The sequence below is a fragment of the Acinetobacter courvalinii genome (assembly GCF_014635545.1).
In the GTDB taxonomy this organism is placed as follows: Bacteria; Pseudomonadota; Gammaproteobacteria; order Pseudomonadales; family Moraxellaceae; genus Acinetobacter; species Acinetobacter courvalinii.
On the sequence record NZ_BMDA01000002.1, the window covers coordinates 1 to 115,343 of the forward strand.

110 protein-coding genes and 1 pseudogene (1 of these 111 running past the window's edge) are annotated in these 115,343 nt (G+C 44.5%); 57 read left to right on the forward strand and 54 right to left on the reverse strand.

Going from position 1 to position 115,343, the window contains the following annotated elements; all coding sequences use genetic code 11:
• Window positions 1–208 precede the first annotated feature (208 nt).
• The 3 genes from IEV39_RS09590 to IEV39_RS09600 all read left to right on the forward strand — a co-directional run bounded on the left by IEV39_RS09590 (window position 209) and on the right by IEV39_RS09600 (window position 1,300).
• The gene (locus tag IEV39_RS09590; protein ID WP_005282145.1) at window positions 209–544 is read left to right on the forward strand and encodes a hypothetical protein; all 336 of its coding nucleotides are present in this window, start codon (window positions 209–211) and stop codon (window positions 542–544) included.
• A 66-nt stretch (window positions 545–610) separates the two neighbouring features.
• Window positions 611–985, forward strand: a complete 375-nt coding sequence (locus tag IEV39_RS09595) for a hypothetical protein (protein WP_005282148.1) — start codon at window positions 611–613, stop codon at window positions 983–985.
• A gap of 3 nt (window positions 986–988) precedes the next feature.
• Entirely contained in the window at window positions 989–1,300 is a 312-nt protein-coding gene (locus IEV39_RS09600; RefSeq protein ID WP_005282150.1) for an ankyrin repeat domain-containing protein, read from the forward strand.
• Window positions 1,301–1,590: 290 nt separating this feature from the next.
• On the opposite strand, the gene IEV39_RS09605 is transcribed toward IEV39_RS09600, so the two are convergent.
• Entirely contained in the window at window positions 1,591–2,352 is a 762-nt protein-coding gene (locus IEV39_RS09605) for a TIGR04219 family outer membrane beta-barrel protein (protein ID WP_005282152.1), read from the reverse strand.
• A gap of 132 nt (window positions 2,353–2,484) precedes the next feature.
• Here IEV39_RS09605 and IEV39_RS09610 point away from each other — a divergent pair, with 132 nt between their 5' ends.
• The 3 genes from IEV39_RS09610 to IEV39_RS09620 all read left to right on the forward strand — a co-directional run bounded on the left by IEV39_RS09610 (window position 2,485) and on the right by IEV39_RS09620 (window position 5,930).
• Window positions 2,485–3,927 (forward strand): aldehyde dehydrogenase family protein, encoded by a 1,443-nt coding sequence (locus IEV39_RS09610; RefSeq protein ID WP_005282156.1) that lies wholly within the window; start codon window positions 2,485–2,487, stop codon window positions 3,925–3,927.
• 371 nt (window positions 3,928–4,298) lie between these two features.
• Window positions 4,299–5,777 carry a sodium-dependent transporter gene (locus IEV39_RS09615; protein WP_005282160.1) on the forward strand — a complete coding sequence of 493 codons (1,479 nt, stop codon included), beginning with the start codon at window positions 4,299–4,301 and terminating at the stop codon, window positions 5,775–5,777.
• A 9-nt stretch (window positions 5,778–5,786) separates the two neighbouring features.
• Window positions 5,787–5,930 carry a methionine/alanine import family NSS transporter small subunit gene (locus tag IEV39_RS09620; protein WP_005282163.1) on the forward strand — a complete coding sequence of 48 codons (144 nt, stop codon included), beginning with the start codon at window positions 5,787–5,789 and terminating at the stop codon, window positions 5,928–5,930.
• A 46-nt stretch (window positions 5,931–5,976) separates the two neighbouring features.
• Here the strand turns inward: IEV39_RS09620 and rsmB are convergent, their stop codons facing one another.
• Window positions 5,977–7,275 (reverse strand): 16S rRNA (cytosine(967)-C(5))-methyltransferase RsmB, encoded by a 1,299-nt coding sequence (gene rsmB, locus IEV39_RS09625; protein ID WP_005282165.1) that lies wholly within the window; start codon window positions 7,273–7,275, stop codon window positions 5,977–5,979.
• Window positions 7,272–8,234 (reverse strand): methionyl-tRNA formyltransferase, encoded by a 963-nt coding sequence (gene fmt / locus IEV39_RS09630; RefSeq protein ID WP_005282169.1) that lies wholly within the window; start codon window positions 8,232–8,234, stop codon window positions 7,272–7,274. The genes rsmB and fmt overlap by 4 nt, the downstream gene beginning before the upstream one ends.
• Before the next feature lie 211 nt (window positions 8,235–8,445).
• Here fmt and ilvD point away from each other — a divergent pair, with 211 nt between their 5' ends.
• From ilvD to IEV39_RS09645, 3 genes are all read left to right on the forward strand, one after another.
• Window positions 8,446–10,275: a dihydroxy-acid dehydratase gene (gene ilvD / locus IEV39_RS09635; RefSeq protein ID WP_032883126.1), complete on the forward strand. Its 1,830-nt coding sequence runs from the start codon at window positions 8,446–8,448 to the stop codon at window positions 10,273–10,275.
• A gap of 143 nt (window positions 10,276–10,418) precedes the next feature.
• The gene (locus IEV39_RS09640) at window positions 10,419–11,708 is read left to right on the forward strand and encodes a hypothetical protein (protein ID WP_005282175.1); all 1,290 of its coding nucleotides are present in this window, start codon (window positions 10,419–10,421) and stop codon (window positions 11,706–11,708) included.
• Window positions 11,709–11,787: 79 nt separating this feature from the next.
• Window positions 11,788–12,519 carry a sulfite exporter TauE/SafE family protein gene (locus IEV39_RS09645; RefSeq protein ID WP_005282178.1) on the forward strand — a complete coding sequence of 244 codons (732 nt, stop codon included), beginning with the start codon at window positions 11,788–11,790 and terminating at the stop codon, window positions 12,517–12,519.
• Window positions 12,520–12,525: 6 nt separating this feature from the next.
• Here the strand turns inward: IEV39_RS09645 and IEV39_RS09650 are convergent, their stop codons facing one another.
• From IEV39_RS09650 to IEV39_RS09665, 4 genes are all read right to left on the reverse strand, one after another.
• Complete coding sequence (locus IEV39_RS09650; protein WP_005282181.1) at window positions 12,526–13,422, reverse strand: LysR family transcriptional regulator; 897 nt, start codon at window positions 13,420–13,422, stop codon at window positions 12,526–12,528.
• A gap of 110 nt (window positions 13,423–13,532) precedes the next feature.
• A complete protein-coding gene (locus tag IEV39_RS09655) occupies window positions 13,533–14,828 on the reverse strand; it encodes a solute carrier family 23 protein (protein ID WP_005282185.1) in 1,296 nt (431 codons plus the stop codon).
• A gap of 309 nt (window positions 14,829–15,137) precedes the next feature.
• The gene (gene ppc, locus IEV39_RS09660) at window positions 15,138–17,819 is read right to left on the reverse strand and encodes a phosphoenolpyruvate carboxylase (RefSeq protein WP_005282187.1); all 2,682 of its coding nucleotides are present in this window, start codon (window positions 17,817–17,819) and stop codon (window positions 15,138–15,140) included.
• Between the two features lie 84 nt (window positions 17,820–17,903).
• On the reverse strand, window positions 17,904–18,527 hold the full coding sequence (locus tag IEV39_RS09665) for a TetR/AcrR family transcriptional regulator (RefSeq protein ID WP_005228121.1): 624 nt from the start codon (window positions 18,525–18,527) through the stop codon (window positions 17,904–17,906).
• A gap of 151 nt (window positions 18,528–18,678) precedes the next feature.
• Here IEV39_RS09665 and IEV39_RS09670 point away from each other — a divergent pair, with 151 nt between their 5' ends.
• From IEV39_RS09670 to IEV39_RS09695, 6 genes are all read left to right on the forward strand, one after another.
• Window positions 18,679–19,779 carry an efflux RND transporter periplasmic adaptor subunit gene (locus tag IEV39_RS09670; RefSeq protein ID WP_005282190.1) on the forward strand — a complete coding sequence of 367 codons (1,101 nt, stop codon included), beginning with the start codon at window positions 18,679–18,681 and terminating at the stop codon, window positions 19,777–19,779.
• A gap of 2 nt (window positions 19,780–19,781) precedes the next feature.
• The gene (locus IEV39_RS09675) at window positions 19,782–22,901 is read left to right on the forward strand and encodes an efflux RND transporter permease subunit (protein ID WP_005282193.1); all 3,120 of its coding nucleotides are present in this window, start codon (window positions 19,782–19,784) and stop codon (window positions 22,899–22,901) included.
• Between the two features lie 141 nt (window positions 22,902–23,042).
• Window positions 23,043–23,420, forward strand: coding sequence for a hypothetical protein (locus tag IEV39_RS09680; protein ID WP_005282195.1), 378 nt, complete (start codon window positions 23,043–23,045; stop codon window positions 23,418–23,420).
• 144 nt (window positions 23,421–23,564) lie between these two features.
• Window positions 23,565–24,680, forward strand: a complete 1,116-nt coding sequence (gene dnaJ / locus IEV39_RS09685) for a molecular chaperone DnaJ (protein WP_005228114.1) — start codon at window positions 23,565–23,567, stop codon at window positions 24,678–24,680.
• Window positions 24,681–24,795: 115 nt separating this feature from the next.
• Window positions 24,796–25,617, forward strand: coding sequence for a 4-hydroxy-tetrahydrodipicolinate reductase (gene dapB / locus IEV39_RS09690; protein ID WP_005282198.1), 822 nt, complete (start codon window positions 24,796–24,798; stop codon window positions 25,615–25,617).
• A gap of 96 nt (window positions 25,618–25,713) precedes the next feature.
• Window positions 25,714–26,364 (forward strand): START domain-containing protein, encoded by a 651-nt coding sequence (locus IEV39_RS09695; RefSeq protein WP_005282202.1) that lies wholly within the window; start codon window positions 25,714–25,716, stop codon window positions 26,362–26,364.
• Between the two features lie 37 nt (window positions 26,365–26,401).
• On the opposite strand, the gene IEV39_RS09700 is transcribed toward IEV39_RS09695, so the two are convergent.
• The gene (locus tag IEV39_RS09700; protein WP_005282205.1) at window positions 26,402–27,589 is read right to left on the reverse strand and encodes an MFS transporter; all 1,188 of its coding nucleotides are present in this window, start codon (window positions 27,587–27,589) and stop codon (window positions 26,402–26,404) included.
• Between the two features lies 1 nt (window position 27,590).
• A complete protein-coding gene (dkgB, locus tag IEV39_RS09705) occupies window positions 27,591–28,397 on the reverse strand; it encodes a 2,5-didehydrogluconate reductase DkgB (protein ID WP_005282208.1) in 807 nt (268 codons plus the stop codon).
• 135 nt (window positions 28,398–28,532) lie between these two features.
• Here dkgB and IEV39_RS09710 point away from each other — a divergent pair, with 135 nt between their 5' ends.
• Window positions 28,533–29,435, forward strand: coding sequence for a LysR family transcriptional regulator (locus tag IEV39_RS09710; RefSeq protein WP_005282211.1), 903 nt, complete (start codon window positions 28,533–28,535; stop codon window positions 29,433–29,435).
• On the opposite strand, the gene IEV39_RS09715 is transcribed toward IEV39_RS09710, so the two are convergent.
• Entirely contained in the window at window positions 29,383–29,793 is a 411-nt protein-coding gene (locus IEV39_RS09715) for a hypothetical protein (RefSeq protein WP_005282215.1), read from the reverse strand. The genes IEV39_RS09710 and IEV39_RS09715 overlap by 53 nt on opposite strands.
• Window positions 29,794–29,883: 90 nt before the next feature.
• Between IEV39_RS09715 and IEV39_RS09720 the strand changes: the two genes are divergently transcribed.
• Window positions 29,884–31,299, forward strand: a complete 1,416-nt coding sequence (locus IEV39_RS09720; protein WP_005282221.1) for an aminotransferase-like domain-containing protein — start codon at window positions 29,884–29,886, stop codon at window positions 31,297–31,299.
• On the opposite strand, the gene ahr is transcribed toward IEV39_RS09720, so the two are convergent.
• From ahr to IEV39_RS09755, 7 genes are all read right to left on the reverse strand, one after another.
• Window positions 31,296–32,321, reverse strand: a complete 1,026-nt coding sequence (ahr, locus tag IEV39_RS09725; RefSeq protein WP_005282223.1) for an NADPH-dependent aldehyde reductase Ahr — start codon at window positions 32,319–32,321, stop codon at window positions 31,296–31,298. The two genes, IEV39_RS09720 and ahr, sit on opposite strands and share 4 nt — an antisense overlap.
• Before the next feature lie 40 nt (window positions 32,322–32,361).
• Entirely contained in the window at window positions 32,362–32,916 is a 555-nt protein-coding gene (locus tag IEV39_RS09730; RefSeq protein WP_005282226.1) for a DNA-3-methyladenine glycosylase I, read from the reverse strand.
• A 34-nt stretch (window positions 32,917–32,950) separates the two neighbouring features.
• Window positions 32,951–33,196 (reverse strand): hypothetical protein, encoded by a 246-nt coding sequence (locus IEV39_RS09735; RefSeq protein ID WP_005228096.1) that lies wholly within the window; start codon window positions 33,194–33,196, stop codon window positions 32,951–32,953.
• Between the two features lie 9 nt (window positions 33,197–33,205).
• Window positions 33,206–33,742, reverse strand: a complete 537-nt coding sequence (locus IEV39_RS09740) for a M23 family metallopeptidase (protein ID WP_005228094.1) — start codon at window positions 33,740–33,742, stop codon at window positions 33,206–33,208.
• Between the two features lie 39 nt (window positions 33,743–33,781).
• A complete protein-coding gene (gene mutY / locus IEV39_RS09745) occupies window positions 33,782–34,819 on the reverse strand; it encodes an A/G-specific adenine glycosylase (protein ID WP_005282231.1) in 1,038 nt (345 codons plus the stop codon).
• A gap of 402 nt (window positions 34,820–35,221) precedes the next feature.
• A complete protein-coding gene (locus IEV39_RS09750) occupies window positions 35,222–35,959 on the reverse strand; it encodes a dienelactone hydrolase family protein (protein ID WP_005282233.1) in 738 nt (245 codons plus the stop codon).
• A 160-nt stretch (window positions 35,960–36,119) separates the two neighbouring features.
• A complete protein-coding gene (locus tag IEV39_RS09755) occupies window positions 36,120–36,278 on the reverse strand; it encodes a DUF1328 domain-containing protein (protein ID WP_004776391.1) in 159 nt (52 codons plus the stop codon).
• A gap of 185 nt (window positions 36,279–36,463) precedes the next feature.
• Between IEV39_RS09755 and IEV39_RS09760 the strand changes: the two genes are divergently transcribed.
• The 7 genes from IEV39_RS09760 (at window position 36,464) to IEV39_RS09790 (ending at window position 46,310) form a co-directional block, all read left to right on the forward strand.
• Window positions 36,464–36,916: a YcgN family cysteine cluster protein gene (locus IEV39_RS09760; RefSeq protein WP_005282236.1), complete on the forward strand. Its 453-nt coding sequence runs from the start codon at window positions 36,464–36,466 to the stop codon at window positions 36,914–36,916.
• A gap of 110 nt (window positions 36,917–37,026) precedes the next feature.
• The gene (locus IEV39_RS09765) at window positions 37,027–38,190 is read left to right on the forward strand and encodes a PQQ-dependent sugar dehydrogenase (protein WP_005282239.1); all 1,164 of its coding nucleotides are present in this window, start codon (window positions 37,027–37,029) and stop codon (window positions 38,188–38,190) included.
• 25 nt (window positions 38,191–38,215) lie between these two features.
• Window positions 38,216–39,403, forward strand: a complete 1,188-nt coding sequence (gene ampC / locus IEV39_RS09770; RefSeq protein ID WP_005282242.1) for a class C beta-lactamase — start codon at window positions 38,216–38,218, stop codon at window positions 39,401–39,403.
• 83 nt (window positions 39,404–39,486) lie between these two features.
• Window positions 39,487–40,761 carry a replication-associated recombination protein A gene (locus tag IEV39_RS09775; protein ID WP_126687574.1) on the forward strand — a complete coding sequence of 425 codons (1,275 nt, stop codon included), beginning with the start codon at window positions 39,487–39,489 and terminating at the stop codon, window positions 40,759–40,761.
• Between the two features lie 147 nt (window positions 40,762–40,908).
• Window positions 40,909–43,167, forward strand: coding sequence for an ATP-binding cassette domain-containing protein (locus IEV39_RS09780; RefSeq protein ID WP_005282248.1), 2,259 nt, complete (start codon window positions 40,909–40,911; stop codon window positions 43,165–43,167).
• Between the two features lie 143 nt (window positions 43,168–43,310).
• On the forward strand, window positions 43,311–44,429 hold the full coding sequence (locus IEV39_RS09785) for an acyltransferase family protein (protein ID WP_005282250.1): 1,119 nt from the start codon (window positions 43,311–43,313) through the stop codon (window positions 44,427–44,429).
• A 141-nt stretch (window positions 44,430–44,570) separates the two neighbouring features.
• Window positions 44,571–46,310 carry an amidohydrolase gene (locus tag IEV39_RS09790; protein WP_005282253.1) on the forward strand — a complete coding sequence of 580 codons (1,740 nt, stop codon included), beginning with the start codon at window positions 44,571–44,573 and terminating at the stop codon, window positions 46,308–46,310.
• A gap of 40 nt (window positions 46,311–46,350) precedes the next feature.
• Here IEV39_RS09790 and IEV39_RS09795 read toward each other — a convergent pair whose 3' ends face one another.
• The 4 genes from IEV39_RS09795 to dapA all read right to left on the reverse strand — a co-directional run bounded on the left by IEV39_RS09795 (window position 46,351) and on the right by dapA (window position 51,270).
• Window positions 46,351–48,759 (reverse strand): TonB-dependent receptor plug domain-containing protein, encoded by a 2,409-nt coding sequence (locus IEV39_RS09795; RefSeq protein ID WP_005282255.1) that lies wholly within the window; start codon window positions 48,757–48,759, stop codon window positions 46,351–46,353.
• 241 nt (window positions 48,760–49,000) lie between these two features.
• Entirely contained in the window at window positions 49,001–49,720 is a 720-nt protein-coding gene (gene purC, locus IEV39_RS09800; protein ID WP_005228073.1) for a phosphoribosylaminoimidazolesuccinocarboxamide synthase, read from the reverse strand.
• Between the two features lie 35 nt (window positions 49,721–49,755).
• Entirely contained in the window at window positions 49,756–50,361 is a 606-nt protein-coding gene (locus tag IEV39_RS09805) for a hypothetical protein (protein WP_005228071.1), read from the reverse strand.
• A gap of 15 nt (window positions 50,362–50,376) precedes the next feature.
• The gene (gene dapA, locus IEV39_RS09810; protein ID WP_005282259.1) at window positions 50,377–51,270 is read right to left on the reverse strand and encodes a 4-hydroxy-tetrahydrodipicolinate synthase; all 894 of its coding nucleotides are present in this window, start codon (window positions 51,268–51,270) and stop codon (window positions 50,377–50,379) included.
• Between the two features lie 292 nt (window positions 51,271–51,562).
• Between dapA and pncA the strand changes: the two genes are divergently transcribed.
• The 3 genes from pncA (at window position 51,563) to IEV39_RS09825 (ending at window position 53,594) form a co-directional block, all read left to right on the forward strand.
• Window positions 51,563–52,201: a bifunctional nicotinamidase/pyrazinamidase gene (gene pncA, locus IEV39_RS09815; protein WP_032883127.1), complete on the forward strand. Its 639-nt coding sequence runs from the start codon at window positions 51,563–51,565 to the stop codon at window positions 52,199–52,201.
• An 86-nt stretch (window positions 52,202–52,287) separates the two neighbouring features.
• Window positions 52,288–52,752: an Lrp/AsnC family transcriptional regulator gene (locus IEV39_RS09820; RefSeq protein WP_005282264.1), complete on the forward strand. Its 465-nt coding sequence runs from the start codon at window positions 52,288–52,290 to the stop codon at window positions 52,750–52,752.
• Window positions 52,753–52,955: 203 nt separating this feature from the next.
• The gene (locus IEV39_RS09825) at window positions 52,956–53,594 is read left to right on the forward strand and encodes a YitT family protein (RefSeq protein ID WP_005282267.1); all 639 of its coding nucleotides are present in this window, start codon (window positions 52,956–52,958) and stop codon (window positions 53,592–53,594) included.
• Window positions 53,595–53,677: 83 nt separating this feature from the next.
• On the opposite strand, the gene glmS is transcribed toward IEV39_RS09825, so the two are convergent.
• The 8 genes from glmS to IEV39_RS09865 all read right to left on the reverse strand — a co-directional run bounded on the left by glmS (window position 53,678) and on the right by IEV39_RS09865 (window position 61,950).
• A complete protein-coding gene (glmS, locus tag IEV39_RS09830; protein ID WP_005282269.1) occupies window positions 53,678–55,516 on the reverse strand; it encodes a glutamine--fructose-6-phosphate transaminase (isomerizing) in 1,839 nt (612 codons plus the stop codon).
• Between the two features lie 12 nt (window positions 55,517–55,528).
• Window positions 55,529–56,893, reverse strand: coding sequence for a bifunctional UDP-N-acetylglucosamine diphosphorylase/glucosamine-1-phosphate N-acetyltransferase GlmU (glmU, locus tag IEV39_RS09835; protein WP_032880102.1), 1,365 nt, complete (start codon window positions 56,891–56,893; stop codon window positions 55,529–55,531).
• 21 nt (window positions 56,894–56,914) lie between these two features.
• Window positions 56,915–57,436: a phosphatidylglycerophosphatase A family protein gene (locus IEV39_RS09840; protein ID WP_005282273.1), complete on the reverse strand. Its 522-nt coding sequence runs from the start codon at window positions 57,434–57,436 to the stop codon at window positions 56,915–56,917.
• Complete coding sequence (thiL, locus tag IEV39_RS09845; protein WP_005282277.1) at window positions 57,414–58,331, reverse strand: thiamine-phosphate kinase; 918 nt, start codon at window positions 58,329–58,331, stop codon at window positions 57,414–57,416. Before thiL ends, IEV39_RS09840 begins: the two co-directional genes overlap by 23 nt.
• A 15-nt stretch (window positions 58,332–58,346) precedes the next feature.
• Entirely contained in the window at window positions 58,347–58,796 is a 450-nt protein-coding gene (gene nusB, locus IEV39_RS09850; protein ID WP_005060316.1) for a transcription antitermination factor NusB, read from the reverse strand.
• 3 nt (window positions 58,797–58,799) lie between these two features.
• A complete protein-coding gene (gene ribH / locus IEV39_RS09855; protein ID WP_004659764.1) occupies window positions 58,800–59,270 on the reverse strand; it encodes a 6,7-dimethyl-8-ribityllumazine synthase in 471 nt (156 codons plus the stop codon).
• 11 nt (window positions 59,271–59,281) lie between these two features.
• Entirely contained in the window at window positions 59,282–60,403 is a 1,122-nt protein-coding gene (gene ribBA, locus IEV39_RS09860; RefSeq protein ID WP_005228053.1) for a bifunctional 3,4-dihydroxy-2-butanone-4-phosphate synthase/GTP cyclohydrolase II, read from the reverse strand.
• Window positions 60,404–60,657: 254 nt separating this feature from the next.
• Window positions 60,658–61,950 carry a DUF4175 domain-containing protein gene (locus tag IEV39_RS09865; RefSeq protein ID WP_167510582.1) on the reverse strand — a complete coding sequence of 431 codons (1,293 nt, stop codon included), beginning with the start codon at window positions 61,948–61,950 and terminating at the stop codon, window positions 60,658–60,660.
• A 68-nt stretch (window positions 61,951–62,018) separates the two neighbouring features.
• Here IEV39_RS09865 and serB point away from each other — a divergent pair, with 68 nt between their 5' ends.
• The 3 genes from serB (at window position 62,019) to IEV39_RS09880 (ending at window position 64,610) form a co-directional block, all read left to right on the forward strand.
• Window positions 62,019–63,239 carry a phosphoserine phosphatase SerB gene (gene serB, locus IEV39_RS09870; protein ID WP_005282284.1) on the forward strand — a complete coding sequence of 407 codons (1,221 nt, stop codon included), beginning with the start codon at window positions 62,019–62,021 and terminating at the stop codon, window positions 63,237–63,239.
• Between the two features lie 407 nt (window positions 63,240–63,646).
• Window positions 63,647–63,982, forward strand: a complete 336-nt coding sequence (gene aciT, locus IEV39_RS09875; protein WP_005228048.1) for a ciprofloxacin tolerance protein AciT — start codon at window positions 63,647–63,649, stop codon at window positions 63,980–63,982.
• Between the two features lie 148 nt (window positions 63,983–64,130).
• A complete protein-coding gene (locus IEV39_RS09880) occupies window positions 64,131–64,610 on the forward strand; it encodes a hypothetical protein (RefSeq protein ID WP_005228046.1) in 480 nt (159 codons plus the stop codon).
• A gap of 50 nt (window positions 64,611–64,660) precedes the next feature.
• Here the strand turns inward: IEV39_RS09880 and dtd are convergent, their stop codons facing one another.
• Window positions 64,661–65,101 (reverse strand): D-aminoacyl-tRNA deacylase, encoded by a 441-nt coding sequence (dtd, locus tag IEV39_RS09885; RefSeq protein ID WP_005282287.1) that lies wholly within the window; start codon window positions 65,099–65,101, stop codon window positions 64,661–64,663.
• A 196-nt stretch (window positions 65,102–65,297) separates the two neighbouring features.
• Between dtd and IEV39_RS09890 the strand changes: the two genes are divergently transcribed.
• The 6 genes from IEV39_RS09890 (at window position 65,298) to IEV39_RS09915 (ending at window position 72,091) form a co-directional block, all read left to right on the forward strand.
• Complete coding sequence (locus IEV39_RS09890; RefSeq protein ID WP_005282288.1) at window positions 65,298–66,821, forward strand: catalase; 1,524 nt, start codon at window positions 65,298–65,300, stop codon at window positions 66,819–66,821.
• A 128-nt stretch (window positions 66,822–66,949) separates the two neighbouring features.
• Window positions 66,950–67,429, forward strand: a complete 480-nt coding sequence (locus IEV39_RS09895) for an ankyrin repeat domain-containing protein (RefSeq protein ID WP_005282290.1) — start codon at window positions 66,950–66,952, stop codon at window positions 67,427–67,429.
• A gap of 146 nt (window positions 67,430–67,575) precedes the next feature.
• Window positions 67,576–68,784: a nicotinate phosphoribosyltransferase gene (gene pncB / locus IEV39_RS09900; protein ID WP_005282293.1), complete on the forward strand. Its 1,209-nt coding sequence runs from the start codon at window positions 67,576–67,578 to the stop codon at window positions 68,782–68,784.
• A gap of 348 nt (window positions 68,785–69,132) precedes the next feature.
• Window positions 69,133–69,981, forward strand: a complete 849-nt coding sequence (locus IEV39_RS09905; RefSeq protein ID WP_005282294.1) for a sulfurtransferase — start codon at window positions 69,133–69,135, stop codon at window positions 69,979–69,981.
• A complete protein-coding gene (asd, locus tag IEV39_RS09910) occupies window positions 69,978–70,829 on the forward strand; it encodes an archaetidylserine decarboxylase (RefSeq protein ID WP_005282296.1) in 852 nt (283 codons plus the stop codon). Before IEV39_RS09905 ends, asd begins: the two co-directional genes overlap by 4 nt.
• A gap of 356 nt (window positions 70,830–71,185) precedes the next feature.
• Window positions 71,186–72,091, forward strand: a complete 906-nt coding sequence (locus IEV39_RS09915; protein WP_005282298.1) for a LysR family transcriptional regulator — start codon at window positions 71,186–71,188, stop codon at window positions 72,089–72,091.
• Here the strand turns inward: IEV39_RS09915 and IEV39_RS09920 are convergent.
• Window positions 72,063–72,668, reverse strand: coding sequence for a LysE family translocator (locus tag IEV39_RS09920; protein WP_005282300.1), 606 nt, complete (start codon window positions 72,666–72,668; stop codon window positions 72,063–72,065). The genes IEV39_RS09915 and IEV39_RS09920 overlap by 29 nt on opposite strands.
• 353 nt (window positions 72,669–73,021) lie before the next feature.
• On the opposite strand from IEV39_RS09920, the gene IEV39_RS09925 reads away from it, so the two are divergent.
• The gene (locus IEV39_RS09925; RefSeq protein WP_005282302.1) at window positions 73,022–73,441 is read left to right on the forward strand and encodes a hypothetical protein; all 420 of its coding nucleotides are present in this window, start codon (window positions 73,022–73,024) and stop codon (window positions 73,439–73,441) included.
• A gap of 261 nt (window positions 73,442–73,702) precedes the next feature.
• Here the strand turns inward: IEV39_RS09925 and IEV39_RS09930 are convergent, their stop codons facing one another.
• The gene (locus IEV39_RS09930) at window positions 73,703–74,608 is read right to left on the reverse strand and encodes a LysR family transcriptional regulator (protein WP_005282305.1); all 906 of its coding nucleotides are present in this window, start codon (window positions 74,606–74,608) and stop codon (window positions 73,703–73,705) included.
• Window positions 74,609–74,704: 96 nt separating this feature from the next.
• On the opposite strand from IEV39_RS09930, the gene IEV39_RS18615 reads away from it, so the two are divergent.
• The gene (locus IEV39_RS18615; protein ID WP_005228023.1) at window positions 74,705–74,830 is read left to right on the forward strand and encodes a hypothetical protein; all 126 of its coding nucleotides are present in this window, start codon (window positions 74,705–74,707) and stop codon (window positions 74,828–74,830) included.
• 264 nt (window positions 74,831–75,094) lie between these two features.
• On the opposite strand, the gene IEV39_RS09935 is transcribed toward IEV39_RS18615, so the two are convergent.
• Window positions 75,095–75,946: an ADP-ribosylglycohydrolase family protein gene (locus IEV39_RS09935; RefSeq protein WP_005228022.1), complete on the reverse strand. Its 852-nt coding sequence runs from the start codon at window positions 75,944–75,946 to the stop codon at window positions 75,095–75,097.
• A 402-nt stretch (window positions 75,947–76,348) separates the two neighbouring features.
• On the reverse strand, window positions 76,349–77,242 hold the full coding sequence (locus IEV39_RS09940; protein WP_005282307.1) for a LysR family transcriptional regulator: 894 nt from the start codon (window positions 77,240–77,242) through the stop codon (window positions 76,349–76,351).
• Window positions 77,243–77,336: 94 nt separating this feature from the next.
• On the opposite strand from IEV39_RS09940, the gene IEV39_RS09945 reads away from it, so the two are divergent.
• Window positions 77,337–77,789, forward strand: a complete 453-nt coding sequence (locus tag IEV39_RS09945; protein WP_005282308.1) for a PACE efflux transporter — start codon at window positions 77,337–77,339, stop codon at window positions 77,787–77,789.
• Window positions 77,790–77,856: 67 nt separating this feature from the next.
• On the opposite strand, the gene phoR is transcribed toward IEV39_RS09945, so the two are convergent.
• From phoR to IEV39_RS09960, 3 genes are all read right to left on the reverse strand, one after another.
• Window positions 77,857–79,215, reverse strand: coding sequence for a phosphate regulon sensor histidine kinase PhoR (phoR, locus tag IEV39_RS09950; protein ID WP_005282310.1), 1,359 nt, complete (start codon window positions 79,213–79,215; stop codon window positions 77,857–77,859).
• Window positions 79,216–79,224: 9 nt separating this feature from the next.
• Complete coding sequence (gene phoB / locus IEV39_RS09955) at window positions 79,225–79,935, reverse strand: phosphate regulon transcriptional regulator PhoB (protein ID WP_004776327.1); 711 nt, start codon at window positions 79,933–79,935, stop codon at window positions 79,225–79,227.
• Between the two features lie 251 nt (window positions 79,936–80,186).
• A complete protein-coding gene (locus tag IEV39_RS09960) occupies window positions 80,187–80,864 on the reverse strand; it encodes a TetR/AcrR family transcriptional regulator (protein WP_005282312.1) in 678 nt (225 codons plus the stop codon).
• A gap of 313 nt (window positions 80,865–81,177) precedes the next feature.
• Here IEV39_RS09960 and IEV39_RS09965 point away from each other — a divergent pair, with 313 nt between their 5' ends.
• Entirely contained in the window at window positions 81,178–82,005 is an 828-nt protein-coding gene (locus IEV39_RS09965; RefSeq protein WP_005282314.1) for an SDR family NAD(P)-dependent oxidoreductase, read from the forward strand.
• 51 nt (window positions 82,006–82,056) lie between these two features.
• On the opposite strand, the gene IEV39_RS09970 is transcribed toward IEV39_RS09965, so the two are convergent.
• The 5 genes from IEV39_RS09970 to IEV39_RS09990 all read right to left on the reverse strand — a co-directional run bounded on the left by IEV39_RS09970 (window position 82,057) and on the right by IEV39_RS09990 (window position 87,406).
• On the reverse strand, window positions 82,057–83,424 hold the full coding sequence (locus tag IEV39_RS09970) for an MATE family efflux transporter (RefSeq protein WP_005282316.1): 1,368 nt from the start codon (window positions 83,422–83,424) through the stop codon (window positions 82,057–82,059).
• Between the two features lie 100 nt (window positions 83,425–83,524).
• Window positions 83,525–84,679 carry a methionine aminotransferase gene (locus IEV39_RS09975; protein ID WP_005282319.1) on the reverse strand — a complete coding sequence of 385 codons (1,155 nt, stop codon included), beginning with the start codon at window positions 84,677–84,679 and terminating at the stop codon, window positions 83,525–83,527.
• Window positions 84,680–84,947: 268 nt separating this feature from the next.
• Complete coding sequence (locus tag IEV39_RS09980; protein WP_005282321.1) at window positions 84,948–86,255, reverse strand: DUF445 domain-containing protein; 1,308 nt, start codon at window positions 86,253–86,255, stop codon at window positions 84,948–84,950.
• 16 nt (window positions 86,256–86,271) lie between these two features.
• Window positions 86,272–86,829 carry a CC0125/CC1285 family lipoprotein gene (locus IEV39_RS09985; RefSeq protein ID WP_005282323.1) on the reverse strand — a complete coding sequence of 186 codons (558 nt, stop codon included), beginning with the start codon at window positions 86,827–86,829 and terminating at the stop codon, window positions 86,272–86,274.
• Between the two features lie 37 nt (window positions 86,830–86,866).
• Window positions 86,867–87,406, reverse strand: coding sequence for a DUF924 family protein (locus IEV39_RS09990; RefSeq protein ID WP_005282325.1), 540 nt, complete (start codon window positions 87,404–87,406; stop codon window positions 86,867–86,869).
• A 269-nt stretch (window positions 87,407–87,675) separates the two neighbouring features.
• Between IEV39_RS09990 and gshA the strand changes: the two genes are divergently transcribed.
• Both gshA and IEV39_RS10000 read left to right on the forward strand, forming a co-directional pair.
• Window positions 87,676–89,253, forward strand: a complete 1,578-nt coding sequence (gshA, locus tag IEV39_RS09995; RefSeq protein WP_005282327.1) for a glutamate--cysteine ligase — start codon at window positions 87,676–87,678, stop codon at window positions 89,251–89,253.
• Window positions 89,254–89,306: 53 nt separating this feature from the next.
• Entirely contained in the window at window positions 89,307–89,813 is a 507-nt protein-coding gene (locus tag IEV39_RS10000) for a disulfide bond formation protein B (RefSeq protein ID WP_005282329.1), read from the forward strand.
• Between the two features lie 146 nt (window positions 89,814–89,959).
• Here the strand turns inward: IEV39_RS10000 and IEV39_RS10005 are convergent, their stop codons facing one another.
• Complete coding sequence (locus IEV39_RS10005; protein WP_004776311.1) at window positions 89,960–91,306, reverse strand: PGAP1-like alpha/beta domain-containing protein; 1,347 nt, start codon at window positions 91,304–91,306, stop codon at window positions 89,960–89,962.
• Window positions 91,307–91,567: 261 nt separating this feature from the next.
• Between IEV39_RS10005 and IEV39_RS10010 the strand changes: the two genes are divergently transcribed.
• The 7 genes from IEV39_RS10010 (at window position 91,568) to urtE (ending at window position 99,907) form a co-directional block, all read left to right on the forward strand.
• Window positions 91,568–92,176, forward strand: coding sequence for a YqiA/YcfP family alpha/beta fold hydrolase (locus IEV39_RS10010; RefSeq protein WP_005282331.1), 609 nt, complete (start codon window positions 91,568–91,570; stop codon window positions 92,174–92,176).
• Window positions 92,173–94,056, forward strand: a complete 1,884-nt coding sequence (parE, locus tag IEV39_RS10015) for a DNA topoisomerase IV subunit B (protein WP_005282332.1) — start codon at window positions 92,173–92,175, stop codon at window positions 94,054–94,056. The genes IEV39_RS10010 and parE overlap by 4 nt, the downstream gene beginning before the upstream one ends.
• Window positions 94,057–94,312: 256 nt before the next feature.
• Window positions 94,313–95,593: an urea ABC transporter substrate-binding protein gene (gene urtA, locus IEV39_RS10020; RefSeq protein WP_005282334.1), complete on the forward strand. Its 1,281-nt coding sequence runs from the start codon at window positions 94,313–94,315 to the stop codon at window positions 95,591–95,593.
• Window positions 95,594–95,673: 80 nt separating this feature from the next.
• Entirely contained in the window at window positions 95,674–97,296 is a 1,623-nt protein-coding gene (gene urtB, locus IEV39_RS10025; protein WP_005282336.1) for an urea ABC transporter permease subunit UrtB, read from the forward strand.
• A gap of 4 nt (window positions 97,297–97,300) precedes the next feature.
• Window positions 97,301–98,371 (forward strand): urea ABC transporter permease subunit UrtC, encoded by a 1,071-nt coding sequence (gene urtC, locus IEV39_RS10030; RefSeq protein WP_005282339.1) that lies wholly within the window; start codon window positions 97,301–97,303, stop codon window positions 98,369–98,371.
• Window positions 98,372–99,199, forward strand: a complete 828-nt coding sequence (urtD, locus tag IEV39_RS10035; protein ID WP_005282340.1) for an urea ABC transporter ATP-binding protein UrtD — start codon at window positions 98,372–98,374, stop codon at window positions 99,197–99,199.
• 9 nt (window positions 99,200–99,208) lie between these two features.
• A complete protein-coding gene (gene urtE, locus IEV39_RS10040) occupies window positions 99,209–99,907 on the forward strand; it encodes an urea ABC transporter ATP-binding subunit UrtE (protein ID WP_005282342.1) in 699 nt (232 codons plus the stop codon).
• A gap of 245 nt (window positions 99,908–100,152) precedes the next feature.
• Here the strand turns inward: urtE and IEV39_RS10045 are convergent, their stop codons facing one another.
• The 3 genes from IEV39_RS10045 to IEV39_RS10055 all read right to left on the reverse strand — a co-directional run bounded on the left by IEV39_RS10045 (window position 100,153) and on the right by IEV39_RS10055 (window position 102,386).
• Window positions 100,153–100,893 carry a hypothetical protein gene (locus IEV39_RS10045; RefSeq protein ID WP_005282345.1) on the reverse strand — a complete coding sequence of 247 codons (741 nt, stop codon included), beginning with the start codon at window positions 100,891–100,893 and terminating at the stop codon, window positions 100,153–100,155.
• Window positions 100,894–100,976: 83 nt separating this feature from the next.
• Window positions 100,977–101,525: a GNAT family N-acetyltransferase gene (locus IEV39_RS10050; RefSeq protein WP_005282347.1), complete on the reverse strand. Its 549-nt coding sequence runs from the start codon at window positions 101,523–101,525 to the stop codon at window positions 100,977–100,979.
• Between the two features lie 135 nt (window positions 101,526–101,660).
• Window positions 101,661–102,386, reverse strand: a complete 726-nt coding sequence (locus tag IEV39_RS10055; protein WP_005282348.1) for an outer membrane protein OmpK — start codon at window positions 102,384–102,386, stop codon at window positions 101,661–101,663.
• A 369-nt stretch (window positions 102,387–102,755) separates the two neighbouring features.
• Here IEV39_RS10055 and IEV39_RS10060 point away from each other — a divergent pair, with 369 nt between their 5' ends.
• Complete coding sequence (locus tag IEV39_RS10060) at window positions 102,756–103,130, forward strand: HPF/RaiA family ribosome-associated protein (protein WP_005227968.1); 375 nt, start codon at window positions 102,756–102,758, stop codon at window positions 103,128–103,130.
• Window positions 103,131–103,314: 184 nt separating this feature from the next.
• On the opposite strand, the gene IEV39_RS10065 is transcribed toward IEV39_RS10060, so the two are convergent.
• Complete coding sequence (locus IEV39_RS10065) at window positions 103,315–103,578, reverse strand: hypothetical protein (protein ID WP_005282351.1); 264 nt, start codon at window positions 103,576–103,578, stop codon at window positions 103,315–103,317.
• 166 nt (window positions 103,579–103,744) lie between these two features.
• Between IEV39_RS10065 and IEV39_RS10070 the strand changes: the two genes are divergently transcribed.
• From IEV39_RS10070 to IEV39_RS10085, 4 genes are all read left to right on the forward strand, one after another.
• Window positions 103,745–104,290 (forward strand): ankyrin repeat domain-containing protein, encoded by a 546-nt coding sequence (locus tag IEV39_RS10070; protein WP_005282353.1) that lies wholly within the window; start codon window positions 103,745–103,747, stop codon window positions 104,288–104,290.
• Between the two features lie 31 nt (window positions 104,291–104,321).
• The gene (locus IEV39_RS10075; protein ID WP_005227965.1) at window positions 104,322–105,089 is read left to right on the forward strand and encodes a transporter; all 768 of its coding nucleotides are present in this window, start codon (window positions 104,322–104,324) and stop codon (window positions 105,087–105,089) included.
• A gap of 79 nt (window positions 105,090–105,168) precedes the next feature.
• Window positions 105,169–107,022 carry a protein-disulfide reductase DsbD gene (gene dsbD / locus IEV39_RS10080; protein WP_032883128.1) on the forward strand — a complete coding sequence of 618 codons (1,854 nt, stop codon included), beginning with the start codon at window positions 105,169–105,171 and terminating at the stop codon, window positions 107,020–107,022.
• A gap of 2 nt (window positions 107,023–107,024) precedes the next feature.
• Complete coding sequence (locus IEV39_RS10085) at window positions 107,025–107,720, forward strand: glutathione S-transferase family protein (protein WP_005282358.1); 696 nt, start codon at window positions 107,025–107,027, stop codon at window positions 107,718–107,720.
• Between the two features lie 39 nt (window positions 107,721–107,759).
• Here IEV39_RS10085 and IEV39_RS10090 read toward each other — a convergent pair whose 3' ends face one another.
• A complete protein-coding gene (locus IEV39_RS10090; protein WP_005282360.1) occupies window positions 107,760–108,947 on the reverse strand; it encodes a GGDEF domain-containing protein in 1,188 nt (395 codons plus the stop codon).
• A 274-nt stretch (window positions 108,948–109,221) separates the two neighbouring features.
• The gene (locus IEV39_RS10095) at window positions 109,222–110,133 is read right to left on the reverse strand and encodes an alpha/beta hydrolase (RefSeq protein ID WP_005282362.1); all 912 of its coding nucleotides are present in this window, start codon (window positions 110,131–110,133) and stop codon (window positions 109,222–109,224) included.
• A gap of 204 nt (window positions 110,134–110,337) precedes the next feature.
• On the opposite strand from IEV39_RS10095, the gene IEV39_RS10100 reads away from it, so the two are divergent.
• Window positions 110,338–110,775, forward strand: a complete 438-nt coding sequence (locus IEV39_RS10100; RefSeq protein ID WP_005227959.1) for a DUF2147 domain-containing protein — start codon at window positions 110,338–110,340, stop codon at window positions 110,773–110,775.
• Between the two features lie 66 nt (window positions 110,776–110,841).
• On the opposite strand, the gene IEV39_RS10105 is transcribed toward IEV39_RS10100, so the two are convergent.
• Together IEV39_RS10105 and IEV39_RS10110 are read right to left on the reverse strand one after the other, a co-directional pair.
• Window positions 110,842–111,192 (reverse strand): arsenate reductase, encoded by a 351-nt coding sequence (locus IEV39_RS10105; RefSeq protein ID WP_005282364.1) that lies wholly within the window; start codon window positions 111,190–111,192, stop codon window positions 110,842–110,844.
• A 436-nt stretch (window positions 111,193–111,628) separates the two neighbouring features.
• Window positions 111,629–112,453: an exodeoxyribonuclease III gene (locus IEV39_RS10110; protein ID WP_005227948.1), complete on the reverse strand. Its 825-nt coding sequence runs from the start codon at window positions 112,451–112,453 to the stop codon at window positions 111,629–111,631.
• 41 nt (window positions 112,454–112,494) lie between these two features.
• Between IEV39_RS10110 and pyrE the strand changes: the two genes are divergently transcribed.
• Together pyrE and IEV39_RS10120 are read left to right on the forward strand one after the other, a co-directional pair.
• Window positions 112,495–113,145, forward strand: coding sequence for an orotate phosphoribosyltransferase (gene pyrE, locus IEV39_RS10115; protein WP_005282368.1), 651 nt, complete (start codon window positions 112,495–112,497; stop codon window positions 113,143–113,145).
• A 154-nt stretch (window positions 113,146–113,299) separates the two neighbouring features.
• Window positions 113,300–113,602, forward strand: coding sequence for a hypothetical protein (locus IEV39_RS10120; RefSeq protein ID WP_005282370.1), 303 nt, complete (start codon window positions 113,300–113,302; stop codon window positions 113,600–113,602).
• Window positions 113,603–113,759: 157 nt separating this feature from the next.
• Here the strand turns inward: IEV39_RS10120 and IEV39_RS10125 are convergent.
• From IEV39_RS10125 to IEV39_RS10135, 3 genes and pseudogenes are all read right to left on the reverse strand, one after another.
• Window positions 113,760–114,139, reverse strand: a pseudogene (locus tag IEV39_RS10125) (SDR family NAD(P)-dependent oxidoreductase); the annotation flags it as partial.
• A gap of 153 nt (window positions 114,140–114,292) precedes the next feature.
• On the reverse strand, window positions 114,293–114,937 hold the full coding sequence (locus IEV39_RS10130; RefSeq protein ID WP_005282373.1) for a hypothetical protein: 645 nt from the start codon (window positions 114,935–114,937) through the stop codon (window positions 114,293–114,295).
• Between the two features lie 23 nt (window positions 114,938–114,960).
• On the reverse strand, window positions 114,961–115,343 hold the 3' portion of the coding sequence (locus IEV39_RS10135) for a hypothetical protein (protein ID WP_005282375.1). It continues 112 nt past the right edge of the window; only the last 383 of its 495 coding nucleotides appear in the window; its start codon lies off the right edge, out of view; the stop codon is at window positions 114,961–114,963.

The window sequence follows — 115,343 nt, forward strand, 5'->3', positions numbered from 1 at the left end:
GAAGTGAAACCTCTTAGCGCTGATGGTAGTGTGGCACTTGCCATGTGAGAGTAAGTCATCGCCAGCTCTTAAATACGAAACACCCCTAACCTGACGGTTAGGGGTGTTTTTTATTGCGTGGGAAAAGAAAAATAGAAGCCAATATTTAACGAGTCGTGCTATTTTTATCCTAATTAGATGCTAAATAAGAAATGCTATTAGGACTGATATGATTCTCTATGAACTTTTATCTGCTATTGGAATTATCTATTTAGGTTTTTTAGTATGGAAGTGGATAGAAAAACCTAAGAAAAAATATCAAGCACCTCGAGTTATTCGTGAATGGATATTAGATAATCCTGAAGGAGAGCTTTATGTGGCATTTATAACAGCAGACCAAAAGGTCTGGTCTGCTTGTGGACGATATGCGCATTCTTCTGGTTCAACGAGTACAACATGGTCTGGCTTTTTAGCAGGGGATTTAAATGATCTTGTGCGAAGAACCATGGGGCAGAAAGTACTTGATGAAATGATAGAATGTCTCAAACAACAAAAAAATAAATAGGATATATAATCAGGCCTATATCTATCTAAATTGTTCTATAAATGAAATGAGCTTTGGTGGAAGGAAGTGAATAGTGATCAGAAATTTGGAGAAGCTTTAGCGAGTAACGTTGTACAGTATCTAATAAAGCGGACTCAAATTAGTAATTATCATAAAGAATATTGTGGAACTGGATTTTACTTTGATGGGCAGAATATTTTTTATACTCACTTTTTTGATGGGTATCCCGACTTAGAGCATTATCAAAATAGCGAGAACAGATATAGTGGCATCATTCACATATTTCATGAAATAACAGAGTTTCAAGATTGGTTAGCTAATCAATCCGATAGCAAACTTTCTGGTGCAGAATCTCAAGATGACTTTTATCGTTATAACCAACGTATTACAAGGTTGAAGCTTGAGAAATTAATTTTAGAATCTCAAAAATTGGATAATTAAATTATGAAACTCAACTCTTTCTCTCCACTGCCTGAAGATGATGATGAACTGCATCTTCCTGAGCTGGTGTACTGGGCATCTCTTGGTGATGTAGAACAGGTCGAGCAGTTATTAGCAGAGGGTACTGACCCAAACCAGACGGATGATGAAGGCTATAGCGCGTTACAGGCTGCTGCTGAGAATGATCATCTAGCGGTCGTGAAGCTGCTAGTGAGTAAAGGTGCGAATGTGGCTTATAAAAGCGAATATACTGCGCTACAGCTTGCTGAAATGGCAGAGCATCACGATGTAGTCGCATATCTCAAAAGTCTTTAAATCGCAGATAAAAATGATAGATAAAAAGAAGCCCCATCATCCTGACGGGGCTTCTTCATATTCAGCTTATGTCGTTGATATCCTATTAACGACCACGTCCTGTGTGTTTTATTATTCTCAATGAGACTTCCTGTCTCTCTATGGTTTATATAATAGGCGAAAAGTTGAGTTCGGGATATTCGCCAATGGCTGCGATTGTTGTAGGTTTTGGCGTACATCAATCGGGAATGATGAAATGATGAGCGATAAAAAACGGAATCCATAGATTCCGTTTCTGTGTTATTCGAATCTTAGAAATGAACATCTAGACCAATATAAGGACCTTTAAAGTTAAATTTAAGATCATTCTTTTCATAGTCATCTAACTTGATATCCAGAATACGGTAGCCTGCTTTCAAGCCTACATCGACCAGTAGATTGTCGATAAAGTTGTATTGTAATTCTGCTTGCGCATCGGTAATTTTAGTATGATTAAAGTTGCTATATAAGAGTTCTGCTTTGGCACTTAGGCCAGTAAACGGCAGTTTTACCCCCGCCGATCCATAGATCACTGGTACCGTTTTATCGATATCTGTTTTGCTGATATTCAGGGTTTTGACATCGCCATTTAAGTTGGTTGCACCTAACCCGACATCTGCATTTACAATAGTATCTAAAATTTCATAATATAAAATAAAATCGGTATGATCGATGTTGAGGTCGTAAACTGGTTGACCTGCGACTTCCTTTTCTGTTTGTGATTTTAAATTCACATAGCGAATTTTTGCATTAGGAATCAATGGAATAGGATGTTCAAATGCAAGTGAGATCTGAGCTGAACCTTTACGATCTAAATTTTCTTCAGGCGCTGAAAGACCTGCGTAAGGATTTAATAATAGGCCATTTTCACCTATTTGATTTGATAATGATGAAGTATTTGATTTAGGTTGAACTTTTGCTTTGCCATCATAAAACCAATAACTTGCATCTGCTTTTAAACCAATAACGTCTGCTTGTGCCAAGCCACAAATGCTGGTTCCTAAAGCCAACATTGATATTTTTAATAATTTCATTGCATTATCCTAATACATATCGAAAACAGTAATGAATTGTTGTGAATTCACGTATGAATGGGCGAATCATATAGTGATCTGGTTAAATATGCAGTAGTCTAATTTTAAATTTTTATAAAGGAATAAATAATAATGACGGATAAACAAAGTGTGATGGATTATCCGCTTTATGTGGCTGGGAAAGCCGTCACAACAGGACAATGGTTAGAAGTCCATGATAAGTATAACAATACCGTTTATGCACGAGTGGCATTGGCGGATGCTAAAGTACTTGAAAAAGCCATAGCGGCTTCGGTGAAGGCAGAAGCTGAGATGGCAGCCTTAAAACCGTTTCAAAAACAAAAAATATTACTGCATTGTGTAAAGCGTTTTAATGAACTGCGGGATGAGCTGACTGAGATCCTGATCGCAGAAGGGGGTAAGCCACAGGGTGCAGCAAGTGCTGAAGTAGAACGTTTAATTAATACTTTTCAACTGGCCGCAGATGCGGTGACACAGCTTGATGATGGGCAATTAATTCCTTTGGCGGTGACACCCGCTGCTACACATTTTCGAGGCATGGTCAAACATGTGCCGATTGGTGCAGTTTCATTAATTAGTCCGTTCAATTTCCCTCTCAATCTGGTGGCGCATAAGATTGCACCTGCGATTGCTGCGGGTTGTCCCTTTGTATTGAAACCGGCCAGTTTTACTCCAATCAGCGCCTTAAAGATTGCAGCCGTATTGGCTGAAACCGATTTGCCGAAAGGTTCGTGGTCGATATTGCCTTGTAATCGTGAGGCAGCGGATATTTTAGTGACCGATGACCGCTTTAAACTCCTCAGCTTTACCGGTTCTGATCAGGTCGGTTGGGAGATGAAGGCGCGGGCAGGCCGCAAGAAAGTGACGCTGGAACTCGGTGGCAATGCCGCAGTCCTGATAGATGCAGGTACAACCCTTGATGATGCCTTGATTGATCGCCTGATCAGTGCTGCTTATGGGCAGGCAGGGCAAGTCTGTATCAGTGTACAACGAATTTTAGTGCATGCCGATCTTTATGCCGAGCTAAAAAAGAAACTGATGGCTAAACTGAAAAAGATTAAGGCCGCTGATCCTGCTTTAAGTACCACATTGGTTGGCCCAATGATTAAGGAAGCAGAAGCATTAAGGCTAAAAAAATGGATTGATAAGGCGGAGAAAAAAGGCGCAAAAGTGCTGCTCTGTGGCAGTTTACAAGGTGTCTTGTTTGAACCGGTGTTATTGGAAAATGTCGATGCCAAGCTAGAAATTTATAAGGATGAAGCGTTTGGCCCCGTGGCCATTTTAGAAAAATTTAAGCAATTTGAGCAGGGCATTGCCACCATTAATCAAAGCCGCTTCGGTTTGCAGGCAGGTGTCTATACGCAAAATCTGAATAATATGCTGTATGCATGGGATCACTTACAGGTAGGTGGTGTCATCATTAATGATGTCCCGACATTCCGCGTTGACAATATGCCCTATGGTGGAGTCAAAGATTCAGGTTTGGGCCGCGAAGGCATCCATTCTGCTATCCGCGATATGCAGGAACAAAGACTTTTGGCAATTAAACAATAGAGGAGGAAAAGTGTGGTGAGGATTTGGCTTGCCTGTTTTATGTACTTGATTTTTATAGATTGACTGCAAGGTCAAATTTACAGGCAGTTGAAAAATAATCAGTTGTTCTGAAAAGTTGATATTTTCTTGCAGAATTTACAGTAAAAAGAAATAAAAACAGGTATTGTTCGGCTATTAAAAGCAGAAAAACAATGCCCAATCTTTAAGGAAGATGGTTTGGTTTTTTGTTTGTTTGGTCTTGAAAATAAGAAGCTCACAAGGTTGAAAGTTCATCCAAACAAAACAAGATTTTTTATGGCATTTTCATGTCTGTTGGATAATAAAAAACTGAAAGCAGCATGGAAGGTCAGCAGGACAATTTTAGGTGTTATATGGCAGATTCTCGTGAAAACTGGACATCACGATCTGGTTTTATTATTGCAGCTGTTGGTTCAGCTGTAGGTTTAGGTAATATCTGGCGGTTCCCGTATGTTGCTTATGAAAATGGCGGCGGAGCGTTCCTTATCCCTTATTTACTGGCGTTAATTACCGCTGGTTTACCTCTTTTATTTTTAGACTATGCCACAGGTCACCGTGCGCGTAACTCTCCACCCAAGGCCTATCGTGCCTTATTCAAAGGGGGAGAGACGCTGGGCTGGTGGCAAGTCTGTGTCTGTATTATCATCGGTTTATATTATGCCAGCGTACTGACTTGGGCGGGGAGTTATGTGTACTTCTCGATTGGACAGGCATGGGGCAGTGACCCGGAAAGCTTCTTCTTCAATACCTATTTGCAGACCTCAAAAGCATCAGGATTTGATCTCAATTTTGTGAGCCATCTGTTCTGGCCAATCGTGGGTATCTGGGCACTGACTTTAATCATTCTGTATGGTGGCGTTAAAAAAGGCGTTGAATTATCCAATAAGATTTTCATGCCGCTATTATTCGTATTATTTACAGTGCTTGTGATTCAGGCATTACGTTTACCAGGTGCGGCTGAAGGCTTAAATGCATTCTTTACTCCGAACTGGGCTGCGATGATGGATTATAAAGTCTGGTTAGCAGCTTATGGTCATACCTTCTTCTCGCTGTCTGTTGGTTTCGGGATCATGGTGACCTATGCATCTTATCTTAAACCAAAAACCAACTTAACCGGTTCTGGCCTGATCGTTGGCTTTGCCAATGCATCAACTGAAATTCTGGCAGGTATTGGTATCTTTGCTGCACTAGGCTTTATGGCCCATGTGGCAGGTAAAGAAGTACAAGATGTCGTAAGCGGTGGTATCGGTCTGGCATTTATTGCTTTCCCGAAAATCATTTCAAGCTTGGGCGCAGGTGCTGACTTATTCGGCTTACTGTTCTTCTCATCACTCTTCGTTGCGGGTATTTCTTCAATGGTGAGTATTCTGGAAGTGCCGATTGCAGCAATGCAGGACAAATTGAAATGGAGCCGTAGCAAAGCTGTGACCATTATTGGTGGCGGTAGTGCGCTGGTTTCAGTGATTCTGTTCTCAAGCGTGAATGCGATCAAACTGGTGGATATCGTCGATCACTTTATCAATAACATTGGTATTGTCGGCGGTGCACTGGTTTCGATACTTTGTATTACCTGGTTTAAACGTTCTGCCTTGCTGGAACTGCGTGATCATATCAACCGCATTTCAACCATTCAACTGGGGAAAGGCTGGGCATTTACTTTAACCGTAATTACCTCTCTCATCTTGTTAACCACCTTAAGCATGACTGTGTTTAATCTGGTGAAAAATGGTTACGATAGTTATAGCATGAGCTTACAAGGCTTATTTGGCTGGGGCAGTGTGATTTTCTGTGCTGTTGTCGCTTTTATACTCAGCAAAGTGAAAGATCGCTAGGAGATACAGATGAATACTTCGGCAATTATTATGATGGTTATTGCGATGCTGTTTGTTTGGGGAGGATTAGCATTATCCATCCTCCACCTGATGAAACATCCAGAAGAACTTGATGATGTTCTGGAAGAAGTCAAAGATCAGCACACGCTTTAAAACAGATTTAAAAAAAGCAGGCCTCAAGCCTGCTTTTTTATTTTGATTAAGCTAGTTTTTTAATTCGGCAATAATAGAAACCATCGCCGGATTGCGCCGAAGGGAGCAACTGACGACCATGGGTCTGTTCAATGCCCCAATCCGCATCAATTTTGATTTCTTCAGCATCGGCATGTTCAGCAAAGAAAGCCGCCATTTGTTGCTCATTTTCAGCTTTGAGAATCGAACAGGTGATATACAGCAAGGTACCGCCCACTTTGAGTTGTTGCCACATCTGCTGCAAAATCTGTTGCTGTAAGGCCACCGTTTGCGCGATATCGGTTGACTGTCTGAGTAGACGGATATCGGGATGACGACGAATCACACCTGTGGCAGAACAAGGAGCATCCAGCACGATACAATCGACGGGTTCTGCTGCCTGCCAAGTCGTCGCATCAGCGGTCACAATCTCAACATTGTTCTGGCCGAGGTCAAGACGTTCCAGATTTTCAGACACACGTAATAAACGTTTGGCATCATGATCCAGCGCAATCAGTTTTTGAGGATTAAAACGCTCAAGAATGTGTGCAGTTTTACCGCCGGGTGCAGCACAGGCATCAATCACCACCTGACCATCTAAGTTTGGTAACAGGGTTGCGCACAATTGGGCATGTTCATCCTGAACAGAAAAACCGCCTGCTTCAAAACCCGGTAAATGGGTAATATTGCCCGTTTGCTCCAAAACAATCCCGACATCTGAAAGCGTGCAAGGACGAGCATCAATCTGCTCTTCGTCTAAAATATCTAGATATTCGTTACGACTGACTTGGCGTTCATTAACGCGTAGGGTCAGTGGTGCGACTTGTTTTAAGGCTTGGCATAGCGTCTCTGCTTGCTCAGGCCAATCTTTTTTAAGTCGCTTAAATAACCAGCTTGGTAAGCCATGTGTATGATTCAACGCGGTTTCAAATTCAGCTGTTTCACGTGAAACACGGCGCAGAATCGCATTGACCAAACCACTCATTGGCTCAAAACCGAGTTGCTTAGCCGCATTTACCGTTTCTGAAATCGCCGCATGCACTGGAATACGCGTACATAAAATTTGATATAAACCAAGATATAAACAACTTTCTAGCGCTTCATTGTCTAATGGTTTTGTCAGCAAGGGTAAGGTAATGGCTTTTAAAGAAAACCATTGGCGTAAACAGCCTAAAGTCAGTTCGTGATATAAACCACGGTCACGTTCAGAAACGATATTGATATGTTGATTCAGAACAGAAGACAAAGATTGCCCATTTTGGACGGCCAAAAGTGTTTTGACCACTTGTGCACGTAGATTCAAATTTTTTGTAGATGATTGGCTCATGGGAGAATTTGTCCAATATGTAATTTTTGGGTTTGGGCAATTTGTACAGGATTTAGGGCTTTAGCACCTGGCCATTGCAGACTGATGAGGCACACCGCGGTATTGTCGCCACACGCCACATGTACGCCTTGTTTATTGATCACCAGGATTTCGCCGCTTTGTGCATCAGCTTTTTGATGCTGAGAAAGCATCGAGCCCCACACTCGTAAGGCATTGCTTTCATCCAGTTGAATAAATGCCACTGGCCACGGATTGAAGGCACGGATATTACGGTCGATTTGTACCGCATTCTGGCTCCAGTCAATACGGGCTTCTGCTTTCACCAGTTTATGGGCATAGACGGTCAAGGCTTCATCTTGTACTTCACGCTTTTCAATGAAATCCTGCAAACTTTGCTCTGATTCAAGCACGGTACAAATCGCTTCGGCACCTTGATCGGCCAGTTTATCGTGCAAGCTGGCAGAGGTATCTTCTGCGGTGATTGGGCAGTAAGTTTTATACATCATGTCGCCGGTATCCAGACCCGCCGCCATTTGCATGATGGTAATGCCGGTTTCTGCATCACCTGTGGCAATGGCTCGTTGGATTGGTGCAGCACCCCGCCAGCGTGGCAGTAATGAACCGTGGATATTTAAACAGCCGTATTTCGGTGTATCTAATACCGCTTGTGGCAAGATCAGGCCATAGGCCGCAACCACCATCACATCGGCACCCAAGTCAGCCAGTTGTTGGCGAGCTGCCAGACCTTCCTCTGTCGATGCTTTAAAATTCAAAGGCTGATACACCGGTAAGCCGTGCTCAAGTGCCAATTGTTTCACAGGGGATGGCGTTAATTTTTGCCCACGGCCGGCTTTACGGTCAGGTTGGGTATAAACCGCAATGATCTGGTGGGATGTTTTTAATAATGCCGCCAATGCGGTTGCCGCAAATTCAGGCGTACCAGCAAAAATGATTTTCACAAAGACAATCCAACTAAAACTTGCTGCAAATTATAAGCGAAAAAGTGATGAGTCCCTAATCAGATGGCTTGAATTGCTTTTGTACAAAAAAAGATAGGCCTATTGGTCATCTGTTAAACGATAACTTGTAGTATGATGCAGAAAGCTCAGTATCATTTCGCCAGAGAGAATGTCCTATTCGTCTCGAGCACAAACTTGTTGGGAATACAAAATGCCTGATTATCGTTCAAAAACATCAACACATGGAAGAAATATGGCGGGCGCGCGTGGTTTATGGCGTGCGACCGGTATGAAAGATGAAGATTTTGGCAAGCCTATTATTGCGGTGGTCAACTCATTTACCCAGTTTGTTCCGGGTCACGTACATCTCAAAGATTTAGGTCAACTTGTTGCGAGAGAAATTGAAGCGTCTGGTGGTGTGGCAAAAGAATTTAATACCATTGCCGTCGATGACGGCATTGCCATGGGCCATGACGGGATGCTGTATTCACTGCCATCACGTGATTTGATCGCCGACTCGGTGGAATACATGGTCAATGCCCATTGTGCCGATGCCATGGTCTGTATCTCGAATTGTGACAAGATCACCCCGGGAATGCTGATGGCGGCAATGCGCCTGAATATTCCAGTAGTGTTCGTGTCTGGCGGGCCAATGGAAGCGGGTAAAGTGAAGTTCCGTGGTGATGAAAAGGCCATTGATCTGGTAGATGCCATGGTGGTTGCAGCCGATGAAAGCTATACCGATGAAGAAGTACAGGCTTTTGAACGTTCGGCCTGTCCAACCTGTGGTTCATGTTCAGGCATGTTCACTGCGAACTCGATGAACTGCTTAACCGAAGCATTGGGTCTATCTTTACCGGGCAACGGTTCAATCGTGGCAACCCATGCCAATCGTGAAAAGCTATTCTTGAAAGCCGGTCGTTTGGTGGTTGAACTGGCGAAGCGTTATTACGAACAGAATGATGACAGCATTTTGCCACGTTCAATTGCAACCAAAGCGGCGTTTGAAAATGCCATGACACTGGATATTGCAATGGGCGGTTCAACCAATACCGTATTGCATTTGCTTGCGGCGGCGCACGAAGCCGAAGTTGATTTCACCATGGATGATATCGACCGTTTGTCTCGTCAGGTTCCGGTATTGTCCAAAGTTGCACCGGCAAAACAAGACGTGCATATGGAAGATGTACACCGTGCGGGTGGCATCATGGCGATTTTGGGTGAGCTGGATCGTGCCAACTTGCTGAATACGTCATGTCCAACTGTACATGAACCAACGTTAAAAGATGCTTTGGACAAGTGGGATATTATCCGTACCGAAGATGCGGATGTTTATGAATTCTATCGTTCATCACCGGGTGGTATTCCAACGCAGGTGGCGTTCTCGCAAAACCGTTACTACTCAACCTTAGATGGTGACCGTGAGAAAGGCGTGATTCGTAATGCTGAACATGCCTTCTCTAAAGATGGCGGTCTGGCGGTGCTTTACGGCAACATCGCTCTAGATGGCTGTATCGTCAAAACTGCAGGTGTGGATGAATCCATCCTGAAATTCACCGGTACAGCACGCGTTTTTGAAAGTCAGGATGCGGCAGTAGAAGCCATTCTGGATCATAAAATCGTGGCAGGCGATATCGTGGTGATTCGTTATGAAGGCCCACGTGGCGGACCGGGTATGCAGGAAATGTTGTATCCAACCAGTTACCTGAAATCCAAAGGTTTAGGCAAAGACTGTGCCTTGATTACCGATGGACGTTTCTCAGGTGGTTCTTCAGGCCTGTCGATTGGTCACGTGTCTCCAGAAGCGGCTGAAGGCGGTGCGATTGGTCTGGTTGAAGATGGTGATACCATTCAGATTGATATTCCAAACCGTACTATTCACTTGGATATCGATGATGCGACTATGGCGCATCGCCGTACGGTTCAGGACGCCAAAGGCTGGCATCCTGCGGAAGAGCGTAAACGTAAAGTGTCTAAGTCATTGAAGATTTACGCAATGCATTCGACCAGTGCTGCTAAAGGCGCAGTACGAGTTTTGTAATCCCTTTGAGTCCCTCTTTCAATTAAGGGGGACTTTTGTCTCATTTTATAAGATACTGAACATACTTATTGGCTCACCTGTTCTGGCTCAGGTTTGAGTAAACTTTTCCATTTTGCATTTTATGACCATTAGAGGCTATCGACATGTCTTTGTTACGTCGTTGGTTTGATCCCATACGATCGAGTTGGTTCTATCAGAAACCTTCTCGTCAGGCGGAATTACCTACGGAACAGGGTTTAAGTATTTACCTGCGTCTAGACGATGTTTATAGCTATCTGGCAGTGCAAGAGCTGGATCAGCTCAATGAGATCCTCAGTGATGAGCTCAAACCCCTAAAAGTCATTATTTCGAGGCAAGACGCCGAGCCTCCGAATGGCATGTCCAAGCAAGACTGGCAAAGCTATTGCTTAAATGATGCCAAAATCCTGGCCAAGCAGCATCGTTTTGGTTTTGATGAAACCCCAGAAATACCGAGTGCAGAAGCATTACAACAAGCAGAAACAATTCTAAGAAATACCCCGCTCAGAGAACAAAACTTTTTACATTTGCTCGAAGATGTTTTCCACATGCTGTGGCAGCAGCAATACGGTAAATTGCGTACCTTATATGCAATGGCCTCCCAGCATCAGAAACCTCAAGATTATCCTGAACGTATTTTTAAAGACGTGCCTGTGATCGCCAGTTATTTTGAATTTGGTGAACGAAAATATCAGGCGGTTGATGACTTGTTACGTCTGACACGCCGTTTAAAACAGCAAAAACTCCTGACCGGGAATCCAATTTTTCTGATCAATCATATCGAGTGGCGTGAGCATCTCATTAATGATGCCGAGGCATTGGCCGAAGTCCAGGCCTTGCATCCGGAACTGGATCTGTATATCGCGCTTGAAGACCCGATGAGCTGGTTATTATTGGCGTATATCCAGGAAGAACTGGCCAATTATTATAATATCCAGTTGAAGGTGTATCCGCTGAGTTATCACGGTCGGGACTGGTTTGACTGGGGCCTGGCAACTCGTGTTTCCAAGCGAACCCAAGTCGCATTTACCCCGTTCTGCCGACCAACCAGAGAAGCTACCTATGAAATGGCCCGACTGTTTTATAGCGTGCCTGAAGAGCAGCAAGTGGATTGTATCCATGAAATTCTGGAAGCCGTATGGACACAGGGTAAAGACCTGTCATTTAAAGCCCATTTTCAACGGATGCAGAGACGTCTGGACATTGCGCAGCTGACTGAACAGGATATCGAAGCACAGTTAAAGCAAAATGATGAATGGTGCCAGCAGAAGCATCAGCCTGATTTTCCAGTATTGGAGTTACGGATTGATGGACATAGCTATGTCTTCAATAGCCTATATCGGGTCTGGATGATTGAAAGCATTCTCAGCAACGTACTGGAAGAAAAATATAAAATGGCCTCAACTTTTGATTGAGGCTCACTCCCAAAAATAAGAATAGGGCAAGCCACGGTTTTTCCGTAGCATAGCTTCGATGCAAAATCGGAGTTAAAGCGTGACTTTTCTAGCCATTATTATCGTGGTTTTTGCCTTTGCCGGCATGATTAAAGGCATGATCGGGCTGGGCCTGCCTGCGGTTTCTATGGGGCTACTGACCATTGCCATGAGTCCGTTTCAGGCTGCGTCTTTATTGATTGTGCCGTCGATGGTCACCAATATCTGGCAACTGTTTGCCGAAGGACGGGTCTGGGCCTTTATTCGCCGTTTCTGGACTTTACTGGTTGGAATCGTGGTAGGGTCGATCTGGAGCTTTTTACCGACCTTAAGCCAGAGTCATGGCCATAGCAGTGAGATTTTACTGGGTTGTATGCTGGCGTTATATGGATTGTATGGCCTCTGTGTGAAAAAACTGCCTCATCTGGCGCAACATGAGCGCTGGTTATCGCCTATTGTCGGATATATCGGCGGCGCAGTGACCGTTGGCACAGGGGTGGTGATTATTCCGGTGGTGCCGTATTTGCAGTCCTTACATTTGAAACGGGATGAACTGGTGCAGGCCTTAGGTTTGACCTTTACCGTTTCCACCTTCTGTCTGGCTTTTTTCCTGCATCACAATCCGATGGAGGGAATCACGCTGGATTATCGTCTGTCTGCGGTGGCTTTAGTTGCTGCTTTATTAGGGATGTGGCTGGGTAAAAAAATCCGTTATCAACTTAACGAGCAACGTTTTCGCCGTTTATTCTTTATCGGATTGATGGCCTTAGGTCTATATATGATTGCGCATTAAGAGCAGTTAACAGGATGGGCGATGTTGCATTAAAAACTCAGCAAACTGTTGATAAGCATGCGGGAGCTGATCGAAATCCTGTGCCGCTAACAGCAGTTTACGGTTGGCCCAGGCGCCATGTAATTGTAGTGCATAAAAATCATAATCTGGCTGTAAACGCTGTGCCGCACGCGCGGGCATAATCGCAATACCGACCCCTTTGGCGACAACCTCGGCAATGGCAGAAAAGTTGGGTAAGCGTAGCCGGTACTGGATATTGAAACCCAATAGCTTGGCTTGCGTTTCAATCGATTGCTGCAAAGAATGATGCGGCATCAGGCCAATAAAACCATAAGCTAAGGCATCGACCAGATTCAGCTGTGTTTGCCGGGTCAAGGCATGATGAGCGGGACAGATCAGCACCAATGGATCACTGGCAAACTCCTGTGTTTGCAAATGACGGGTATCAAAGAAGCTGGAGACCAGTCCTAGGCGTGCCACACCTTGAGTCAATGCTTCAACGATTTCAGAACTTTCTGCTTCATGTAAGTCGAGATTGATCTCGGGATGTAGCATCAGATAGTGTGGTAACAGCGGTGGTAAATATTCACTCTGTGCCGACGAATTACACCATAAAGTCAATGATTCAGGTGCCGTGGGTCGAAAGCGTTGCATGTCCTGTTCAAGCAGATCTTTTTGCTGCATCAGCCGTCGGGCATGCTCAGTCAGGGCATGGCCCGCAGTGGTCAGCTCGACACCTGAGGTCTGCCGAATAAATAACGGTGTTGCAAAATAGTGTTCGAGTTTTTTAATTCGTTCGCTGGCGGCTTGCAGGGAAATGGCAGAAAGCTCGGCGCCCTTGGTCAGGCTGCCTGTCGAAACAATATGCAGAAGCAGTTGTAAATCAAAGAAATCGAAACGCATGAGCGGAACGTATTGAAATATAAACAGCCATCATACTAAAACTAAGCAAGATAAAGATAGGGGAGACGTTCAAGACGAAAAAAAGGCAGCTTGCGCTGCCTTGAAGATTTTTAGTTTTTATCTTTTAAACTGAACAGCAGGTTCAGGAAAATTGCTGCAAAAGTTGCCGTCCCGATACCGCCGAGATTGAAGCTACCAAATAACAATTCAAAGTTACCCGCCCCTAAAATAATGGTCACTGAAGCCACGATCAGGTTTTTATTGTTGGAGAAATCGACTTTATTTTCGATCCAGATTTTTGCACCGGCAATGGTGATCAGACCAAACACCACAATAGATGCACCGGTGAGTACTGCATTCGGAATGGTACTAATGACGGCACCAAACTTAGGTGAAAGACCGAGGATAATGGCAAAGAGGCCTGCAATCACAAACACCAGCGTCGAGTAAACGCGGGTAACTGCCATCACTCCGATATTTTCGCCATAAGTGGTCATACCGGGTGCACCCACACCGCCGGATAAGGTGGTTGCGACACCATCTGCAACAAAGGCTTTACCCAGTTGTGGCGTGAGATTTTCACCGGTCATTGCACCAACAGCCTTGATATGGCCCAGATTTTCTGCCACCAGAATCAGGGCCACAGGGGCAATGATCAGAATGGCATTCAAATCAAAAGTCGGATGCGAGAAGCTCGGAATACCAAACCATGGCGCCGCTGAGATCTGGGAGAAATCAATCGGCTTGCCATAACCCAGACCATTGCTGGCAATGGCATAAATGGCATAGGCAATTAAAAGGCCAATCAAGAGCAATAAACGTTGTAATAGCCCTTTGGTAAAGACCGCAATGATGCCCATGCTCAGGACCGTAGTTAATGCCATCCACATTTCAAAAGGCTGACCCGCAACGCCTTTAATGGTTACAGGCGCAAGATTAAGACCAATGATCATCACGATTGCACCAGTGACCACCGGTGGCATCAGTTTTTCGATCCAGCGGGTTCCTGTCAGCATCACCGCAAAGCCGATCAGGGCATATACGATACCGCAGACCACAATCCCGCCCAGTGCGACGGACAGGTTTGGATTTGCACCTGAACCGGTAATATGACCCGTTGCCGCTGCCACCACGCCAATAAACGCAAAACTTGAGCCTAAGTAGCTTGGAACACGTCCACCGGTCATAAAGAAAAACAGGATGGTACAGATGCCTGACATTAAAATGGCAAGGTTCGGGCTAAAACCCATCAATAAAGGTGCAAGTACGGTTGAGCCGAACATGGCAAATGCGTGTTGAACCCCCAGCACCGCGCTTTGTAAGGGCGGTAAATATTCATTGGTCGCAACAGGGCGATGATCGACCGTCCCCTGATACGGCTGCCATTTTGGAAACCAACTGGACATAAATTAGACTCATGATTTGATATCAGCGCGTATGATACCCTGTCTTAAAACGAGCTTTCACCTATAAGTCCTTGAGAGGATTGCCACAATACACTCTTAGAGCTTGAATTTTTACCTTTTGGTAAAATCTACTTCAAATTAAGCTAGTGGAATTATTATTTATTTTGTCTGGACAATTTAAAAAATTAACTCTTTTATTTTTAAAATAATTTTAAAAACTTTTTCAATTTTTTTTATCGCAATGGCATCTTTTGCCAATCTGGCCATCAACAGAAACGATTTCTGCGGATGGCCCTCTGAAAATGGCACTTAGCCCGTGTTACGCAAGCCCGCTGCAATACCTGCAATGCTGACCATCAAGGCATGATCCACTGGACTATGCTCGGTTTGATGCTCTGCCAGATACAGGCGACGACGTTTCATCAACTCGGCCTGTAATAAATGCAAAGGCAACAAATACGGTTTACGTACCTGCATCGATTGATCCAGTACCTCATTATTGCTCAGCAGTTTAGATTCACCTTTCAGGCTCAGCAGGGTATCGACTGCATTTTGCAGACGTTGGCGCAACTCGACACCAAGCACTTTTAAGTCCTGATCCTGGGTCAGATGCGATTCATAATACAGCGCGATATTGGCATCGGATTTGGACAGTACCATTTCCAGCATATCAATCAGTGTCTGGAAATAAGGCCATTGTTCCAGCATCTCATCCAGCGTGTTTTTGTGTTGTCCATGCACCTGATTGATGGCAGTGCCGGTGCCCAGCCAGGCTGGTAGCATCAGGCGAATCTGGGTCCATGCAAAGACCCAAGGAATGGCACGCAGCGACTCAATCCCACCACTAACTTTGCGTTTGGCAGGGCGAGAACCCAGCGGCAGCATCTGTAATTCCAGTTCAGGGGTTACGGTACGCAGATAGCTGACAAAATTTGGATTTTCACGCACGGTTTGGCGATAAACCTGTACCGATAAATCTGTCATCTGGTTCATCAGGTCACGCCATTCTTGTTTCGGTTCAGGTGGCGGTAACAAGGTTGCTTCCAGAGTTGCTGCGGTATAGATTTCCAGATTTTGCAGGGCGATCCCTTCCAGACCAAATTTAAAGCGAATCATTTCACCTTGCTCGGTAACACGGATCGCGCCTGAAATTGAACCGGGTGGTTGCGAGAACAGTGCTTGCTGTGTCGGTGCACCGCCACGGCTAATTGAACCGCCACGACCATGGAACAAGGTCAATTGCACCCCATGCTGCTTGGCAATCGCGGTCAGCTCTTCCTGAGCACGATATTGTGCCCAGTTCGCCGACATAAAGCCTGCATCCTTGGCTGAGTCCGAGTAGCCAATCATGACTTCATGCTTGCCTTGAATATGCTGTTTATACCAGTGCATATTGAACAGGGTATTCATGGTTTTGGCGGCGCCGTCGAGATCCTTCAAGGTCTCGAATAAAGGCACCACACGTAGCGGTTGCTGGATGCCTGCTTCTTTTTGCAGTAACAATACTGCGAGAACATCACTTGGATATTCTGCCATGGAAATAATATAGGCACCCAAGCTCTCAGGGGGCTGTTCGGCCAAGGTACGCATGGTGGCAAACACTTCCAGTACATCGGAATGTTGAATCAGACTGCCTTCAGGCTCATTAAAAAACTTTGGCAGTAAGGGGCGCTTACTTTGCAGTTCCTGAATCAGGAAGTTCTGGCGGGCCTGCTCGGTCCAGGATTCAAAATTACCCAGACCCAGATATTCGGTAATCGCGGAAATGGCCTGGCGATGGCGACCTGATTCCTGACGGATATCCAGTTTGAGCAGCTCAATACCAAAACAGTTGACCCGATAAATAAAGTCGAGTAATTGACCGTTGGCGATCTCAGCCAGATTACAATCCATCAGTGAGCGGTAGCACAGCAGTAGCGGCGCCAACAATTCATCTTTGGTTCTGATGATGTTGCTGTCATCGGCATCTGTGCCTTGCAGGCGATGTGCCAGCCATGAGCGGGTAGCTTTTAAACGTTCACGGGTTTCGCGTAAATATTCACGATAGGGTTCCGGATGCGCATAGCCCAATGCCTGAGTCATTTCATCGGAACAGCTTTGAATCGACAATTCCCAACGTAGATTTTCGATATCACGCAGGTACAGATCAGCTGCTTGCCAACGTGATAACCACAGGACTTCTTGCGTGACTTGATGGGTCACATTCGGGTTGCCGTCCCGGTCTCCGCCCATCCATGAAGCAAAGCGGATCGGTGCAACATGCAGTGGCAGACTTTGTTCACAATGCTGCTGGGTCAGTTCATTCAGTTCACGGACGAATTTAGGAACGGCATTCCAGAGGGATTGCTCAATTGTGGCAAAGCCCCATTTGGCTTCATCGACTGGGGTTGGGCGATGTTGACGGATTTCATCGGTCTGCCAGGCTGAACTGATCAATTGCTTGAGGGTGGCAATGGTTTGTTGGCGTTCTTTCGGGGTCAGCTTTTGCTGATCTAATTGGGAAAGGCAATCGGTAATATCGTCATATTTTTGAATTAAGGTACGACGGCTGACTTCGGTCGGATGGGCTGTCAGCACCAGTTCAATTTTTAAATCACAGATTTGCTGAAACAGTTGTTGCGCATTGATCTGCTGGTTTTTGAATTTTTCAAACAAATGCGGCAGCGGATTTGGGCTGGGCGCGTGCTCATCAAACTCGGCCTGACGGCGGCTGCGCACCACATGGTACTGTTCCGCAATATTGGCAAAGTTCAGAAAGTGAGAGAAAGCACGGGTCAGCGGCAGAATCTCTTCATCCTTTAAACCGAGAAACAATTGTTCTAGCTGTTTTTCTGCTTCGATCTGGCCGTCACGTGCGCCTTTAGCCAATGCCCGAATTTGCTCAATCTGATTAAACAAATCTTGCCCAGCATGTTGCTTTAAGGTCTCTCCGAGTAAATTGCCGAGTAAGCGGACATCTTCACGTAGTGGAGCAGTGATTTGCTGAATCATTCTAATTCTCCTGTTGTTCTCATCCGACTATAGCGCGATTGAAGGACAATCCAAGAGCAGAACGTAAAAAAATGTGGAATTTCTCTAAACTTTAGTCTGATATTTAAGCAAAAAAATCTCGATGGCATGCTCAATCATCTGATCGATTTCATCTGCCGTGGGCACTGGTGCTAAACCAAGCAATACCTGCTGATGACGGATCCCGAGCATCAGCGAGATGATCAGCTCGGTTTGCTTAATCGGTTCATCGGCCTGAATAAATTTAAAGCCGATGGCCTGTTCAAAAAAATCACACCAGACATGGCACATGCGGGTATGTGAGGCATCAAAAAACTGTCGGGTTAAGGGGCTTTGTTCTGCTGCCAGTTCAAACAGCAAACAATCCAGCTTTAGTGCTTCTGGTAGATAAATAATACTTAACGCACGCTGACACATCAGAACCAAAGCCTGTTTAAAATCAGAATCCGCCGTCAGCTGAAACTGTTTGGCCCGAATCGATTCTTCGCAGCTTTCCTCAATCGCACACATAAACAAATTGTTTTTATCCTGAAAGTGGTTATACACCGTCAGCTTGGTAACACCCGCCTCTTTGGCAATCTGGTTCATGTTGGTGGCGTGGTAACCCATCTTTAAAAAAATAGATTTTGCGGCCTGTAAAATCTTGGCTCTTTTTTCTAAATCTTTGGGGCGGCCACTATGAATTTGCACGTTATCTTTCTCTTTTCATGAATTTAAAAATCAAGCAGATAGATTTATTTTTTAATTAATGTACCTGTGAGTATATTAATTAAAAAATAAACAATCTATGATAATGCTCATATCACGCCTTAAAAATCAATTTGAATAAGAGCGCAAACAGATGAAGCAGATCAATCCTATCATATTGGGCTTACTCATTGTCAGTAGTGTCGTCCTCAGTGCCTGCCAGAAAGAGCTTCCCAAGACCGAGGAAATTCCTTATGTCATGGTGGCCCAGCCGAGTGGTAACCATGTTGATCAAAAGAGTTATGCTGGGGACGTTCAGGCCAGACAGCAAACCGCTTTGGCCTTCCGTGTCGGGGGACAGGTGACCGAACGTTATGTTGAGGTCGGAGATCGGGTCAAAGTTGGACAGGTGCTGGCAAAACTGGATGTCAAAGATGCGCAATTGCAAATGAATGCGGCCAAGGCACAGTTACAAAGTGCACAGGCCGCTGCAAAAATTGCCGCAGAAGAATATCAGCGTTATCAGCAGTTATTACCGGTCAATGCAGTGAGCCGTTCGCAATTTGATGCGGTCAAAAATCAGTATGAATCTGCTCAGGCAAGCTTGCAGCAGGCCCGTTCTAACTATGAAGTATCCTCCAACCAGACCGGTTATAACCAGCTGATCTCGAATAAAAACGGGGTGATTACCCAGCGTCAGATCGAGATTGGACAGGTGATTGCCGCAGGACAGGCCGCTTACCAGTTAGCCATTGATGGTGAACGCGAAGTGGTGTTTGGTGTGCCTGAACAGGCGGTCAGCAGCATTAAAGTGGGGCAGCCTGCATGGGTCACCTTGTGGTCACAGCCAGATGCACGTTTTGCTGCCAGAGTGCGTGAGGTTTCGCCAGCAGCCGACCAGTCCCGGACCTTTACTGTCAAAGTGTATTTACTGGAAGGACAGTCCAGTATTCAGCTGGGGCAAAGTGCACGGGTGTTCTTTGTCGCACAGGACAATAATGTACTGAGTGTGCCTTTATCCAGTGTCACCGCCAATGATCAGCAAGCCTATGTCTGGGTGGTGAATACTAATCAAACTATTCGTAAAGTCCCAGTGACCTTAGGTACTTACGGGCGTGATAGTGTACCTGTTCTTGCCGGCTTAAAAGCCACAGACTGGGTCGTGGTCGGTGGCGTACATTTGTTACGGGATCAGCAAAAAATTCATCCCGTCGATCGTGATAACCGCGATATTCAAGTTAAAACGGGAGGTTAAACATGAAATTTAACCTTTCAGAATGGGCACTCAAAAATAAGGGCATTATCCTTTATTTTATGCTGTTGCTTGGCATCGTGGGCATCATGTCCTATTCCAAACTGTCCCAGAGTGAAGACCCGCCATTTACCTTTAAGGTGATGGTGGTACAGACCTACTGGCCTGGCGCGACAGCCAAAGAGGTCTCGACCCTGGTCACGGATCGAATTGAAAAGGAGTTGATGACTACGGGGCAGTATGACCGCATTATGGCCTATTCACGTCCGGGTGAGTCCTTGGTGACCTTTGTCGCCAAAGACAGTCTACCGTCCAGTGCCATTCCGGATGTCTGGTATAACGTGCGCAAAAAGGTCAATGATATTCGGACCCAGTTGCCAAGCGGTGTACAGGGGCCGTTCTTTAATGATGAATTTGGCGATACCTTCGGCAATATCTATGTACTGACCGGCAAAGACTTTGACTATGCGGTAATGAAAGAATATGCCGACCGTTTGCAACTGCAATTGCAACGGGTCAAAGATGTCAGCAAGGTTAATCTGGTCGGTCTACAAGACCAGAAAATCTGGATTGAACTGTCCAATACCAAGGCCGTGCAATTAGGTGTACCGGTCACCGCGATACAGGAGGCCATCCAGAAGCAAAACGATATGGCGGGTGCCGGTTTCTTTGAAACGGGCACGGATCGTATTCAGATCCGGGTCAGTGGACATTTACATAGTGTCGATGACCTGAAAAAAATGCCGTTACTGGTCGGTGACAGAACCATTCAACTGGGTGATGTTGCCGAGGTTTATCGTGGCTTTAGCGAACCTGCACAGCCACGTATGCGTTTTATGGGCGAGAATGGGATCGGGATTGCGGTGTCGATGCGGAAAGGTGGCGACATCATTGCGTTGGGTAAAAATCTCGAAACTGAATTTAACCGCCTGCAAAAAAGCCTGCCTCTGGGCATGAAACTGCAAAAAGTGTCTGATCAACCTGTGGCGGTACAACGCAGTATTCAGGAATTCTTAAAAGTTCTGGCGGAAGCGGTGATCATCGTTTTACTGGTGAGTTTCTTCTCACTCGGTTTCCGTACCGGTTTGGTGGTGGCGCTGTCCATTCCACTGGTTTTAGCCATGACCTTTGCCGGCATGAACCTGTTCGATGTGGGGCTGCATAAGATTTCACTGGGCGCATTGATTCTGGCGCTGGGGCTGCTGGTGGATGATGCCATTATCGCGGTTGAAATGATGGCGATTAAGATGGAGCAAGGCTACAGTCGACTCAAAGCCGCAGGTTTTGCCTGGCAAACCACGGCTTTCCCGATGCTGACAGGCACCCTGATTACAGCTGCAGGTTTTTTGCCGATTGCCACTGCCCAGTCCGGAACAGGGGAATATACCCGTTCGATATTCCAGGTGGTAACCATTGCCTTGATCGTGTCATGGATTGCTGCCGTGTTATTTGTGCCTTATCTGGGGGAGAAACTCCTGCCTGATTTCACCAAGCAGCAACAGCAAGCGGCGTGGTATGTGCGCTTGTGGGCAAGATTGCGCAAGCAACCTGCGCCTATTGTGGAAGCGCATGGCCAACAGCATGATCCTTACCAATCCAAGTTTTATCAGTCTTTTCGCCGTGTGGTCGAAATCTGTATCACCTATCGCAAAACCGTGATTGCCGTGACCGTCGGGATTTTTGTGTTGTCGGTGGCGATGTTTAAGCTGGTGCCGCAACAGTTCTTCCCGCCATCCAATCGTGCTGAAATTCTGGTGGACTTAAAACTGGAAGAAGGTGCCTCCCTGACCGCGACAGAACAAGCCGTACATAAGGTGGAACAATTCCTGTCCAAACAAAAAGGCATTGATAACTATGTGGCTTATGTCGGGACGGGTTCACCGCGTTTCTACTTGCCTCTGGATCAGCAACTGCCGCAAGCCAGCTTTGCCCAGTTTGTGGTGCTGGCCTCATCTTTAGATGATCGGGATGAAATCCGTCGTTCTCTAGAACAACAAATCAAGCAGCTCTTACCTCAAGTACGTACCCGGGTGTCGTTACTGGAAAATGGTCCGCCTGTGGGCTATCCATTGCAGTACCGGGTCTCAGGTGAAGATCTGGCAACGGTTCGGGCCGAGGCTCAGAAAGTTGCGAAAGTCCTAAGTGAAGACCCGAATACTACCAATGTGCATCTGGACTGGGGCGAACCAAGCAAAATCATTGCGATCGACATTGATCAGGATCGTGCCCGTCAAATGGGGGTGTCTAGTGTCGATTTAGCTAATTTCCTCAATGCCTCGGTCACAGGCTCGGTGATGAATCAATATCGTGAAAAACGTGAATTGATTGAAATCCGTTTGCGTGGCGATCAATCGGAACGGGTTGAAGTGGCTTCTCTGGCGAGCCTGGCGGTACCGACCAGTAAAGGCAGCACTGTGCCACTGGCGCAAATTGCCACAATCGAATCCCGCTTTGAAGAGGGTTTAATCTGGCATCGTAATCGTCTGCCAACTATTACCGTTCGCGCGGATATTCGCACGCATTTGCAACCTGCCACTGTGGTGCAACAGCTGGCAGACAAGATGCAGAGCTTACGTGCAGATCTGCCAAGCGGTTATTTACTGGAAGTAGGCGGCACAGTTGAGGAGTCGGCTAAGGGACAAAACTCGGTCAATGCCGGTATGCCTTTATTCCTGGCCGTGGTGATGACTTTATTAATGATTCAGCTACGCAGCATGTCACGCGCGACCATTGTCTTGCTGACCGCACCATTGGGTTTGATCGGGGTGGTGGCATTCTTGCTGCTGTTTAATAAACCTTTCGGTTTCGTGGCAATGCTCGGTACGATCGCATTATCAGGCATGATTATGCGTAACTCGCTTATTTTGATTGATCAGATCGAGCAGGATATACAGGCGGGACATGTGCCATGGGATGCAGTCATTGATGCCACCATGCGCCGTTTCCGCCCCATTGTCCTGACCGCACTGGCTGCGGTACTCGCGATGATCCCGTTATCTCGCAGTATTTTCTTTGGTCCGATGGCCGTTGCGATTATGGGCGGATTGATTGTTGCGACCTTATTAACCCTGTTTTTCCTGCCTGCACTTTATGCAGCATGGTTTAAGGTTAAAAAAACAACATAACTATCGTAATTATTTTGTGAATAAAGGTGCGAAATATTGAAAATTTCAATATAGTAGCACCTATATTTTAAGACCAAAAAATAATTGAATTTCATTGCATGACAAATTTTGCACAATGCTGTGAATGAGGTGATATAGAGCATGGGGCAAGACAATATTGAGCAGCATCGCCGCTATGTGGTGATTTCTTACGTGTTCATGTTTCTTGCATTATTTACAATCGTGTTTGCAGTGTTTGCCTACCTGTTAGCACGAAAAGTTGCGATTGTGGATAATGCTGAAGTATGGATACATGCGCATGCACTGTGGATTATGCGTAATGTGCTGTTATTTATCTTGATGGCCTTTTTTGCTGCCTTATGGTTTATTCCATTATTCTTTTTTGCATGGGACAGCGCCCTCTGGGTGACTGCAATGACCGTTGCAGGTGTGGTCTTCAGTTCGATTGCCTGGTTATTTTTATTGAATGCATGGCTAAAAGGCATTGCCAAGTACTTTAAAAATAAAGCAGTTTTTTAATTTTACTGCTTTTTTATTGAATTAGACCTTGTAAATTTATCGTACAGCCCCTATTAAGGCTCTGTTGACTTTAGAAATAAAAAGTCGGCAGAGCCTATTTGTTTTTTTAGATTTGAATAAATTCCGTGAGGAGCATCGCCAACCATGGCTAAACGTGATTATTATGAGGTTTTAGGCGTTTCGAAAACCGCAAGTGATGATGAGATCAAGAAAGCCTATCGTAAGTTGGCGATGAAGTATCATCCAGACCGTAACCCTGACAACGCAGAAGCTGAAGAAAAGTTCAAAGAAGCGTCTGAAGCCTATGAAGTGTTGTCTGACGGCGAAAAGCGCAGCATGTATGACCGCGCTGGACATAGCGCCTTTGAAGGTGGCTTTGGTGGTGCCGGTGGCGGCTTTGGCGGTTTTAGCGCAGAAGACATTTTCAGCCAGTTTGGTGATATTTTCGGCGGTGCGTTCGGTGGCGGTGGCCGTCAGCAACAACGCCAACGCCGTGGTTCAGACCTGCGCTATGTGATGGAACTGACGCTCGAAGAAGCGGTTAAAGGGGTGAAAAAGACCATTACCTTTACTGCGCCAGCGCCATGTGAAACCTGTGATGGTAAAGGTTCTCAAAATCCGAATGATGTCGAAACCTGTCGAACCTGTCATGGTGCAGGCCAAGTGCGTATGCAACAAGGTTTCTTCTCGGTGCAGCAAACCTGTAGTACCTGTCGTGGTCAAGGTAAAATCATCAAGAACCCATGTAAGAGCTGTCATGGTTCAGGCGTTGCAGATCGTCAGCAAACACTTGAAGTTACCATTCCTGCCGGCGTGGACAATGGCGACCGCGTACGCTTAACCGGCAAAGGTGAAGCGATCCGTGATGGTCAGGCCGGTGATTTGTACGTTGAAGTCGTGGTACGTGAACACGAAGTCTTCCAGCGTGATGGTGCGGATCTCTATATGGACGTGCCAGTCAGCATTGCAGATGCGGCTTTAGGTAAAGAAATTGAAATTCCGACTCTAGAAGGTCGTGTCAGTTTGAAAATTCCTGAAGGTACACAAACGGGTAAACTGTTCCGCTTACGTGGCAAGGGCGTTCGTCCGGTACGTAGCAGCATGGTCGGTGATTTACTCTGCCGTATTGTGGTAGAAACGCCGGTGAACCTGAACAGTCGCCAACGTGAATTGCTGAAAGAGCTACAAGCTTCTTTTGATGGGGATGGTCATGCTTCATCGCCAAAGAAAAAATCATTCTTTGATCGCCTGTTTGACTAATTGGCATTCATAAAAAAAACCTGCTACGGCAGGTTTTTTTATGGGAAATTTTTAGCGCAAGCACAGAGTTTTGCTATAGTAGCTGAATTGTTTAAATAAGAGACTGGGAAAAATTATGTCAACTTCTCCACGCATTGGGATCTTGGGTGCAGGCGGACGCATGGGACGCATTCTGATTCAAGCGGTACAACAGGCAGGTTACCAGCTTGCAGCCGCAGTGGAACGTCCGGAAAGCAGTCTGGTGGGTGCAGATGCAGGTGAGCTTGCAGGGATTGGCAACATCGGCGTCAAGATCGTGGGAAGTTTGAGTGAAGTATTGAAAGACTGTGATGTGGTGATTGACTTCACTGCACCGGATGCCACTGAACAGCATTTGAAGCTGTGCCGTGAAGCGGGTGTGGCCATGGTGATCGGGACCACGGGGATGTCAGATCAACAAAAAACATTCCTTGAAGAAACTGCAACCCATACCCCGGTCGTGTACGCTGCCAATTATTCAGTGGGGGTCAATGTTTCGATTAAATTACTGGAACTTGCAGCCAAAGTATTTGGCGATACGGTGGATATCGAAATCATTGAAGCACATCATCGCCATAAAGTGGATGCACCGTCAGGTACTGCATTCATGATGGGTGAGGCGATTGCCGATACTTTAGGCCGTAACCTGAAAGAAGTGGCGGTATATGGCCGTGAAGGCTATACCGGTCCGCGTGACCGCCAGACCATTGGCTTTGAAACCATTCGTGGCGGTGATATCGTCGGTGAACATACCGTGATGTTTATTGGTGAAGGTGAACGTGTTGAAGTGACGCATAAAGCCACCAACCGTATGAACTTCGCCTCAGGTGCAGTTCGTGCAGCAGCTTGGGTGGTTGGCCGTGAAGCGCGTAAATACGATATGAAAGATGTTTTGGGCTTTAACGAGATTGAAGTATAAAACGTTCCTTTTTGGTACTATAAAAGAGCTTGTTGAGCTTTCTTTCCGTCAGGAGTGAAACAAGCTCTCGCTATCATTAAAACAATCGAGCATGACATGAATAAAAAACATATCGTCCTTGCTACACTGCTCAGTATCAGCAGCTTTACCGTCAATGCAGCAGCTGATAAGGCCAAGCTGAGCTTACATCGTAATAATATCAAGGTCTGGACCTATCAGACCGAAAATAACCCGATTATCCAATATAAAGCAGAAACCACGTTCGACGTACCACTGGAACGTGCCGCTGCCGTAGTGTTGGATGTAGAGCGTACACCGCAATGGGTGCCCTATGTCGGTAAGGCAAAAATGCTGTCGCGGGATGACAAAAAAGGCGAATTTACCTTGTACATGGTACTGGATTTTCCTTTCCCCTTAAAAGACCGTGATGTGGTGATTAAAGGCAAAATGACCAAGAACGCGGATGGCAGTATCAGTATTAAAAACAATGCCATTCAGGATGATTATCCGGAACAGCCCGATGTGGTGCGTTTAAACAAATATGCTGGTGACTGGACTTTCCAGAAATTGGCCAGCAATAAGGTCAAAGTGACCACCAGTGGCTACGCTGATCCGGCAGGTTCGATTCCACTCAGCTTTGTGAATATGTTTGTACAGCAGCAACCTTATCAAATGCTGATGAAAATGAAAAAAGAAGTGCTCAATCCGATCTATGCGCAACCGAAGTTGCCCGAGTTATTGAAGTAATAAAAAAGCCTGATTCAATCAGGCTTTTTTATGTGGCTTATGCTTGCGGGCATTGTTTGAGTTGAGCCGCCGGTTTCTTGGCCAACTTGATCTGGATAAATACCAGAATTAAACCAATACCTGCCAGTACCGCACCGATCATGGAGACCGCTGTGTAGTTTAAGCCGAGACCTAAGACTGCGCCGCCTGCCGCTGCACCAATGGCATTGCCCAGATTAAAAGCGCCGATATTGACAGAAGACGCCAGACCGGATGCTTCACGTGCAACCGACATCACACGCATTTGCAAAGGCGGTACAATCGCAAATGCTGCCGCACCCCAGATCACCAGACCAATGGCTGCACCCAGTTGTGATTGCGCCAAGAATGGGAAAATCACCATCAAGCTGATCAGCAAGACCAGAAAACCAATCAGGGTTTTGTCGATCGACATATCTGCAAACTTACCGCCGAAATGGTTACCGATAGAGAAACCAATTCCGATCAAGACCAGCATCATGGTGATAAAGGTCGGTGAAGCATGGCTAAATTCAACCAGACTCGGCGCGATGTAGGTATACAAGGTAAACATGGCCGAAGCACCAAACACGGTGGTCAACAGCGCCAGCACCACAGGCAGGCGGGTCAGCACTTTCAGCTCCATTTTCACATTCGGTTTTTGACCGACAGAGCCTGCAGGCAGGGCTTTCCAGAGCGATAGCATGGTAATGATACCGAGTATAGAAATCGCCAGAAACGACATACGCCAGCCAATATTTTGTCCGACCCAGGTGGCGAGGGGTACACCGCCAATATTGGCAATGGTCAGTCCCATAAACATGGTCGCTACCGCACTGGCCTGTTTATTGGCTGGCACCACACTGGCTGCCACCACCGATCCAATCCCGAAGAAGGCACCATGGTTAAGACTGGTCAGCAGACGAGCCCCCATCAAACTCATGTAGTTCGGTGCAAAGGCTGCGATCAGGTTGCCAAGGGTAAAAATTGCCATCAGTACAATCAATGCATTACGACGGGCAAAACCACCAAACCATAAAGTCATGATCGGCGCACCGAGCATCACGCCCAGTGCATAACCCGTGATCAGCATACCTGCACTTGGAATTGACACGCCCAGATCATTGGCAATATTGGGCAACAGTCCCATGGGAGAAAACTCGGTTGTCCCAATGGCGAATGCGCCAATGGCCAGTGCCAGCAACGGCAGGTTGATGCGGCTGCTCATGTTATTTGTCCCATTCAGGCGCAAATGGTTCAGGACTCACTTCTCGACCATTACGTTCTAGTTGAGCAATCAGCTGCATTTCCTCTGCACTTAAGGTTAAGTCTTGCGCTTTTAAGTTGCTGATCAGGTTTTCACGTTTTGTTGATGAAGGAATCACGGCAAAACCATTTTGCAATGCCCACGCCAATGCGACTTGTGCCGTGGTTGCCTGATGCTGTGCAGCAATTTCAGCCAAGGTTGGATCATTCAGCACTTTGCCATAAGCCAGGGTCATGTATGAGGTCACGTCAATGTCTTGTTCACGTAAGTAGTTCACCAGATTACGGTTTTGTAAATACGGGCTGAGCTCGATCTGGTTAGTGGCAATGTGTTCTACACCAATGCTGTCAATCGCTTGCTGGGTCAAGGCAATATTAAAGTTTGAGATCCCGATTTGTTTGGTCAAACCTTGTTGTTTCGCTTCCAGAAGTAGTTGCATCACGCTCGGAATCGAGACACCCAGTGCTGGAGCCGGCCAGTGGATCAGGGTCAGATCGACGGCATCGGTACGAAGTTTTTGTAAGCTGTCTTTTAAGCTGGGAATAAATTTGTCTTCGGCAAAGTTATCAACCCAGATTTTTGTGGTTAAAAATAAATCCTGACGGGCAACGCCACTTTCAGCAATGGCTTGGCCTACAACCGCTTCATTTTCATAAATCTGTGCGGTATCAATGGCACGGTAACCCACATCAAGGGCTGTTTTAACGGAATCAATCACCGCTTGGTCTTGAAGACGGAAAGTACCTAAACCAAATTGAGGGATACGCATATTATTCACCTAATCTTGTCATGCTCGATTGAGCGTTTTCTGTTGATGGGTAGAATTTTGCAATAATTATTGTTGCTAAAAAATAGAGGAATTTGCAAAATATAGTTGACTAAATATCAATAATTGAAGGGTTCAATGAAATCAACCATTGAAGAATTACTCGCTTTTATGACCATTGTCGATACCGGTTCCTTTATTGCTGCCGCGGAAAAACTCGGACAGACGGCATCGGGTCTCAGTCGTTCGCTCAGCCGGTTGGAATCAAAGCTGGAAGTGACCTTGTTAGAACGGACCACGCGCAAATTAAAATTAACACAAGAAGGGCAACAATTCCTGAATCACGCCCGTAAAATCTTAAGTGACTTAAATGCAGCAGAAGAGGCGTTGCAAAAATCCGATCAAGATACTTCCGGGCTTATCCGGATTGATTCGGCCACACCTTTTATTTTGCATGTAATTGCACCTCTGATGCATTTGTTTCGCCAGCGCTATCCCAATATCGACATTGAGCTGAGCAATAATGATCAGGTGATTGACTTGTTACAGCACAAAGCCGATGTGGCTTTCCGCTTTGGTGAACTGCATGACTCCAGCCTACACGCCAAACTGGTGTGCAAAAGTCGCCTTTATATTGTCGCCAGTCCCCATTATTTAGCCACCCTATCAGAACCGCCCACCCTAAATACATTAGCCCAGCATGATTTGATCGGTTTTACCAAACCCTTGCATTTGAACACTTGGCCGTTAAAAACCAAGGATCATTATTTTACTGCGCAACCTACGATCAAGGCATCAAATGGAGAGACGGTACGTCAGCTGGCGATCCGGGGACATGGGATTACCTGTTTGTCTGAATTCATGGTATGGCAAGACCTAGAGAAGGGCTTATTAGTGCCTTTGTTTGAAGAGCAGATCGAACATTCTTATCAACGCATCCATGCGGTGTATTATCAGCAAGAACACTTGCCAAAACGTATCCGTTTATTTATTGAGTTTTTGACTGAGCAATTAAGTCAGGGCTTCTCGGTTTGCCAATAGCATCATTTTGAAGCTGCACATTCAGGACCGGAATGGACGGACCTGTTTTCGGTAGGACAGACACCACAATATGTTGCTGTTGTAGCTTGCATTCCAGTTCTACTGTTGGCAATAAGTTACTGGCTAGCATGACCCCATTTTCATTGGGTTTTTTATAGGTCATCTTGATGATACGACTCTCTGCAGTGGCTGCGCCTTTTTCCATTTTCCATAACTCATAAGTCGGTTGATTCTGCAGGCGTAGGTAACCTTCCGAGAGTGACTTACACACCTGCTGTTGTGGGTAGGTGGCTTGGTCACTGAGTTCACAGCCGCTCAGTAAAATTATGCCGAATATAAATAAGATATTATTTTTCATTGGATTATCCTGTGGCAGTTGATTTTTATAGCTTAACGGTGTTGTATAAACCAATACAGATACAGAAATTTATAAAAAAGCAGTACAGAGATGACCTTCCAATATCAACGTCTGGCAGAACAGCTGGCGCATAAGATTTATCAACATGAATTACAGCCACAACAGAAGCTGAGTTCTTTAAGGGAATTTGCACGTCAGCACAGTATTAGCCTGAGTACGGCGCAACAATGCTATGAGTTGCTGGAAGCCAAGGGGTTGATCTACGTCAAAGCAAAATCGGGTTATTTTGTCAGTTCGAGACAATATCAAAGTCCCGTACCAGACAGTCCCGGTTTTGAGTCGATGAGTCGGCAAGTTTCAAATTTAGACCTGCAAAACCAGATTCAAACTGCTTCGATCCAGAACCATTTAACTCCTTTGGGTGCCATTCAGCTATCTCCCCATCTGATTCCAGTCGAGGGCTTGCGCCGTTCCTTGCAACGTGCACTGAAACACTGCCAGCCAGAAGATTTTCTATATTGCAATAAACAGGGGCACCAACAGCTGCGACAGGCGTTATCGGATCATTGGCGTGAGGATGGTATCTATGTTGCCACGGACGATATTTTCATTAGCAATGGTTGTATGCCCGCCTTATCGTTGTTGATTCAGCAGATCACCAAGCAAGGCGATAGTATTCTGATTCCAACGCCTACCTTTAATGGGCAGTTGCAAATGCTGGCCAGTTTGAAACGCAAGATTATCGAAATTCCAGCCGACCATCGTGGCATTGATCTGGAACGTTTAGAACATTTTATGCAACAGGGCAGTGCCAAACTGTGTTTGATGACCGCCAATTTTCAGAATCCCTTGGGCTATTGCCTGACGAATGAAGAAAAGCAGCACATCGCCAAGCTTGCCCAGCAATACCAGTGTTTTATACTGGAAGATGATATTTATGGTGAATGCAGTTTTCAGAAGGAACGACCTTTACCCATCCGTTACTGGGATCAGGATGGCTATGTGATCTGGTGTGGTTCGGTATCTAAATCCTTATCAGCGGCTTATCGTGTCGGCTGGTTCTGTTTAGGTCAGCAATTACAATATTTAAGACCACGTTTATTGGCCAATAATATCGGGGTAAATACCCCTTTACAGTTGGGGCTGGCTGATTTTATTTATAGCCGGGGTTATCGGGAGCATCTTGATCAGCTGAGACCTAAACTCATGCAACAGGTGCAACAGTATCGGGCATTTATTCTAGAGGCGTTTCAGGGAATTCCGATCGCCTTGAGTCAGTCACAGGGCGGTTACGCCTTATGGCTGCAACTTCCGGCGAGCATTACCGGTCTGCAACTGTATTATCTGGCGCAGGCGCAGGGCATTAATATTGTGCCGGGGGAAGTGTTTGGCGAAGACCGACGCTATCAGCATTTTCTGCGTTTAAATGCAGGCCATGCCTTAACCGAAGAAATCCGCCAAGCGATACAGCAATTGGCGGATTGGACGCGTAAAAGCCTGAACTAGTTGAAGTCTGCTTTTAGAACGATACGATAACGTGCCTGACCTGAATGCAGTCGCTCAATTGCCTCATTCAACTGCGACATCGGGTAGAGTTCAATCTGTGGGGCAATATTTTTGCGTGCGGCAAACTGTAACAGCTGGCGCAGTGCCAAAGGGGAACCTGTCGGCGAAGAGGTGACTGATTTGGCACCATTCATCAAGGTTCCAACCGACACCGGAATCGGTTCTAGAGTCACGCCCAAGAAATGTAAACTGCCATTTGCTGCAAGCGTACTCAGGTAGGCTTGCCAATTCAGTGTTACATTCACGGTACTGAGCAACAGATCAAACTTGCCGCGTTGTGCCTTGATCGCCTGGGCATCACGACTATTCACCACATGATCTGCGCCCATGGCTTTAAGCTCTTCGGTCTTGTCCGGACTCGAGCTAAAAGCCGTAATTTCACAGCCCCAGGCCTTGAGTAACTTAATCGCCATATGACCTAAGCCACCAATCCCAATCACCCCGACATGATGGGTGGCTTGAATTTTATGTTTCAATAAAGGATCAAATACGGTAATCCCGCCACAGAGCAGTGGTCCGGCACTTTCGGGATCTAAATCTTCTGGCAGTGGAATCACCCATTCCCAGCCAGCGCGGACTTTATCGGCAAAGCCGCCGGCATGCCCGACGATGGTTGAAATCTTTTCACCGGTACAGAGCACCTGATTGCCGCCAATACAGGGATCACAGGCCTGACAGGTTTCAGCGGTCCAGCCAATCCCGACACGTTGGCCGATCTGTAAACCCTTGGCTTCGGAACCGAGTGCGATGATAGTGCCGATAATTTCATGGCCTGCGACAACCGGATACACTGATGAGCGCCATTCATTATCAATCACGGAAAGATCGGAATGACACAGACCACAGTACTCAACTTTGACTTCCACCTGATGCGCCTGTAACTCGCCTGCATCAAATTGATAAGGAACTAACTGCTCGCCCGCCTGCATGGCGGCATAAGCACGAATCTGGTTATTGCTCATTGGGGGGAACTCCTGTTGAAGGAAAATTTATGCTTTATGATTATTTAAAATGGCAATGATTTTCATGGTCATTGACCATGCCTACCGCTTGCATAAAGGCATAGCAGGTGGTCGGGCCGACAAATTTAAAACCATGCTTTTTGAGGGTTTTGGAGAGTTTCTGGCTGGTTTCAGTTTGTGCAGGTGCTTCGCGATAATTGATGACATCATTATGTTCAGTTTGCTGATTCACAAAGCTCCATAGCCAGGCCGGAACATCGCTGACTTGATCTTTAAGCTTGAGCCAGGCAATGGCATTGTCGCGAATCGCTTTCAGCTTGCCGATATGACGGATTAAACCGCTATCACTGAGCTTGAGCTGCAATTGCTCATCGCTCAGTGCTGCAATTTCGGTAAGCGGATGGTCGAAGAAATGGGTGCGGTAATGTTCACGTTTTTTTAGCACCGTGATCCAGGACAGGCCAGCTTGCTGACCTTCTAGGCAGAGCATTTCAAATAAGTGTGCTTCATCGTGTTGGGGTTTACCCCATTCCTGATCATGGTAAGCGATATATAGCGGATCATCGGAGCACCAGCCACAGCGTTGAGTTGACATATTGGATGCTCCTTATTGTTATGGGTACGAATAATTAAAGTTTGAATGCCACCCATTCATTTGGGCGTGTATCCCAATAATACAGTTCTGCGCTGCTTAAATCAGCAAATTTAAGCCAAAAGTCTTTGCCTGATTTATCCGCAAAACCGGTACTGATCAGCAGGGCATCCTCACTGATTTCCATGATCCAGCCTTGATAGCTGGTGCCATTGATGATGATCTTTTGCTGATTGCCTGACTCTGCAAACTCAACCAGACGTTCAATCAATGCTTCTGACATTGTATGTTCCTAACGTAAATATGGGTATGGATTGACTGCTCCACGCCCTTTGCCATTCAAATAAATACCATAGTGTAAATGTGGAGCGGTATAACGCGCATTACCGGTATTGCCCACATAACCGATCAGATCGCCCTTGCGAACGTAATCCCCGACATTGAGCCCACGCTTGTGGCCGTTGAGGTGGGCATAATAATGCCACGAACCTGCTGGACCCATGATCCAGATGACCTTGCCACCTAAATTATTATTACGTAAATCAGCAACTAAGCCTTCAGTTGCACTATACACTTTGGTGCCACGCTCTGCCATGATATCAATGCCTTCATGGTTACGACCCTGACTGCGGGCAGCGCCCCAGGTGTCCCGTAATTCATTGCGGCTGACACCTTTGACCGGAACAGGCAAGCGGCTATCCAGTCGCATGTTTTTTAGTTTATTGACCTGTGCATTCGGTAACGGTGTTGCTTTCTTCGGCGCTGTGGCACAGGCTGAAAGTAAAATAATCAACACACCCAGCAACGTATAAGAAATCGGATGGCGCACAAAAACTCCTTATCTTTTGAAATCCAGCAGGGAGGATATTTAAGCTTTTTGCTTTGCTGTAATCAGTTTCTTCATCGCCGTAGGGACCCCTCTGGCAATGGCGGCCTCAGGACTCAGCCAAACGCCATTCAGTTCAATACTGAGCTGTTCTTTTTGGTCATGTTCCACGTGGAACAGCCGCTCATTTAGCAACCAGGTGAAATGGGTAAAGCTATGGCTAATCTGCAACGATGATACTTGAGCTTGCAATTTAAAGTGCTGCTCAATCTGTTGTAATTCGGTTGCTTGCTCAATGATCGGCAGGCAGTATAAGCCGCCCCAGAGTCCATGGGCTTCTCGTTGTTGCCACAGCCATTCATCACCTGACTGAATCACTAATAGATTCGCTGTTCTGACCGGAACAGGTTTCTTGGCTTTTTTAAATGGCAGTTCCTGTTCTAAGCCTTGTTGATAGGCCTGACAGTGTTGCTGCATCGGGCAATATAAACACAACGGTTTTTTCGGCGTACATATGGTCGCCCCCAGATCCATGATCGCCTGCGTGTAATCATGGTTGCGTTCTTTTGGACAAAGTTTTTCTGCAATCTGCCACAGGGCCCGTTCGTGTTGCGGTTTGGATAGATCATCTTCAATGGCAAAAAAACGGGCTAGAACGCGTTTAACATTACCATCCATAATCACGCCGTACTGGCGTAAACCGAGTGACATCAGTGCTCCAGCGGTTGAGCGGCCAATACCGGGTAATTCTATCCATTGTTCAAGTGTTTCTGGAAATTTACCTTGCTGGCTGACAATGCCTGCAGCTTTATGCAGATTGCGTGCACGGGCGTAGTAGCCGAGTCCTGCCCAATAGGGTGCGACATCATCCCAACTGGCCTGTCCCAGATCTTTGACTGTTGGAAAGCGTGCAATAAAACGGTCGAAATATTGCAGTACCGTTTTGACCTGGGTCTGTTGCAGCATGATTTCTGAGACCCAGACCTTGTAAGGATCGTCGGCGATTTGCCAAGGTAAGTCATGGCGACCATGTTGATCGAACCAGTGAAGCAGGGCATCAGAAAATGAGAAATCAGGCATGAATCAGGTCAGTAAAAAGCAGGGCTGTAGTATAGCGGAAATGCGGCTTTTTGCGGCGTTAAAATTCTGTTGAAGCATAAACAGGGTATAGATCGCAAAGTATTTCAAACTTGTATTAAATTTCAGTCGTTATTTGTGTTTGGGTAGGCGGCATGGATGCCGCCCATTGAGCTGTGCTATCAGGGAGGTAGCATCAGCTCAATAGAGAATTTTTGCCTACCTTGCGGAGTATACTCCTCACCTATGAAAAGTAAGTCGTTGAAGACATATGCTGAAATTCGATCAGACCTCGGTACGACCCCGTAATGCAGTCCAACAGTCAGCACCCATGCCGCCTTGGCATGAGCTTAAATATCAGGATGATGTTGACTGGGATTGACGTTTTGAAAAATCATTTACCGATTACTTCAAATGTTTATCCAACAGCTCATACATTGCTTCAAGCCCTTGGCGCTCTGCTTCTGCGTTATAACCCAAGTCAACATTGTTGGCTTTGGCGCGTTCATCCGCAAGCGGGTTACTGAAACCATGCTTGGCATCTTCAAAAATAATCACTTCATGGTCGACTTCAGCATCATGCATTTCCTGACGGAAGCTGGCCACATCGTCCAAAGTAACCATACTGTCCAGTTCACCATGCAGGACTAAAATCTCGGCCTTGACCTTGCCTTTTTCAGCCGGTGCTTTCGGGCTTAATACTGCGTGAAAGGTCGCAACCGCTTCGATTTCTGCGCCTGAACGAGCCAGATCCAGCACCACCTTGCCACCATAACAGAAACCAATGGCCGCCAGTTTTTCAGCATTGACTTCCGGTTGAGTGGCTAAAGTCTGTAGACCTGCCTGTGCACGCTCTACAATGGTCTCTGGCTGTTCAAAGGTCTGGTTCATCCACGCCGATGCTTCCGGTACAGCTGTCGTGACTTTCTTATCGCCATACATATCAATCGCGAGCGCGGCAAAACCATGCGCTGCCAGCTCACGTGCGCGCTGTTCGGTATATTCATTACGGCCCCACCATTCAGGCGCAACGATCACTCCGGCAACAGCCTGATCGGTGACGGGTGATGCGAAATAACCAACCAAGCGTTGGCCGTCTGGAGCGGTATATTCAATTTCACGGGTATTGATCGAAAAGCTCATACGATAATCCTGATCTGTATTGTGAGAATGCATTGATTAAAACATAAAAAAGCTCAATTGGAGATATGGTCAAACAATAGATGCCGCTGTCTGGATTTTGCTCAGGCATAAAAAAAGAAGAATACGGAGATTCTTCTTTTTTATTTTAGGGGTTAAATCCTTAGACTTTACCTCGTGATATAAAGCCGACAATGGCTAGAATCACCGCTACAACCAGCAAGATTACAGCGAAATCTTTCGATAAACCGGCAACACCACCAAAACCTAATAAGCTGGCAATGAGTGCGATTACAGCAAAAATAATGGCCCAACGGAACATGTCGTGTTCTCCTAATTTTTCGTTATGAATCTAATATAGCGTGGGTTTTTTGAACAAAATGTGGTGTTTCTGTGGTTCAAATGTTTAATACTTAAAGAAATGTTAAGTGAAAAAAACAGATTGAAAGAAAGAGATGGGGTAGCAATGCTATAATCATAAACTCGCTTGAAATAGAAACAACTGGTATGTCCGTCGAACTGCGCCCTAACTTCTGGAAACAATATTCGCTTGATCAGCTTAATCAGGCGGAATGGGAAGCATTGTGTGATGGCTGTGGTTTATGCTGTCTGGTCAAACTGGAAGATGAAGAGACTGCCGAAGTTGCCTATACCAAAGTGTCATGCAAGTTACTGGACTGTAAAACCGCGCGTTGCTCGGATTATCCTAACCGTCAGCAGCAAGTACCGGATTGTATCCAGCTTACCCCAGAGCGGCTCACCACGATTTCATGGTTACCGCCGAGCTGTGCCTACCGTCGCTTGAGTGAAGGCAAGAATTTGCCCTCCTGGCATTATTTAAATACCGGTTCGCGTCAAAGCGTGATACGGGCCAAGAAATCTGCCGCGGGACGTTGTATCTCCGAAAGCGAGATCGATGAAGAGCAGATCGAAGACTATATCGTGCGTTGGGTGCGCTAACGGTATATTGAACCCCATGTTCAAAATCTGCTTTGCATAAAACAACATTTTTACAGTATTTTGATGGGCATATCTCCGTAAGATGAGTCCTATAACGAGGGAGATAAGCAATGAATAAAGTATTGATAACACCTTTGATATGTAGCAGCTTTTTATTTTTGTTGGCCTGTGGCCCCAACAATACCAATTCCAAAATCCCTGATCAAAATGCTGAGCAGCAGACCTCGTCCACTACCGCACAGCAGAGATACCGCACTGAGACGGTGGCTTCATTTAATGAGCCTTGGGCAATCGCCAGTTTGCCTGATCAGCGTTTGCTGATTACCGAGCGCAAAGGACAACTAAAATTATTTGATCCGAAAACCAAGACCAGCCTGAATGTTTCAGGTGTTCCGGCGGTGAGTTATGGCGGGCAGGGTGGTCTTGGCGATGTGATATTGCATCCCGATTTTCAGAAAAATCACTGGCTCTATTTGAGTTATGCCAGCAAGGGACAAGGTGGATACGGCGCGGAGATTGCACGTGCCGAACTGGATTTATCCAACCCGCAGCAACCTAAACTGACCCAGGTAAAAACCATCTGGCAGCAAGTACCGAAGGTTTCGGGACAAGGGCACTATGGCCATCGGATGCTGTTTGGTTCGGATGGAAAGTTGTGGGTCAGTTCAGGGGAGCGACAAAAGTTTGATCCAGCTCAGGATCTAAAAACTAATCTCGGTAAAGTGTTGCGCCTGAACGATGATGGCACCCCTGTGGCTGGTAATCCATTTCAGCAGCAAGGTGGCGTCACGGCAGAAATCTGGTCACTGGGTCATCGGAATCCACTCGGCATGGCCTTTGATGAAAACGGACAACTCTGGGTGGTCGAAATGGGACCTAAAGGTGGTGATGAGCTGAATCTGATCCTGAAAGGGGCCAACTATGGATATCCGAAAGTCTCCAATGGCGATCATTATTCTGGTTTGCCAATTCCTGACCACAGCACTCGTCCCGAGTTTAAAGCTCCGGCAATTGACTGGACACCCGTGATTTCACCGTCCAGCCTGATCATTTATTCAGGTCAGCAGTTCCCCTTATGGCAACATAAGGCACTTATCGGTGGATTATCTTCCAAAGCGATTGTGGTGGTGGACCTGAAAGCTCAACCGATGCAAGAGATTCAGCGACTGGAGATGAAACAGCGGATTCGTGGTTTGCATCAGGCTCAAGATGGTTCGATCTGGGTCATTGAAGATGGTCCACAGGCCAAGTTACTTAAACTCAGCGCTTCTTAACGATTAACTTAAAGTGAAATGATCCATGCTAAATTCAAAATGTCTCTCTGGACGTGTAAAACAATTGCTTGTACTTGCTGGACTTCTATCTGGCAGCGCGCCGCTTTGGGCACAACAGTTATCCGAGCAGCAGGTTCAGGCGATCGTTGATCAGCAATTTAAACCGCTTTTACAGCAATACAAAATCCCGGGAATGGCAGTTGGGATCACCCTGAATGGACAACATTATTTTGTCAATTATGGCGTGGCTTCCAAACAGAGCCAGCAACCCATCCGCAACAGTACCTTATTTGAACTTGGCTCGGTGAGTAAGACTTTTAATGCAACCTTGGCAGGCTATGCACAGGCACAAGGCAAACTTTCCTGGTCTGATCATCCTGCCAAATATTTCCCTGAATTGAAAAATAGTGCGGTGAATCGTGCCACTTTATTGAATCTGGGCACTTATACTGCGGGCGGTTTTCCGTTGCAGTTCCCGGATGAGGTGGTTCAGCAACAGGAGATGATCAAGTATTTTCAGGTATGGCAGCCGAAGACCACCGTTGGCGCGGCGCGTCAATATTCCAACCCAAGTATCGGCTTGATGGGCTATGTCACGGCCTTGGCAATGAAAAAGCCCTATACCGAATTGCTGGAAAAAACACTTTTCCCTCAGTTAGGCCTGAAACAAAGTTTCATTCAGGTGCCTGAGCAGCAAATGTCGAACTATGCATGGGGGTATAAGGCGGATCAGGCCATGCGTGTCTCGCCTGGAATGTTTGATGCTGAAGCCTATGGTGTGAAAAGTAGCAGCGCGGACATGCTGAAATTTCTGGATGCACAAATCAATCCGCAACAGTTGCAGCAGCCACTGCGGAAAGCCATTGAAAATACCCATGTCGGCTACTTCAAAGTCGGCGCGATGACACAGGGTCTGGGTTGGGAGCAATATGCCTATCCGGCGAAATTGGAAACCCTGTTACAGGGTAACTCCAGCAAAATGGCCTTAGAAAGCCATGCGGTGACTCCCATCGCGCAGCCAAAAATTGCCCCAGCAGCGACCTTCTTCAATAAAACCGGTGCGACCAATGGATTTGGTGCCTATGCCGCCTTTATTCCACAACAAAAGATCGGCATCGTGATGTTGGCCAATACCAATTTCCCCAATGAAGAACGGATTAAAGCCAGCTACCACGTGATCCAGCAACTGCTTCAGCACAACAGTGCGCAATAGAATGACGCAGTGAGTGCAGATTCAAATTGTAGATTTGTGTCAGACACAATAGACTAGGATAAAACAGCATAAAGCCATTGATGATGTCAGATACGCATATTCCTTTACCTGAACGTTTACGTCCTCGTGATTTGTCAGAAATTATCGGGCAGGATCATTTACTGGGCGACAACGCCCCTTTACGTCAAATGATTGATCAGGGGCATTTGCCTTCGATTATCTTCTGGGGACCGCCTGGGGTAGGAAAAACCACGATCGCATTATTACTGGCGCAAGCGGTGGACCGTCCTTTTGTGAGTCTATCTGCGCTGAATACGGGCGTAAAAGAGCTTCGGGAAGTGATTGCCGAAAGCGGTGATCTGTTGACGCCTGTGGTGTTTATTGACGAAATACATCGCTTCAACAAGTCGCAGCAAGATGCCTTACTCAATGCGGTTGAGAAAGGCAAAATCACCTTGATTGGCGCGACCACGGAGAATCCTTCCTTCGAAGTAAACAGTGCGTTGCTGTCGCGCTGTCAGGTCTATACCCTGAACAGTCTGGATGCAGACGCGATTCAAACCTTGCTGAATAAAGCGATTCAAACGGATAAGTTTTTAAAAGAACGTTTTATTCATATCGAAGAATATGATGCATTGATTCAATTTGCAGCGGGTGACGCGCGCAAGGCACTGAATCTGATTGACCTGATCGCCAGTACTTTTGAGCCTGACGTGGAAAATATGGTCACCAATGCGATTGTGGTCAAAGTGGCGCAGCAAAATATTGCCCGCTATGACAAATCCGGTGAGCAGCATTACGATCTGGTGTCGGCATTTATCAAATCCATTCGCGGGAGTGATCCGGATGCAACGTTGTACTGGATGGCACGCATGCTGAAAGGCGGTGAAGATCCGGTGTTTATCGCACGTCGTATGTTGATTGCCGCATCGGAAGATATTGGTAACTCTAATCCCAATGCCTTGTTGCTGGCGGGTGAATGTTTCCGTTCAGTACAGGCGGTGGGCATGCCAGAAGCACGGATTATTTTGGGCCAATGCGCTGTTTATCTGGCGACCAGTCCGAAAAGTAATAGTACCTATCTGGCGATTAACCGTGCCTTGGAGCTGGCAGAAAAAACGGCGAACCTGCCTGTGCCTTTGCATCTGCGCAATGCACCGACCAAGTTGATGAAACAGCAGGGCTATGGCGTCGATTATCTCTACCCACATAATTATCCTGAACATTTTGTATTACAGGAATATTTGCCACCTGAGCTACGCGGTACCAAGCTGTATGAGCGTGCCCTGAATAAGCGTGAAGTTGAAGGCGAGCGTTTACAACAGCGCCGTTGGCAGCAGCAAGATCAGCAACAATAAATTATTTCTAGTTTTATAGCGCTGGATGGTCACAGCTTTGGCGATCCAGTGCCACATTACATCAATTTCATTTATTCATAAAAACCGCTACATCTCTCACATTCTTTTTGGCTTATCGTGGTTTTAAAGAACATAGCGAGACGGCAGATGAGTAGCAGAACAATCAATATTTACGGCGCGCGGCAAAATAATCTTAAAAATATTTCATTGAAAATTCCCAAAAACAAAATCGTTGTGTTCACGGGTGTTTCAGGTTCTGGTAAATCTTCACTGGTTTTTGAAACCATTGGCGCCGAAGCACAACGCCAAATCAATGAAACACAGGACAGTTTTGTGCGCAATCGCTTGCAGCATTTTGGGGTGGCGGATGTCGATAAAATTGAAAATCTGAATGTTCCCGTGATCATCAACCAGAAGCCCTTAACCGGAAATATCCGCTCGACCATCGCCACCATTACCGATATATATGCCAATTTAAGGTTGTTGTTTTCACGCATGGGTGAGCCTTTTGTGGGCTATTCGCATGTTTTTTCGTTCAATCATCCCAATGGCATGTGCCCGCAATGTGAGGGGATTGGTCTGGAACAGACCATTGATATCTATAAAATTCTGGATCTGGACAAATCACTGAATGAAGGCCCCATCGACTTTCCGACCTATCAGCCACATGCCTGGCGCTGGACCCGTTATGCCGACTCGGGCTATTTTGATCTGGATAAAAAGCTTAAAGATTATGATGCGGAAGAGTGGGAGCTTTTCTTACATGCAGCGCAGCATAAACCGCGCCATCCTCGCCAAGACTGGAGAAAAACCGCCTTATATGAAGGTCTGATCCCACGGTTTGAGCGCAATTTTCTAAAAGGCGAAGCCCAAGAGCGTAACCGTTATCGCCATATTCTGGACAAGGTCATTATTGTCAAAAAATGCAGTCTCTGTCAGGGACAACGTCTGAATCAGACTTCGCTGAGCTGTAAAATACAGGGTAAAAATATTTCCAACTGCACCGCCTTGTCGGTGGTTAAGTTACTGAATTTTATCGATTCGATCGAGAATGAAAAGCTGGAGACGGTATTACATGAAATTCGTAATAAACTGCATTATCTAAATCTGGTTGGGCTGAGTTATCTAACGCTAGATCGGGTCAGTAATACTTTATCGGGTGGCGAGTCGCAACGGATCAAAATGGTCAAGCATCTAGGCAATAGTCTGGTCGATCTGCTCTATATTTTCGATGAACCCAGTATCGGCCTGCATCCTAAAGACCTGGAAAATATTATCCAGATCATTCAAAAAATCAGGGACAAGGGCAATAGTGTGCTGTTGGTGGAACATGACCCAGACCTGATCCGGATTGCGGATCATGTGATTGATATGGGACCTTTTTCCGGAAAAAACGGAGGTGAAGTGCTTTATCAGGGCAGTTTTGCCGATCTGAAAAGCTCCTCGGGTTTAACCGGACAGTTTTTCCAGCGATCCAATCACTATAAACAGGTCCCACGCAGCAGTCCGGAAAAAATGACCATAAAAAATGCGCGGCTCTTTAACCTGAAGAATATTCGTGTCGATATTCCCAAGCATTGTCTGACCGTGGTAACGGGCGTTGCGGGCTCAGGTAAAAGTACACTGATGAGCAAAGTATTACCGCAACAATATCCGGAAGTCAAAATCATTGATCAATCCGCCATAACTGCAACGATCCGGTCAAATTTACTGACTTATCTGGACCTGCTGGACAGCATTCGTCAGTTATATGCGCAACAGAATAAGGTCAGCGCGAAACTGTTTAGTTTTAACAGTGAAGGGGCCTGTCCCCAGTGTAAAGGTTCAGGGATTGAGAAAATTGAGCTGGCCTTTCTGGATGATGTCGAAATGGTCTGTGAGGTCTGTCATGGCTCAGGCTATGCAGCGCAGGTCCTCAACTATCTTTATAAAGACAAGAACATTGCCGATGCTTTAAAAATGACGGTGACAGAGGCGTATGAATTTTTTGAAGAAGCCAAATTAAAGCAACAATTCAGGACCTTGATGGATTTAGGACTGGATTATATTGCCATCGGGCAACGCCTGAATAGCTTTTCCGGTGGCGAGCGGCAACGCCTGAAACTCAGCCGTGAGCTTAACCAGACCGATAATATTTTTGTACTGGACGAGCCGAGTACAGGTTTACATCCGTCTGATACGGTTAAACTGATCCAGCTGCTAAATCGCATCGTTGATCAGGGCAACACAGTTATCGTGATTGAGCATAATCTGGAAATCATGACTCAGGCAGACTGGATTATTGATATTGGGCCACTGGCAGGTGAACAGGGTGGAGAACTGATGTTTGCCGGTCCTGTGAGCCAGTTATTAGAACATACCGAATCTTATACGGCGCATTATTTAAGAGATTATTTAAATCGCTAATAGAAAAAGATGGCAGGGTCTACCAGCAAGTCAGGCTCATGTCATGACTTGGTATCGAGCATGATATTTTTGTAAGCGGCCACTAGACACTCTGGATAAAAGGTCGCATCATCCCCGCTTATCAAGGATGATCAAGCTTCAGCATGACCACAAACAAAATTAATGCAGCGGAAAGTATCCGGGGCTTGGCATGTCTCGCCGTTGTGTTGTCACATTTGTCTTTAACCTTCTTTCCCCAAATGCATAATTTTGGCTGGAGCAAGGTTCCCGGATATCCTGTTTTTGCACAATTACATCATTCTCCCTTGGCCTTCTTTTATTCAGGCACCGGTGCGGTTTTTGTCTTCTTTGTCTTAAGCGGCTTTGTCTTGGCCTTGTCCAGTTTTAAAAAACAGAATACCGCCATTCAGCTGAAAAAGTCACTGATCAAGCGTTATCCGCGTTTGGCGATTCCAGCCTTTGTCTCTTGTATTGTGGCTTATCTGGTCTGTTTTGTACCTGTGGATGTCTCGCATGTTTCAGAATGGGGGGCTGCTTTAGCCAATCCTCATCCCCAACTGACCACGGCACTTTATGAGGGCAGTATCGGTGCATTTCTGTTTGGAGATTCAAGCTACAACTGGGTGTTGTGGACCATGCAAATTGAATTGCTTGGCTCAATGGTGATTTATCTGGCCAGTTTCCTATATGGCAAACAGCCGATTTTATCTGGCCTCTTTTTGCTCCTCAGTGTTGCAGCCGCTTCCATGATTTCGCAAACCGTATTGCTTGGCATACTCAGCTTTATTTTGGGAATGGGGCTATTTCTGTACGCGGCAGAGTTAAGCACCGCTATATCTATACTGTTGTTCTTATTAGGATTGTATTTTTGTGGGGCACATAATAGTAGCTTGAGCTATCAGTTGTTTAGGTCATTTCTGGGCGAACAGACCTACGATTATCTGAATTTTCTTGGTGGCTTTCTGGTTGTGTATGCCGTGTTAAAAGGCAAATGGCTGGCCCAGTGTTTTGATCGACGTGCCTTGGTGTTTCTGGGAAAAGTGTCTTTTTCGATTTATCTGATTCATTTGGCGATCCTGTATGCTATGGGGATTCCATTCTTTAATCTTTTGCATGTGCAGCTGGCATTGTCCTATTTCAATGCAGGATTGCTAGCGAGTCTATTTACGATGTTGGTCAGTATCGTTTTGGCGCAGTTATATAGCCGTTATATTGATGATGCCGCGATTAAGCTATCGAACAAACTGGCGAAATTATTTTAGTCTTTAGGATAAGATCAGATTCTGTGCTGTAGCGCTTAAAAAGTTGAACAAACATTACAAAAATAATCAGTGAATGCTTTCTATTCGGCCCAGAATCAGTTTTAATCAGAAAAGGCATAATAAAAATATGGGTTTAAAAATATGAACCGTAACCATCTACGTCAATTTGCATGGGTCACTTCTTTTTTAATTGTTCTATCAGGCTGTGCAACGTCATCCATCCCCGTCAGTTCCAGCGAAAAACTGTTTTATGGTGGGCCGATTCTAACCATGTCGGGCAATACACCTGAATATGCAGAAGCGCTGTTAGTGAAAGATGGAAAAATCCGTTTTGTGGGTGCAAAGCAGCAGGCTGAACGCTTGGCGGATAAAACCGTTCAAACCATTGATCTTAAAAATAAAACTTTATTGCCCAGCTTTATTGATGCGCATAGCCATGTGAATATGGTGGGTTTCCACCAGATGGTCGCCAATCTATATCCGCAACCTGATGGTCAGGTCTCGGATATCAATTCACTGGTCAATGTGTTGAATCAATGGAAAGCCCAGAATCCAGCTGTGATTAAAACCATGGGTGGCTGGATTTTGGGGAATGGCTACGATGACGCACAACTGGCCGAGCAGCGTCATCCGACCGCAGCCGATCTCGATCGCGTCTCAACCGAGCAGCCGGTGATGATTCTGCATCAATCTGGACATCTGGCCTCTGTAAATCATAAAGCCCTTGAATTGCTGAAGATTGATCAGAATACGCCGAATCCTGCGGGTGGGGTGATTCGCCGTGAAGCCCATTCAAATGTTCCAAATGGCGTGTTAGAAGAATCCGCTTTATTTAGCGCCATTGGCTCAATTTTTAAAGATGTGCCTCCTGCGGTAATGTTCCAGATTGCAGAAAAAGGCATAGATGCCTATGTGAAAAATGGTTTTACCACCGTGCAGGAAGGACGGGCAGATCAGGGCACCACGGAAATGTGGCACGCTCTAGCCAAGCAGAATCGACTGCCAATAGATGTGGTGTCTTATCCGGATATTACCACCAGTGAGGACTATATGCTCAAACAGGGCAGCAGCCATCACTATGATCAGCATTTCCGTATTGGTGGAGTGAAAATCAGTCTGGATGGTTCACCTCAGGGCAAAACCGCCTGGCTGACACAACCCTATGTCGTGCCGCCTGAAGGCAAGGATAAAAGCTATAAAGGCTATCCGGCAATCAGCAATGATCAACAGGTGAAGGATTATATCAATTTAGCCTTTAAACAAGGCTGGCAAGTCCTTGCGCATGCCAATGGTGATGCAGCAATTGACCAGTTTATTGCAGCGGTAAAAGATGCGACTGTGAAACAAGGACCAGCAGATCGGCGCAGTGTACTGATCCATTCGCAAACCATCCGTGATGATCAGCTGGATCAGCTTAAGGCCTTAGACATTATTCCTTCCTTCTTCTCGCTACATACTTTTTACTGGGGAGACTGGCATCGTCAGCAAACCTTAGGCGAAACTCGAGCTGCCCATATTTCGCCAACCGCAACGGCTTTAAAAAAGCATCTGATCTTTACCCAACATCATGATGCACCTGTGGTACCCCCGAGCAGTATGATGATGCTCGATGCGACCGTAAACCGAGTCACACGGAGTAATTATGTCTTGGGTGCAGATGAGCGCATTAGCCCTTATCTGGCATTAAAGTCCATGACAGACTGGGCTGCCTATCAATATTTTGAAGAGCAGCAGAAAGGAACATTAGTCCAGGGTAAACTAGCAGATCTGGTGATTCTAAATCAGAACCCGTTGACTGTCCCGAATCGAGAGATTAAAAACATTAAAGTGCTAGCAACCTATAAAGAAGGCAAACTGATTTATCAGGATTCAACAAATTAGGGCTATAAAGAACCGGGCAGAAGGCCCGGTTTTTGCTTCATTACCAACGATAATTGATCTTGCCGTAATAGAACGCGCCATTAAAGCCAAAAGGCGAGAACTGGCTATAAGGCAAGCTGCCGCCAGTCGGTTGGTTGATATCGTAGACATCTCGATCAGGATAAACATCGGTAATATTGTCGCCACCGACAGTGAAGTTCCAGTTTTGATATCGATAAGACAACGCTAAATCCAGTAACCATTTGGCTGAGAATTTTTGGTCTTTGGCTTCGCCAGAATTACTAAAGGTTTTAAAGCTGCCATAGCGGGTGAGATTGGTATTCACCGTGAAGTTGCCAAGTGTATAGTCATTGGCTAAGCTGAATTTATGTTCAGGGGTACTGCCAGCCAATAAACCGTATTGCTCTCGACGATCCAGACGCGTGAGGTTGATACCTAGGGCATCTAAAATAGCGGGATTACCATCCACATGGGTCACTTTATTCTTATTGTAATTGTAGGCCAGTGAGCTATTCAGTTGGCCATAAGGTAAATCTGTCCATTTATAGGTGGCAACTAAGTCAACACCACGCGTGCGGGTATCGCTGGCATTGTTGAAATAACGAATGGTACTGAAGTTGGTGTCGGTGATGCCTTTTGAGTTCAGGTATTGGCGCACGGTCGCGCTGCTGGCATTGATATTGGAAGACAGGCTGATCCGGTTATCAATATCGATCTGATAGGCATCCAGGGTCACATACAAATGATCGGTAGGTGTGAATACCAATCCTACGCTATAGTTTTTCGACTTCTCAGGTTTAAGTTGTTCCGCGCCAAGCAGTTGAGCAACATTTGCGCTTGTAGGGAAGGTTCCTGCTTCAGCAAATTGACCATTGACCAGTTGTGAGGAGGTCTGTGCAAAATATTGTTGAGCCAGACTTGGCGCGCGGAAACCTGTAGAGGCGCTACCGCGTAGTGCAAGCGCAGGATGAATGGCATAACGCAAAGACAATGACGCATTATCGGTATGACCAAAATCATTGTAATATTCATGGCGATAGGCTGTAGAGGCAGACAGTTTCTCAGTTAAGTTGGCCTCCAGGTCCAGATAAGCTGCATAACTGTCGCGAGACCATTCACCTGCATCGGCAGCACGGAAGCCTGCTAGTCCAGAAGAACCACTTTTATAATAGGAAGCTGGATCACCAGCTTGGATCTGATATTTCTGATTTAGATATTGCGTACCAAAGGCAACATTCAACGGGCTGGCGAGTGCGGCCACATTAAACTCACGGGAAAGATCAACATTCACGACCGTCTGAGCATTTTTCAGCGTACCATTTTGGAAGCCAAAAGGTGTGGCAGCAGTGTCTTTATAAAGATCGACATTGATGGTTTTGGTATCGACATCATAACGATTCGAACCATAATTCACCGAGGCATCATAATGCCATGCAGACCAATCGCCTTTGATCCCTGCAACCGCAGCAAAGTCATCAAGTTGGCCCTGAATAATGGGTAGATAGCCGTTTGGATAAAGGGCAGGAATATTATTGGAGGCATTGCTTAAGCGATAGAATCCAGCGGTCTCTGCATTACGGTGGCTATAGGTTGCAAAGGAATACAGTTCAGTTTGATCGCTGAGATCATAACCCAGATTGACGGCTACTTTGACCTCATCGGAATCAGGATCCCCAAAACGGAACGTACGCTGCCCATAGGTGGTTGATTTGGGATCACGCAGGTCAAGGCCAGCACGATTGGTGGCTTGGCTATCCTGCCATTCCCCTGAAAAGATTGCATAACCATAATTCTTCAGTTTGGTGCCACCTGAAACAAAGGATTGCTTTTGTTCACCATCGCCTTTGTTATAAATGCCGTATTTAATCCCCGCTTCGCCATGTTTGGGATTGGATTTCAAAATAATATTAATCACCCCAGCAATCGCATCGGAACCATAGCGAGCTGATGCACCTTCACGCAGGACTTCGACACGGCTAATCGCGGAGATCGGAATTGCATTTAAATCGGTTGGGGCAGAGCCACGACCAATGGTACCGCCAAGGTTAATAAAAGCACCTGTATGGCGCCGTTTGCCATTCACCAGAACCAGCACCTGATCAGGTGCCAGCCCTTTCAATTGGGCAGGACGAACCAGTTCAGTGCCATCTACCACGGTTGGACGTGGAAAATTAATCGAGGGAATAATTCGAGAGAGTGCAGTCCCCAACTCGTTGGAACCTGTCCGTTCAGTCAGTTCTTTGGCACTAATTACATCGATTGGTTGTAAAGACTCTGTTTGCGAGCGATTGTTAGCACGGGTTCCTGTGACGACAACGGTGGCGAGGGTTTTGACCTGTTCTGGATCATTCGGAGGGTTCTCGGCTGCGTGCACCGTGCTATATAGTGCAAGCAAAATCAGGCTCGCACTCAGACTTAAAGGAAAATTTCTTAAAATAGGAGAATGCATTTTTGTGTTCTGCCCCAAGTTCTGTAAACATTTGTGAACATGGTAGGAGGATCAAAAAAAATTCAAAAACAATATAAAAACATAAGGTTAGAACAAAACTCGCAAAGCAATCGCTATGAATTTTAAGTTAATGATTTATATAGTATTGATTTTTAAAATGAAGTTGCTCATTTTTGAATAGGCAATAAAAAAAACCAGCCCGAATGGACTGGTTTTTTTAGAAGGAATTGCTTAGCCAGGCTTAGATATCATCTAGCTTAATGCCTAAACGTGCTGCAACTTCTTCATAGGCTTCGACCACACCACCTAAACCTTGGCGGAAACGGTCTTTATCCAGTTTTTTCTTGGTATCTTTATCCCATAAACGGCAACCGTCTGGAGAGAATTCATCACCCAATACGATACGGTCGTGGAACACGCCGAATTCAAGTTTAAAATCGACCAGAATCATATTACCTGCATCGAATAATGCTTTAAGTACATCATTGACCTGGTAAGTGAGTTCTTTCATTTTTTCAAGCTGTTCAGCAGTCGCCCAACCTAAAGCAATTGCTTGAGATTCGTTCACCATTGGATCGCCAAGCGCATCATCTTTAAAGAATAATTCAAATGTTGGCGGAGTGAGTTCCTTGCCTTCTTCAACGCCTAAACGACGGCAAAGTGAACCAGCAGCATAGTTACGAATAACGCATTCCACCGGGATCATCTGAAGTTTTTTAACCAATACTTCAGTTGGAGAAAGCAATTTTTCAAAATGCGTTTCAATACCTGCTTCAGCCAGTTTATCCATGATGAAGGCGTTAAAACGGTTGTTGACCTTGCCCTTACGATCGAGTTGCTCGATTTTTTCGCCATTGAATGCCGAGGCATCATCACGGAAGACTAAAATCAGGTGATCAGCGTTATCTGTTTCATATACAGATTTAGCTTTACCAGTATAGAGCAAGGTTTGTTTTAACATGAGGGAACCTTTTGAAAAAAATGCCTAGTAAACGACTAGGCTGGCCAGTTTTGGTAAATCTGGGCTAATACTTCCGTTGCAACCGCAGGGTCTGCAAAGGTTGTATCAAGTTTGAACAATGCAATGGTATTGCTTGAGCCAACAGCCGTAAGCTTGAGTAGATAGTTTTGCTCACCGACTTGAATGGTTGCTTCATAGCCATGATCTGCCTGAGAGATGACCTTGTAGTTGAGGCTGCTCACAGTTGCAAAGGTATATTGCCAAGCCGTTGCAGTCGGACCATCCACTTTCAGCAATGGATTTTTATTTCCGTCCATCACCAGTTGTGGGCGACCCAGGCTGGTTGCTGTCGCTTCAGTTGTGTTGCTAGGTGCAGTTTGCACTGACTCTGGGCGAGGAAGTGCATAACGGTTGCCAGTCTTGTTTTCAAATGTCGGCGCATGTTCAATCGCAAGCGGGTCAACCGTTGGTGCCGGATACAATGGCGTAAATGGTCTTACCGTTGCATTCTCAGGGAACTTGAGTGGTTCAAGCGCTTGCGCTTTTTTATAATCTAAAGAATGATTATTGAGGGCAAAACGACCACAACCAGCCAAACTTAAAGCTGAAATGACTAGGACAACACCAAGACGTAATTGCATCATAAATTGCTCGTATTAAATAATTCCCGCAGTTTTCAAATCTGTGCGGAGAGGTTCACGATATTGTTCTGCTAGAGCGGTTAATGGCAGGCGTAAACCTGTACTGATATATCCCATCTCATGCAACGCCCATTTCACAGGAATTGGGTTTGATTCGCAAAACAAAATATTGTGTAGATTTGCAATTTGCTGATTCAGACTTTGTGCTTTGGCTTGATCGCCCGCTAATGCAGCTTCACAAACTTCGCTCATTTGTTTGGGTGCGACATTGGCCGTCACCGAAATATTACCTTTCGCACCACGCAAGATCAGTTCCCAAGCCGTTTCATCATCACCTGAGTAGACTGCGATTTTACCTTTTAAACCTTCGATGAGGGCTTGACCGCGGGGTACATCGCCGGTTGCATCTTTAATCCCAACAATGTTTTGAATATCAGCAAGACGAATAACAGTCTCGTTTTGCATATCTACGCCAGTACGACCTGGAACATTATAAAGAATTTGTGGAATATCAACTGCTTCAGCAATTGCTTTATAATGTTGATATAAGCCTTCTTGGGTAGGTTTATTATAATATGGCGTAACGAGTAAGGCTGCATCTGCACCGAGTTCTTTTGCTGCTTTGGTCAGCTCAATTGCTTCGCGTGTGGAGTTTGCACCGGTACCCGCAATAATCGGGATGCGTTTATTGGCTACACGGATCACTTCTTTGATGACTTGTGTATGCTCTTCCATGCTTAATGTTGAGGCTTCGCCCGTTGTGCCAACAGCAACAATACTATGTGTACCTTGTTGGATGTGCCACTCAACGAGCTTCTCCAGGCTCTTCCAATCTACGCGACCATCTTCAAACATAGGGGTGACGAGTGCGACAATTGAGCCTTGAATATTCTGTGCTAGCTGAGTCATTTTAAAAAACTATCCTATTTTCCCATCCGAGATTGAATTAGTTGAAACGAAATAGTGGATGGTTGCAGTATTTTGATTCGTCGTCCAATAATGAATTCGATTGAATGACAATTATGCAAATTATGACTGATCAGCGGCATAAGAACAATATGCTTTAGTCAAACAGCCGAAAACTTTAATTCAACTTTTACCTGAATAATTTTCATGTTAAGAAAAGTTCAGTTGAAAGTAGCCAGACGATACAGAGCAGCGTATGTTAGAAAGGAGCCAGCAATCCAGAATGAATCACAATATGCATACACATGTGAAACACAGCGCACTCATTGTTGTGGATGTACAAAACGGGTTTACCCCGGGTGGAAACTTAGCAGTCACGGATGCCGATCAGATTATTCCACTCATTAATCAGCTGGCGCGACAGTTTGAAATGGTGGTGCTGACCCAAGACTGGCATCCAGAACAGCATATTTCCTTTGCCGATAATCATGAAAATAAAGCGCCTTTTGAAACCATTGAGCTGCCTTATGGAACGCAAGTATTGTGGCCCAAGCATTGTGTGCAGGGCACAGCGGATGCCGAATTTCATCCGGCGCTGGATATTCCAACGGCGCAGTTGATTATCCGTAAAGGTTTTCACCCCGAGATTGACAGTTATTCTGCTTTTATGGAGGCAGATCGTAAAACACCGACCGGTCTCAACGGCTATTTAAAAGAACATCAAATTGATACAGTCTATATTGTGGGAATTGCCACTGATTTTTGTGTGGCATGGACAGCACTGGATGCCGTACAGATGGGTTTTACAACCTATGTGATTGAGGATGCCTGTAAAGCCATAGATTTGAATGGTTCATTGCAGAGTGCATGGCAGAGTATGTTGGCACAGGGCGTACAGCGTATTCAGTCGGGTGCGATTTTGGCATCAGCTTGAGCTGTCTGAGCGAAAGGCGTTAAACTGCTGGAAAATGATGGATCAGCATCCGCTAAATCATAACTTAAGGCAGAATTGAGCATTTTATGAAAGTCGAACTCGATGATTTTGATCAGAAAATTATTCATCATTTACAAATGAACGGACGTTTGGCCAATCAGGAACTGGCTGAACTGGTGGGTTTGTCAACCTCGCAATGTTCACGCCGTCGTGTGCAGCTGGAACAGAAAAAAATCATTACCGGCTATTATGCGCAAATTGCATTGAGCGCTGATCCTGCGCCAATCATGGGCATTATTGAAGTGAAATTACAGAATTATCATGATGCGACCCACGATCGTTTTGTGGAATTTCTTCTGAATGAACCGGCAGTGAAAGACATTCATAAACTGACCGGAAGTTATGACTTTGCCCTGAAAGTTGCGGTGAAAAATCTGGATGAAATGGTCAAATTGATCGGTATTCTTTCTTCCCAAACTTTTGGCGTCAGCAATCTGAATACTTCAATTGTTTTGGAAAAGCTCAAGGAAAACGGGATCGCGATTAAATAAAAAACGGATTTCCCATGAACGGGGAACAAGCGCTGATTGCAAATAGGCTGTTTATACCGAATGGCTTATTTTGAATATAAATTGCATTTATGGCAAAAATATAAGAATAAATTGCGTATTTAGAATAAAAATGATCAAATATGCCGCCCTTTCTTTGAAAGGCATCTCTCCCTTCTGCTGTTCCGTGATTGAGTTGTATCTTTATGAATACCGAGCAAAATGTATCTCTGGTCAGTCCAGTCGTGCCTATTATTGACCAACATTCCAAAATTGAAGATGCGTTGGCACTGTTGACGGGAACATTTATCCTTTCTTTTGCCATGACCTTATTACAGCAAGCCGGCATTATGACGGGTGGTACAGCAGGACTGTCTTTGCTACTGCATTATATTACCGACATCAAATTTGGTATTTTATTCTTCTTTATCAATATCCCGTTCTATTATTTTGCCTATAAGAAAATGGGGATGGCATTGGTGGTAAAAACCTTTATCGCTGTTGCCTTGCTGGCCGGGTTTACTGCCCTCATTCCGCAATTTTTTCATCTCTCTGATGTTCATCCGATTTATGCGGCGATTTTTGCCAATGTCTTGATGGGGGTGAGTTTCCTGATTTTATTTAGACATCGTTCCAGTTTAGGCGGTATCAATTTACTGGCTTTATATTTACAGGAACGCTTCAATATTCCAGCGGGTAAGGTACAGTTGGGAATTGATCTGGCAATTTTGCTCACGTCGCTGCTGTTCGTCGACTGGAAGTTGATTCTGGTTTCTATTATGGGCGTGGTTATTCTTAATTCGATTATTTTGCTGAATCATAAAACCACACGCTATATTGCATAAAATTATTTTAAATTATTGTTTTATCTCAATTAATAAACTGTAAAAGCAGAGAAGAAGGGCGAACCCTTCTTCTCTTTCTATTTTTACTCTACCGTTACACTCTTGGCAAGGTTACGCGGTTGATCGACATCAGTCCCACGTAATACGGCCACATGGTAAGACAACAGTTGTACAGGGACGCTGTAAACGATCGGTGCTAACCATTCATTGACAGCTGGAACATGCACAACATGCTGACGGTCTTTGCCATGGATACCGCTATTTTCATCTGCGAAAACAAACAGTTCACCACCACGGGCCTGTACTTCTTCCATGTTCGATTTGAGTTTGTCAAGCATGTCATCCTGCGGAGCTAAAATGACCACTGGCATTTCATTATCTACCAAAGCCAGTGGGCCATGCTTCAATTCACCTGCAGCATAGCCTTCAGCATGAATATATGAAATTTCTTTTAGCTTTAATGCGCCTTCAAGTGCGATTGGGAAATGCGTACCGCGACCCAAGAACAGGCAGTGATTTTTTTCAACGAACAGCGCAGACAAACGCAGAATTTCAGTATCACCCTGTAAGGTATCCAAAATCACTTTCGGGCAGTGCCATAATGCAGTGGTGATTTCATTAAGCTGTGCATCAGACAGGCGTTGTTTCACCTGACCGATTTTCAGGATCAATAACATCAATGCTGCAAGTTGCGTGGTAAAGGCTTTGGTTGAAGCCACCCCGATTTCAGGGCCCGCCAGTGTCAGTAAATGATGATCTGTTTCACGAACCATAGAAGAGGTCGCAACGTTACAGATGGTCATGGTGCTGATGGCAATGTTATTGGCTTTGGCACGTTTTTGGGTTTCACGTAATGCAGCCAGGGTATCTGCCGTTTCACCAGATTGAGAAATACAGATATACAAGGTATTTGCCACAATCACAGGGCTGCGGTAACGGAATTCGCTTGCGATTTCAACCTGGCACGGTACGCCAATTAATTGTTCAAACCAGTATTTGGCAATCATGCCGGCATGGTAGCTGGTACCACAGGCAATAATTTGAATTTGCTGGATTTTATTGAAATCTGCATCGGCATGATTGAGGAAATCTTCGCGTAAGCTATTGCCATTCAATGCCTGAGAAATAGTTTGCTGGATCGCTTCAGGTTGCTCATAAATTTCTTTGAGCATGAAGTGCTTATATTCACCCTTAGACGCATTGCTAACGGTCGCATCTAATTCCTTGACCGGACGCTGTACAGGCTCGCCGTTAACAAAAACTTCAATACTGTTACGGGTTAAGCGTGCAATATCGCCTTCTTCTAAATAAACGAAGCGATTGGTCACAGGTAATAAGGCCAACTGGTCAGAACTGATAAAGTTCTCGCCGATACCGACCCCAATCACCAGTGGTGAACCTTCACGTACGGTGATCAACTCGTCTGGGTGGGCGGTATGCACAATACCCAGTGCATAAGCACCTTTCAGGCGAGGAGTAATCTGTTGTACTGCTTCTAGCAGACTATCGGTTTGCTTGAGTGCATCATTCACCAGATGCGCCACAACTTCGGTATCGGTTTGTGAGGTAAAGACATAACCCAAAGCTTGTAATTCATCTTTAAGTTCTTGATAGTTTTCGATAATACCGTTATGGACTACTGCAACATTGCCAGAAACGTGAGGATGCGCATTGTTTTCAGTCGGCTTGCCGTGGGTTGCCCAACGGGTGTGTGCAATCCCTACATTGCCGGTTAAATGTTGTTCTGCTACAGCTTCAGCCAGATTAGCCACTTTACCCACGCGACGCTCACGCAAGATTTGCTGTTTATTCAATAAGGCTAAACCTGCAGAGTCATAGCCACGATATTCCAGACGCTTGAGACCTTCGATCAGAATCTCGGTTACACAACGTTCAGCAACGCCACCAACAATACCACACATAATTTTATCCTCTTATTTTTTCAGTTTTTGGGGACGTTGATAATCCGCTTTTTCAAACTGCTTTGATCGTTCCACAGCCAAACTACGCTCAGCTACATCTCGGGTTAAGGTAGATCCCGCACCTGTAGTCGCACCCTGACCGATTCTAATCGGTGCAACCAGTGAGTTATTGGTTCCAATAAAGACATGATCTTCAATAATGGTACGGTGTTTGTTGGCACCGTCATAGTTGCAGGTAATGGTGCCTGCACCAATATTACAGCCTGCACCAATGTCAGCATCACCTAGATAAGTGAAATGATTGGCCTTAGAACCCAGACCGATGTTGGAATTCTTGACTTCAACAAAGTTACCGATATGGACGTCATTGGCAAGATTGGCGCCTGGACGTAAGCGTGCGAAAGGCCCAATCTGGGTATTCTCGCCTACAACCGCATTTTCAAAAATACTATAGGCCTGTACTTGGGTTCCGGCAGCGATACGGGTATTTTTTAAGATACAGCCTGCACCGAGCTGGACGTTATCACCCAGTTCACAGTCACCTTCAATAATGACATTGATATCAATCTGCACATCTTGACCGCACTTGAGGTTGCCACGTAAATCAAAACGATTCGGGTCAATCAAATGCACGCCCTGTTCCATCAGTTCTTTGGCTTGCTGTTGCTGGAATTGACGTTCTAGCGTCGCCAGCTGGAGACGGTTATTGACTCCATCTACCTCAAAGGCCAGTTCTGGTTCAACTGAGGCAACTTCCATACCGTCCGCAATGGCCATTGCCACGATATCGGTCAGGTAATATTCGCCTTGGGCATTTTCATTGGAAAGTTGAGGCAACCACTGATGCAGTTTTGCATTGCTCACCGCATAAATACCGGTATTAAATTCTTTAATCTGGCGTTGTGCTTCGCTGGCATCTTTATGCTCAACAATGGCCTGGATTTTACCGTCTTGACGGACAATGCGGCCATAGCCTGTAGCATCTTCTACGGTCAGTGTTACCAGGCCAATGCCAGTCTGTGTAGCGGCATCTAATAATTTTTGGAGGGTATTGGCATGAATACACGGAACATCACCGGATAAAATCAGCGAAATACCCTCTTGTGGTAGCACTGGTAAGGTCATTTGAACCGCATGACCGGTACCTAACTGTTCTGCTTGCTCAACCCATTCAACCTGTTCAGTTGCAAAGCGTTGTTGAACCAGCTCGCCGCCATGTCCATAAATCGTAATAATATTATCGGCATGTAACTTTTTAGCGGTCTGGATCACGTGTCCAAGCAATGGACGTCCTGCAAGTGGTTGTAATACTTTTGGTAATTTTGAACGCATTCGCGTTCCTTTTCCTGCTGCAAGAATAATAACAGTTGTTGACATAACTAACTCTAATTCAATGGCTTAAGTCAAAATATAAAAATGGATAATAAAAATACATAATGCTGCCCAGAGACCTGCAATGATGTCATCCAGCATGATTCCGAAGCCGCCAGAGACTTTCTGGTCTGCCCAGTTGATAGGGAAAGGTTTCCAGACATCAAATATACGGAATAGAATGAAACCGGCAATGACCCATACCCAGTTTACTTGTTGTAAATAAAGTAAAGGCAGCAGAGTAATGGATTGTCCTGCAAACTCGTCCCATACAATACGTCCATCGTCGTGAACGTTGATCACTTTTGCGGTATGTCCACAGATGTAAATACCAATCAAGGACATGAAAATCACGATAATAATGCTGGCAGGCAGACCGAGATAAACCCAGAGCGGGGTAAATAACAGGGCAAAGGCCGAACCAAATGTCCCCGGTGCTTTAGGCGCTAAACCAGAACCGAAACCGACACCGCAAAACACGATGAAACGGTCAAACCAAGTCATTTGGTTAAAGTGAATGGGAGGTTTATGCAAAGTGTTGGTATCCATGAACATGTAACGGGCAGGGTTTGCCCTGATACTCAAATAACAATCCAGTTTGTTGGGTAATTTCGCCAATTATTGTAATCGGAACATCTAATTGTTGTCGCGACAGTTCTTTAAAGTTTTGCGGTGATATTGTAAAGCATAATTCGTAATCATCACCGCCAGCAAGGGCATAATGCCAAGCCTGTTGCAGATCGAGTTGTTTTAGTGATGAATCCAACGGAAGTTGGTCGAGCTGTAATTTTGCACCGACATTGGATGCCTTGAGAATATGACCCAGATCCTGAGCCAGGCCATCGGACACATCAATCATGCTGGAGGCCAGGCCTTTCAACTGCTGGCCGAGTTGGCAGCGTGGTGTTGGATAATCCAGACGTTGTTGCAGGGCATGTCCAAGATGTTGCAAGCCAAAGGCTGCGTCTCCGACTTGTCCACTGACACAAATATAGTCGCCAACCTGAGCACCTGCACGCGTGATAGCCTGACCATGCTCAATCCAGCCTAGAGCAGTCACACTGATAGTCAGTTGGGTACTTTGGGTGGTATCGCCCCCGATCAGGCTGACCCCAAATTGATCGCAGCAATCGAAAAGTCCCTGGCTAAATCCGGCCAGCCAGTCATGATCTACGGTCGGTAAGCTGAGTGCCAGTAAAATACTGTGGGGTTTTGCGCCCATGGCCGCCAGATCCGATAAATTGACGGCGACACTTTTCCAGCCAATCGCATGCGCTACAGTATCTAGAGGAAAATGTCGGCCAGCAACCAGTGTATCTGCACAGATCACCAATTGTTGTGAGGGAGGGGGAGTGACGATGGCTGAGTCATCACCGATGCCTAAACTTACATCTTGAGTAGATGTGCGCTTAAAGTAACGCTCAATAATGGAAAACTCAGCCATACAACATCAAGCCTATTATTTTGCTTGTTGTTTTTCAGCTTCACGAAGTTTTGATGAAAGACGGTCTAATACACCATTGATGTATTTATGGCTGTCTGCACCACCAAAGTGTTTCGCTAACTCAATTGCTTCATCAAGTACAACACGATATGGCACTTCGAGATGATCGCGGAGTTCATAAGCGCCTAAACGCAAAGTTGCAAGCTCTACACCATCAAGCGCACTGAGCTCACGGTCAAGTACCGGGATGAGGAGCTCATCTAAAGCTTCATGTTGAGCAACCACTTGAGTGAGCAATTCATGATAATAGTTGAGGTCAACTTTGTGCATCGCATTTTCAACACGCGTGCGTGCTTCAATTTCGTGTACAGGGTTATGACTCATTTGCCATTCATAAATCCCTTGTACAGCAAAACGACGTGCTTTGCGTTTCGCTGCATAAGCGGCCTGAAGTGTTTGCGACATGCTTTAAATTGCCTTTAATAAGTTAACCATTTCGATTGCAGTCAATGCAGCTTCGCTACCTTTGTTACCTGCTTTCGTACCAGAACGTTCAATTGCTTGTTCAATGCTGTCTGTCGTCAAGACACCATTGATCACTGGCATTGTGCTTTCAAGTGCAACCACACCTAAACCTTTCGCACATTCGCCTGCAACAAAATCAAAATGTGGTGTGCTACCACGAATCACTGCACCTAAGGCAATGATGGCATCAAATTTATTTGAAGCCGCTAATTTTTTCGCAACGATCGGCAGTTCCCATGCACCTGGTGCATGAATAACCGTAATCGCGTCTTCTGAAACGCCATGACGTTTTAACGTGTCGATTGCGCCTTCAAGTAAATGTTCAACCACGAAGCTGTTGAAACGACCGACTAAGATCGCATAACGACCTTCGCTTGCGAGATGTAATAAACCTTCAATACGGCGAATTGCCATAGCAACCTCGATTATTTTGCTGTGATTTGATCGGCAGTGATGTATTCCACTACCTCTAAATTAAATCCTGACAGGGCATTGAAACGAAGTGGAGAACTCAACAACTTCATTTTCTCAACACCCAGGTCACGTAAAATCTGTGCACCGACACCAATGGTCTGGTATTGATGAGACAGTGCGGCATTCGATTTCAGCGGTTTTGGCTGATTCAAACTATTTAAAGCCGGACCTAAATCTTCTAAATGATCCTGACCGATCCAGACCAGCACGCCACGATCACTTGCCGCAATGGTCTTCATGGCCAGATCAAGATTCCATGCCGGTGAACCGTCTGCTTTATTCAGCTTTAACAAGTCACGAATCGGACTGAAACCATGCACACGCACGGTGGTGACACCCTGTTTCGGTTCGCCTTTGACCAAGGCAACATGAATGTCCGGATTACCGATTTCACGGTATTTGTACAATTCAAATGCGCCGTATTCAGTTTCGATGCTTTCTTGAGACAAACGTTCAACGGTTTGCTCATTGGTCATACGGTAATGAATCAGGTCTGCAATGGTCCCAATTTTTAAACCATGTTTTTCTGCAAACACTTCCAGATCTGGGCGACGTGCCATGGTACCGTCATCATTGATAATTTCACAGATCACGGATGCCGGTTCAAGACCCGCCAAACGGGTTAAATCACAACCTGCTTCGGTATGACCTGCACGGTGTAACACCCCACCCGGTTGGGCCATCAATGGGAAAATATGCCCTGGCTGTACGATATCACTTGGCTTGGCATGGGCAGCCACTGCAGTACGAATGGTATGCGCACGTTCAGCTGCTGAAATACCGGTGCTAATGCCTTCTGCTGCTTCAATGGAAAGCGTGAAGTTGGTCGCATGCTGTGCGCCGTTCTGATCTACCATTAATGGCAGATTGAGTTGCTTACAACGCTCGCGGCTTAAGGTCAGGCAGACCAGACCACGTGCATGGGTAATCATGAAGTTAATATCTTCAGGGCGAACATGCGTTGCGGCGATGACCAGGTCACCTTCATTTTCACGATCTTCATCATCCATCAGGATGACCATTTTGCCTGCACGAATATCTGCGACAAGCTCTTCAACACGACTCAGCGGCATTCGCTTTCACCTTTGATGTTGCCTTTTAAGGCTCTAGTATTCGATAAATCTGGCATAGTTTACCGCATTTTAAAAAATTTCGCCTGTGCTTCTTGATCAATTCAAATATGCCATGTGCAAAAGCAGATATTGGCTTGATCTGAAGCGGTGGCCTTGTACTTTTTCAGCTGATTTTATGATGAATGTAGAGTGGAAAAAAATAAGGCTTTGTCATTTCACAAAGCCTTATTTAAATTTAAGCTGCGATGCTTGAATCAGGATTCAGTCGCTGCTTTGGCTTTTTTGCCCATCAGGATTTCAGTACGTAACGTCTGTGCCACGGTTGCACAGGCTTCATTCATACCGTTAATCATGAACGCATGGCGGGTCATGATGTTGCTTGGGTTTGGCATCGCCACCAGTTCATAATTATTCTGAATGGTTTTCAGCTGATCATGATTCAGGTGTAAAGCCGCTTCTTTGGCATGTAGGTGTTGAGTTAAGCGTTTCGCTGCTTCAACCGCATCCAGCTGCATGGCATCCACCGCGCCAGCAACCGCACCACGGGTTTGCAAGGCAAAACGTTTATCTTCGCGGTAACGTTTATACAGGACATCCGACAACAGCTGGAACACGGCACCGACCATCATCAGGCACTCGAGTGCTTGAGCGTGTTCTGTGTTGGTGGTGAGGGTAGCACCTTCGCTATCAAACTCTTGCGTCACCTGAATTTTAGCGGCATCGATTTGATAATGCTTGGCACATAAATCGATACTTTTATCCAGAAACAACTGGCACAGTTTAAAATACGGCACCGATACGGACTGATTGACACTGTTCAGCAGTTGTTTTGGATCATAGAACTGAATGTTCAAAGCCAGGGCCTGATCATCCAGTTGAACCGTTTCTGCTGGACGCTTCTCGACGCGCGCCTTGCTTTGTGCTTTGACCTGCTGTTGCGCCTGAGCGACCAACGTTACGGTATTTTGTTTTTCCAGCGCCAATGCCTGAGTTAAACGTTGAATTTCATGCTTAAGATGATTTTCCTGATTAATACGGGCCAGATATTCACTGCGGGTTGGACGGGCAATGGCACGATAAGCCAGCCAGATCAGGCCATGAATAAATAACGACACTAAAATCGCTAACCACTGGGTACGTAAGATTTCACCGATACTAGGCTGGATCAGGGTAATTTCAACCGTGCCAACCTTTTTCTCGTTTTGCAATGCATCACGAACAAATACTTCGCCTTGGCGGGTTTTTGACATACCACTGGTGGCAAGTACTTGCTTATTGGCATCCAGAATACGAATCGAAGCAACACTTGGATTGGTGGCATAACGATTCGCGACCAGTGCCAAAGAAACGGTATTGGCGGGTTCCAGTTCCGAAAGCGTATCTGCCACTAACTGACTGGTCATCAGTTGCCCTTGGCTGGCGCGGTTTTCATTGAGTTGATGTGTCGTTGCAATCACCAATAAAAAGGTATGCAATGCAAAACTTACGATCAGTAGGCTAGCAAATAGCCCTTGGCGAGGCGCATTCAAGTTAAACTTCCAAGGCAAATAGATTTAGGTTCGGTTATGTTATGATTCTTACATACAATAGTTGTCGCTCAACCACGAGTCAATTCATGCGAGAAATCATTCTTATATCCTTTCTAGGACCCGATCAACCGAATCAGTTTACTCGATTAATGCAGGTACTATCCGTACATTCTTTGCAAATACTTGATGTAGGTCACGCCGTTATCCACAATCAACTGACCCTCGGGATCGTTGTTGCATCGGATAATGAGACTGCTACTGCATTGGCAATGAAAGAGATCCTGATTTTAGCACATGATATTGGCCTAACAGTGCGATTTAAACCAATCTCCAACGCAGAATATGATCAATGGGTGAGTGAAGGCGGACGAACCCGTTATATCGTGACCGCACTGGCTCCGGAACTTACTGCTGCGCATTTGCAGGCGGTGACAAAAATCGTGTCCAGTCAGGGTTTTAATATTGAAACGGTCACGCGCTTGTCCGGACGTCTGGAACTGGATACCGAGAGTCCTTTCCCACGCCGGGCCTGTGTTCAGTTTGGACTGAGTGGACAGATGCTCGATGCGCAAGCCATGCGTGCAGCCTGCCTGAGCTTGTCAGGTGAGTTGAATATTGACGTGGCGGTACAGGAAGATAATGCCTATCGCCGTAATCGTCGTCTGGTCTGCTTCGATATGGACTCTACCCTGATTGAGCAAGAAGTGATTGATGAACTGGCACTCGAGGCGGGTGTAGGTGCCAAGGTGGCGGAAATTACCGAGCGTGCCATGCTGGGTGAGCTGGATTTCCAGCAAAGTTTCCGTGCCCGTGTTGCTCTACTCAAAGGTCTGGATGCTTCAGTTTTACCTAAAATTGCAGAACGGCTAACCGTGACTGAAGGGGCGGAGCGCCTGATTTCAACCCTGAAAGCCTTAGGATACAAGACCGCAATTTTATCGGGTGGGTTCCAGTATTTTGCTGAATACCTGCAAGCAAAATTAGGAATTGATGAAGTGCATGCCAATATTCTCGATGTTGAAAATGGCGTGGTGACAGGTGAGGTCAAAGGTGCCATTGTCGATGGTGCGCGCAAGGCTGAACTGCTTCGCCAGCTGGCAGAGAAAATGGGGATTTCTTTGGAACAGGCCATGGCGGTGGGCGATGGTGCCAATGATTTACCGATGCTCTCGATTGCGGGTCTCGGGGTGGCCTTCCGTGCCAAACCTTTAGTTCGTCAAAATGCCAATCAAGCCATTTCCAGTGTGGGTTTAGATGGTGTTTTGTACTTGTTGGGTATGCATGACAAAGACCTGAATCGCGCTTAAGACAGCAATTTGGGGTGTGAAAATAGGGCCGCTTTTTAAGCGGCCCTATTCATTTTTAACACGTCATGATTCCGTCATATTTATGTCTAAATGTATAGAAAAACAACGATAAAAAATTTCTGAAAAAAGTTTTTTTAAGCCTTAAAACATCGATAGTTTTTTGTAATGACACGCCGCAATTGATGCTATATGGAGATTTGGGACTTTTGTAATTTTAAAAAATGTAATGACAAAAGCATATTGCGACAGCTTATGTCGTAAGGTTAATTTCAGGCTCTTTTTTTCTAAAAAAAACCCTCCATAATGCATACAGACGTTAATGCAACACCAAGTACTGTTTGAGATTACAGAACAATATAGAGGTCTGGACACAATGACAGACCATCCTTTTTAAGACGGAGGTTTCTATGGAAGCAGCGAATTTCACCATGTTGGTTGGATTTGGCTTAATCGCTGTCGCAATTATTGCTGTTTTCTTTTCTCCTTATCGTCGTTGGTTAGGTTTTATGTTGGCAGGTATGCTGTGCTGGGGACTGTTAGAAGTGGTACGCTTTGGTGCGCAAACCATATTCGAGATGTCAGTCGCCTATAGCTATCTCACTGCCTTGAGCCTTGCGATGATTATGGTTACATTTATTCTGTTACGTGAAGATAAACAGGCACAAAAACAACTGGCGAATCGTCAGTATATTGAACATACCCCGGTTTATAAGGATGACCAGCAACAATGTTCTAGCAGATAAATTATAATAATATGAACAACATCAAAGGCATGCTCAGCATGCCTTTTTTGTATTAATTTTCTGCAACAAAGCTTTTACAGACAACTGGACAATTATGCTAGGATACTGTTGTCTTAAATTTCATCATAATACTGTAGGCATAATTGTCATGAAGCTTTCTTCTTTACCTGTGGTTAAGTTACCGATCGTTGATGTCAGCACGGATCCATTGGATTTGTTGGTGGCAGGTTTAGCGTTACGTATGAAGCAATTGGCACGCACTAGCCCAAAGTTTATTGAATTGGTTCATGACCGTGAGTTCCGTATCCAGATCGGTACAGATGCCGGCTTTGCCCGCCAGATTATTGTGAATCGTGGCAAAATTGATACGGTCGCTGGTCAACCGGAACAGGCCGATTTTATTCTGCAGTTTGCTTCAAGTGAGCAAGGTGTAAAAACCTTGTTGAAAGGCGACCCGACTGCATTCATGACCGGTATGCAGGATGGCAGCATTAAAATGGAAGGGGACTTCAGCTTACTGGTATGGTTTAACCAGGCCGCAAAACTGATTCCACCTAAAGTGCCAAAACCGGTAAAAGAAAAAATCCGTCAGGCACGTGCATTTATTAAAGAAAAAACAGGCAAATAAAAATGTCCTAAAAAAAACTCTCATTTCGGGAGTTTTTTTATATCTTTAAATTATTCAACTTCCAGATTAAAGGTCACTGGTCCGTCATTGATTAAATGAACTTTCATGTCTGCTGCAAAAATTCCTGTTTGCACATGACTGAATTGTTGACGGGTATATTCCACCAACTGCTCATACAATGCCTTGGCTTCGGCTGGCGGCATGGCTGGACCAAAGTCTGGACGTAAGCCTTTCTGGGTTTGAGCCATCAAGGTAAATTGAGAGACCAATAAAATCCCGCCATTGGCCTGACCGACATTCCAGCCCATCTTGCCTTGCTCATCGTCAAAAATCCGGTATTTCAGAATCTTGTCAATCAGCTTCTGGCCTTTTTCTAAGGTATCTTCCTTGCCCAGTCCTAAGAACACCAGTAAGCCCTGTTGAATCTCACCTGTCGTTTCGCCCTCAACGACCACTTTGGCTTCGAGGACGCGTTGAATTAATGCGCGCATAAAATTAAAGATTAAATGATCAGTCAGTTGCGCAGTCTAGCAGATTTCATAAGGTTACAGCGTGACCCAAGGAAAGGCTCCGCAATGCTTGATCTTATTTTTCGATTTGTTTTATTAAAATTATCTTTTTTATCTATTGTTAAAATCTTTGTATAGTCCCCGTGCAGGAAAGGTATTTGATTTTGGATTTAACAGTATGTTTAAGCGAACGTTTTTATTCACAATAATGGCAGCAATGTTAGGCACCGCGTATGCTGCTCCTTTAACAAAAGACAATGGTGCGCCTGTCGGTGATAACCAGAACTCAACCACAGCTGGCGCGAATGGTGCAACCTTGTTGCAAGATGTCCAGCTGATTCAAAAATTACAGCGTTTTGGCCGTGAACGTATTCCTGAGCGTGTGGTTCATGCACGTGGTACAGGCGTATACGGTGATTTCGTTGCAACAAAAGATTTGTCGGATTTAACCGTCGCGTCTATGTTTAAAGCGGGTACCACCACACCTGTTTTTGTTCGTTTTTCTACCGTGATTCATCCGAAAGGCTCACCAGAAACCGCACGTGATCCACATGGCTTTGCCGTGAAGTTTTATACCCAGCAAGGCAACTGGGATCTGGTCGGCAATAACTTGCCGGTATTCTTTATCCGTGATGCGATCAAGTTTCCTGATTTTGTCCATGCGATGAAGCCCGATCCAGTGACCAATGTGCAGGACCCGAACCGAATTTTTGATTTCTTAAAAAGCCAGCCATGGTCAATCAATATGTTGACCTATGTTTATTCTAACCTCGGGACACCGGAAAGTTACCGTACGCTGGATGGTTTTGGTGTGCATGCCTTTAAACTTTATAACGCCAAAGGCGAGTATAAATATGTCAAATTTAACTGGCGTTCGAAACAGGGCCTAAAAGGTCTGAATCTGGATCAGGTGAAAGAGGTACAAGGCCGCGACTGGAATCATCTGACCAATGATCTGTATAAAAATGTCTATGCCGGAAACTACCCGAAATGGGACTTGTACATTCAGGTGCTTGATCCAAAAGATCTGGATAAATTTGATTTCAATCCATTAGATGCGACCAAAATCTGGCCTGAGTCGTTGGTACCTGAAATGAAAGTCGGGACCTTGACCCTAAACCGGATGCCGAAGAACTTCTTCCAGGAAACCGAACAGTCTGCTTTTGCACCCGGTAACCTGATTCCGGGCATCGAGCCATCGGAAGACCGTTTACTGCAAGGTCGTATCTTCTCATATTCAGATACCCAGATGTACCGTTTAGGTGCCAATCATCAGCAAATTCCAGTGAACCGTCCTCGTGTTGCGGTAAACAACAACAATCAGGAAGGGGCAATGAACATGGGACAAACCGAGTCTCATGTCAATTATGAACCAAGTACGATTGAACCGAAGCCATCTACCGAGATTGCGCGTGCAGTTGCTACGCCACTCGAAGGCACGGTTATGCAGCAGGCGATTCAAAAACAGCAGCCATTTAAACAGGCGGGTGAGCTTTACCGCAGTTATTCGGCGGTTGAAAAGAATGACCTGATCCGTAATCTGGCAGCGGATCTGGGTCAAGTCAAAGATGCAGAAACCAAAACCATTATGGTGTCTTATTTCTATAAGGCCGATGCCGATTATGGTACGCGTCTTGCCAAAGCAGTGGGTGTAAACCTTAAAAATGCGCAAGCCAAAGCAGCGCAGTTGAAAGACGAATAAACGCTTTTATTGATGTGGTAACAGGTGCCTGAATGTTACCCCCAGAAAGTCCTGTAACCTCAAAAGCCTTTCCTGCACCTAGGGCGAGTGTTACAGGCACTCCTTATTTAGATTTTTAGGATGTTGTGATGATTCATTTACGAGCTACATTATTTGCGATCAGCATACTCTGTAGCGGTGTATCGGTCTCAGCCTATGCGGGTACGCCATCTGCCACAGTCAACGGATCAGATGAAGTGATCGAGCTGTTCTTTTCTGCGGCCAAAGTGGGAAATACCGAAGTCCTACACGAGTTTTTAAAGCACGGCTTTCCGATTGATGTACAGGACCATTCGGGTTATAGCGCTTTAATGATGGCGAGTTACTATGGTCAGAAAGATGCCGTCAAACTGTTGCTGCAACAAGGGGCCAACCGGTGTCTCCGGGACAAGCGCGGACATACCGCACTGATGGCTGCAATCGTGAAAGCCGAGTGGAGTATCGCCAAGCAGTTGCGTCAGGTCGACTGTGATATCAATGCCGCCACAACAGGTCAACTCACTGCAGAACAGTTTGCGCTACAGTTTGGACAGCAGCAGCATTTAAAAGACATCCAGCCATCGCAATAAAAATAATATACCCATATGCTAACACTTTGAATTCAAATAATTACTAAACTTTTATTCTCGTGAAAAATCATGCATTGCAATCGACAGACTCATTTCTGTGCAAAAGTATGCTTTAATGCTTGAACGAGAATAGATCCTAGTCAGTCATGTCTACACCCATTATTCAATCTTTACTTGATACCGACTTATATAAATTCACCATGTTGCAGGTGGTGTTACATCAGTTTCCACAAACGCACAGTGTGTATTTATTCCGTTGTCGAAATCTGGAAGATACGGTTTACCCACTGGTTGAGATTCTGGATGACTTAAACCAGCAGTTAGACTGGCTGTGTGAATTGCGTTTTGCCGAAGACGAGCTGCAATATTTGCGCTCATTACGTTTTATTAAAAGTGATTTTGTTGATTATCTGGAACTGTTCCAGCTTAAACGTCGCTTTATTCAGGCCAGTATTGATGAGGCGGGTCGACTGGATATTCGGATTGAAGGGCCAATGGTTCAGGCCATGATGTTTGAGATCTTTGTGCTAGCGATTGTCAATGAACTGTATTTCCGCCGTATCCGCAGTGATGAGGTTTTGGCAGAAGGCGAACGTCGTTTACAGCAAAAATTGGTACAACTGCAACACTATGCCCAAGAACAACAACAGAATGATCCTCCCTTTTTAGTGTCTGATTTTGGGACACGCCGTCGCTATAGCTTTGAATGGCAAAAACATGTGGTGCAAGCGTTTCATGCTGCGGCACCCAAGGTATTTCGTGGTACCAGTAATGTGCTGTTAGCGAAACAGTTAGGAATTAGCCCGATTGGAACCATGGCACATGAATTCCTGCAGGCTTTTCAGGCGCTTGATGTACGTTTGCGTAATTTCCAGAAGGCTGCTTTAGAAGCTTGGGTACAAGAATATCGGGGTGATCTCGGGATTGCTTTGACCGATGTGGTCGGCATGGATGCATTCTTACGCGATTTTGATTTGTATTTTGCCAAGTTGTTTGATGGTTTGCGTCATGACAGTGGTGACCCGTATGAGTGGGGAGATAAGGCGGCTGAGCATTATCGTAAACTCAAGATTGATACCAAGACCAAGATGCTGACCTTTAGTGATGGTCTGAATCTGGAAAAAGCTTGGTTATTGCATCAATATTTTAAAGACCGTTTTCAGGTGAGTTTTGGGATTGGCACTAATTTAACCAATGATATGGGGCAGAAGCCTTTAAATATTGTGTTGAAATTGGTGGAGTGTAATCGTCAATCCGTGGCAAAAATTTCAGATAGCCCGGGTAAGACCATGACCGATAATGATACCTTCTTGGCATATTTGCGTCAGGTGTTCGAAATTGAGGAAGTTGAGTAGAGACATTGCAGTGTCTTACCTAATTCTCATTCATTTTCCGGATAGACCTTCGGTGAGTTACTTTGGTTTTGCCCAAAGTAACCAAAGGCATTTGTTGAACTGACGGCACATCCTTGATGCCGCAGCTCAACGGGCGGCATCCATGCCACCTCCGCACCAGTAAATTTTCTCGATAGATTTATATGGCTAACTTTCGAAATTGTCAGTAAATTTTATACTTTTAATCCATAATCTTTAAACTTTTTGCTATATTTCCTTTTCTGCTAAATCAATGCAAAAAATCAGACAAAGATAAAAAGTCGGCTATGCTAAAATTATGCATAAAGCGGATGACAAAACAGCATAACAATGACTGAAGTAGATTTTAAACTGGGTTTACTGATTGAACCTGAACAACTCGTGCCTTATTTAGGACATGAGCGAATTCGTATTGTCGATTTAAGTCGTGCATCGGTGTATGAACAACTGCATATTCCTCATGCGATCCATTTGCAGCCTAAATATCTGGTGGCACAACAAGAACAAGCCAATGGAGTATTGCCAGACTTAGAAGGGTTACAGGCGCTCATCGAGAAATTGAATATTTCACCGCAACATCATGTGGTGGTATATGACGATGAAGGCGGTGCCTGGGCAGGACGATTAATCTGGAATTTACATTGTCTGGGTTTTCAACATACCAGTCTGATTAATGGCGGCATTCATGGTTGGCTGGGTGCTGGATTACCTACCACTGCTGAAGTCGATCCAGTGAAACCCGTTGCGGATCTGTTACCGATTGATTTAGCCACCGTCCAGCAATATCGGGTCGAATATCAGGAATTATTGAAGCAAGTTGAAGAACAGAATATTCAACTGTGGGATTGCCGTAGCGATGATGAATATACAGGCTTGCGTCTGGCTGCGCGACGCGGCGGTCACATCCCAAATGCACTGCATTTTGAATGGAGTACTGCCCTAAACCGTGAAAATCATCTAAAATTACACCCGCTTGAACGCACACAACAACGTTTAGAACAATTAGGCTTTAATTTACAACAACCTGTGGTGGTGTACTGTCAGTCTCACCATCGTTCTGGCTTGGCGTATATTCTGGCAAGGTTGCTTAACTGGCCAGTCAAAGCCTATGATGGTGCGTGGAGTGAGTGGGGCAATCGCCTCGATAGTCCTATTATTTCAGGAGAGTCGCCGTTGTGAGTTTTGCAGCAGATTTAAAAAAACAATTATTTATCAAAGCACAAAATCTTGTGCCGCAACATCAACTCAGCCGTGTGATTGGCAAGGTTGCCGCAAGTGAAAATCTTTTGGTAAAAACTGCTGTTATTCAGGCATTTAAAGCCAAATACGGAATTGATATGAGCATTGCTGAACAAAGCAATGCGCAACACTATAAATCATTCAATGAATTTTTTACCCGTGCGTTAAAAGAGGGTATTCGTGGCATTGATGAACAGGCTGATAGTATTGTTTGTCCTGCAGATGGTGCGATTTCACAGCTTGGTAAAATTGAAGCAGGTGATATTTTTCAGGCCAAAGGTCAAAGTTTTTCAGTGGAAAAATTGATTGGCGATCCGCAGTTAGCCAAACCTTTTCATGAAGGACAGTTTGCGACCGTCTATTTGTCACCTAAAGATTATCACCGTGTGCATATGCCTTTGGCAGGCACATTGACCGAAACTTTATATATCCCAGGTGAATTATTTTCGGTCAACCAAGTGACTGCTGAAAATGTACCGGGCTTATTTGCGCGTAATGAGCGTATGGTCTGCTTATTTGATACCGAACTGGGACGTATGGCCGTGGTTCTGGTGGGTGCAATGATTGTTGCTGGGATTGAAACCGTTGCAACGGGTAAGGTCAAACCGATAGGTCGTGTTGAATTGCAACATCATCAAATGAAATTGGATAAAGGCGCGGAATTAGGTCGCTTCTATCTTGGCTCAACTGCTGTGATTTTATTTGAAAAAGATAAAATGGTTTGGGAAGAGCAATTCAAGGCCAATTCAACTGTGGTGATGGGCGAGCGTTTAGGTCATTCGGTTTAATTGATAAAATCGTAAAAAAGCCCCAAAACTGGGGCTTTTTATTTATATGCAATATCTTATATATTTTGTACCACTAGAAATAAGCTTAGATAATTTAAAATAAAGGTGAATAATGATGAAAGACTTAATACCTCAATTTTCTTTTTTTTGAATTTTTAGGAATTTTAACTTCGGCAACAATATTAGGTAATTACTTACTAGACCGGTCCTTAATCAATATTACGGTTTTCATGCTGTATTGTTTTTTTGCAGCAGGGCTAGCCAGCTTAAATTTTTATTTACGTTATAAAAGTAATCCCAAGATTAAGAATGAGTTTTGATTTTTATTATGTTTTATGTGCTCTAGATTAAATAATATGATTGAAGATATAAGATATTTAATTATTTTCGCAAAAATTGCTGAATTTGGTTCAATTTCCAAAGGAGCCAAAGCACTAGGCCTGTCGACGGCAACGGTGAGTATGCATCTCGCCAAGTTAGAGAAAAATTTGGAGTGTGCCTTATTTTATCGTAATACACGAAAAATGACCTTAACACATGATGGACAAAAACTTTTAGAAACGGCCAAAGGCATGCTGGAAACCTATGAGACAGGTATTTCAGACTTTAAACAACGTTCTATTCTTAGAAAAACACAATTGCATATCTCCATCCCAGCAGTTTTTATCCATAGCGAGTTTATGCAATGTATTACCACATTTTTTGAGGCGTATAAGGACTTAACTGTACACATTACTTGTGATGATAGCAGAACAGATTTGATTGCTGAAAATGTTGACATTGCTTTTCGAATTGGTGAGCTTGCAGATAGTTCATTTAAAGCTCGTTATCTGTTTCCCTTAGCCCGAAGTATCGTTGCGACCCCGGATTTTTTACGTCAGTATCCGCCCATTACTCATCCAAAACAGCTGATCAATATGAAATGGCTGGGTTTGAGTATGAGGAAAAATAAGCGAATATTACGGCATCGACATACAGGAGAAGAGGTCGAAATCTCATACCAGCCTCATATTTATGTGAATAATGTTGATGCTGCTTATCGGCTGGCAAAATTAAATGCAGGGCTGGCAGCACCTCCTGATGAATTAATTCAAGCTGATCTTGATCAGCAAAAGATTGTAAGAGTGCTACCGGATTGGTTACTTGAACCCTTGAGTGTGTATGCAGTTTGGCCTGCGAATATACCAATTAATGGTATTGCCCATGCTTTAATTGAGCGAATTTATCAATCATTTAATTCCCCAATAGTTGGATCAGCATAAAGATGGATAGTATGATTAAAGATCCGCCCATCAACATATTCAGGAGCCTGAGCTGATATGGGTTGGTTAAGATTTTTGCGAGTTTATGTCCTGATACACCCCAAATAATGAAACAGAGATAGCAAGTAACGAAATAAATAAGAATAAACAGAACAAGAGGAAAATAACTGATGGGTGAGGTGAATAAGGATATACCCGAGAGACATGCAATCCATGCTTTAGGATTGAGCCATTGTAAGAGAAATCCCTCTGTAAAACTGGCAACAGATATATTATTTACAAGCTCAATCTCTGGTTTAGAAAGTATAATTTTTTGCCCAATATAAAAAATAAATAATGCACCTGCACATTCTAGTATTTTGAAAAAAATAGGATAATGGCCAATCGTTTGACTAAATCCAAAGCCTAAAAATATTAATAACAAGGTAAAGCCAAGCGTTGCTCCTGAAATAAAGGGCAATGTTTTTCGAAATCCATGCATTAAGCTGGTTGAAAGAATTGTAATATTGATTGGTCCTGGTGAAATGGACATTGTAAGTGAAAAAATAAACATGCTTATAAGAACAGAGATTGACATTATTTTGAACTTTTTGAAATCAATTATTAAAATCCAATGATATAGCGTAATTCAAATAAGATTAGACGGGTTTTATCAAAAACTGATTTTGATTTTTTGATTACAGCACTCTAACAATCAATTTGATTATTCTAAAAAATTAATCTGAACTTGAATCGTTAGTCTTTCATATGGTGAACTTGGGCGAGTTTTTTTATTACTCGCGGTGAAAAGGCCTAAGACAGTGGGATAAAGGAGAAAATTTCCTAAGCATAGTTAAAAAGGATCGTCTTTGCCCATAGCATAACGCCGTTTCTGAAAGACAAGTTGAAACTTGGAAATTTGATCTATCATTAAAATTGAGTCCATAACTTATGATGAGATATGTAGCTATAGTGTTTTTATTCCTATCAGGTATAGGTGGGTATACGATTGATAAATTTGGTCAAGATTTATGTATCAATGAATATATCGCTATAGGAACTATTACCTATTTTAAAGAATTAAATGGGATTTCCGCTAATGATCCATCAATGTTAGCGACGTGCGGTGTAGTATCTATTATTTTTTCAATAATTTTAATCTTCATAAAAAACAAATGCTTTTATGTAGCTATGACATTTCTACTACTTGTTTTAGAAGTGATTCTATTAAATATGATGGAAACCGTATCTTATATAGAAATTATTTATGACTCAATTACGCAGTGTGCTAATTATTCTGTGCTGATATGGGTTACTTTTCAGGCTGCATTCTTAATATCCAGTTGTTTTTATCTTTTTAAAAGGAAATAAAGTTTATTTAACTTTGAGGGACTTTAACCCAAACCTGTACGCTTTTACTTACATCAATCAAGGTCAATGTCCCATGTTCAACCCAAGCTCAATTACCTAATATGAACTCATCAGGAACAGGAAGTTCCAGAACATAAAACAAAAATGATAAGTTCAGGCATCAGGATGTGAGATATGACAGGAGTTGTATCTAGTGAAAGGAATACGAAAAAGCCCGACAGGATGTCGGGCTTTTTTCATTTTATTTTTTTAGAGTGCTGTTTAATTGATTGGCTTGGCATTGTAATAAGCATGAATTGAGGCGGCACAGCAGTCAATCAACAGGTCTTCATCCTTTTTCCAGATCAGTTTCACTTCACTGAGCTTATTTTCATCCTGAATCGGAATAAGCCTGACATTGCTGGGCAGAATCACTTTAAATTCTTCAGGCACAATACAAATGCCAAAGCCATTGGCGACCAGTTCCAGCTGAGATCTTTTCCTTGAATAAATTCGGGTTCTTTTCGGAGAAAAGCCATTGACCTGACATAAGTTGGCGGCCAGATAGCTGAGACCACCACGCGCATTATGTGGTACAGAAACAAAATTTAATAAGGCTAATTCGCGTATCGAAATATTTTCTTTTTCACTTAAAACCGGATCGGCAATATGGGCAGCCACATATAATGGGGCAGTGTATAAGCTAATCGAATTGACCTCATCTAAATTGTGATAAATCGGCGGCCGGATAAAACCCAGATCAATGGAACCATTTAATAGATATTCCAGTTGTAACTCAGAAGATAGAGTATTCATTTCAATATCAATATTATGGGTGTCACACAGTTGCTCAAAGACTTCCAGTTTATTCTGATCCAGTACGATACTGCTGGAATGGGCAATTTTAATAATTCGGCCTTCGCCCCGACTGATACTTTGGGCGCTGGCAATGGAACTTTTTAAATGATCCATATTGGTTTTTAAGCTTTTATACAGTGCTTCGCCTGCAACCGTAAGTTTTATCTTCTTTTCAGAGCGATCGAAAATCTCAAAGCCTAATTCTTCTTCTAAATTTTTAATCTGCCTGCTCAGTGCTGATTGGGCAATAAACAGCTTCTCCGAAGCGGCAATAAAGCCACCGGTTTCGACAATTGTGATTAGATAATTGAATTGTTTTAATGTCCACATATCTCAAAATTAGATCAGTGCCTGCTTTTTCTATATTAGATGAGATGAAAGAAATCTTATATCTTTTTTATAGGTTCTTGATTCAGGTGGCTGAAAATGACGATGAAAAACAAGATTGTGACCTTGATTGCTGCAGTACTGATTTGTGTACTGGTGCAGAGCTATGACCATTATATGGGCATACAGCCGATCTCACAGCAGACTGATTTATCAGGAGATTAGGTAAATCTTCGCATCATCTTTGATGTCATGACCAATTTTATAAATGAGATGAGCGCATGGCGATGTACGTTTTTGCTTACACTGATTAGAGGGAATGTCCCATTTTCAACCCAAGCTCAATTGCCTAATATGAATTCATTAGGAACAGGAAGTTCCAGAACATAAAACAAAAATGATAAGTTCAGGCATCAGGATATGAGGTACGACAGGAGTTGCACCTAGTAACGAAATACGAAAAAAAGCCCGACAGGATGTCGGGCTTTTTTAATGATCATCAATAGGATTTAGTAAATTAATCAAATCTCTATCCAAGCTCTTTAGAAAAGGGATTCCATAGTTATTTTCTTTTAGCATTTCAAAAAGATGATTTGGTAAATCATTTTTATATTCTGTAAAGCATGTGGCTAGACCTATAGCTATAGAAGCAACACTATCAGTATCTCCACCTAATTGAATGCATGCTTTCAATAGTGAACTCATTGAGTCATGTTTTAATAAGCAGGTAAAAGCTGCACTAACGGTGTCATATGCATTTAAAGAAACTCTTTCTTGCCAATTAAAATTCCATTCATTCAAGCCTTCACATTCTAAGAATTTTTTTAACTCTGCTAATCTACCGTTCTCTTGTAAGCCAAAATATGCTGCTAAACCTACTGCACAACTAGATGATATCCCCAGTTTAGTATTATGGGTTATTTGTGCTTGTAATGTAGCAAACGTAATAACATCACTCCTATTCTTTAAAAACCCGATAGGTACTGAACGCATAGCTGCACCATTTCTTTCACTGGTTGAGATCAGCATATTAAGTAACTCTTTTCCAGATCTAACTTGAGTTAACAAATTGTAGAAACCTTCAGAATATCCAACCCTTATATCTCTTTGAAAACATTCTATAAATTTTGTGGCTATATTTTCTTTAGTCCATTCTGCTCCAGACAAGATAAATTCAGCTATAGCAATCGACATTTGAGTATCATCTGTATATTGACCTGAAATATCGTATAACTCATGTTGGCAATATGATACTAAGTTATTATGAGCATTAATTTTTTCTGTAGCGCAAAACTCAAATCCTGCACCATATGCATCTGCAATAGCTATTTCAGTTAACACGCAAATTAGCCCTCTTTGCCACTATATTTTTAATAAAACCTCAGCAGAAAAATAATCTATTTCATATCTTGAATAAAATGAGATAAGAAAATCTCTCTACGTTTAGTTATTTTATCATTAAATAAACTAATGGGACTGCCTATTTTGAAGTATTACTATTTTATTCAAGCAGATTTCATTTAATGAATAATATAAAAATTGTGTACGTTTTTGCTTACACTGATTAGAGGAAATGTCCCATTTTCAACCCAAGCTGAATTGCCTAATATGAATTCATCAGGAACAGGAAGTTCCAGAACATAAAACAAAAATGATAAGTTCAGGCATCAGGACGTGAGGTACGACAGGAGTTGCACCTAGTAACGAAATACGAAAAAAGCCCGACAGGATGTCGGGCTTTTTTTATTCCAGATTGATTTGTTTGGTCCAGAGTTCAATCAGCATCTGGATGGTCTGGCTTAAAGGTTTGTGGCTCGGCCAGATGGCGTGAATCGGCATATCCAGTCGATTGGTGGTGTCATGAAATTCCAGTCGAACCAGACTGCCTTGAGTAAAATGTTCTTGCACGGTCGAAAGTGGGAAATTTCCCCAGCCAAAGCCCTGTTCCACCATATTAATTGCCATCAATAAACTATCGCTATACCAGTAAGAATCAGAGACCAGGACCCGACTATCCGGGAGAGGGTAGTGTTTGCTGGCAATAATAATCTGTCTGAGTTCAGAGAGCATGGTCAATTCATTTTTATGATTGTCCTTAAGCTGTTGTGCACCTTGAGGAGAAATTGCTGCAACAAATTTTTCAGTTCCCAAAAGTCGAAAGCGCTCATTCCGGTCGAGCTCAGATGAGCTATAGGCAATATACAGATCAATTTCATTGTGATGTAAGCGTGCTTTTAATTCTTGTTGTGGCGCACTGACCATTTCAATGTCCAGTAGCGGATAGCGTTGCAGCAGATGGGCAATAGCAGGCAATAAAAGTTTCTGGTTGACGTCTGCAGCCACCCCAATTGCAATACGGGTTTCCAGTCCTGTTGAAAGTTCAGTTAAATGCATTTCCAGCTGGCGCAGTTTAGTCACAATCAATCGGGCGTGTGGCTCGATGGATAAGGCAATGTCAGTGGGCGCAAGATGATTTTTACTGCGTTCAAATAATTTTAAATTTAGTTCTGCTTCTAAATTGGCAATCGCCATACTGACGGCAGAAGGTACCCGATTCAGTGCCCGGGCTGCCGCTGAAAAATTTCCTCGATCAATAATTTCAAGAATCAGCTCAAGCTGTTCACTGGTCAATTTCATTTTAATTCTCTTGTCAGCTGTACTGATAACGATTGACTTTTTTTATCAAAATTAAAGCGTAAAATCCACTCATTATTGATTTTAAGGTGTGGTCATGCAAGGAACCAAGAGAAGAGTCACTTATGTGTTTTTCTATGAAGTTTTTAGCTTTTTTATCTGTGCAATGGTGCTGGCAGTGCTGTCAGGTACCACCATTAGTCATACCGGGCCTTTGTCGATCTTGATTGCAGTCATCGCCGTAACCGTGAACTTTTTTTATAACTACGTGTTCGAGATGTGGGAAAAAACCCAAACCTCGAAAAAGCGTACCGTGTTAAGACGTGTTGCACATGCGATTGGATTCCAGATTGTGCTGGTGATGATTTTGATTCCGTTGATTGCATGGTGGATGCAAATCAGTTTAGTTAAGGCGTTCTTGCTGGACTTCAGTCTGATGGTACTGATCCCATGTTATACCTTTGTTTATAATTACTTTTTTGATCATATCTTTGGCTTACCCGGTCATTTGCTCGAGTCGGCAGAGCTTAATGCAAACGCCAGCCACTGATTGCAATGATCCAGAATTAAAAAAAGCCGATCCAGAAGGGTCGGCTTTTTTTAATTGAAGCTAAAATTTATAGCATGCGATACAGACGTTCTTTCGGGAAGATCGCGGTAAAGGTTGAGCCTTCATTTTCTTTAGAGGTGATTTCTAGGTGTGCGCCATGCTGCATCAGAACGTGTTTGACAATGGCCAGCCCTAAACCTGTACCACCAGTTTGACGGCTACGCGCGCTATCGACGCGATAGAAGCGTTCAGTCAGGCGTGGTAAATGTTTTGGATCAATGCCGATGCCATTGTCCTGTACGGTAAAGGAGGCATGGTCACCCGCTTCATGCCAGCCAATGGTGATGATGCCACCAGGTGGTGTATATTTAATTGCGTTGGTAATTAAGTTGCTGAAGGCACTGGCAATTTCAATGTCCGAGCCAATCAGGTCACAATGGCTATCAATATCCAGATTTAAAGTATGACCATAATCAAGATTGTAGGCACGCGCATCATCAAAGATCTGGTTCATCAGATTGGCCATATCAATAATCTGATTTTTCGCGACTTTCTTGTTATTTTCCAGATTAGATAACAGTAATAAGTCATTGACCAAGGCATTCATCCGTTTGGTCTGGGATTGCATTTGCGTGAAAGCACGTTTCCAGCGTGGGGTAATATCGTCTTGATCGGTAAAGGTTTCGATATACCCACTGAGTACGGTCAGCGGCGTACGTAATTCATGTGAAATATTATCGACAAAGTCTTTACGCATTTGTTCCAGATTATGGACGCGTGTGGTGTCATGTGCGACCAGCAAACGACTTTCACCCCCAAAACGGGTGAGTTTGACGTGTACATAACGCTCTTCTTCCATCTGCGCTTGCAGGCGAATCCCATCAAGGGATTGATCTGGATTATTAAAATATTCAATAAAACTGGGCTGGCGTAAAATCGACAATAAGTTACGTCCGCGGTCCAAAGGACTAATCCCTAATAGCTTTTCGGCTGCGGGATTCCACCATTCGATTTGATGTTGATCATCAATCAGCACCACGGCTTCTGCCAGAGCAACCAGAGAAGACTGGGCTCGGTCAATGAGACCAACCATTTCCGCTTGAACAATGCGTTCCTGACGTTGTGCACGATAAACATTGAACAGTAATGCACCCCAGATCCCGTTTAAATTGGGGGGAACATCATAAGGGCGATTCGAAATCCATTCATTGACCAGATAAAGCGAGCGGAGCTGCAGGGCGAAAAACACCACAAAAGCAATAAAAATACAGCTCCAAAAGTAGCCAACCCCGAATCCAATTAAGCTTGCAATCAATAAGAAAAAAAGTAACAGCCTTAAATCTTGTTTTGCAAACGTCCATAAACTGCTGTAGCGAAAACGCTGGTGTTCACGTGCCAGTTCAGGGACCGGATAAGGTTCGTACATAAAAGATTTTTAACCTACTGCTAAATCGGCTCGTGTCGAAAAACGGTAACCTGTGCCACGAACCGTTTGCACAAAGCGGTCAACACCAAAAGGCTCTAGCACTTTGCGTAAACGACGGATATGCACGTCAATGGTACGGTCTTCGATATAGACATTGCCACCCCACACCTGATCAAGCAGCTGCGCACGTGTATAAGCACGTTCCGGATGGGTCATAAAGAAGGCCAGTAAACGATATTCGGTTGGACCCATGTCTAAAATGCTGTTGCCAAAGCTAACACGCTGACTGACCGGATCGAGTAACAAGCCATTGGCATCAATCACTTTTTCTCCGCTTAGTGCATTGGCACGACGTAATACCGCCTTGATACGGGAAACCAGTTCACGTGTCGAGAAGGGTTTGGTCATGTAGTCATCTGCACCGGCATCCAGACCTTGAACTTTATGGTCTTCTTCGCCACGTGCAGTGAGCATGATCACAGGAATTTCAGACAGGTTCTCATCGCGTTTCAGGCGACGGCATAAGTCTACACCACTCACACCCCCCGGTAACATCCAGTCCAGCAAGATAAGTGCAGGACGCTGATCAACGATAATCTGATGCGCCTGTTTGGCATCCTCGGCTTGTAAACATTGGAAGCCTGCCATATCCAAAGAGGTATGGATCATTTCGCGGATCGGTAACTCATCATCGACAATTAAAATATAGTCATCTTTCACAGCGCAATACCCTTAAAATCTATAACGGTTTAACCGTTTTGTTGTTATGACAGGCTTATTACAAAGATTAATTATGACAATATCATTGCAAAAGAGGGAATAAAGTCGAATTTAGCAATAAATTGTGACAATTGTGGGGCAGAGTCATGACCATATGATGACAACTTGCCTGATCATAAAGCAAATAAATTCATTGAGTTAATCAATCTGTCATGCGATGGTTGTGACTGTCACAAAACTGTAAAACGATTTTAATTTTTTTGTGAGGTTGTTTCGATAAAGGACAAGAACACAGCACAACAGGCAGAAAGCACATCCTGAAGTGGCTGTTTAAAGCCCTCCGAAACCCAGCGAATAATAATATGGGTCACATAACCATTCAGGCCGGTTGCCATTAACGACACTTCTTCGGTGCTTTGCGGGGCATTGGGCATGGTAATCATCACAAAGCCCTGAATAATACGGTCGAACTGGGTCAGGGTTTCCTGAATGGTGGCCTGATTATGCAGGTCCTGCACCAGCATGGCATCGATATAAATAATCCGTGCCATACGCGGATCATCCTTAATCGCATTTAATAAGGCGGATAAACCGGCATTGACCATATTTTTAGGTTCAGGGGCTGCCATCAGTACGGCCTGAGTCAGGCAGGTCTGCATTTTTTCGATCATTTTCAGGAACACGGTCTGGAACAGATCTTCACTTTTCTTAAAGGATTCATAAAAGTAGCGTTCAGTCAGCTTGGCCTCATTACAGACATCCTTGACCGTGACCGAAAAGAAGCCATGGGTACCGTAAGTCGCAATACCCGCTTCAATCAGTTTGTCACGACGTGCCTGCTTGCGCTCAGTTAACGAGAGACCTTTGAATTGACGCTCTTTGGTTGTTGCCTTTTTTTTCTTGTCTGTCGCTTGCTCTGGAGTTGCCATTGAAAACCGTTCCCTAAAATGTCGCTAAATCGGATATCACGTACTTTTTTACATTGCTGTCATTTGCTGCCGATCTAGCATAACCAAATTTTGAAAATATGCCTTGTCTCTTTTACACATCTTCGGTCAAGAATGTAAATAGGCCTATTATGACATGTTAGGTGTCGGTTATTGCCATTTGTCATAAAGCTTGACTGTACTATATTGACAACCTGTATTGTCAAAATTATATTGGTTACAGGTTAAACAGCACATGACAACGCATGATTGGGGCGAATATTGTGCATATCATTCGCAACACAAAGGATAGGCAATGAAAAATTTTAAAAATAAAGTCGCAGCGATCACCGGTGCTGGTTCTGGGATTGGACAACAGCTGGCGATCTTGTTAGCGAAACAGGGCTGTCATTTATCGTTAAGTGATATCAATGAAAAAGGTCTGGCTCAAACCGTTGAATTGGTGAAGCCATACCCTGTAACAGTCACCACAAAAGTACTTGATGTCTCAAACCGTGATGCGGTGAAACAATGGGCGCAAGAGACGGTACAGGATCATGGTTCGGTTAATATGATCTTCAATAACGCAGGTGTTGCACTTGGCTCAACGGTCGAAGGCGCAAGCTATGAAGATTTGGAATGGATCGTTGGCATCAATTTCTGGGGCGTGGTGTACGGCACCAAAGAATTCCTGCCATTTATCAAACAAACCAAAGATGGTCATATCATCAATATTTCAAGTATCTTTGGCCTAACCTCGCAGCCAACTCAGTCTGCCTATAACGCCACCAAATTTGCAGTGCGTGGTTTTACTGAATCGTTACGTCAGGAGCTGGATATTGAGAAGAGCGGTGTCAGCTCACTCTGTGTCCATCCGGGCGGTATCCGCACCAATATTGCCAAAGCAGCAAAAATGAATGACAGCTTGAAGAGTCTGGGTATGGACCCGAGCAAATCGATCAAGCAATTTGACAAATTCCTGCGTACCCCACCAGAAGAAGCAGCACGTCAAATTCTGAATGCCGTACAGAAGGACAAACGCCGTCTGTTAATTGGTACTGATGCGCGTATTGTGGATTCATTCCAGCGTTTATTCCCGACGGGTTATCAACGTATTGCAGCCCTTGCAACCAAAATGATGTAAGTCATTACTGCAGAAAAAAGCCATTCTTTGTGAATGGCTTTTTTCTTTGTTTTAAATCAGGACTTTGATTTTTGATTTCTTCCAGAAGAGTTGATAATAAAAGCCTTGGAAAATACATAGGCTGACGAAAGACAGCGCATAGGCAATCCAGATCCCGGTTAAGCCCCACAATGAGCTAAACCAGTAGGCACACGGTACTTCGATCAGGAGAATGGTAAAAATATTGATCAGCATGGGGACATTGACCGTACCGCTGGCACGCATGATCGAGGCAAAAATCGCACTGGCACCAAAGAATAAAATTGACCACAACACAATAAACAGCAGTTGCTGTCCCAGTACAATTACGCTGTGATCGGTAATAAACAGCGCCATTAAATATTTAGAGAATAAGTAGCCCAGAATAATCAAGGTCCCCGTAAACAGGAAATTCATGCCCAAAGCCGTTCGGGTCACTTTGGCTAATAAATCAGGTTGACCTGCACCAATCGCTTGAGCCGCAAAAATCGAAGCAGCAATCGAAATCGACAAGGCTGGAAACTGAATATAGTTCAGTACCTGATTCACGGCACCATAAGCTGCGGTGGCATGTGCGCCATAATGATTAATCAGGCCGATAATTACCAGACCAGCTAAAGAGGTCGTCACCATCTGGATGCCGGTTGGAATCCCGAGTTTCAGAATTAATTTACTCAGCTCGGCATCATGGCGAATATGTTGCAATAATTGACGATCAATCTTTAAGGGATGATTTTTATGGTTCAGATAAACCGTTAAAAAAATCAGTACAAAGGCATAGCCCAGAATGGTGGCAATTGCGGGTGCGACGATACCTAATGCAGGGAAACCAAAATAACCCTTCAGCAAAACCGGGGTGACTGCCAGACCGATCAGACTGGTCAGACTTAAGGCAATCAGGGGGGTGACGCTATCGCCGACACCACGCAGAATCGAGGTGTAAATAATATACACGAACAGTAAGGGACTACCGACCAGCATCCATTGCACATAAGGCAAGGACAGATGCATCACCTTGGGATCGGTGCCCAATAATTCCAGAATGTGCTTGGCAAATATCAGACCGAGTACGGCAATAATGCTCCCGCCAATCAAGGTCATAAACAGGGTCGAACCAATCACACAGCGGACTTTTTCAAGGTTTTGTGCGCCCCAGGCCTGTCCCACCAGTACAGTAGTTCCCGCTGAAATACCGATCACGAAAGCCAGCAGAAAAAACAGGATCGGGAAGAACACGGAAACAGCGGCAATGGCATCTACGCCCATCATTTGACCGACAAAGATGGTATTAATCGTACCCGACAGGTTTTGTAAAATATTGGTGGCAATCAAAGGCACCAGAAACAGAAAAAATGTTTTCCAGAGATTGGGTTGCATCACCAGCGGTTGACGTGGAGTCATTCAGTTTCCTTCACCCTTCAGCCTGAAGCGTATCTATTTTTTCCAACATAGCATCATAAGTGATGCTGGGAACTTTATCGTTCGGTTTATTTTTTGTTGATCAACACTGCAGGAGGATTTCACCGGCACGTTGTAGGGTCTGATCGGTCTTGGCAAAGCAGAAGCGGATCAGGCGCAGTGATTCTGGCGCTTGTCGGTAAAATACTGAAATGGGAATTGCAACGATTTTGTGTTGCTCGGCAAGGAACTGGCACATCTCGACATCATTTAAGTCTGGACGAATATTGCTGTAATCCAGATTCTGGAAATAGGTGCCTTGAGACGGGGTAAATTGAAAACGTGAGTGTTGAAGCTGGGTATTAAATAGATCGCGTTTTGCCTGGTAAAAATGAGGGAGCTCTTGAATATGCTCAGGGTGCTGTTGCATGTAATCGGCCAGCGCCAATTGACACGGCATATTCCCACAGAAATTGGCAAACTGATAAATCTGGCGGAACAGTCGCATCAGCTGCGGGGAGGCCACGCAATAACCGGTTTTCCAGCCAGTGACATGGTAGGTTTTACCAAAAGAGCCAATCACAAAACTGCGATCGCGTAATTCAGGAAATTGCAGTGCGCTAAAGTGTTTTTGTCCATCAAAGACCAGATGTTCATAGACTTCATCTGAAAGCACCACAATATTTTTATCTTGAATCAGTTCAATCAGTTGTCGCCAGTCTTGTTCTGACCAGATTGCACCAGTGGGGTTATGCGGTGTATTGACAATAATCATGCGGGTTCTGGCATTGATACTGTCTTTGACTTTTTGCCAGTCCACCTGAAAAGATGGCGCTTCCAGATTGATATGAATGGATTTTCCACCAGCCAGTTGAACTGCAGGCGCGTAGCTGTCATAGCTGGGATCGAAAATAATCACTTCATCTTCTGCATGGATGCGGGCTTGAATGGCACAAAAGATCGCAATGGTTGCGCCTGAAGTAATGGTGATTTCAGTGGCAGGATCAAGTTGCAATTGATTGCGTTGTAAAAACTGTGTGGCGAGCTGTTCGCGCAGGGCCAATACCCCATCACCCGCGGGGTACTGGTTATAGCCTGAGAGTGTGGCTTGGTTCAGCGCATCTAGCAGGGCAGCTGGCGCCGGAAAATCGGGGAAGCCTTGGGACAGATTCAGGGCATTGAGCCGGTGTGCGAGTTCAGTCATGATGCTAAAAATGGTCACGCCTTGGCTTGGGAGTTTTGACTGAAGTTGCAACATGATTGAAATTACCTAATTAAATTTTAATGAATTATTTATTGTGGCGGTGTCTTGCCGAGTACTCACCTAATTTCAGGATAAGCCTTCAGCTGGAGTTACTTTGGTTTTGCCCAAAGTAACCAAAAGCATTGTCATTCGCAAAACCTGTTCACTTCTTGCATTGTTTCGATTACCTCGCAGAAACAACATTGAATTGAAACCACGCAGGTTGCGAATGACTTATCCCGCGTATCTTATTTAGAACAGGGAACAGGTTTTTTATTCGATATCACAAAACATTTTCCACAATAGCACGAATTACACCGAGTGCTAAACCAATAAAGGCACCGACAATTACGCCGTTAACGCGGATCATATGCAGGTCACCGCCAACCTCACTTTCGATTTTGGCAATCATTTCCCGTGAATCCCATTCATGGATACGTTCACTGATATAACGAATGATCTTGTCGCTATATTGCTCACTGAAATTGGTCGCCAAGCCCACCATTTTTTCATTCAATACCTGACGTACTTTTTCATTCTGGATCAGGCTTTCACCCAGTTGTTGAATCGCCGCCTGTAAGTTGGTGGCAATGCCTGAATCTGGCTGCATTAAATCGGTCTTGATCGCATCACATAGTATCGCAACTGCACCACTGATAAAGTTCAGCACTTGTGGGCTATCCAGCAAGGCATCTTTGCCACGATTTAAACGCTGGCTGGCTTCACTGTCGGGTTCTGCCAGTTGCAGCATCAGATTATGTGTGGTGGTTTCAATATCCTGACGCCATGGATGATCAGGATTGGCCAGCATCGACTCAACTTTTTCTATCAGCGAGTCAATGGTACGTTGCTGGACGTCAATCCCGATCCAGCTGGCACCTTTGGCTAGTTTCCAGACCCCGAGTTCCTGAAACAGTTTACGTGATAAATCGCGTGCTTCTTCAGGATGAGACACCATCCATTCATGTGCCAGATCCAGTCCGCGTTGTAACACATCCTGATGGAAATCATTTTCCAGCACTGCCCGCAGCATTTCACTGGCCAGCTTATTGACCTTGGTGCTTCTGACCCATTGCACACTGTTATTCTGGACAAAATGCGCAATTTGATCCTGACTGACAAATTCAAAGATTCTTGGCACGGTGTGCTGAATCATCTGCACCACCTGCTGGTTATTCTTTGGACTGGCCAACCATTGCCCTACCGCCAGACTGATATCGGCATTTTGTAAACTGCGTTCGACAATCTGTGGTGACAGGAAGTTTTCCTGCACAAAACGTCCCATCGACTCGGCGATACGTGCCTTATTACGCGGAATAATTTCAGTGTGATCACGTAATAACTTGGGTAAAGGCATTCTACCAAAGGGATTGCGGAACAGTACCGTGACCGCATACCAGTCGGCTAAGCCACCCACCACGCCTGCTTCTGCACCGAGCATGAAAATATGGATGAGCCATTTATATTCAGGGAGAAAATGCGCCGCGACCATTAAAGCAATCCATGACACCACGGCAATAATCAGGGCCATGGTGGCGAAGTATTTACTTCTTTGCAGGCTAGGTACGTGGATTTCTTCGACTGAACTCATTGAGCCATCCTTTTAATTACTTTTTATTTTGAGGCGGTGCAGGCGGCTGCAACACGTCTCCTGTTGGACTCAAACCGTATTTTGGCCCCAAAGATTGCAAAATAAGTTGTGCATCAAAGGCATCTGGTGCTTGCTGCTGAGTCTTGAAACAATCAATAGTATACGACACTTGGATTGGATCAATATTGACCACTTGTGGGGTATCGTAGAAGGGATCCGGCCAAAAGGCGGGATGACGACGATAGTAACCATAAGGATAATACGACGGTGTCGGATAAATCACAGCCTGACGTGGCGCTTTATGCCGGGCATTACTCGGGTCATCCACTACAGTAAAGTAGCGGAAGCCATTTTTAACCGTGGTCTGCGCAGCCTTGAGTAAGGTAATTTCCTCTGCTGTACCATAACTCAAATTGTTATCCGCCTGAAAACCGACACGGTAGGTTTTGTTATTTAACGGATAAGCGGTGAACTGGCCCAACTGGTCAAAGGTTCGGGGCTTGGCAGGGACGGTTGCACAGCCTGCAAATGTCAATGTGAGCAGAAGCGGTGTGCACATTAATAACGATTTCATATGCAATTCCTAATATCAATGGTCGAGGGAGATCGACCTAGAAGCTACTATTGGGCTGGGTTAAAAACTCTGTTTCCTCTGGGGTAGAGTCTCGCCCTAAAATTTTATTGCGATGGGGATAACGACCAAAACGATCAATAATCACTTTATGCTTTTTCTCAAAGTTTAAATTAATTTCATTGCCGAGGCGCTGGAATAATTTGAGGGCAAATTCATGGATGCGTTTGGATTCGCTATGCATAAAGGGCATATATAAAAATGAGCGCTGATCAGGACTGAGTTGCGCATCGAGTTGTAAACTAATCGCTTCTTGTGCCAAAGCCAAGGCCAGGCTGTCGTAAGCAAAGGCCTGTGCCTGATCGCGGTATAAGTTACGGGAGAACTGGTCAAGCACGATAATTTCGGCCAGACGGCCTTCGGGCGTTTGCCGCCATGACCACAGTTCCGCCTGTGCGGCCTGTTGATGAATCTCTTGAAACGACTCGCGAATTTTTGCATCAAAATCATCGCTTTTGGCAAACCAGAGGGAGCGGTGTTCCGGGTCAAACCAAAAATTCAGAATGTCTTGCGCTTGCATGGGCGAGTCTCCTCTAGAAGATTTATTTTTCAATAAAATCACAATTTGAGCGTGTCTTATGTAACAAGATTGTGATAAAAATTGCCAGACTAAACAGGGATTTCTGTCGCAAGCATTTTTCAAATGTTCACAGAGCCTAGATGACTAGATCACAATTGTCGTTATAATTGGCTGAGTCGAAGGGATTGGCATTGTCATGATGCCTGTATGGTCGACGAAGTCGCTACCTTTGATGTGGTCGGCTGATCTTGAATAAGCGAGCCTATAATATGAATCAACCCAGCACACTTACTTCCTCTGTGATACCTACTTGGGTAGATGCATCGCTACTAAAAGGGATGTTACGCGGGATTGAGCGTGAAAGTTTAAGGATGCAAAGTAATGGATTTTTATCACAAAAAAATCATCCACAAGCTTTGGGTTCAGCACTGACACATCCACATATCACCACCGATTATTCAGAAGCCTTAATGGAGTTTATTACGACGCCGCAAACCACCATTGCTGCAGCTTTAAACGAATTAAGCGATATCCATAGTGTGGTACATCAGCAACTGGAAGCCGGTGAACGACTGTGGCCGTTATCGATGCCGTGTATGCTGGATGATAACGAAGAAAATATTAAACTGGCGCAATATGGCTCTTCCAATATTGGCCGTTTTAAAACACTTTACCGCCGTGGACTGGGAGTCCGTTATGGTCGCCGTATGCAGACCATTTCCGGCGTGCATTATAATTTATCTTTCCCTGACTCATTATTTATTGCCTTACAGCAACATGAGCAAAATCCACAATTAAAACAGCTTAGCCTGCAAGATTATCGTAGCCATCGCTATTTTGGCCTGATCCGGAATTTCATCCGATTAATTCCTCTGGTCATGTATATGTTAGGCGCAAGTCCCTCCGTATGCCGCTGTTTCCTGACAGGACGTCAGCATCATTTACAGCCTTTGGTGAAAGGAACTTTATATTTACCGGAAGCGACCGCCTTGCGGATGGGACGTCTGGGGTATCAGAACTCGGCACAGAAAGAACTGGGCATTCACTACAATGACCTGCACGATTATCTGGATGGCTTGCAGAAAGCGGTGCATACCCCTTACCCAGCATTTACTGATTTAGGCCTGAATGATGAACAGGGTGAGCCAATTCAGATCAATGATCATGTGCTTCAGATCGAAAATGAATATTATAGTCTGGTTCGCCCAAAACAGGTGCCTCAAGCCGGTGAAACCCCTTCGCAGGCATTGAAAAACCGTGGTGTCGGTTATGTCGAATTGCGTGCAGTGGATGTGAATCCGTATAGCCCGATTGGTATTGATGAAGTTTCGGCCGGTTTTCTGGAGAGTTTGGCACTTTATTGCTTATTGAATAAGAGTCCAGATTTGTTTGCGGAAGAGCAGGAACAGATTGACCGGAATCAACTGGAAGTCGTGAATCGTGGCCGTGCAGCAGATGCACAGATCGAAGAAGGCGCCAGCTCGGTTGCATTAAAAGACTGGGCACAACGTCATTTAAATGCTATTCAAGGCTGCGCAGCCTTATTAGACCAAATGGATGGTAAACGGCTGTATCAGGATGCGATCCAGATCATGCAGCAACGTTTAAATGATGTTGAAAACACCCTTTCTGCGCATGTGATTGCAGATACCTTGCAACATGGTGGTACCTGGAACTTTGGCAGTGTGATGGCACAGCACCATGTCGATCATTATGACCAGCATCCGCTGAGCGAAGAAACCAAACAGTACTTTGCGCAGCTGGCAGAAACGTCATTGCAAAAACAGGCACAACTTGAACAAGATAACGACATGAGTTTTGAACAATATCTTGCACAATACCGCTAGCCTGTTGATTGATCAGCAGGTCAACAGACCCTAATATTTTTAGAGGATTTCCCATGCGTTGGAATTACCGCTTAGTGAGTGCGTTGTTGGTACTGACGAGCATTATTGGTATCTCATTTGCGTTGTATTTAGAACATGTGCAGGGTCTGGACCCTTGTCCGCTTTGCATTTTCCAGCGCCTTGGTTTGATCGGTATGGGGCTAGTTGCGCTGGTGGCCTTTATCCATAATCCTGTTTCAAGCGGATTCAAACGTTTTTATGCTTTTCTGGCGACCTTATCGATTGGCTGGTCAGTTGGTGTAGCGGCACGTCATGTGTGGTTACAAAGCTTGCCACCGGATCAAGTGCCAAGCTGTGGTCCGGGTCTGGACTATCTGGTGGATGCATTACCGATGAAAACCGTGTTGCAGGAAGTATTGTCCGGTTCGGGTGAATGTGCGGTAGTGGATTGGACCTTCCTCGGTCAATCATTACCGGTGTGGTCTTTGTTTTATTTCAGTTTGATTTTATTGATCTGCCTATGGCAGCTGCTTAGAAACTACAACAGCACAGCAAAATAATAACGACCTTGTTGATTGATTGGCTAAAACCTGAAATGTGGCAACATATTTCGGGTTTTATTTTTAAATATAAAGTTTACGATTAATTCAAATAATAAAATCTTTCATTAATAAAAAAGCCCAGCTATAAAGCTGGGCTTGTCTATTTAAGTCTCAACAATCCCTTCTAAATCATCAAAGGTATAATTGTTCGGTACATTGATCATATGGGTCTGTACCCCAGCTTCCACTTTCTCTCTCGCATCAGGATACAACCAGCGTGTAATCTGCTCGGCCACACTGGAATGATACTGGATTTCAAAATGGTTTAGTCCGTAGAAAACTGCTTTATGCGTATCGGGCAGCTTGAGCTGAAAACGAGGATTTGGATGCTCGCCTAAAGCACTTTTGACACTGACCAGATAATCACCAATCACAGAGAGTGCTTTATTACGCAGCTTCTCAAATTCTAAAGTTCCGGCAATCAGGAACGTATTGATATGTGATGGGAGTGGCGCAGGCTTACGATTGTCATCTGCAAAACCGATACGTGCATCATTATGTTCCCAGTCATCATCACGAACGCTACCGTGACGCAGATCCAGAATACCGTTACTGCGCACATTAACCAACTGACCAATCAGGCTGATAAATGGAAATGCACCAAGTTTATCCTGTAAGACAAAGCCAAAACGCTCCAGTACTGCACCATGATGTGGTGAACCGATACAGACCAGGTTCTCGACCATATGCACCCATTGATATAGATTCTGTTTGCCATAAAACAGGGCACTGCGGGAAACCAGACCGCCCATACTATGCCCAATCAGGTCAATACTGGTAATACGTGGATTACGCTGGACCAGATCTTCCAGCGTATTGGCAAAACTACGGCCATTGGCTGAAATCCGGCGACCTGTATTGTAGTTCAGATACAACATGGTGTTGTTATCACGTTGAGCCAGTAGGCGCTCGCCAATCCCGCCATAACGATGATTGGACCAGGTCAGATGGTTCATGCATAAACCATGCGTCAGGATCACCACACGGCCAGTTAGTTCACCCTGCTGTAAAGAACCATAGTGATCATAAAGCACCATGGGCAAGGCCATTGGATTATGCTGCTTTAAAAAGAAATCGCCGAAGATGCCATTCAGGGCACCGACTGCAAAATGTAAGGTCGGTGTCAGCGGTTTATCATGCAGGATCGGAAATTTGGCGATAATGCGGCGTAAATTAGGGGCAAGAAAATGACTGCCGTATTTTTGTAGCGCCACATAAGAAAACTGGTAGAACTTTTGCAGTTGCGGGTGCTTTTGTAAATTCTTAGCTTTTTGTGCACTTAAACCGAGCGTTGTCCGTAATACCTCAGTTTGTACCAGTTGCACCAATTCGTGTACCCCGCTGAGGCTGGTACTGACCAACTGGGCCAAACCCTCCAGAACATCGGCCTGACTCGGGGGCGTACGGTCCCACTTGCAGTAGGTTTCATGCAGCGGTGTTAAACTTGGCATATTGTTTTCCCCATCCTTGATATATACCGAAGATTTGAAGTGATTCACTTGGTACTGTTTAGGTAAACTACAACAAACGTTTACATCTTATGTCTTTCATAACTAATTTTTTTAGAATACTGATGAATGGAGTCCAGTATGGTTTTTTATGTCTGACAATGTTGAGCTTATCTGCATGTTATATTGTTATTTGTATAACAATTAAGCAAAATAATGTGATTTATTTCACTTTAAGTCAAGCCGCTGTCTTTTTTGGTGCATATGCAAATTATTTATTTACATGGTTTTCGAAGTAGCCCGATGTCGATCAAAGGGCAACAGCTGCAACAATATTGTGCAGGACGCGATGACGTTCAGGTGCATTTACCTGACTTAAATCGTGCTCCTGATCAGGTACTTGCACAGCTTTCTCAGCTTATCGAAAATTTACCGCGTGATAAAGTGGTTTTGGTGGGAAGTAGTCTGGGAGGCTTCTACACGACATACGTTGTCGCAAAGTATGCTTGTCCTGCTGTACTGATCAATCCTGCTATGCAACCATGGCAACTCTTTCAAGATTTATTCGGTATTGAACAAATCCCGCTCAAAGTCACTGAATCATGGACACTTGATACAGATCAATTGCAGCAATTACAATCGATTGCTGACACGAAGTTAAAGCATGCTGATAAAATTCTGGTGCTGTTGCAACAAGGCGATGAAGTCTTGGATTATCATCAGGCTCAACGCTATTATAGTGCAGTTCATCCATCCTCATTGATTTTAACTGACGCTGGTGGTAATCATGCAATGGATGATTTTGAAGAAAAATTACCTTTAGTACTCGAATTTTTATCGGCAGCCCTCCAAAAAGGAAGTCCAACCCAGTGACACAATACACGGCCCAATCCCTTGAAGTTCTTTCTGGTTTAGATCCTGTCCGTCGTCGACCAGGCATGTATACCGATACCTCACGTCCAAACCATTTGGCGCAAGAGGTGATTGATAATGCAGTCGATGAAGCACTTGCCGGTCATGCCAACCAGATTTGTGTCACGATCTATGAAGATGGCTCATTGTCAGTTGAAGATAATGGACGCGGCATGCCAGTCGATATCCATCCGGAATATGGGCAAAGCGGTATCGAAATTATTCTGACCAAGTTACATGCCGGCGGTAAATTCAGTACCGATAACTATCAGTTCTCTGGTGGTTTGCATGGTGTCGGTATTTCCGTGGTCAATGCCTTGTCGACCCGTGTTGAAGTGGCGGTACAGCGTCAGGGTAACCTGTATCAAATGGCCTTTGAACAGGGTGAACCGGTTGCCCCTTTATCGGTTTTGGAAGGCAAGGTGGCAAAGCGTGCCACAGGAACAACCGTTCGTTTCTGGCCGGAAGCCAAATATTTTGACAGTCCTAAATTTGCATTAAAGGCGTTAAAACATAATTTAAAAGCCAAAGCCGTGTTAGCTGCGGGCTTAAAAATTATTTATGACGATAAAATCAATAAAGAAAAAATTGAATGGCAGTTTGAAAATGGTCTGGTCGACTATTTGATGGACGAACTGCAAGATCGTGAAATTCTGCCTGATCCGGCCTTTGTCAGTCAGGGGCAAGCGGATCGTGCAGCCTGTGAGTTTGCGATTTGCTGGAACGTGGAAGGTGGCGAACAGATTCAGGAAAGTTATGTCAACCTGATTCCCACTGCGCAAGGCGGTACCCATGTTAATGGTTTACGTTCAGGTGTAACCGAAGCGCTGCGTGAGTTCTGTGAATTACGCAATTTGTTGCCGCGTAATATGAAGTTGTCTGCGGAAGATGTCTGGGATGGGGTAAATTTTATTTTATCGCTGAAATTTCAGGAACCGCAATTTTCAGGACAAACCAAAGAACGTTTATCCAGCCGTGAAGCCTCTAATATTGTATTGAACATTGCCAAAGATGCATTTGCTTTATGGCTGAACCAGCATGCCGAGATTGCGACCCAACTGGCTGAAATGGCGATTGCCAAAGCGGGACGTCGTCTCAAAGCCGCCAAAAAAGTCGAGCGTAAAAAGATTGTCGCAGGCCCAGCCTTACCAGGGAAATTAGCCGATTGTGTTGGTTTAACCCGTGAAGACAGTGAACTGTTTATTGTCGAAGGGGACTCTGCGGGCGGGAGTGCCAAACAGGCACGCGACAAGAATTTCCAAGCGATTATGCCGATTCGCGGAAAAATCCTGAATACCTGGGAAGTGTCTTCCGATGAGGTCTTGGCTTCGCAAGAAGTGCATGATATTGCCATCGCGATCGGGGTTGATCCGGGCAGTGACGATTTGTCTGAATTACGTTATGGCAAAATCTGTATTCTGGCCGATGCGGACTCGGATGGTCTGCATATCGCGACCTTATTATGCGCTTTATTCGTAAAACATTTCCCAACCTTGGTTGAAGAAGGTCATCTGTTTGTGGCGATGCCACCACTGTATCGTATTGATATTGGGAAGGATGTGTATTACGCCTTGGATGATGATGAGCTAGAGACGATCTTGAAAAAAGTCAAAGGCAATAAAAATCCGCAAATCACCCGATTCAAAGGTTTGGGCGAGATGAATGCCAGTCAGTTACGTGAAACCACCATGGACCCGAATACGCGTCGTCTGGTGCAGCTGGATCTGGACGATGCTCATTTAACGGCTGGATTACTGGATAAATTGCTGGCGAAGAAGCGTTCTGCCGACCGTAAGCACTGGTTAGAGCAAAAAGGTAATTTAGCAGATATCAGTGTCTAAATTCCCCTTAGAAGATCGAGATCAGCCAGACGAATGTCTGGCTTTTTCTTTGTGTAAAGTCTTTAGATTTGGGCTGAACAAATCTGCATCATTTTAGGTCGTTGCGTATTTTTTGTATGCAATGTTGTATACAAGATCAAAAAAAGCATCAATAAAATTTATTAAAATTAAATAAAAACAATAGCTTGATTTGTTGGCATAAAAATTGAATAACCCCATCCAGTAAAAATCACAATATTGATGGGTGGAGAGAATGATGCAAAACAAATTGATGTCGATGTCAGTGCTCATGGCAGCCATGATGGGGATTGGTCTGGTAGGCTGTTCAAAACCGGCCGAAAAAACAGAACAAGCAAAAACGGAAGCCAAAACTGCACCTGCAGCCAACGGTGACACCATCAAGGTTGGGATTCTGCACTCGCTTTCAGGCACCATGGCGATTTCTGAAACCTCACTGAAAGACACCGCCTTGATGACCATCAATGAAATCAATGCCAATGGTGGGGTACTGGGCAAAAAACTGGAACCTGTGATTGTTGATCCAGCTTCTGACTGGCCCCTGTTTGCAGAAAAGGCGCGTCAGCTGATTACCCAAGATAAAGTCGCGGTTATTTTTGGTTGCTGGACATCGGTTTCTCGTAAATCCGTGTTGCCTGTGGTGGAAGAGCTGAATGGCTTGTTGTTCTATCCGGTGCAGTATGAAGGTCAGGAACAATCGAAAAACATCTTCTATACCGGGGCGGCTCCGAACCAGCAAGCAATTCCCGCGGTTGAATATTTGATGGGAGATGAGGGCGGGAAAGCAGAACGTTTTGTGTTGTTGGGCACCGATTATGTCTATCCACGGACCACCAATAAAATTCTTCGGGCCTTCTTGAAATCGAAGGGCGTTGCCGATGCCGATATCATGGAAGAATACACCCCATTTGGTCACAGCAATTATCAAACTATTGTGTCCAATATTAAGAAGTTTTCTGCGGGTAAAAAGACGGCAGTGATCTCGACCATCAATGGCGATTCCAATGTGCCGTTCTATCGCGAACTGGGCAACCAAGGCATTAAGGCATCCGATATCCCAGTCATGGCTTTCTCGGTCGGGGAAGAAGAATTACGTGGTATTGATACCAAACCCTTGGTGGGGCATTTAGCGGCATGGAACTATTTCATGTCGGTCAAGAATCCTAAAAATACCGAGTTTGTGAATAAATTCAAACAATATGCAGTGCAATACAAACTGCCAAATGCCGACAAAGTGGTGACCAACGATCCGATGGAAGCGACCTATGTCGGGATCAATATGTGGAAGCAGGCGGTTGAGAAAGCGGGCACCACTGAGGTGGATAAAGTTCGTGATGCGATGGCCGGTCAGACCTTTGCGGCTCCATCAGGCTATACCCTCAAAATGGATGAAAGCAATCACCACTTGCATAAGCCTGTGATGATTGGACAGATCCGTGGCGATGGCCAGTTCGATGTGGTCTACAAAACCCCGCAAACCATCAAGGCGGAGCCTTGGAGTCCGTATATCCCGAAATAAGTGACTTTTAGCCTGTTGTATGGGCAGCAGGCATTTCTATTTTTCTGATCCATTTAAACCGTAACCATAAGGGGAGTTCTATGGCGAAACATTTTGTTTTGGCACTGCTCTGCATCATGGCACAGCTGATGTTGAGTCCAGCATGGGCAGAGGCCACATCCACAGCACCTGTGACGTCTACAGCTTCTCCAGATGCCATTCAGACCTTTGTAAAGGCTGACTTTGCCACGCGTCGTGCCATGCTCAATCAATGGCCTGCCAGTATTGAACAACTGGATCAGTTGGTGGCATATATCGATCAAAATGAGCTTTATACCGATAGCGCAGGCAATACTTATTTGCTGAAAAATGATGACAAACTGTTTAGTTATCCTGAGCAGCAAGCATTGGAACAATGGCCAGCCGATCTATCTCAAGTGACTTTGGTCAATACCTTACGCAAGGCACTGAATTTTGGTCAAGCCAAGGCCAAACTCAATTCTACCGATGCCTCACAACGTTTAGCTGCAGTTGATATCTTAGAAAATAACTTGGCTGAACTTGATGTGGCGATGGTGAAGCAGCTTTATCTGAATGAAAAAAATGATCAGGTCAAAGCACGTTTAGCACAGCTCAAAGCCCGTTTGGATTTTAATAGTCCTGATGAATTTACCAAGCTTGAAGCAGTGAACGTCTTGGCAGATTCGAATCGCCCTGATGTGTTCGCGTTAATTAACCAAACTTTAGAACAACCACAAAGCAATCCCGCCTTGAAGGCAGCGTTGTTGGATGCACACAATCAAATTAAAACCCGCCTGCAAATTAGTGAGTGGTCAGGTCATATCTTTTCAGGTTTAAGTACTGCCAGCATTTTACTGCTTGCGGCGCTTGGCTTAGCCATTACCTATGGTTTGCTTGGGGTAATTAACATGGCACATGGTGAGCTCATCATGATTGGTGCCTATACCACCTATGTGATCCAGAGTTTTTTTAAAACCCATTTTGCTGGATTAGTCGATTGGTATCTGTTGGCAGCGATTCCTGCGGCATTTCTGGTCAGTGCCTTGATTGGTATGTTGATTGAACGCACCGTGATTCGTCCGCTGTATGGTCGTCAATTGGAGACTTTACTTGCGACCTTTGGGGTGAGTCTGATCTTGATGCAATTGGTGCGTATGGTATTTGGTGCACAGAATGTTGAGGTTTCCAACGTAGCATGGTTGAGTGGCGGAATTGCGCTAACACCGAGCCTGATGCTGCCGTATAACCGTATGGCGATTATTGGTTTTACCGTCGCCGTATTATTGCTGCTGGTGTTCTTACTCAATAAAACCCGTTTCGGCTTATTCGTTCGTGCGGTCACGCAAAACCGTCAAATGGCACGTGCGGTTGGGATTCGCTCTGCCCGGATTGATATGCTGGCTTTTGGTCTGGGTTCTGGTCTGGCAGGTTTGGCAGGCTGTGCCTTGGCGCAAGTCGGCAATGTGGGGCCTGATCTCGGTCAAAACTACATTATTGACGCTTTCCTTGTGGTTGTGGTCGGTGGCGTGGGCCAAGTCTGGGGTGCGGTACTGGCAGCACTCGGCTTGGGCATCAGTGGAACGGTGCTGGAAATTGGTTTAGGTGCGGTTCTAGCAAAAATTATTCTCTTGGTTCTTGTGATTTTGTTTATCCAAAAGCGTCCACAAGGTTTGTTTGCCATCAAAGGCCGTTTTGTGGAGTAAGCCAATGAAAATCAATGCTTTATTTGCCGAAAAACCCTATAGCGCGGTGGCGATTGCACTGTGTTTTGGCGCGTTATTGCTGTTGCCATGGCTACACCTGTTGTCTCCTGACTCTGCATTTTACTTGTCCGCTTATTGGATCACCCTGATTGGCAAGATCATGTGTTTGGCCTTGGTGGCTTTGGCATTGGATCTGGTCTGGGGTTATGCCGGGATTCTAAGCTTGGGACATGGTTTGTATTTTGCCTTGGGCGGTTATGCTTTTGGCATGTACCTCATGCGTCAATCCGCAGGCGATGGTCTGCCTGATTTTATGCGCTTCCTCAGTTGGACCGAGTTGCCTTGGTATTGGGTCGGGACTGAGCATATCGCCTGGGCCTTGGCACTGGTCGTGCTTGTTCCTGGATTGATTGCATTTATTTTTGGTTTTTTTGCCTTTCGCTCCAAAATCAAGGGTGTGTATTTCTCGATCATTACTCAAGCCATGACCTTTGCCGCAGCCTTACTGTTCTTCCGTAATGAAACAGGCTTTGGTGGCAATAATGGCTTTACGGGGTTTAAGACCATTCTCGGTTTTGATATTACCTCGGCACCGATGCGCGCAACGTTATGCTTTGTGACTGCGTTGATGTTGATGTTGTGTTTCCTCGGTTTGCGCCAGTTGATGAATCGTCCTTATGGTCGCGTGCTCGGCGCAATCCGCGACAGTGAAAATCGCTTGCAATATCTCGGTTATCGCACGCTGTGGTACAAGCTGTCGGCATGGGTATTGTCCGCGGTGATTGCCGGTATTGCAGGGGCGTTGTATGTGCCACAGGCAGGCATCATCAATCCAAGTGAAATGAACCCAGTCAACTCAATTGAAATGGCGGTGTGGGTGGCTGCGGGTGGACGTGGCACTTTGATTGGTCCGATTTTGGGGGCAGGTTTAATCAATGCAGTGAAAACCTATTTCACTGTGGCTGCGCCAGAAGCATGGTTATTGATCTTGGGTGCGCTGTTTATCGTGGTGACCTTGTTCTTGCCTAAGGGTGTGATTGGCGTATTTGACCGTTTTAAAAAGGAGCGTGATTAAATGAGTGATGTATTAATAGACGCTGCTCAACATGGCGGTCAACTGGGTGAGGGCTATGGACGCACCAAGACGCAAGGTGCGGATTTTAGTCACGGCATTGCCTTATATCTGGAAAAAGTCAGTGTCTGGTTTGATTCATTTCGGGCCTTGAATGATTTGTCACTGTACATTGCCGAGGGTGAGTTACGTTGTATTATTGGACCGAATGGCGCAGGAAAAACCACACTGATGGATGTGATTACCGGCAAAACCCGTCCAAGCACAGGTACGGCATTTTTTGGGCAAAACTATGATCTTGCCAAAATGAGTACCGAGCAAATTGCGGAAGCGGGGATTGGACGTAAATTCCAGAAACCCACGGTATTTGAAAATTTTAGCGTGATGGAAAATCTGCTATTGGCAGCGCCACGCGATAAACGGGTGAAAAAAAGCTTATTTTCCCGTTTAGACCCAGAAGCGCAGCTGGCCCTGGATGAAAGTCTGGAGCAGATCCGTTTAAAGGAATTTGTGCAAAAGCCCGCAGGTCTGCTCTCACATGGACAAAAACAGTGGCTGGAAATCGGCATGTTGCTGATGCAACGGCCCAAGTTGATTTTGCTGGATGAGCCGGTTGCAGGTATGACCGATGCTGAAACCGAGCGCACGGCTGAATTGTGTCTGGAACTGAAAAAAAATCACACCCTTGTGGTGGTCGAGCATGACATGAGTTTTATTGACACCATCAGTGAAAAAGTCACGGTCTTGGCGCAAGGGGCAATTCTGGCTGAGGGGACATTGGCAGAGGTTCAGGCCAATGAAGATGTGATTGAAAAATATCTAGGGCGTTAGGAGAAGCACATGCTAGAAGTGAAACAAATTAATCAGTTCTATGGTGGCAGTCATATTCTGCGTGATGTGTCTTTTAATGCGCCTGTAGGAGAATGTAGTGTGGTGCTGGGACGTAATGGCGTTGGCAAAACCACCTTACTGAAATGCCTGATGGGGATTCTGCCGATCAAGTCAGGACAAATCCTTCTGGATGGAAAAGACATTGCCAAGATGTCTCCTGAGCAACGTGTGCGTGCCGGTTTGGCTTATGTGCCGCAAGGTCGCGATATCTTTTCGACTTTAACGGTTGAAGAAAATATTTTAATTGGGATGGCAAAATTTTCGGGTGCCAAGACGCGTAAGGTGCCGACGCATTTATATGAAATTTTCCCCGTACTTGATGAGATGAAACACCGCCGTGGCGGAGATTTATCGGGTGGTCAGCAACAGCAGCTTGCGATTGCTCGAGCTTTGGCCTCAGAACCCAGTGTATTAATTCTGGATGAACCGACCGAAGGGATTCAGCCATCGATTATTAAAGATATTGGTCGGGTGATTCGCAAGTTAGCAGATCAAGGCGAGATGGCGATTATTTTGGTGGAGCAGTTTTATGATTTTGCCGAAGAGTTGGCCGATGCGTATAGCGTGATGGCACGTGGGCAGGTGATTGCACAAGGGCGGGGTGAGGAGATGCCTGAGAAGGGGATTCGGGAGTTAGTGGCGATTTAGTATTTCTTGGCTAACCATTACTTTATCCGTGTTCTAAGGAATGTATCTTTATGATGGACCTTACTTTTGAGAGATCAAAAGTAAGCAAAAATCTTTTGTTCGACTGACGGTACATCCTGAGCAATTCCAAAGCATGGCTTTGGAAGCAGCGCAAGGCAGTCGAACATGGCGACATCCATGTCGCCTATCACGATAGTGAATGTTGGGAAAATGCAATTTAGAACATTAAAGGGTTAGCACTCGATTTATTTGTCTTCAACCTTATAAAACGTTCCGCCTGCATAGACATTGTGTCCAAAGCCACATGAAGATTCGCCGTTGTGCTGTTCAACCTCAATTTTTTGTCCAAGCTTTGCGTCATTGGCAAATTGAAGTTTGATTTGGCAATCTTCATAGCGGTAGCTGGCTTGTTTTGACTTGATTGGCATGCTGGTTTCAAACTGTCCCATATTGGGACCATAGATTAGGCCGCGTGGACCAAAATAGTAGCCATCGAAGCCAATCTCATATTGATTCTGTTTTTTGCTGACCTTGATATAGTCCCATTGCCCAAAGCCATTGGCACGGACATAAGTCCCTTGTAAATCAGAAGATAGCTTTGGTTTTGGGAGCTGTTTTAAATTGTATTGGCTGGTTTTCGAGTCTTTATCACGTAAAAACCAGACTCTGGCCCATTGCGGCTTACCGAGTTTTGCATAACTTAAACCGACATTATTATTGGCGATTTCAATCTCTCGATCACTGACCTGAATCCCGCTTTCATCTGCATTGGCCTGACAGAAATGTGCCCATGCGGCTTGGTCTTCGAATTGCTTGGCTGCTTTGAGATATTGCTTTTGATCGTAAAACTTTTTACCTGCTTGGGCATATTGTTTCACTTTGGCGCAGCCCTGTTGCAATTCTTGCTCGAAGGAAAGTTCTGCAAAGCTGGCACTTGAAGCAAGTACGATTGTGAGGCATAGACCGAGTTGGGATGTTTTAATCATTGTGGCTATTTTTGAAATAAAGTATGTCTTTCATTTTAAGTCAGAAATTGCTGTGAGGATCGTATTACAAAAGTGATATTTTATTAGGCTTCTGTGAGTTGCAGTTGCATCCAGACCAAATCCCGCCATTGTCCAAACTTTTGACCTACTTGTGGCATATAGCCTGTTTGCACAAAGCCCAATTGTTCATGCAGCACAATCGAACCCTTATTTTCACTGTCAATGGCAGCGACCATAATATGCATATTTTGCTGTTTGGCCAGATGAATCAGTTGTTGCATCAGCGCTTTGCCCAGACCTTGGCGAGCATAACTTGGGTCAACAAAAACAGAATGCTCAATGCTTTGGCGATAACCGCTGATCGCACGAAACGCTGCGTAATAGGCATAACCAGCCACTTGATGGCTATTCAGGTCTTCAACTACGATCATGGGGAAGTGCCGTTGCTGCATGCCGTAAAAACGTTGCTGATAATCAGCTAAGGAAACAGCCTGATCATTCCAGTTGGCTGTGCCATTTAAAATTTCGTGATTATAAATCGTGAGGATGTGTTCGAGGTCATCTGTTGTGGCAAAGCGAATGCGGAAATGTGCGGCTAAGGTCGAAGCGGCAAGTACGATATTTTCAGACATAAGCAAAGGTCATCAAATTAGACAAAATAAACAGATGGGTTGCTGACAGGACAAAAGATCAACTGACATTTATATTCGGGGATGCAAACAAAAACAGCAAGGAAATCCTTGCTGTTTTTTAACATTCTAATCTGATTAGAAATGGTATTTGATCAAAGCGCTGACATTGTTTTCATCACGGTTTTTCATACCGAACTTGTTATTCCAGACCGAATGCTCAACACCTAAATAAAGACGAGTATCCGGTGAAATGTGTTTACCCACATTCCATTTATATTGTGTAGTCCAGTTCAGCTCACTGGCGTGATCTTTTTCACCTGTCGACCAGTCAAGGAAACCATCGACGAGGAAATCTTCATTTGATACTTTAAATGGCAATGCATAGGCAATGGTCATTTGATAGTCATCAGATGTATTTTCATTGTTGGCACGGTAGAAGTTCACATTTGCATATTGGAAATATGGAACTGCAAGGTCAAAACCTACGCCGTACAAGAAGTTGTCAAAACTGGAAAAGTCATCATTGTTGCTTTCCCAAGTGGTTGAAATCAATACATCTTTAACCGGACCAAAAGCAAGTTTGTGACCTGAAATCTCGCCTAAGCTAAAACGCGGAGAGAGTTCGAAATAAGTCACTTTATGGTCTTCATTACCACGCATACGGTCCATAAAGAAAAACACATCGGCATACTTCACTTTTGCCGCATATTCAACCGTTAAGGTTGTTTGTTTTTCATCAACAACTTCGTAGTTTTCCCCATACAAACCGGTCAGGCTAAAGTCCTGCCAGATTGGCTTTGCCTGAGCGAAAGCTGCTGTAGATACCAATAAACATGCTGCTGTAACTTGCTTCAATTGCATTTAAAAATCTCCCCCCAAAAAGGCGTGTAAAGCATACAAGGTATTAAGCAAAAATAAAGCCAAATTTGACCAAAGGTACAAAATAATTGTAGAGCTCGGGCCAAAAATAAAGTCGTGTAAAGTTAAAGCTGTTTTTGTTTAAGTTTTAATAAAAATGTCAAAAATCAGCTTGCATATTTCTGAGGAAAGACAGATATTGGAACTATAGAAGATCTTCTTACATACTGAAAATCAACAGATGCTAAGCGAGGAGACCACAAGCATTTACATAATCAAAATATACAACTGCACTGAATGACCGCATGCTCAAAGTGTGCTGAATAACAAAGTTTTGTAGCACCGTCTCACAGAAAAGAGAGGAAGATATTTATGAATATTGAAATCCGTACAGATAAAAACATTCAAGGTAGTGAACGTTTAATTAGTTATGTTCGTGCAGAACTTACACAGGAATTCCAACGTTATAGCGAGCGTATTACGCACTTTTCGGTTCATATTAGTGATGAAAACGGGGATAAATCGGGCGATCATGACAAACGTTGTATGATTGAAGCCCGTCCAGCAGGCATGAAACCTGTTGCAGTGACACATAAAGCGCCAAATATTGATCACTCGATTCATGGTGCGATTGATAAATTAAAACGCAGTCTGGAGCATCTTTATGAGAAGAAAGATCATCACCGTGGCGGTTTACCAGAATATGTCGATGCAGATGAAGGTGTCAAAGTAGACGACGAAGCGTAAAAATAAACGCATAAAAAAGGCCTTAATCTGAGTTGATCTCAATAATTTGGGCAGTTTGATTAAGCAGCTTTTAAGGACCGAGTTCTGTATATAGGTAGGACTCGGTCCTTTTAATTTAAGCTTGAATTTATTGTGACTCTAATCGTGAATATATTTCTTATGGTTAGCTTTAGAACTTCACTTATTAATTCCAATAACTATCAAACATTTCTTTAATGCCATCTTCATTCTCCATATACTTATCAGGGGCTATTTTTAACCCAATACCACTTAAATAGAGTACAGCCTCCCATAGAAGATCCTCTGTTGTAGCAGGATCAAAGAACAATTCATTGTTGTCCAAGGCATTCATCTTTGTTGCTGCCCATGCTTCAGCTTGCTCTCGACTAATTCTATGATTTAGCATATCGGTGAATACTTTTTGTACCTCTAATAAAGTTATTTTCATCCTGACACTGTTCATTCTTATCAAACAAATAATGTGTTATTAGACTAATGTAAGGCTTTTTTTATGCCTGTATCAAATTTCTACATGATTTTTTAGATGGTTTTATAAAATCCTGTCAGGATATTCGGCATAATACATTCATTAAAAAATATTGTGAGAACTGGTCATGTTAAATAAGCAACAGCAGGCCTTGGTGCAAGCCATACAACAACTCGATTTAGACCAAGTGCAATCTTTACTTGCTGAAGGACTCGACCCGAATTTTATTGATCCTGAACAGGGGCCGCCTGTATCGGTGATTTGTGATGGTTTATTCACCTGGTGGGAAACAATTTGTGAAGCATATGAGGCAGGCCAGCCATTAAGCGAAGAAGAAAAGCAACAAACGCTTCAAGTCTATCTGGATATTTTGGATGCGCTGATTCAGGCCAAAGCCAATTTGCATTTATGGGATGCTGAAGAGTTTTATGGCCCTCTCTGGGATGCAGCAAGTTCGGCTTGTGTGCCTGTGGTACAACGTTTACTCGAAGAAAAAGTAGATCCAAATACCCGTGATGAAGAGGGTTTAACCGTTTTATCTTCAATTAGCCAATTATTCTTTGATTGTGAATTTGATGAAATTGATTGGTCAGAATCATTGCCAGAAGAACGTGCAACACTGGAATTGTTACGTCAGCATGGCGCAAAAATGTCAAAAGAGCTCGGCGCTTAAGCCCAGCCGATATAACAGAACGAGGAACATGATGAAAATATTTCAAACTTTAAGCGTAGTTGCCGTATCGATGCTGGCAAGCAGCGCTTTTGCGGCTGATTTTTCTTTTGACCGTCCCGGTGCCGGTATGGGCACAGGCATTACCCCGGTTGGTAAACTGGCATGGGAACAAAGCTTGCCAAGCGTCAGTTATCAGGAAGGTAATGTCGATGGGGTGAAGGATAAGACCCTGACCTTAAATGGCGATATGTTGTTGCGTACCGGTCTGGCAGATGGCCTGGAATTGCAATTGGGTTGGCAGGGTCCGGTCTGGCAGCAATACAAGCGTGCCGGTATGAAAAAGGAAACCAATGGTTTAGGTGATGTCAGCATTGGTTTGAAAAAAGCCATTGATCTCAAAGATGACCGTTTATCTATGGCTTTGTTGGCAGAAGCCATCATTGCGACAGGTAATGATGAATTTACCAACCATGATGATATTTATAGCCTTACCTCAGCGGTTGCTTATGAATTTAGCGACCTGATCGGCACCTCGATTACCATGCGTTATGAAGCGCAAAACAGTGATTGGGCGGTAACTGCGATTCCAACCATTGACTATAAAATTGCAGGTAAATTATCAGGTTATTCAGAATTTGTTTACCGTAAAGCCGAGAGCCAAGACTATGAATATGGTTTAGGTACAGGCCTGATTTATGCTTTGAATAATCGCACCCAGCTGGACGCTAGCATTGGGGTTGATCTCAATGGCGATCAGAAAAGCTATAACGGTGGCCTCGGCGTATCGGTGTTATTCTAATAATCATGCTCCTGAATACGCTTAAACTTACTTTTATAGAAGTGCCCAGCAGATTCGGGAGAAAAATAGCGAGATGAGAATGAAAAGCTCTGTTCAAGGTGGAGACGGTTCTTCACTGATGCATTATTTTCTTGGGACCTTATTGTTGTTATGTGGGTCACTGACCTATGCCCAAGAGAATACATCGGCACCCTTACTTAGCCCTGAACAGGCATTTGCATTTACGGTTGAGTCGACGCAAGCGAATCAGGCACGGTTACACTGGTCGATTCAGCCCAATTACTATCTCTATCAGCATAAATTTGAGGTAAAGCAGGGCAATCAACCGGTTGCCTTGAATCTGCCCAAAGCGGTTGAGCAATATGATGAAAACTATGGTCATAGCCAGGTTTATTATCAACAAGCTGAATTCAGTATCCCGACTCAGGCATCACAACACTACCGCGTGACTTGGCAGGGGTGTGCCAAAGACCGTATTTGCTATCCACCACAAAATATTGAGTTTCAAACTGATGCGGATGGTTTGGTCAGTGCCCAGAATGTCAGCTCCAATACGCAAAAAAGCTTTCTGGACGTGGCCCGTTCATCCAGTGTATTGAATGCACAACAGTCAGCCAGCGATGATGAAGTACAGGCTGAAACAGCTGCAGAATCAGCCTCACAAGGCAACTCGGGTGTGATGGCCCAAGACCAGAAATGGTCCAGTGCACTGGAACAGCATTCTCTGGCGTATAGCATCTTATTGTTCTTGGGCTTAGGCATTCTGTTGGCTTTTACGCCGTGCTCTCTACCGATGTTACCGATTCTGACCTCGTTGATCGTACGTGATAATAAAGGCGTGAAAGCATGGTCAATTGCGCTGACCTTTGTGGTCAGTATGGCGCTGGTCTATGCGGTCCTCGGTTTAATTGCTTCCGCAGCAGGTTTGAATTTTCAGCGCTGGTTACAGCAACCTGCGACCCTGATTGCATTTAGCTTGCTGTTTGTGGTGTTTGCCCTGAATCTGTTTGGCCTGTTCGAGTTGAAATTGCCCCAGCGTTGGGTCAATCGACTTGATCAGATGCAATCCAATCAAAAAGGCGGTACCTTGGTGGGCGCCAGTGTCATGGGCATGATTTCAGCCTTGCTGGTTGGACCATGCATGACGGCACCGCTGGCCGGGGTATTACTGTTTATCTCGCAAACGCAGAGCCAATGGCAGGGTGCATTATTACTATTTACCCTGGGTTTTGGCATGGGCATTCCATTGTTACTTGCCAGTGTTTTAGGGGCCAAAGCCTTACCGAAAGCCGGCGACTGGATGAACCAGATCAAGGTGATCTTTGCCTTCTTGATGCTGGCCCTGAGTCTTTATTTTATTCGTCCTTTATTGCCGGAACTCGCCATTCAAATCCTGAGTTTAATTCTGGGTCTGGCATTTATTATCTATGCGGTTTATCGTCTGTTTGGGCAGAAATCCAAGCTGCAATGGCTGTATGCGATTTTACTGATTGTCGTGATTCCAGCCTTGGCTTTTAACCAATACCAGCACATCCAAAGCCTGAGTTCAGTTCAGGCAGACAAGCTGGCTGAATGGCATGTGGCACACACTGCGGACGAGTTTCAGCAGATTCTCGCCGATGCACCGAAAGATCGCGGTATCGTGATTGATGTCTATGCAGACTGGTGCGTGGCTTGTCAGCCAATTGAGCATCGTATTTTAAAAGATGCTGAGGTGCAGCAGGCGTTAGCGGGTTACTATTTAATTAAACTGGATTTAAGCCACTATGATGCATCGCATCAGGCACTTTTAGCACAGTGGGATATTTTAGGTCCACCAACCTATTTATTCCTCGATCAGCAACAACAAGAAATTCGCTCGCTACGTTTAACGGGTGCATTCCAGAAAGCCGAGCTATTACAACAACTGGCCTTATTTAAAGGAAAAGAATAACAATGTACCAACTCTTTATTGGCAATAAAAACTATTCAACATGGTCCATGCGTCCGTGGCTGTTATTGAAACAGGCTGGCATACCATTTCAGGAGCATTTGATCCGGTTTGATAGCTTTGAAGCAGATAGTCAGTTTAAAACAGAAATTCTTAAACTGAATCCAACCGGGAAAGTGCCTGCACTTGTGGATGGAGAACGGGTGGTTTGGGATACACTGGCTATTTGTGAATATCTGGCAGAACAACATCCTGAGCATGCCTTATGGCCACAAGATAAAAGCTTACGTGCCAGAGCGCGCTGTATCAGTGCCGAGATGCATAGTAGCTTTCAGGGATTACGCAATCTTTGTCCCATGAATGTCGAAGCAGACCTGACACATATTGGTCTGCAGCTCTGGTCTGAGCATGCGCAACTGCGTGCTGATGTGGCCCGTATTGAGCAGATCTGGTCACAACGTCCAGGTGACGACAGTTTTTTGTGTGGCGAATTTAGTATTGCAGATGCATTTTACGCGCCGGTGGTGATGCGTTTTGACTGTTATCAGCTCCCCATCTCGGCTTCTAGCCAAAGCTATATGCAGAAAATATTGGCTTTACCTTCAGTACAACAATGGATTGCTGAAGCCAAGCAAGAACAGCAGTTTGTGCCTTTTGATGAGCCTTATCGTCAACAGCGGGAAGAATTTTTAAAAGTCTGATTGGGACTCAAGTGAAGTCAAGTCAAGGCCTTCACTTTGCTAACGGGTGATCAGGTCAGTAAAGATTCTGACCTGATTACGTCCCGCCGCTTTCACCGCATACAGGGCCTGATCTGCCTGACTAATAATCAGGTGTGGCTCATCGGCACTAAGCGAACTGCTAATACCGAAGCTGGCACTAATACGGAACTCTTGCTTATGTTCGGTAATAAAACGTAATTGAGATATCGCCTGCCGACAGCGCTCTGCAACCTTTTGTGCTTGGGCGGTATGAGTATCGGGCAGCAATAAAATAAACTCCTCCCCGCCAAAGCGGCCAATCATATCCTGCTCTCTAAGATGGGTGGTCAGACACTGTGCTACCTGAATCAGCACCTGATCTCCCATGCTATGTCCAAAATGATCATTAATATTTTTAAAATGATCTAAATCGAGTAGCACAATCGAATATTGCTGCTCTGGTTGCTGGTGTAATCTGTCCAGATAACTGCCAATACTGCGCCGGTTCAGGACATTGGTGAGGGGATCGAGACGGCTCAACATCTGGATGGTCATTTCGCGAGTCCGCCATTGAGTCAGTAAAATTTCAAATAGAAATAAACAGGCCAGCAAGATCGGAACCAGAAAAAACAGCATACTACCGACCCAGAAGGGATGCATGGCCACCTGATTCAGATGTTGCATGTTAAATAATGGTGCGTAGGTCAGGACCCCGACCATACTCAGGTAATTGCAAAAGAACAGGGCCAGTGTGGCTGGAATCAGGGCGCAATACACCATACGGCGGTCAAATAGCACCAGACCGACACCCACGACACTGACATAGCCCACCATGGTGGCGGGACTAAAGCTGCCGACCAGATAGCTGTTATGGCACAGCATGGCAGTAAAGACCTGCACACTGAGGATCGGGAGGACTTCCTGTGCCCAGTGTTGTTCCCTGAATACATGGCAGGGAATAATCAACAGGATCAAAACCACCAGCATAATCAGGCTGGTCCATAATTGTGAACGAACCAGCTTGAGATGGACCCATTCTGAATAAACCGGATTCATGAGTACGAAAATGTCCCAGCTGATCCAGAACAGGTTCATTAATGCAGCAAGTATAAGTAATAAAATGCTTTTTTTAAGCATGGTCCAATTGACGACAATATGATGTTCCCAAGAAAGCCGAAAGCCCCATCGTTTTGCGTCAGTTGACCTATTAAAATGAATCTTCACCATTGGCATGCATCCTTTTATGCAATGAGATTCCTAGGAACTGTATATCCGTCATCAAAATACGGAAGAACGCTTATTCAAATAACAATAGCATCTTTAGAATGAGAAAAAAGTCTGCATCTGGCGGATTTAGTGCAAATCAGGACGGGAAAAATATTTTGAAAAATAAGCTGTTATCTGAATATTCAATGATTTTTATTTGTTGATGACCAAACTGAATCAAGAGTGACAAGGGTCAGCCTAAGCTGACCATTTTTTACACAGATTTTGAGGGTGCTTAGTCGCGATCTAAGGCATGTGCAAATTCAGCAAGATCGGCCAAAGCCTGTTTAGCTTCAGGGAACCAGGCATTAAACATCTGGAAGTTATGCCACATGCCGGTATAGAGTTTAAAGTTCACTTCAACATCGGCTTTTTCAGCTTTTTCTCTAAAGCGTTTTGAATCATCCAGCAGAATTTCTTTAGAACCGACTTGAACGAGTGTTGGTGGTAAGCCGGTCAGATCATCAAATAATGGTGAAACGCGTGGATCATCAGCCTGAATACCCTCTTTTAGATAATGATTGATACCTGCCTGTAACGCTTCAATTGAGAGCAAGGCATCATGTTTCTGGTTGAAGCGAAGTGATTCACTGGTCAAGGTTAAATCCAGATAAGGCGACATCAGAATCAGACCACTTGGCATCAGTTCAGGTTGCTGTTTCAGACGCAAGCACAAGGCCAAGGCGAGGTTGGCACCACAAGAGTCCCCCGAGATAATAATATCTTTAGGTTTAATCCCTTGTACCAGCAATGCTTGATAAACATCAAAAATCGCATCAATCGCTTCAGGAAAAGGATGTTCTGGTGCCAGCGGGTAATCGACATGAATCACCTGCATTTGCGTACGTGCTGCAATATCGGTCATCAATGCACGATGAGTATTCAGGCTACCTAAGAAGAAAGCACCACCGTGAATATGTAAAATCAGTTGTGTTGCCGCAGCTTGCGCTTTAATTTCCTCACCACGAACACCGGCTAAGCGTAACGATCGAATTTGTACTGTTGGATTGTGTGGAAATAGGCGACAGAGTTGATCCAGTAATGGTCGTAAAGCATTGGGTGCCAGATTAAATTGGCTCGGTGTCCGAATCGTGGCTTTAAGTAAAGATTCAGTAAAATAATATTTCCAAACAGTAGCAAATTTCATAATTTTTCCATATTGTTAGTTGGGTATACCAATAAGAAAGTTCTTGAATATAAGTAGCGCCTAGACCTCATGATAAAAACTGAAAAATTGTGCGCTATGTCACTCTTACGCAGGTTATACCAAATAGTCATAATCAAGAATTGCAATATTGATTGAACTTCTCAATACTTTCAGTTTGAAAGACCCCTTAAGGATATTACAAAAATGAAGAAAATTGCTCTAGCATTTGGATTGCTCGGTTTAACAACTTTTGCCAATGCAGCGGATGCGCTGAATGGCAGTGTTTGGCAAACCATTGATGATGAAACGAAACAGCCAAAGGCGATTGTGAAGTTTACTGAGCAAAAGGATGGAACCCTCACCGCATCTATTCAAAAATATTTAGTGGCAGGTCAGGAAAATGCATGCTCTAAGTGTGAAGGACCTTATCACAACAAACCGCTGAAAGGCGTGACCATCGTACATGGCCTGAAAAATGTAGGCGGTACCAGCTATGATGAAGGTTCGATCATCGATCCTAAAAATGGCAAAACCTATAAGTTAAAAGCTGAAATTCTCGATGGCGGCAAAAAGCTGAAATTACGTGGCTATATTGGCGTTGCAGCTTTAGGTCGTAATCAGACCTGGATTCGTACCAACTAAGCCAGATTTAAATAACAGAAAACCGAGTCTAATGACTCGGTTTTTTTATTGCTGCGATTTATCGGTTTAAGCTGATAAACCCTGATAGGTTGCTTCATCGAAACCAATCACAAAGCCATTTGGAGTTTGCAGTACAGGACGCTTAATCAGGCTAGGCTGGGCCATCAGTGTTTCAATCAGGTTATGTTCATTGCTAGTCGCGTGTGTTTGCTCGTCAGCAGTTAATTTGCGCCAGGTCGTGCCTTTTTTATTCAGGACTTTATCTGCGCCAATTTCTTTTAACCAGATTGCTAAAGTGTCAGCATCAATGCCTTGTTTCTTGTAATCATGGAACTCGTAATTGATACCTTTTGCCTGTAACGCATCAAAGGCTTTTTTCATTGAATTACAATTTTTAATGCCATAAATTTTAAACATGAGAAAAACCCTAGAAAGAGTGAAAAATATGGATGAAAGCCTAACGTAAAAAGCAACTGATGCGCCAGTTGAAATTTTTTATTAAGTTTATCGGTAGAGCGGTTCAATCGTGATGCAATGATCAAAATGCGCATGTTTTTTGAGCAAAATGGCGAATGACACAATAAACAGAAAATATCTAATATCAAAAAAGAGAAAACCCGCATTTAATCTTCCTGATTATGCGGGTCTCATTTCAACGTCCAATGTCTCATCCATGCAAATAAACTTGAATCAAGTTTATTTTATCTTCCTACGGCGTCCTATCCCTTTCTGGTCATCCTGACCGCTTCCCTGTGCCGTGAAGCTATAATGCCGTTCTAGCTAGTAAATAAAAATACACAAAAGCGACAAGTTCTGTAAGCTAAAGAAGCGGGTTAAGTGAACATATGTTCACTTATTCGTGTATTTTATAGTCGATAATCACCGGTGCATGATCGCTAAACCATTGTTCTTTATAGACCCATGCATTCGCAGTACGTGCTTTCCAGTCTGGAGAGCAGGCATGATAGTCAATCCGCCACCCGACATTTTTCGCACGCGCCTGACCGCGATTTGACCACCATGAGTACAACTCTGCTTCAGGTCGTACCTCACGGAAGGTGTCCACATAACCCAGCTCGTCATAGATATGATCGAGCCAGGCACGTTCATGCGGCAATACGCCAGATGACTTCTGGTTCCCTGACCAGTTTTTAATATCGATGCGTTTATGCACGATATTGTAGTCTCCACACACGATGATGGATTTATTTTCGTCGCGCCATTGTTTGAGTACTTGCGCGTACTCTTTTAAGAACACGTCTTTGCGTGCCTGTGCTTCATCACCGCTTGATCCTGATGGCAAGTATAAGGAGGCAATATGAACGGTTTGTGACAGTCCTAAATCAAATTCAGCCGAAATAAAACGGCCTTGCGTATCGGCCAGTTCAAAACCCAAGCCGTTGGTTACCGAGACGAAAGGCAGGCGACTATAAATGGCTGTGCCTGCATAACCTGCGCGTTCAGCAGGGAATAAGTGGGTGTACCATCCTTCAGGTTTAAATTTATCGGTCCATTGCTCATGAGTAATGCGGCTTTCCTGCATACACACCACATCTGCACCAGACTGTTCCAACCATTCGAGCAGGCCTTTGGTGACAGAAGCACGCAAGCCATTTACGTTAATTGAAACGACTCGAAGAATTTTTACATCACTTGGATAGCTATCCTTTGGTATCATACGTCTGTTTAACCTCAATTGAAGAATTTGGAGCACCTTATATGACAACGCCTGTGTCATTTCATCCGCAAGCTTTTATCGAACTCGCATTATCACGTGGAGTGCTTAAATTTGGTGAGTTTACCTTAAAATCAGGCCGTGTCAGCCCTTATTTCTTTAACGCAGGTTTACTCAATGATGGTGAAGCACTGTCTTTATTAGCGCAAGGCTATGCCGATAAACTGGTGCAGTGTAACAATGTCGGTGTGATTTTTGGTCCAGCCTATAAGGGAATTCCTTTTGTGGCAGCTACCGCTGTGGCTTTATCACAGGTTCATGGCAAAAGTGTACCGTGGGGCTTTAACCGTAAAGAAGCCAAAGATCATGGTGAAGGTGGTGTATTGGTCGGTGCCTCAGTTGCCGGTCAAAAAGTCTGGATCATTGATGATGTGATTACGGCCGGTACTGCGATTCGTGAAGTCGTGACCATTTTGAAAAATGCAGGTGCTGAAATTGCTGGTGTATTGGTTGCGCTAGATCGTCAGGAACGCGGTCAAGGTGAGCTTTCTGCGATTCAGGAAGTGCAAAAAGAACTCGAAATCCCGGTGCATGCCTTAATTACCATGAAGGACTTGATGGATTATCTGGATGCCAAAGGCGAAAAAGACGCTTTGGCCAATATGCAGGCTTATCGTGAAAAATATGGTATCTAAGTTTTAGATGAAGATGAAAAGGAAGCGAAGGCTTCCTTTTTTGTTCGTTTATTTATACAAAGTCTAGAAAAATAGATTATTTTAAATATATTGTGTTCAGAAGTATTTTTTTAATACAAAATTTTATTTATAATAAAAAAAACTGAGAATTGTCATGCCTTTTTTATCACTTTTATTTTGGACATTGCCATATTATTTATTTTTTAATGTGGTATTTCTTATTCCAGCAGGGATTATAATTTTTATTTTCCAAATATTTTTAGTTCTATTTATGGGTGATACTCAATTAGTGACTAATATTTGTTTGTGTTTGGTTTTATTGGTTTTTATGCTGGAATTATGGCTTGTTTATAGAGCTGCTTACATAAAATCTTTTGAAAATAGAGGTTTTTTTGAGGCTGCTAAAGACTCATTCAATGAGTTTAGACTCGGCATAAAACTGTTTTTAAAATTTTAACTATCAATGTTAAAAAACAATTTTCTAAATACTTGCTTTGAGTAATATCATTGCTCAAAGCAAACTTCCAAAGCATAGGGGAAAAAGCTCGAGAAAGGATAAGAATTTCTTTTTTTGCTTGTAAAAGTATTCAACTCAGTATTAAAAATCTATAAAACTAAACATTCTGATCTAACATCGCAGGCATCAGGATTTCTTTAACACAGCTAGCTTTAGTGGTTGAAAGAATAAAATGAATCGCCTGTATCACATCGGCTAAAGGGATGAGAGAATATTCAGTTTGTTCTAAAACATTTTGAGTGGGTTTGTCGATTTCATATTCACTGGCCAGATAGCCCAAGTTCAGTACACTGACTCCAATCAAGTGTTCCTCAAGATTTCTCGTAGTGATTGCGCAATGCCTCTTAACGCAAATTTAGTTGCCGAGAAAACAAGTTCTTTACCGTTATGATTATTACCCCCTCAAGTCGAACCAATCAGAATGATTTTGGCGTTATCGGAGAGTTTGAGATTTTCGATTAATGTTTGAATCGCCAATACAACTTGAGTGATTGGTCAAAATAGAACAGGAATAAGAAAGAGGGCGTCTATAAACGTGAATCAGACCATTATTTTTAGTCGTCTCCAGTTGGTATTTTCACAAAAAATATTGGACTACTCTGCTGAGCAATTTTTTATCTAGTCTATATTTTACAAACGGGTGCCCATCCACAGATGAGACAATTTCCACGCTTGGCCTGCAAATTTAAATTCATAGATGATTGCATCCGAAGGGGCCATTTTAAACATGCCATACCAGACCCGGACATGGGTCGGGGATAGGACTTCCCAAAAAACCACCGAGTTTGAGACTTGTCGAGGATGTAATCCAAACATATTGACTTCAACTTGTTTGGCTGGAGTAGTGGAAAGCAGGGTAGCCTCTTCCAGAGACCACTGTCCCAGTTCTTGCATACCAGAATAGCTCACCAGACTAAAGGGAAGCGGGTCCTGAATCTGATTGGCAAAGGCGCTTAAACTGACTTGCTCTTCCTTGTCGGCCGGTACACAAAACATATTCTGGAAAAGTGACAATAACGCCTGATCCTGCTGAATGGACAAGCGACCTTTCAATAAAGTGGTAAAGGGTGAGGTCTGTTTTTGACAAAATAAAGCTTCAACATAGACACCATTTATTGTAGGCGTGATTTGAGTGCCTTGAGGCTGACCTGAAAGCAATGCCCCCATATCTTGATAAACAGCTTTTTCTTCAAGACGTATTGGGTTTTCTGCAAAACCATTTGCTGATTGCAGCAAAATCAGGCTAATGCATATATAGTTGAATGTGCTTTGCATATTTGATGTTCCGTGTAGATCTATTATTTGATTTTTTGATCTCGATAAGGAGATTGTTTATATAACTCGATATAAATAATTTTTCCGCTGTCCTGATCAATTGCAACACTGGCGTTTTCCGTCTCAAATTCTTTTACGTTTCGATGAGGATTGGTATTGGTGTCTATATCGGTCTTCAGTTTTTCCGTCACTTCTTGTTCAGTATCATCACTGAAAAGGCCGAGTGGTAATTGATGACCTTTATAGTTGCCAAATGTAACTTCAGGATCGGGAAGATAAAGCTTAATCGAGACAATTTTCTTATTCTTTAACAGCATTTCGATGCCATTGAGAGGAAACATTAAGCTTTGATCATAGAAATCAAGCTTGGTAAACTCTTCATTCCAGAATTGATTGGTGAGCTGGG

Excerpts from the sequence above, each read along its gene's own strand:
- IEV39_RS09590 (WP_005282145.1), top strand. The coding sequence starts at position 209 with ATGATTCTCTATGAACTTTTATCTGCTATTGGAATTATCTATTTAGGT.
- IEV39_RS09600 (WP_005282150.1), top strand. The coding sequence starts at position 989 with ATGAAACTCAACTCTTTCTCTCCACTGCCTGAAGATGATGATGAACTG.
- IEV39_RS09605 (WP_005282152.1), bottom strand. The coding sequence starts at position 2,352 with ATGAAATTATTAAAAATATCAATGTTGGCTTTAGGAACCAGCATTTGT.
- IEV39_RS09610 (WP_005282156.1), top strand. The coding sequence starts at position 2,485 with ATGACGGATAAACAAAGTGTGATGGATTATCCGCTTTATGTGGCTGGG.
- IEV39_RS09615 (WP_005282160.1), top strand. The coding sequence starts at position 4,299 with ATGGCAGATTCTCGTGAAAACTGGACATCACGATCTGGTTTTATTATT.
- IEV39_RS09620 (WP_005282163.1), top strand. The coding sequence starts at position 5,787 with ATGAATACTTCGGCAATTATTATGATGGTTATTGCGATGCTGTTTGTT.
- rsmB (WP_005282165.1), bottom strand. The coding sequence starts at position 7,275 with ATGAGCCAATCATCTACAAAAAATTTGAATCTACGTGCACAAGTGGTC.
- ilvD (WP_032883126.1), top strand. The coding sequence starts at position 8,446 with ATGCCTGATTATCGTTCAAAAACATCAACACATGGAAGAAATATGGCG.
- IEV39_RS09640 (WP_005282175.1), top strand. The coding sequence starts at position 10,419 with ATGTCTTTGTTACGTCGTTGGTTTGATCCCATACGATCGAGTTGGTTC.
- IEV39_RS09650 (WP_005282181.1), bottom strand. The coding sequence starts at position 13,422 with ATGCGTTTCGATTTCTTTGATTTACAACTGCTTCTGCATATTGTTTCG.
- IEV39_RS09655 (WP_005282185.1), bottom strand. The coding sequence starts at position 14,828 with ATGTCCAGTTGGTTTCCAAAATGGCAGCCGTATCAGGGGACGGTCGAT.
- ppc (WP_005282187.1), bottom strand. The coding sequence starts at position 17,819 with ATGATTCAGCAAATCACTGCTCCACTACGTGAAGATGTCCGCTTACTC.
- IEV39_RS09670 (WP_005282190.1), top strand. The coding sequence starts at position 18,679 with ATGAAGCAGATCAATCCTATCATATTGGGCTTACTCATTGTCAGTAGT.
- IEV39_RS09675 (WP_005282193.1), top strand. The coding sequence starts at position 19,782 with ATGAAATTTAACCTTTCAGAATGGGCACTCAAAAATAAGGGCATTATC.
- IEV39_RS09680 (WP_005282195.1), top strand. The coding sequence starts at position 23,043 with ATGGGGCAAGACAATATTGAGCAGCATCGCCGCTATGTGGTGATTTCT.
- dnaJ (WP_005228114.1), top strand. The coding sequence starts at position 23,565 with ATGGCTAAACGTGATTATTATGAGGTTTTAGGCGTTTCGAAAACCGCA.
- dapB (WP_005282198.1), top strand. The coding sequence starts at position 24,796 with ATGTCAACTTCTCCACGCATTGGGATCTTGGGTGCAGGCGGACGCATG.
- IEV39_RS09695 (WP_005282202.1), top strand. The coding sequence starts at position 25,714 with ATGAATAAAAAACATATCGTCCTTGCTACACTGCTCAGTATCAGCAGC.
- IEV39_RS09700 (WP_005282205.1), bottom strand. The coding sequence starts at position 27,589 with ATGAGCAGCCGCATCAACCTGCCGTTGCTGGCACTGGCCATTGGCGCA.
- dkgB (WP_005282208.1), bottom strand. The coding sequence starts at position 28,397 with ATGCGTATCCCTCAATTTGGTTTAGGTACTTTCCGTCTTCAAGACCAA.
- IEV39_RS09710 (WP_005282211.1), top strand. The coding sequence starts at position 28,533 with ATGAAATCAACCATTGAAGAATTACTCGCTTTTATGACCATTGTCGAT.
- IEV39_RS09715 (WP_005282215.1), bottom strand. The coding sequence starts at position 29,793 with ATGAAAAATAATATCTTATTTATATTCGGCATAATTTTACTGAGCGGC.
- IEV39_RS09720 (WP_005282221.1), top strand. The coding sequence starts at position 29,884 with ATGACCTTCCAATATCAACGTCTGGCAGAACAGCTGGCGCATAAGATT.
- ahr (WP_005282223.1), bottom strand. The coding sequence starts at position 32,321 with ATGAGCAATAACCAGATTCGTGCTTATGCCGCCATGCAGGCGGGCGAG.
- IEV39_RS09730 (WP_005282226.1), bottom strand. The coding sequence starts at position 32,916 with ATGTCAACTCAACGCTGTGGCTGGTGCTCCGATGATCCGCTATATATC.
- IEV39_RS09735 (WP_005228096.1), bottom strand. The coding sequence starts at position 33,196 with ATGTCAGAAGCATTGATTGAACGTCTGGTTGAGTTTGCAGAGTCAGGC.
- mutY (WP_005282231.1), bottom strand. The coding sequence starts at position 34,819 with ATGCCTGATTTCTCATTTTCTGATGCCCTGCTTCACTGGTTCGATCAA.
- IEV39_RS09750 (WP_005282233.1), bottom strand. The coding sequence starts at position 35,959 with ATGAGCTTTTCGATCAATACCCGTGAAATTGAATATACCGCTCCAGAC.
- IEV39_RS09755 (WP_004776391.1), bottom strand. The coding sequence starts at position 36,278 with ATGTTCCGTTGGGCCATTATTTTTGCTGTAATCGCACTCATTGCCAGC.
- IEV39_RS09760 (WP_005282236.1), top strand. The coding sequence starts at position 36,464 with ATGTCCGTCGAACTGCGCCCTAACTTCTGGAAACAATATTCGCTTGAT.
- IEV39_RS09765 (WP_005282239.1), top strand. The coding sequence starts at position 37,027 with ATGAATAAAGTATTGATAACACCTTTGATATGTAGCAGCTTTTTATTT.
- ampC (WP_005282242.1), top strand. The coding sequence starts at position 38,216 with ATGCTAAATTCAAAATGTCTCTCTGGACGTGTAAAACAATTGCTTGTA.
- IEV39_RS09775 (WP_126687574.1), top strand. The coding sequence starts at position 39,487 with ATGTCAGATACGCATATTCCTTTACCTGAACGTTTACGTCCTCGTGAT.
- IEV39_RS09780 (WP_005282248.1), top strand. The coding sequence starts at position 40,909 with ATGAGTAGCAGAACAATCAATATTTACGGCGCGCGGCAAAATAATCTT.
- IEV39_RS09785 (WP_005282250.1), top strand. The coding sequence starts at position 43,311 with ATGACCACAAACAAAATTAATGCAGCGGAAAGTATCCGGGGCTTGGCA.
- IEV39_RS09790 (WP_005282253.1), top strand. The coding sequence starts at position 44,571 with ATGAACCGTAACCATCTACGTCAATTTGCATGGGTCACTTCTTTTTTA.
- IEV39_RS09795 (WP_005282255.1), bottom strand. The coding sequence starts at position 48,759 with ATGCATTCTCCTATTTTAAGAAATTTTCCTTTAAGTCTGAGTGCGAGC.
- purC (WP_005228073.1), bottom strand. The coding sequence starts at position 49,720 with ATGTTAAAACAAACCTTGCTCTATACTGGTAAAGCTAAATCTGTATAT.
- IEV39_RS09805 (WP_005228071.1), bottom strand. The coding sequence starts at position 50,361 with ATGCAATTACGTCTTGGTGTTGTCCTAGTCATTTCAGCTTTAAGTTTG.
- dapA (WP_005282259.1), bottom strand. The coding sequence starts at position 51,270 with ATGACTCAGCTAGCACAGAATATTCAAGGCTCAATTGTCGCACTCGTC.
- pncA (WP_032883127.1), top strand. The coding sequence starts at position 51,563 with ATGCATACACATGTGAAACACAGCGCACTCATTGTTGTGGATGTACAA.
- IEV39_RS09820 (WP_005282264.1), top strand. The coding sequence starts at position 52,288 with ATGAAAGTCGAACTCGATGATTTTGATCAGAAAATTATTCATCATTTA.
- IEV39_RS09825 (WP_005282267.1), top strand. The coding sequence starts at position 52,956 with ATGAATACCGAGCAAAATGTATCTCTGGTCAGTCCAGTCGTGCCTATT.
- glmS (WP_005282269.1), bottom strand. The coding sequence starts at position 55,516 with ATGTGTGGTATTGTTGGTGGCGTTGCTGAACGTTGTGTAACCGAGATT.
- glmU (WP_032880102.1), bottom strand. The coding sequence starts at position 56,893 with ATGTCAACAACTGTTATTATTCTTGCAGCAGGAAAAGGAACGCGAATG.
- IEV39_RS09840 (WP_005282273.1), bottom strand. The coding sequence starts at position 57,436 with ATGGATACCAACACTTTGCATAAACCTCCCATTCACTTTAACCAAATG.
- thiL (WP_005282277.1), bottom strand. The coding sequence starts at position 58,331 with ATGGCTGAGTTTTCCATTATTGAGCGTTACTTTAAGCGCACATCTACT.
- nusB (WP_005060316.1), bottom strand. The coding sequence starts at position 58,796 with ATGTCGCAAACACTTCAGGCCGCTTATGCAGCGAAACGCAAAGCACGT.
- ribH (WP_004659764.1), bottom strand. The coding sequence starts at position 59,270 with ATGGCAATTCGCCGTATTGAAGGTTTATTACATCTCGCAAGCGAAGGT.
- ribBA (WP_005228053.1), bottom strand. The coding sequence starts at position 60,403 with ATGCCGCTGAGTCGTGTTGAAGAGCTTGTCGCAGATATTCGTGCAGGC.
- serB (WP_005282284.1), top strand. The coding sequence starts at position 62,019 with ATGCGAGAAATCATTCTTATATCCTTTCTAGGACCCGATCAACCGAAT.
- aciT (WP_005228048.1), top strand. The coding sequence starts at position 63,647 with ATGGAAGCAGCGAATTTCACCATGTTGGTTGGATTTGGCTTAATCGCT.
- IEV39_RS09880 (WP_005228046.1), top strand. The coding sequence starts at position 64,131 with ATGAAGCTTTCTTCTTTACCTGTGGTTAAGTTACCGATCGTTGATGTC.
- dtd (WP_005282287.1), bottom strand. The coding sequence starts at position 65,101 with ATGCGCGCATTAATTCAACGCGTCCTCGAAGCCAAAGTGGTCGTTGAG.
- IEV39_RS09890 (WP_005282288.1), top strand. The coding sequence starts at position 65,298 with ATGTTTAAGCGAACGTTTTTATTCACAATAATGGCAGCAATGTTAGGC.
- IEV39_RS09895 (WP_005282290.1), top strand. The coding sequence starts at position 66,950 with ATGATTCATTTACGAGCTACATTATTTGCGATCAGCATACTCTGTAGC.
- pncB (WP_005282293.1), top strand. The coding sequence starts at position 67,576 with ATGTCTACACCCATTATTCAATCTTTACTTGATACCGACTTATATAAA.
- IEV39_RS09905 (WP_005282294.1), top strand. The coding sequence starts at position 69,133 with ATGACTGAAGTAGATTTTAAACTGGGTTTACTGATTGAACCTGAACAA.
- IEV39_RS09915 (WP_005282298.1), top strand. The coding sequence starts at position 71,186 with ATGATTGAAGATATAAGATATTTAATTATTTTCGCAAAAATTGCTGAA.
- IEV39_RS09920 (WP_005282300.1), bottom strand. The coding sequence starts at position 72,668 with ATGTCAATCTCTGTTCTTATAAGCATGTTTATTTTTTCACTTACAATG.
- IEV39_RS09925 (WP_005282302.1), top strand. The coding sequence starts at position 73,022 with ATGATGAGATATGTAGCTATAGTGTTTTTATTCCTATCAGGTATAGGT.
- IEV39_RS09930 (WP_005282305.1), bottom strand. The coding sequence starts at position 74,608 with ATGTGGACATTAAAACAATTCAATTATCTAATCACAATTGTCGAAACC.
- IEV39_RS18615 (WP_005228023.1), top strand. The coding sequence starts at position 74,705 with ATGACGATGAAAAACAAGATTGTGACCTTGATTGCTGCAGTACTGATT.
- IEV39_RS09940 (WP_005282307.1), bottom strand. The coding sequence starts at position 77,242 with ATGAAATTGACCAGTGAACAGCTTGAGCTGATTCTTGAAATTATTGAT.
- IEV39_RS09945 (WP_005282308.1), top strand. The coding sequence starts at position 77,337 with ATGCAAGGAACCAAGAGAAGAGTCACTTATGTGTTTTTCTATGAAGTT.
- phoR (WP_005282310.1), bottom strand. The coding sequence starts at position 79,215 with ATGTACGAACCTTATCCGGTCCCTGAACTGGCACGTGAACACCAGCGT.
- IEV39_RS09960 (WP_005282312.1), bottom strand. The coding sequence starts at position 80,864 with ATGGCAACTCCAGAGCAAGCGACAGACAAGAAAAAAAAGGCAACAACC.
- IEV39_RS09965 (WP_005282314.1), top strand. The coding sequence starts at position 81,178 with ATGAAAAATTTTAAAAATAAAGTCGCAGCGATCACCGGTGCTGGTTCT.
- IEV39_RS09970 (WP_005282316.1), bottom strand. The coding sequence starts at position 83,424 with ATGACTCCACGTCAACCGCTGGTGATGCAACCCAATCTCTGGAAAACA.
- IEV39_RS09975 (WP_005282319.1), bottom strand. The coding sequence starts at position 84,679 with ATGTTGCAACTTCAGTCAAAACTCCCAAGCCAAGGCGTGACCATTTTT.
- IEV39_RS09980 (WP_005282321.1), bottom strand. The coding sequence starts at position 86,255 with ATGAGTTCAGTCGAAGAAATCCACGTACCTAGCCTGCAAAGAAGTAAA.
- IEV39_RS09985 (WP_005282323.1), bottom strand. The coding sequence starts at position 86,829 with ATGAAATCGTTATTAATGTGCACACCGCTTCTGCTCACATTGACATTT.
- IEV39_RS09990 (WP_005282325.1), bottom strand. The coding sequence starts at position 87,406 with ATGCAAGCGCAAGACATTCTGAATTTTTGGTTTGACCCGGAACACCGC.
- gshA (WP_005282327.1), top strand. The coding sequence starts at position 87,676 with ATGAATCAACCCAGCACACTTACTTCCTCTGTGATACCTACTTGGGTA.
- IEV39_RS10000 (WP_005282329.1), top strand. The coding sequence starts at position 89,307 with ATGCGTTGGAATTACCGCTTAGTGAGTGCGTTGTTGGTACTGACGAGC.
- IEV39_RS10005 (WP_004776311.1), bottom strand. The coding sequence starts at position 91,306 with ATGCCAAGTTTAACACCGCTGCATGAAACCTACTGCAAGTGGGACCGT.
- IEV39_RS10010 (WP_005282331.1), top strand. The coding sequence starts at position 91,568 with ATGCAAATTATTTATTTACATGGTTTTCGAAGTAGCCCGATGTCGATC.
- urtA (WP_005282334.1), top strand. The coding sequence starts at position 94,313 with ATGCAAAACAAATTGATGTCGATGTCAGTGCTCATGGCAGCCATGATG.
- urtB (WP_005282336.1), top strand. The coding sequence starts at position 95,674 with ATGGCGAAACATTTTGTTTTGGCACTGCTCTGCATCATGGCACAGCTG.
- urtC (WP_005282339.1), top strand. The coding sequence starts at position 97,301 with ATGAAAATCAATGCTTTATTTGCCGAAAAACCCTATAGCGCGGTGGCG.
- urtD (WP_005282340.1), top strand. The coding sequence starts at position 98,372 with ATGAGTGATGTATTAATAGACGCTGCTCAACATGGCGGTCAACTGGGT.
- urtE (WP_005282342.1), top strand. The coding sequence starts at position 99,209 with ATGCTAGAAGTGAAACAAATTAATCAGTTCTATGGTGGCAGTCATATT.
- IEV39_RS10045 (WP_005282345.1), bottom strand. The coding sequence starts at position 100,893 with ATGATTAAAACATCCCAACTCGGTCTATGCCTCACAATCGTACTTGCT.
- IEV39_RS10050 (WP_005282347.1), bottom strand. The coding sequence starts at position 101,525 with ATGTCTGAAAATATCGTACTTGCCGCTTCGACCTTAGCCGCACATTTC.
- IEV39_RS10055 (WP_005282348.1), bottom strand. The coding sequence starts at position 102,386 with ATGCAATTGAAGCAAGTTACAGCAGCATGTTTATTGGTATCTACAGCA.
- IEV39_RS10060 (WP_005227968.1), top strand. The coding sequence starts at position 102,756 with ATGAATATTGAAATCCGTACAGATAAAAACATTCAAGGTAGTGAACGT.
- IEV39_RS10065 (WP_005282351.1), bottom strand. The coding sequence starts at position 103,578 with ATGAAAATAACTTTATTAGAGGTACAAAAAGTATTCACCGATATGCTA.
- IEV39_RS10070 (WP_005282353.1), top strand. The coding sequence starts at position 103,745 with ATGTTAAATAAGCAACAGCAGGCCTTGGTGCAAGCCATACAACAACTC.
- IEV39_RS10075 (WP_005227965.1), top strand. The coding sequence starts at position 104,322 with ATGAAAATATTTCAAACTTTAAGCGTAGTTGCCGTATCGATGCTGGCA.
- dsbD (WP_032883128.1), top strand. The coding sequence starts at position 105,169 with ATGAAAAGCTCTGTTCAAGGTGGAGACGGTTCTTCACTGATGCATTAT.
- IEV39_RS10085 (WP_005282358.1), top strand. The coding sequence starts at position 107,025 with ATGTACCAACTCTTTATTGGCAATAAAAACTATTCAACATGGTCCATG.
- IEV39_RS10090 (WP_005282360.1), bottom strand. The coding sequence starts at position 108,947 with ATGGTGAAGATTCATTTTAATAGGTCAACTGACGCAAAACGATGGGGC.
- IEV39_RS10095 (WP_005282362.1), bottom strand. The coding sequence starts at position 110,133 with ATGAAATTTGCTACTGTTTGGAAATATTATTTTACTGAATCTTTACTT.
- IEV39_RS10100 (WP_005227959.1), top strand. The coding sequence starts at position 110,338 with ATGAAGAAAATTGCTCTAGCATTTGGATTGCTCGGTTTAACAACTTTT.
- IEV39_RS10105 (WP_005282364.1), bottom strand. The coding sequence starts at position 111,192 with ATGTTTAAAATTTATGGCATTAAAAATTGTAATTCAATGAAAAAAGCC.
- IEV39_RS10110 (WP_005227948.1), bottom strand. The coding sequence starts at position 112,453 with ATGATACCAAAGGATAGCTATCCAAGTGATGTAAAAATTCTTCGAGTC.
- pyrE (WP_005282368.1), top strand. The coding sequence starts at position 112,495 with ATGACAACGCCTGTGTCATTTCATCCGCAAGCTTTTATCGAACTCGCA.
- IEV39_RS10120 (WP_005282370.1), top strand. The coding sequence starts at position 113,300 with ATGCCTTTTTTATCACTTTTATTTTGGACATTGCCATATTATTTATTT.
- IEV39_RS10130 (WP_005282373.1), bottom strand. The coding sequence starts at position 114,937 with ATGCAAAGCACATTCAACTATATATGCATTAGCCTGATTTTGCTGCAA.